This is a genomic window from Citrobacter sp. wls711 (assembly GCF_005281055.1).
Taxonomy (GTDB): Bacteria; Pseudomonadota; Gammaproteobacteria; order Enterobacterales; family Enterobacteriaceae; genus Citrobacter; species Citrobacter gillenii.
The window spans coordinates 115,343-212,029 of sequence record NZ_SZXC01000068.1 but is presented as its reverse complement, the minus strand read 5'-3'; the positions used below and the strand labels follow the sequence as shown (position 1 = coordinate 212,029).

Genomic DNA, 96,687 nt, shown 5'->3' with positions numbered 1-96,687 from the left:
TCAGTTGCTTAACTGACTGGCATTACACCGCAAGGTGGCGTTTTTTTTTACATCCCGCGCATAACCAGCGCGTCATCTAATTCCCGATACGCCGCCACTAACTTATCCAGCGTAATCCGGCTTAACCCACTCGGGTTCGGCAACACCCAGATCTGCGTCGCGCCAATCGTCAGCGTCTGTTTCCCCCACTGTGCGCCACGCTGGCTGAAGCCTTGCTCAAATGCCTGTTTTCCCAAAATAGCGAGCGCCGCTGGCTGATAGTCTTCAATCTTCTCAACGAGCTGACGACCACCGCTACGCATCTCCTGGAGCTTCACTTCGTTGGCCTGCACCGTCGGCCTGTCGACAAATTTGGTGACGCCACAGCGAAAATCCAGCAGGTGTTGTGCCTCTTCTGGCTTTAGCTGGCGATCGGTAAATCCCGCCTGATGGATGACCTTCCAAAAGCGGTTAGCAGGATGCGCAAAGGGAAAACCTGTACCCGCCGAAGAGAGCCCCGGATTGATGCCGCAAAAAACCACCCGCAGCCCCGGCGCCAGTATGTCCTTAACCATAATCACTCCGCACAATACATCAGGCAACCAGTATAACGGACTGAAAATACATTGTTTATAAAAACAGCATCCGTACGCTTATGGCTGGATTGCAACGCAGAGTTACTTTATAATCCACCGCCACGGCCCCTTAGCTCAGTGGTTAGAGCAGGCGACTCATAATCGCTTGGTCGCTGGTTCAAGTCCAGCAGGGGCCACCAAATATCAAGGACTTGTGAGAAATCACGGGTCCTTTTTGCTTTGTTGGTTACCCATAATTTAGCCTGGACCTCAACGGGATCGACTCTGGTACGAATCAACATATCGTAGGCTTATACGCGCGATGACTTCTGCAAGAAGTCAGTCAGGTGGGAGTTTGGAAAAGAATAAGGATGAAAATACGCGATATGTCAGCGCGACATCAATCCATACTGATAGAAGCTCGTTGGACGCCACCACCTTGAAAGTGGAAACGTCCGTTAGCGTGTTATTCGATAGTCAGCTCACACGAGTTCTTTGAGCTGATCTTGCATATAGGTCGAAAAGTACTCAGGGTTCTTGATAAGGATACGGTTACCGGAGGCGACTTTTTCAGCCCATCCAGCGACTTTTTTTGTGAACTCAGGATTCCATCCCTCTTGCTCACCGCGTGCCATCACATCTGCTGCGCTCACTGGCACACCTAAATCATGCAAATATTTTAAAATTCCCTTGGCCGTACTTTCATCCATGGAATGGGGTACTGGCGCCGATGTGTTCATACCACCAATAAAATCCAATGCTTTCTCAATTGCTGTTGGCATGCTCTTATCCTTAAAATTAACCGCGTATTAAACACCTTTATACTATGTACCCAAGTCAGCCGGGATATCAAAGAGAACGTTGCCTTTATTTGATTTATGCCGCAGCCAAACGCTTGCGGTGGTGGTTTTCTGCACTATTTTTTCGCATCACCAGCCAAAACCAGCCCGGTTGCCACCGCATTTCGTGGCCCTTCGATTCCCCGAATATTGCCCTGACCGGCAACAACGCCGTAATGCGCCAGCGCGTCGGTGATCATCTGTGGGATTTCAAAATCCAGCGATGAACCGCCCACCAGCACCACAAAAGAGATGTTGCGAATTGAGCCGCCGGGTGAGACCTGCCGCAATGCGCGCAGGCAGTTCGTCACAAAGACCTTCTCCTTGGCCTGACGACGTACCAGCCGTATTTTCTCCAGCGACGTCTGGTTCTCAATGGGGATGGCTTTGCCCGCTTTCAGATACACCACTTTGGCAAACACCGACGGGCTGAGCGGTTCACGAAAGAACTCCACCGCGCCGTTCTCGTGGCGAATACTGAACAGACTCTCCACTTTCGCCAGCGGATATTTTTTTATCTCCTCTGCCAGAAAAGGATCGCTCAAGCCGAGCTCCGTTTTGATAAGCAAGCTGACCATGTTCCCTGCTCCCGCCAGATGTATCGCCTTAACGGTGCCATCGTTATGGATAATCGCAGCATCGGTGGATCCGGCACCTAAGTCGAGGATCGCCAACGGCGCGGCGCATCCTGGCGTCGTCAATGCCCCGGCCACCGCCATATTGGCCTCCACGCCCCCCACTTCAACTGGCGTATTCAGCCGCACACTCAGCTCACGGGCGATCGTCTGCATCTGTAGCCGATCGGATTTCACCATCGCCGCAATGCCAACCGCGTTTTCCATTGAATATTCCCCGGCAACACCGCCCTGGACTTTACGGGGAATAAACGTATCGACCGCCAGCAGATCCTGAATGTGTACTGAATTCATATCGTGCCCGCTCAGCGAGGCCATCACCTTACGCACGCGCTCCAGCATGCCACCCGCGTGAGTACCGGCCTCACCGCGAATGTCGCAGACCGGCGCACAGGCGTTCATCACCTGCATAATTGCCTGAGCGCCTTGGGCCACATCGGCTTCTCCGCCACGCTTTTCACCACTGATAAAGATCTTGCCCGCCGGGATCACCCGTGATTGCACATCGCCCTGCGGGGTTTTCAGCACCACAGCGGATCGGTTGCCGATCAGTGCCCTGGCGATCGGGACGATCGTTTTTGTTTCCTCCGGCGTCAGGGCAAAGAAAGTGGCGATACCATAAGGATTCGACAGTACCCGAACCCCCTGTCCTGCTGCCGCCACTTCTACCGCCGCCAGCACCCCTTCCGGGACTTTCTCCAGCAGCGTGACTTCATCAATCACCGGCAGCGTTCGTCGCAGACGATTATTGACCAGTACGCCATCGTCCTTTTTCAGGATCGCCGCCACCACGTCGACGCCGCGATCCAGCGCCGCATTGATAAGCCACACCGCCTCGAGAAAATCCATCTCTGCGCCCACCAGCGGGATCCAGCCCTGCGCAAACCGATCGAGGCTCAACGATGCCAGTTTCTCCACGGCGATCGTGGTACCCATCCCTACGCCAACACCGCCTGGCGTTTGCGGGTTATGACCAATCATTGTCGATTCAGTGATGATGGTTTCGGTGATCGTCTCCATCGCCACATCACCAATGACCGGTGCGGCCTCGTTGATGCAGATTTTCGTCACATCCTGAAGCGACGACGACGTTTTTTCCAGCGCCTGCTGCAGGGAGGTCACTACCCCGGCAATGTTATCCCGCGTGCCTTTCATGCCCGTGGTCGCGACGATCCCGCTGGCAACAAACCGGCCATCCTGCGCCAGCGCCACTTCCGTGGTGGCGTTGCCGATATCAATCCCTGCAATTAACGGCATACCGCCTCCGTCACTGACTGCCTTTACGCAGCTTGTTTCTCTGCTGGTACACGTCTGCCGACTCGCGGACAAACCCGGCGTTCACCGTGGCATGCCAGGTGTGCTCCAGTTCATCGGCAATGGCCTGTAACTCCGTAAATGAAGAACGAAATGGGCGCAGCGCATTGTAGATTTCCAGAATGCGAGCATCCGGGATGGCAATCAGTTCCGCCGCACGGCGGAAATTACGCGCCACGGCGTGACGCTGCATCTGCTCGGCGATCTGCGCCTGATACTCCAGCGTTTGCTGAGAAATACGCACATCCTGTGGCCCCACACGCCCTGCCAGTACATTCTCAAGAGTAATATCAGTTAACGGCTTTCCGGTGGGCGTGAGGATTTTCTCCGGGCAGCGAGTCGCTAACGGATAATCCTGCGCGGTCATGATGTTTTCGTTCATCGTCATTCCCTTACTAAGGCAATATGCAGCGTGACAGGCGCGGCATCCTGCACCACGTGTTTGGTTTCTTTAATGTGGAACAGCGCAGCCTTGGCCATAAATTTCGGTCGTACCATCTGGTCATTAACGACCGGTACCGGCGAGGGCGACTCTTTGCGTGCGTAACGCGCGGCGTTCTTACCAATCTGGCGATAGGTTTCCAGCGTCAGCAGCGGGGCCTGAGAAAAAAGCTCCAGGTTGCTCAGCGGCAGCAAATCACGCTGATGAATCACCGTGGTTCCTTTCGACTGAATACCAATGCCGATGCCGGAGCCGCTCAGATTTGCTGCATCCCAGGCCATAAAGGAGACATCCGAAGTGCGCAAAACTCTGACCACCCGCGCATGTAATCCCTCTTCTTCAATTCCGGCCACCAGCTCTTTCAGGATTGCCTTGTGCGGCATATCAATCAGGGTCTTATGCTGGTATTTATCAAAGGCCGGCCCAACGCCAATCACCACTTCATCCGCGCGATCGTCCGCTTTTGCCGCCTCGCCTTCGCTAACCTGCAGGGTGAAAACCGGCTTACGTTCAGTTGTACATTCCACCGCATACCGCCTTATTCAATGCTGCCAGGCTGAACCACACCCGCAATATTTTTAATTTCCGCCCAGCGTTCGGCAGAGATGCGATAGCCGGTGCCGGGTCCCTGATAATCATTGATGTCATTAACGGCGCTGACCACCTCAAACTGGCGATCCAGAATGGCGGATGTTTGCAGATAATCGCCGGTCACACGCTGCCTCAACATGTTGAGAATATTGCTGGCGATATCGTCAAAACCGCTGGCACTCAGCGCGCCAACAACATCCAGCCCGGTGATATTGCGCTTCATCATTTCTTCCACCGCGGCCAAATCCTCTACCACATTACGCGCGGGCATATCTTTGCTGCCGTGAGCATAGGTGGCGGCGTCGACCTCTTCATCGCTAATCAGCGGCAGGCCCAGCTCGCGAAACACCGCCTGAATAGCGCGAGCCGCCTGATTGCGAATAGCGATAGTTTCCTCTTCCGTTACCGGACGCAGACCGCCATCAACCATCAGATCACGTTGCAGAATGTTGTAATCATCAAAGTCCTCGGCATCGAAGTTAGACCCAGCAAACATGTTGTCGTAGTTCGGTACCGCGCTGTAGCCGGAAAAGATAAAGTCGGTACCGGGCAACATCTGCATCAATGTGCGGGCGGTACGGCGAATATCGGAGTGCGAGAAGGTCTGGTCATTCGCCGACGCCACTTCGAGGTCGAGCATCGAGGCAATCAGGTTTTCCGCCAGCACTGCACGGATCCCCGACGGTACCGCCCCGGTCATACCAATACAGCTGACCGCGCCGTTTTGCAGCCCCTGAACGCCCGCGCCCTTAGTGATAAAAATGCAGCGCGACTCCAGATACAGCATTGATTTGCTTTCTGAGTACCCCATCAGCGCCTCCGAGCCAGTGCCGGAGGTGTAGCGCATCTTCAGCCCGCGGGAAGCGTAGGCTGAGGCGAGAAAGGATTTTGACCACGGCGTGTCATCGCCGTCGGTAAACACTGACTCTGTACCGTATACCGACACCGTTTCGGCGTAGCTGGTTAAGCCGCGCATACCCAGTTCCAGTTCGGTGGCTTCTTCAACGGAACATTGGGTAAGCACGCCAGGACGGCCGCACTGCGAACCAACCAGCAGCGCCAGCGCGTTAAACGGCGCATAGCGGGCGATGCCTACGGTCGTTTCTTGCTCGGAAAAACCACGGATCCCCGCCTCGGCGGCATCGGCGGCAATTTGCACCGGGTTATCTTTCAGGTTGGTGACGTGACACTGGTTAGAGGGTGTGCGTCTGGCGCGCATTTTTTGCAGCGCCATCATCATTTCCACCACGTTCATTTTTGCCATCACCTCCACCGCTTTCGCCGGGGTGATGGCGGTGGTAATGGCAATAATCTCTTCCCGACTGACGTGGATATCCACCAGCATTCTGGCGATGTCCAGTGCGTCGAGTTGCATTGCCCGTTCGGTTTCCGCGACGTTAATCGCGTAGTCAGCAATAAAACGGTCAATCATGTCGAACTGTGCACGATCTTTACCGTCCAGTTCCACAATACGGCCATTTTCCACCTTCACTGACGACGCGGGATCGTAGGGGCTTTCCATGGCGATCAGCCCCTCTTCCGGCCATTCGCCAATCAGCCCATCCTGATTGACAGGCCGCTGGGCAAGAACTTCGAATCGTTTTGATCTTCTCATAGCGCGTTGACTCAAAAAGTAAATAATAAGGACGCCGGGCCGTATCGCTGGTGTTTTACCGTCCCAGCAATCGCCTTTATCAGCAATAGCCGAACTTTAAATGAGCAGAATAATAAAAAAATAAAATTAATTACGTTCCAATTTGGCACGCAATTAAAACGCATCGTTTCATATTGAAACGCGTATTTGGAATATCCATAGAGAATTGTGACGAGGTTAAATGATCATTATCAATAAACGCCAAAGGAAGATCACTCACTTGCTATTTTAGAATTTTTTACTGTATTGACTTAATAACGTGCTGCGCGAAAATAAAGAAAACCCAATGATAAAAAATAGCTGCCGCGCGATATTTTTCGTGACCTCAGCCCTACACAATTAACAGGAGATACCGTGAATAAGAGCCAACCCATCGCCACCCCGTTGAGGCTAAAGCGCTTGAAATCAACGTCCCGGTCGTCTTTTCCGTTGTTGACCACGGCGGAAACACGCTGCTGATACAGCGCATGGATGAGGCGTTTGTCACCAGCTGCGATATTTCACTCAATAAGGCCTGGACCGCCTGCTGCCTGCGACAGGGGACTCACGAAATTACCGATGCGGTGCAACCCGGTGCATCTCTTTATGGCCTTCAGCTCACCAACCAACAGCGCATTATTATTTTCGGCGGAGGGCTTCCAGTTATATTAAATGGAAAAATAATTGGCGCCGTCGGCGTGAGTGGTGGCACCGTCGAACAGGACCAGCTATTAGCTGAAACCGCACTATATTGCTTCTCTGAATTATAAAATAAACGTAAGAAGGTATATTATGAGCTATCGTATGTTTGATTATCTTGTGCCAAATGTGAACTTTTTTGGCCCCAATGCTGTTTCCGTAGTGGGTGAACGCTGCAAACTACTGGGTGGGAAAAAAGCCCTGCTGGTGACCGATAAAGGCCTGCGGGCAATTAAAGACGGTGCGGTAGATAAAACGCTCGCGCATTTGCGTGAAGCCGGTATTGAAGTAGCAATCTTTGACGGCGTCGAGCCAAACCCCAAAGACACCAACGTACGCGATGGCCTGGCGGTGTTTCGTCAGGAGCAATGCGATATTATTGTCACCGTCGGCGGCGGTAGCCCACATGACTGCGGTAAAGGTATTGGTATCGCGGCCACTCACGAAGGCGATCTCTACAGCTATGCCGGAATTGAAACCCTGACCCACCCGCTACCGCCTATCATTGCGGTCAACACCACCGCCGGTACAGCCAGTGAAGTGACCCGTCACTGCGTACTGACCAACACCAAAACAAAAGTGAAATTTGTCATTGTCAGCTGGCGCAACCTGCCGTCAGTATCGATTAACGATCCGCTGCTGATGCTTGGCAAACCTGCACCTCTGACCGCGGCCACCGGGATGGATGCTTTGACCCACGCCGTGGAAGCCTACATTTCCAAAGATGCAAATCCGGTCACCGATGCCGCCGCTATTCAGGCAATCCGCCTGATCGCCCGTAACTTACGCCAGGCCGTAGCGCTGGGCAGCAACCTGAAAGCTCGTGAGAACATGGCCTACGCTTCACTGCTGGCGGGGATGGCCTTTAACAACGCCAACCTCGGCTACGTACACGCCATGGCGCACCAGCTTGGCGGCCTGTATGACATGCCGCACGGCGTGGCGAATGCCGTACTGCTACCGCACGTGGCACGTTATAACCTGATCGCTAATCCGGAAAAATTTGCCGACATCGCCGAGTTTATGGGTGAGAACACCGACGGCCTGTCTACCATGGACGCCGCCGAGTTGGCGATTCACGCTATTGCCCGCCTGTCTGCTGATATCGGCATTCCACAACATCTGCGCGAACTGGGCGTAAAAGAGGCCGATTTCCCGTATATGGCAGAGATGGCCCTGAAGGACGGCAACGCATTCTCGAACCCACGTAAAGGTAACGAGAAAGAAATTGCCGCGCTCTTCCATCAGGCTTTCTGACAACAAAGGGGACGCGATGCCACTTTCATCACCGAGCGTAAACCTGTTTTATCACCCATGCTGGCAGGATTCCCGCGTGCTTGATGAACTATGCTGGGGGCTGGAAGAGCAAGGCGTCCCGTGCCGGGCCATCAGCTGCGACGACAGCGGCAGCGCGCTGGCGCTCAGCAGACGGGCAGCAAAAAGCTCGGCGCTGCGCGTAGGTCTCGGCCTCAGCGTGAGCGGCGAGATTGCCTTAACGCATGCCCAGTTGCCCGAGGATCGGGCGCTGATCTGCGGGCATATCGCCGCAGGGATCGAGCAGATCCGCACGCTCGGCGCCAACGCAGGCCAACTGGTCAACGTGCTTCCCTTCAGTGAGATAACATAAATGTATCGCATCTATACCCGAACCGGCGATAAAGGCACCACCGCGCTGTTTGGCGGCAGCCGCATCGACAAAGACGACATCCGCGTTAACGCCTATGGCACGGTAGATGAACTGATTTCCCAACTGGGCGTGTGCTATGCCACAACCCACCAGACCGAGCTACGCGAGGATCTGCATACCGTCCAGAAGACGCTGTTTGTGCTGGGTGCGGAACTCGCCAGCGACGATAAAGGGATCATTCGCCTGAAGCAGACGATTAGCGATGAAGATATTCAGAGACTGGAGCGGCTGATCGACCGCAATATGGCGCACAGCGGCCCGCTGAAAGAGTTTGTCATTCCGGGGAAAAACCTCGCATCGGCACAACTACACGTAGCGCGCACGCTGGCACGTCGGCTGGAGCGTATTCTCACGGCGATGGACAGAACGCTCGCCGTGCGCGACGAACTAAAGCGGTACATCAATCGCTTGTCCGACGCGCTCTTTTCGATGGCCAGAATCGAAGAAACTACTCCAGATGTTTGCGCTTAAACTGGCTGGCGTCGATGTCGTACTGCTTCATCTTGCGCCACAGCGTGGTGCGCCCAATGTTCAGCAGCTGCGACATCTCCTGCACGCGCCCGCTGGTGACACGGGCGGCGTGGATAATCGCCTCTTTTTCGATGGCGGTAAAGGTCAGGCTGGCGGGCAGCAGCGAAGATGTCGTATCCATACCCGGTCGTTCGGCAAACAGATAATCTGGCAGGTTGCTCAGGCGAATATGGCCATTCTCGCTGCTGATGGCGATGTTCTCGATAATGCTGTTCAGCTCGAAATCATTACCCGGCCACGAATAGGCCACCAGCTGCGCCAGCGCGTCATCATCCACCTTCAGGCTGGATGAAAAGCGTTTTTTCAGGCTGTTCAGGCGAGTATAAATCAGCGCCGGAATGCTGTTACGCCGCGCGCGCAGCGGCGGAATAACGATTTCAAACGAGTGCAGCGCGTAATACAGCTGACGACTAAAGCGGTTTTGTTCCACCAGATTGGCAAGATCGACCGTGGTGGTGGCGATCACTTTCACATCCACCGGAATCAGGCGTCGGGCGTCGAGACGGGTCAGCACCCCCTGCTTGATCACCTGCAATAATGCAGACTGTAACTCCGGTGCCAAATATTCGATTTTTTCCAGAAACAGCGTACCGCCGTTCGCCAGTTCAAGGCGGCTCAGTCGGCCGTTTTCATCATCGGTTGGCGCACTGCCCATAAAATCCTGTCCCAGCACGCTGTTGGCATACAGCTGACAGTTTACGGCGATATACGGGCCGCTGGCCCGTTCACTTTCATTGTGGATCGCCTGACTGAGCAGCTCTTTACCGACGCCCTCTTCGCCGCACAGCAGGATCGGAAAACTTCCCCTCGCCGCCTGGCGACCAAAATGGATCAGCCGTCGGGTTTCCGGATCGTCCGCCGACATCTGCTCAAAAGTATGGCTTACTTTGCCCAACTGACTGGTCATCAGCTGGCGCATTTGCTCGACCGGATGCAGTAGCAGAATAAAGCTGTTGCCCTGCTCTTCCACAATCGGCTTTAAGGTGATCACCGCATCAACAAACTGGTGCTGGCTCTCAAAGGTGACTTCGACGTGATTGAGGCCACGAGCATGTTTGATTGCCCGGCGCAGCAGCATCGGCATATTCACCAGGTCATGAAGATTTTTCCCCTGACTGGCCTGCACGTCCAGATGCAACAGCATGGCGGCACGCGCATTGAGGAACTGCAGCACACCCTGTTCGTTCCATGCCATCACGCCATCATCCATGCTCTCCAGCAGCCCGTACATCTGATTCAGATGGCGATTAGATTCGGCCAACAGGCTGTCGGTCAGCAACGAATTGCCTACCTCTCTGGCAATCGCCAGCGTCAGGGAGAGATCGGAAACGGACTCATGTTCCACCAGGCAGCACAGCGAGATGGAGCCAAACAATCGCCCGTGGTTATCAAATACCGGCGTTGAGCAGAACGACCACGGATGTAGCGCTTTTTTAAAGTGCTGATCGCCTGAAGTTTTTGTTGGCTGCCCCGGCATAGTCGCCAGCGACAGTGCACAGCTACCAATAATACTCTCTGCACAGTAGCTGCCGTCGAGAAAACCCAGCTCCGCCAGCTGTTCCATCGTCTGTGGATCGCCGCAGCGGCTGAGAATACAGGCGGACTCATCGAGGATAAACAGCGCACAGGGACGACCATCCATAAACTCCCAGGCGTCTTCCAGTGCGGCCTGAGCAATCGTCACCAGCGCAGTCTTGCGGCGGCAAATCGAGGCAAACGTCAGCCCTTGCGCCTGATGCGGCGCCTGCCAGGTTTCCCGCTGCATAAACTTACTGCAACGGTGCCATGACTGGGCAATAACCGAAGAGACGTCCTTTCCAATGTTCTGAGTGTGCGCCGTCATATCCCTTTCCGCTGTTTTACCCTGGACACCCCCTCCGACAGAGACGGTCAGAGGGGAGAAAATGCCGGCGCAGAGCGTTACTGATGTCTGATTAACGCGCCAGCCACTGCTGTCCCAACAGATCTGCCGTCAGAATAGCGGCATGCACGCTTTCAGGCGTCACCGGGAACGGCATGTTGTGAATGGTTTCACCTTCTGCGCAGGTGGCTTTGGCAACAGCATGAATTTTGTCGTCAATGCCGTCTTTCACGCCCATTTGCGCCAGGGTGACCGGCAGGCCGACTTTTTGACAGAACGCCAGCACGGTTTCGATCTCTTCCATCGGGCTGTTCTGCAACACCAGCTGCGCCAGCGTACCAAACGCGACTTTTTCGCCATGGTACAAATGGTGGCACTCTTCCAGAATCGTGAAGCCGTTATGAATCGCATGCGCCCCCGCGAGGCCGCTGCTTTCAAAACCAATACCGCTAAGATAGGTGTTCGCTTCCACAATGCGCTCCAGCGCATCGGTTACGACGCCAGCCTGCGCCGCGCAGCGGGCCTTTTCGCCTTCTGCCAACAACGTATCATAACACAGGCGCGCCAGGCTCAATGCTGCCACGGTGGACTGTCCACCCGCCATGCTGGTCGCGCGGGCGTCATAACAGGCCTTCGCTTCAAACCAGGTAGAGAGCGCATCGCCCATCCCGGCAACCAACAAACGCACCGGCGCTTTGGCGATAATCGCGGTATCCATCACCACCATATCCGGATTTTTCGGGTAGATCAGATACTCTTCAAACTCACCGGCTTCGGTATAAATGACCGACAGCGCGCTGGTTGGCGCATCGGTCGAGGCGATGGTCGGGATCACCACCACCGGCAGCTTCTGGTAATAGCCAATCGCTTTGGCGGTATCCAGCGTTTTGCCGCCGCCGATCCCGACCACGCCACGGCAACCGTGTTGTTTCAGAATGGCAATCAAGCGATTAATTTCCACATGGCTGCATTCGCCGTTAAAGCGTTCCGCATGGCAGCTAATGTCGTGATTATGCAGGCCATTGAGCACTTTCTCTCCCGCCAGCTTCATCACGAAATCATCCGCGATCACAAAAAAGCTGTCCGCCAGATTTTTAGCATATTGACCAAATAAGATAGATGCATCAGGGCCCTGGAGATATTTGGCTGGAGATTGAATAACGTTTAGCATTCCTTTCATCCTCAAATAAGTACATGTTTTGACATGATGAGCCCTGGCATTGACCTGTTTAGCCTGATGCTAACGGCGAAAACAAAGCGCTACCGGAGCGATGCAATCACTGTATGGCGAGGCGAGCACAAAAAAATAATTCGTCTTTTTGTTCTGATATGAAACGGATAAAAGGAACATACGTTCCACATTGAAACAATTAACCCTAGAAAAGATAAGGTTTGCGATCCCGATCCGTTCCTTTAGCCCATATTTCTGTCACGCAAAGAGGCCCGGTTTCGCCTTTTCGTTATCTACCGCCGGAATAACCGGCAAAAAAAAGCGCTCTGTCCCGAACAACCCGCCCTGACGGCCGGTGAAAAAAGCCGCGTGGGTTCGCATTTAGCCATTTTCACTCGTCATTACGTTCCATTTAGGAACAAAAAATAGTTTTTACGTTCCGAAATGAAACTCATTTTACTTGAGTTTTTTTCCGCGCTGACTCGGCCAGAATCTCTCCATCGCCTCCGCTACCATGACCATGCATTCGGGGGTTTGTTTAATACTCAACCTGCCGGAGCCGTTATGTCTCAATTCTTTTTTAACCAGCGTACCCATCTCGTTAACGATGTCATCGACGGTACGATTATCGCCAGCCCGTGGAATAACCTGGCACGCCTGGAGAGCGATCCGGCCATCCGCATCGTGGTGCGTCGCGATCTCAACAAAGAGAACGTCGCGGTGATCTCCGGCGGTGGCTCAGGTCACGAACCCGCCCACGTTGGATTTATCGGTAAAGGCATGTTAACCGCCGCGGTTTGCGGTGACGTGTTTGCCTCCCCGAGCGTCGATGCGGTACTGACCGCCATTCAGGCGGTGACCGGTGAGGCAGGCTGCCTGCTGATCGTGAAGAACTACACCGGCGATCGCCTAAATTTTGGCCTGGCCGCCGAGAAAGCGCGTCGGCTCGGTTATAACGTCGAAATGCTGATCGTCGGCGACGACATTTCGCTACCGGATAACAAGCACCCACGCGGGATCGCTGGCACCATCCTGGTACACAAAGTTGCCGGCTATTTCGCCGAACGTGGCTACAACCTCGCTACCGTGCTGCGTGAAGCGCAGTATGCGGCGAATAACACCTTCAGCCTGGGCGTCGCACTCTCCAGCTGTCATTTGCCACAGGAGACCGACGAGGCTCCGCGTCACCATCCGGGCCATGCAGAGCTGGGCATGGGCATTCACGGCGAACCGGGTGCGTCGGTGATTGACACGCAAAACAGCGCGCAGGTGGTTAATCTGATGGTACAGAAGCTGATGGCCGCCCTGCCGGAAACCGGCCGTCTGGCAGTGATGATCAATAACCTCGGCGGCGTCTCCGTTGCCGAAATGGCCATCATTACCCGCGAACTGGCCAACAGCCCGCTGCACGCACGTATCGACTGGCTGATTGGCCCGGCCTCGCTGGTCACCGCGCTGGATATGAAAGGCTTCTCGCTGACCGCCATGGTGCTGGAAGAAAGCATCGAAAAAGCGCTGTTGACCGAAGTGGAAACCAGTAACTGGTCAACGCCCGTGCCGCCACGTGACATCACGACCGTGCCGTCATCTCAGCGCAGTGCACGCGTGGAATTTCAGCCTTCGGCTAACGAACAGGTTGCCGGGATTATTGAGCAAGTCACCACAACGCTCGCCAATCTTGAAGCACACCTCAATGCGCTGGATGCGAAAGTCGGCGACGGCGATACCGGGTCAACCTTTGCCGCAGGTGCGCGTGAAATTGCCGACCTGTTACATCACCAGCAGCTTCCGTTGGCTAACCTTGCCACGTTGTTTGCACTGATTGGCGAGCGCCTGACCGTGGTCATGGGTGGCTCCAGCGGCGTATTGATGTCAATTTTCTTTACCGCCGCCGGACAAAAGCTGGAGCAGGGTGCCGGGGTCGCCGATGCGCTGAATACGGGGCTCGCCCAGATGAAGTTCTACGGTGGTGCAGATGAAGGCGATCGTACGATGATTGATGCGCTGCAGCCCGCGCTAACATCGCTACTGGCACAACCACATAACCTACAAGCCGCCTATGATGCTGCGCTGGCAGGCGCAGAACGGACCTGCCTGTCGAGCAAAGCCAACGCCGGGCGCGCGTCGTATCTCAGCAGTGAGAGCCTGCTTGGTAATATGGACCCCGGCGCACACGCGGTGGCAATGGTGTTTAAAGCGCTGGCAGAGAGTGAGTTGGGCTAAGTTCTTCGTTCTACGGGTTATCAATGCCTGATGGCGCTACGCTTATCAGGCCTGCGGTTTGCTCGCTTTTGTAGGCCGGATAAGGCGCTTGCGCTGATATCCGGCAAAACATTAACGATAAACGCGAAGTCCGCCCTCTACGCCCCGGCTAAACAGCACCTGCCAAAGCTCAATATCTCTGGCACGGAATGCCCCAGCACACGCGCATAAATAGTAATTAAACATCCTTTTGAAGGTCGCGGAATAACGCGACGACAGCGTCGGCCATGCCTGGTTAAACCGTTCATGCCAGGCCATCAGCGTTTTATCGTAGTCGCTGCCGAAGTTATGCCAGTCCTCCATCACAAACCGCGATTCGCTGGCCTCGGCAATGTGGGAAATCGCCGGTAAACAGCCGTTTGGGAAGATATATTTATTGATCCACGGATCCACACTCATCCCTTTTTTATTGCTGCCAATGGTATGCAGCAGGAACAGTCCATCGGGTTTTAAGCAGCGGTCGGCAATACTGAAATAGGTGTCGTAGTTTTTCGGGCCCACGTGTTCAAACATCCCCACGGAGACAATACGATCATAGTGTTTATCGAGGTCGCGATAATCCTGCAGCAGAATAGTGACATCCAGCCCGTCACAGCGCTGCTGCGCCATTTTCTGCTGTTCTTTCGAGATGGTAACCCCGTCTACCGCTACGCCATAATGGCGTGCGGCATATTCAGCCAGCCCGCCCCAGCCGCAACCAATATCCAGCAAACGCATGCCCGGTTGCAATTGCAGCTTCTCGCAAATCATTTTTAATTTGGCATTCTGCGCGTCGTCTAATGTTGTCGCGTCTTTCCAGTAGCCGCAGGAATATTGCATGTGGGGATCAAGCATCAGGGCGAAAAGATCGTTACCTATATCGTAGTGTTCTTTGCCGACAATCCAGGCACGGCTGCGTGATTGCAGATTAAACAAACGCGCGCTGGCAATGCGTAAAATATCTTTCAGATTGCCCGGCATTTTTTGGTCGAGTTTTGCTTTAAGGATTTTGCAGAACAGAATATCGAGCCGCTCGCAATCCCACCAGCCTTCCATATAGCTTTCACCCAGCCCTAACGAGCCTTGTTGCAGCACCCGTTTAAAGAAACCGGCATGGTGAAGTTGAATGTCCCAGGCGCGCGAACCATTAATCTGGATATCAGCCTGCTGGAGCAGGTCTTTCCCCATTCGGGTCCAGTTATCATTTGTTTCATTGACGATGACAGCATCAGAACACAGCGAATTCATGGTATTTACCAAAGGTGGACGAATAATTCTTACGCAAGATTATTATGGAAAACAGGGTGTATGTATTATGATTTGCGGACAAGATCTATCGAACAGAAGCCACATCACCGGAAGTATCAGGTATTTTTTATGGACACCCTCAGGCAAAAACAGTGGAGTTCTTTCCCGGATGATTCAATGGCGGAACTGCCGCAGGACGTTTACTTTCGTTCTTATGTCCTTGAAGCGAATAACCATGTTCCACCGCATTCACACGCATTTACCCAGTTTCACTTCGCCCGTAAGGGCAGCATGCGCATTGATGTCGCCGGTAAATGCTGGATAATTCCCGCACATTACGGTATCTGGATCCCGAATAATATTGAGCATGCGGTATGGGCGCTGGATGACGTGTATTTAGAGAATCTGGATATTAAGCCAGACTTTCTTGAGAAGCGCATCGACGAGTGTAAAGTGGTGGCGATCAGTGATTTCGCCAGAGAGTTTATTCATTACGCCACCAACGTCATTTCGGGCCATTATGATAGCCAGTCAAAAGAAGGAAAACTGGTGAGCGTACTGGTCGATATTATTTTGCAATTACCGGAAGTCGCCTTCGTATTACCCTGGCCGCAGGATGCAGAATTAACAAAAGTGTGCCGGACAATACAGGAATCTCCCGCACGGGAACACTCGGTGGAGTACTGGGCTAATCATCTTGGCATGTCCGCCCGGACTTTCTCGCGTCATTTCAAAAAAGAAACCGGGTTACCGTTCAGCGTCTGGAAGCAAAAGATGCGTATTCTGGAATCGGTGTTAATGCTGAAGAAAAATAAAAGCGTTACCGCCGTGGCGCTCGACGTGGGGTATTCGAGCACCGCGGCGTTTAGCTACGCGTTCCGCCAGGCATTTGGCGTTCCGCCGTCAAATTATTAATCAGCCGCTTTCCGCTGATGCCAGTAGGCTGCCGCACGCACCCGCTGCGGGTCAAACGCCTCGGTTTCAAAGCGGGCGCTCAAATTTTTTACCACTTTCCCTTCGCCGGTTACCCAGATGAAATAATCGTCTGCTGGCACCGTCAGCCGAGCCAGCGCGTCATCCACCGCCTGTTCGTCATGCCCGACAAACCACTGGATAGCAAACCCATCCAGATGGGCAAGGTAGTCCTGATACGCCGCATCCTGCACGCTCACCAGCGCCGTGACGTTCGGGCGTCGCGCTAAACGACCGAGCGCTTCCAGGCGACGGCGCAATGCGGGCATTCCCGATTCATCGCACACATAAACCTGATACGCATACTCTTCCGGTACCACCAGCGAGCCGCGCGGTCCGCCAATCGTCAGTGTATCCCCTGCACGGGCATGCATCGCCCACGTACTCGCCACGCCACCGTCGTGAATATAAAAATCCAGCGCCAGTTCATGACGCGCATCATCGTATAACGGCGTGTAATCCCGGGACGCGGGGCGCACACCGTCAGCCCAGACGATGCCCTCATCGGTAACCACCGGCGGCACAAAATGGCTGCCTGGCTCAGGAAAGAAAACTTTGGCGTGGTCATCAAAGCCGCGTGAGCTGAAGCCGTCCAGCGCCTCCCCGCCCAGCACGATGCGCTGAAAACCTGCGCTGATACGCTCAACGCGCAGGACGGTAAGTTCACGGAAGCGCAGTTCATTACGAACGCGCTGGGGGTAGCGTGAGGTGTTTTTTGTCATTTTTCGCCTTCGTGAGGATAATACGATATATCTAAATTAATATTCAAATGATAATGATTGCTAATAACAAAGATTGCAAGCATTTTTTTGATACACGCCACGGCGTAAATCCCCTTCTCACCATTGATAATAATTGACATAAAAATCAATCAATTAAAACACCATTCTATCACGCACTTGCAAAATTATAACTTTTAGATATAAATTAGATATATCGAAATAACATCTGGAGACTACTATGCAAAACCACCATGACGGTTGCTGCAAACATGCAGATCACCCACACGAAAGTTGCTGCAAAGGCGAAGAACATCGCCACGAAGGCTGCAACAGTGAAGGACATCACCACGAGCACGGCTGCGGGCATCGCCATGGTCGCGGTGGCGGCGGGCGTCGTCAGCGTTTCTTCGGTCACGGCGAATTACGCCTGGTGATTCTGGATATTTTGACCCGCGATGCCAGCCACGGCTATGAGCTGATCAAAGCCATCGAAACGCTGACCCAGGGCCACTACACGCCGAGTCCAGGGGTGATTTATCCGACGCTGGATTTCTTGCAGGATCAAGAGCTGATTGTCATCAGCGAAGAGGAAGGTGGGCGTAAACAGATCACGATCACGGCGCAAGGCCAGCAGTGGCTGGAGGAAAATCGCGAGCATCTGGCGCTTATTCATGAACGCGTGAAAGCACGCTGCGTTGGCTTTGAATTACGTAAAAACCCGCAGATGAAACGCGCGCTGGAAAACTTTAAAGCCGTGCTGGATCTGCGGGTCAATCACGGTGACACCAGCGATGCACAGATCAAAAAAATCATCGGTATTATCGATCGCGCAGCGCTGGATATCGCTCAGCTGGATTAATCGGGTCATCGGGCGGAACCCGTTGTTCCGCCCGAATAGCGGTGCTTAATGCAGCACCGTCACCGCATCTTCCAGGCGCCCGGCGCGATGTTTCACCCGCACTGAAATTTGCGCGCTCTCTTCAACCAGTTCGGCATTTTTCTGCGTAATGTTGCTCAACTCATTCACCGCGCGAGTCAGGCTGGTCAGCCCGTCTGCCTGTTCCAGCGTCGAATGGCTGATTTGTGCGATCAGTTGGGTGACGTTCTGTACCTGCGCCACAATGTCGTCCATCGTGCGGCCAGCGGCGTGAACCTGGCTGGATCCGGACTGCACCTTGTCGGCACTGGCATCAATCAGCTTGCGGATGTCATTCGCCGCACTGGCGCTCCGGCTGGCAAGATGGCGTACTTCCCCCGCCACGACGGCAAACCCTTTCCCCTGCTCGCCCGCTCGCGCCGCTTCAACCGCCGCATTCAATGCCAGGATATTGGTCTGGAAAGCAATATCGTTAATCAGCGTGGTGATGGTGCCGATACGCTGGGTGCTGCTGGCGATATCGTCCATCGTTTTGATCACCGTCTCCATCGCCTCGCCTCCCTGCGTTGCCGCACTGCTGGCGGCAATCGAGAGTTTGTCAGCCGCAGATGCTGTCGCCGAGTTTTGCTTCACCGACGCCGCCATCTGGTTCATCGTCGTCACCGTTTCCTGCACGTTTTCAACCGTTTGCTGGGTGTGCTTGTTTAAATCATCGCTACCTTTTGCCAGCGTATCGCTGTCGTTACGCACGCAGGAAACCTGGCTTGAAACGTCGTGAATAAGCCAGCGGCACATTAATCCCAGTTGCCCCACAGCCCGCAGCATCAGGCCCAACTCATCGCTGCGGTTCAGGTGCGTCACGCTGTTGCGCTCGCCGGTCGCCACTTTCAGCGCCTGGCGGGCGACATTTTCTATCGGGCGTACAATTTGCCATTCGAAAATCGCCGTACCCGCCAGCATCACCAGCGCACTCACCAGCAGCAGCGGCCACGCCGCGCCCATTTGCTGCAACGCTGCCGCCAGCACGGCAAACATCAGTGTCATCACGCTGCGCACCCGCCAGCGAACCGGCAGCGCCGGCAGCTTTCCCAGCCAACTTTTACGCACCACGAGTCCCTTATGGATGCGTTTGTTGCAACGTCCTTCATTTAGCGCCTGATACAACGGCTCGACCGCCGCAATCTCCTCCTGCGTCGCCCGGGTTCGAATCGACATATACCCGGTCATTCGCCCTTCACGTACCATCGGCACCGCATTGGCTCGCACCCAGTAGTGATCGCCGTTTTTACAGCGATTTTTTACAATGCCGCTCCATGGCTCCCCCTGTTGCAGCGTGTACCACATATCAGCAAATGCCGCCTTGGGCATGTCCGGGTGACGAACCTGATTATGCGGCTTGCCGAGCAGCTCGCTCAGCTGATAGCCGCTAACCTGGACAAACGTGTCATTCGCATGAGTGATGTAGCTTTGTAAATCGGTAGTCGACATGAGGGTAATATCATCATCCAGCGGAGTATGCTGCTGACTAACGTAGGGATCAGAAGACATGGTTGCGTCCTATGCAGGTTATCTGGTTGTTAACTTTTTCGGCATATGTTATTTCGGCGATAATTTTTTTATCTTTAGTTGTTAAATTTGATTTAGATCGCAATTTGCGATTAAACCTCAGAATTTGTATGTTTTCTAATTCATTGATTTAAAATACTTTCATCTTGTAACTATTCAATCAGGCTTCACTCTGCGCACCGTCACAGTGCAACTTCTGCCTGTTTTTGGCGCAGAAGATCGCGTATCTCACCTGTTTTCAGAGAGTCAACCTGGGCAAAATACCGCCAAATGTTAACTTTTGACATTAAATGTTTCACAAATGAAATGTGTCCTGGTGTTTATCCCGATTTTCGTTAAGCGCGCCGGGATGGCGTAATCCCTGCAATACTTAATTCAGTATCATGTGATACGCGAACTCCGGGAGCATATTTTGAACAGGTTACCTTCCAGCGCATCGGCCCTGGCCTGCAGCGCACACGCACTGAACCTCATCGAAAAGCGAACGCTTGATCATGAGGAAATGAAAGCACTTAACCGAGAGGTCATTGAATACTTCAAAGAGCATGTCAATCCGGGGTTCTTAGAGTATCGAAAATCTGTAACTGCCGGCGGGGATTACGGAGCCGTAGAGTGGCAAGCGGGAAGCCTGAATACGCTTGTCGACACCCAGGGACAGGAATTTGTTGACTGCCTGGGCGGTTTTGGAATTTTCAACGTGGGGCACCGTAATCCAGTAGTGGTCTCCGCCGTACAGAATCAACTCGCTAAACAACCTCTGCACAGCCAGGAATTACTTGACCCCTTGCGGGCTATGTTGGCGAAAACGCTCGCCGCACTGGCGCCCGGCAAGCTGAAATACAGCTTCTTTTGCAACAGCGGAACCGAGTCGGTTGAAGCGGCGCTGAAGCTGGCGAAAGCCTATCAATCGCCACGCGGCAAATTTACGTTTATTGCCACCAGCGGCGCGTTCCACGGTAAATCGCTGGGCGCACTGTCCGCGACGGCCAAATCCACGTTCCGTAAACCGTTTATGCCATTGCTGCCGGGCTTCCGTCATGTTCCGTTTGGTGACATTGACGCGATGCGTACCGTGCTCAGCGAGTGTAAAAAGACCGGTGACGATGTCGCTGCCGTGATCCTCGAGCCGATTCAGGGTGAAGGTGGCGTGATCCTGCCACCGCAGGGATACCTGACCGCCGTGCGCAAACTGTGCGACGAGTTTGGCGCGCTGATGATCCTTGATGAAGTGCAAACTGGCATGGGTCGTACTGGCAAGATGTTCGCCTGCGAGCACGAAAACGTGCAGCCCGACATTATGTGTCTGGCGAAAGCGCTAGGCGGCGGCGTAATGCCTATCGGTGCGACCATCGCTACCGAAGAGGTGTTCTCCGTGCTGTTCGATAACCCATTCCTGCACACCACCACCTTTGGCGGCAACCCGCTTTCCTGTGCGGCGGCACTCGCAACCATCAATGTCCTGCTGGAGCAGAATTTACCGGCTCAAGCAGAACAAAAAGGCGATATGTTGCTGGACGGCTTCCGACATCTGGCGCGGGAATACCCGGATCTGGTGCAGGACGTACGCGGTAAAGGCATGCTGATGGCGATCGAATTTGTTGATAATGAGATCGGCTACAACTTTGCCAGCGAGATGTTCCGCCAGCGGGTGTTGGTCGCCGGAACGCTGAACAACGCGAAGACGATCCGCATCGAACCGCCGCTCACGTTAACCATCGAACAATGTGAGTTGGTATTACGCTCAACGCGTAAAGCGCTGGCCGCGTTACGCGTCAGCGTGGAGCAAGTGTGACAGACGCCGGATGGCGCTGCACTTTTCCGGCCTACGGGATCACATGTAGGCCGGATAGGGCGTAGCCGCCATCCGGCAGCATCACACGCTTACACAATCCGCACGCCTGCGGGCATCACGCGCTCTGGCGTCAACAGCACGCTTTCACTGCCATCGTCCGTTTCCGCACACAACAGCATGCATTCTGACGTTTCGCCGCGCATTTTCGCTTTTTGCAGATTACACAGCACCACCACCGTTTTCCCCATCAGCTCATCTTCGCGGTAGTAAGGCACCAGGCTGGTCACGGTTTGCAGCGTTCGTTCGCCGACATCGACCTGAACGATGTAGAGTTTATCGGCATTGTCATGACGCTTTACCTGGGTAATTTTTCCCACGCGAATTTCCATTCGGGCGAAATCCGTAAATGCGATCGTGTCCATTCTTTTCTCCTTTGGTAAAATTTTACTAAACATTAGCAAAAAACCGTCCTGACATTGTTCTCAAAAGCCGTAAAATGATGCGCCCATCACACTCTGAAAGTGGGGTTTTACCGTGAATATGTCAATTAGAGGTACTTTTTTTACTGAAAACAGGTGAATAGATAAGCACTTCATTTACAATGCGGGGGTAACTCAGGGAAAAGGTAAACATGGCAACACTTAAAGACATCGCAATCGAAGCTCGTGTATCCCTGGCGACAGTGTCCCGGGTGTTAAATGATGACCCGACGCTAAATGTAAAAGAAGAAACCAAGCGTCGCATTCTGGAGATCGCGGAAAAGCTGGAGTACAAAACCAGCAGCGCGCGTAAACACCAGACCAGTACGGTCGGCCCCCAGCATATTCTGGCGCTCTACAGCTACCAGCAGGATTTGGAAATCAACGATCCTTACTATCTCGCCATACGACACGGGATTGAAACGCAATGTGAAAAGCTGGGGATCGAACTAACCAACTGCTATGAACACAGCGGGTTGCCCGACCATAAAAACATAACCGGCATTCTCATCGTCGGTAAGCCATCTCCTGCCCAGCGCGCTGCAGCAACCGCGCTGACCGACAACATCTGCTTTATCGACTTTCATGAACCCGGTAGCGACTATGATGCCGTCGATATCGATCTGACCCGCATCAGCAAAGAGAGTATCGATTTTTTCATCGCCCAGGGCGTGACCCGCATTGGCTTCATCGGCGGTGAAGACGAGCCGGGCAAAGCGGATATCCGCGAGGCCGCGTTTGTCGAATACGGTCGCCTGCAGCAGGTGGTCTCGGAACACGATATCTATCGTGGCGGATTCTCCAGCTCGTCAGGTTATGAGTTGGCGAAAAAAATGCTGGCCAAAGAAGATTATCCCAGCGCCCTGTTTGTCGCCTCAGACTCAATCGCCATTGGCGTTCTGCGCGCAATTCACGAACGTGGCCTGGCGATTCCACAGGATATTTCGCTGATTAGCGTCAATGACATTCCGACGGCACGATTCACCTTCCCTCCGCTGTCCACCGTGCGCATCCATTCAGAAATGATGGGCAGTCAGGGCGTTAACCTGCTGTTTGAAAAAGCCCGTGACGGACGTGCGCTGCCGCTGCTGGTTTTCGTGCCCAGCAAGCTGAAACTGCGCGGCACCACCCGCTAACCTCCCTTTTTTCGCGCCCGGTTTCTTCTGATACCGGGCATGCTTTGTCATGCTTTGTTTTTCTCTGCACGGGTTATTTTCGTGATCAAGTTAAAGTAAATCATCTTACCCGCTATATTTTAGTAAAACTTTTACTAAAATCACCTGCAATGACACTTACTCACCATCACTTTGAATGGTTCCGATTTCTCTCCACCGGGAGGCCTTATGAATCGCTGGGAAAACATTCAGCTCACCCACGAAAATCGACTGGCGCCACGCGCATACTTTTTCTCTTATGACTCGGTTGCGCAGGCTCGCTCGTTTGCCCGTGAAACCAGCAGCCTTTTTCAACTGCTAAGCGGTCAGTGGAATTTTCAGTTCTTTGAGCATCCGCTGCAGGTGCCAGAAGCCTTTACGTCGCAGTATATGCACGACTGGGGCAGCATCACCGTCCCCGGCATGTGGCAGATGGAAGGACACGGCAAGCTGCAATATACCGACGAAGGCTTCCCGTTCCCGATTGATGTGCCCTACGTCCCAACCGATAACCCGACCGGTGCATATCAGCGGATGTTTACCCTCAGCGAAGGCTGGCAGGGAAAACAAACGCTGATTAAGTTCGACGGCGTTGAAACCTACTTCGAAGTGTACGTCAACGGCCAGTACGTGGGCTTCAGCAAGGGCAGCCGTCTGACGGCCGAATTTGATATCAGCGCAATGGTGCACACCGGTGACAACCTGCTGTGTGTGCGCGTGATGCAGTGGGCAGACTCTACCTACGTCGAAGACCAGGATATGTGGTGGTCCGCAGGGATCTTCCGCGACGTCTATCTGGTGGGCAAGCAGGCGACCCATATTCAGGATTTTACCGTTCGTACCGAGTTCGATGATAACTACCGTGATGCCACTCTCTCCTGCGACATTGTGCTGGAAAACCTTGCCGATTCACCGGCACAGACCTCACTGGAATACACCTTATTTGACGGCGAGCGGGTGCTGCACAGCGGTGTTATCAGTCATCTGACTCTCGATAAGCTCACCCGTACTGCCTTTGATTTCGAGGTTAGTGCGCCACAGCAGTGGTCGGCTGAGTCGCCGTATCTTTATCATTTAGTGATGACGTTAAAAGATGCCAGCGGCAATATTATTGAGGTGGTTCCGCAGCGCGTCGGATTCCGCGACATTACGATCCGCGACGGGCTGTTTTACATCAACAACCACTACGTAATGCTGCACGGTGTTAACCGCCACGATAACGATCATCTGAAAGGCCGCGCGGTCGGAATGGATCGGGTCGAAAAAGATCTGCTGCTGATGAAGCAGCACAACATTAATTCGGTGCGTACCGCGCATTACCCGAACGATCCGCGCTTCTATGAGCTGTGCGATATCTACGGCCTGTTTGTGATGGCCGAGACCGACGTCGAATCCCACGGCTTCGCCAACGTCGGCGATATCAGTCGCATCACCGACGATCCGACCTGGGAACCGGTATACGTTGAGCGCATCGTGCGCCACATCCACGCACAGAAAAACCATCCGTCGATCGTCATCTGGTCACTGGGCAACGAATCCGGGTACGGCTGTAATATTCGTGCCATGTACCACGCTGCGAAAGCGCTGGATAACACGCGTCTGGTGCATTACGAAGAAGATCGCGACGCCGAAGTGGTGGACATTATTTCCACCATGTATACCCGCGTGCCGCTGATGAATGAGTTTGGTGAATATCCGCATCCGAAACCACGCATCATCTGCGAATACGCCCACGCCATGGGTAACGGCCCCGGCGGGCTGACGGAATATCAAAACGTCTTTTACCAGCACGATTGCATTCAAGGACACTATGTCTGGGAATGGTGCGACCATGGCATTCAGGCAAAAGATGATAACGGCAACGTCTGGTATAAATTTGGCGGTGACTACGGCGACTACCCGAATAACTACAACTTCTGCCTCGACGGCCTGATTTACCCCGATCAAACACCGGGACCGGGTCTGAAAGAGTATAAGCAGGTGATCGCCCCAGTGAAGGTCTACGCGAAGGACCTGACGCGCGGTGAACTGCGTGTCGCAAATAAGCTGTGGTTCACCACGCTTGACGACTACACCCTGCAAATTGAAGTGCGGGCCGAAGGAGAAACGCTCTCCACGCAGCGGATTAAACTTCACGACGTGGCCCCTAACAGCGACGCACTGCTGCACTGCACGCTGCCGACGCTGGATGAGAGGGAAGCCTTTCTCAATGTCATCGTCAGCAAAGACTCCCGCACGTCCTACAGCGACGCCGGGCACCATATTGCCACTTACCAGTTCCCGCTAAAGGCCAGAACCGCTACGCCAGTGCCGTTTAGTCAGCAAAACGCCAGCGCCCTGACGCTGGAAGACGATCGCCTGCGCTGCACCGTTCGCGGCTATAACTTCGCGATAACCTTCTCAAAGCTGAACGGGAAGCCCATCAGCTGGAACGTGAATGGCGAAGAGCTCATTACCCGCGAGCCGAAGATTAATTTCTTCAAGCCGACGATTGATAACCACAAACAGGAGTTCGAAGGTCTATGGCAGCCAAATCATTTACAGATTATGCAGGAGCATCTGCGGGATTTTGCCCTCGAACACACTGACGATGCGGTGGTGATTACCAGCCAGACGATCATCGCCCCGCCGGTATTTGATTTCGGTATGCGTTGCACCTACCGCTGGCGAGTAACGGTCGACGGTCAACTGAATGTTGAGCTTTCCGGTCAGCCTTACGGCGAGTATCCGCACATTATTCCGTGCATTGGCTTCACCATGGGCATCAACGGTGATTTGGGGCAAGTCGCGTATTACGGACGTGGTCCGGGTGAGAATTACGCCGACAGCCAGCAGGCCAACATTATCGATATCTGGCGTTCGACCGTGGATGCGATGTTCGAGAACTACCCGTTCCCCCAAAACAACGGCAATCGCCAGGATGTGCGCTGGGCAGCGCTGACCAACCGCCATGGCAACGGTCTGCTGGTCGTCCCGCAACGTCCTGTCAATTTAAGTGCCTGGCGCTATACGCCCGAAAATCTCTTTGCCGCACAGCACTGCAATGAACTCCAGCGCAGCGATGACATCACTCTGAATCTGGACCATCAGCTACTGGGCCTGGGTTCCAACTCTTGGGGAAGCGAGGTGCTCGACTCCTGGCGCGTCTGGTTCCGCAAGTTCAACTACAGCTTTACGTTGCTGCCCATTTCCGGCACCGAGGCCACCGTTCAGACCACTGCTAATCGCGCCTTTGGCACGGAGTTCTTTTCCACGAATTTGCACAGCGAGAATACAAAATGAGGATCATCGATAACTTAGAGCAGTTCCGACAACTCTACGCTTCAGGTCGGAAGTGGCAGCGCTGCGTTGAGGCGATTGAAAATATCGAGAACATTCAGCCCGGCGTCGCACATTCCATCGGTGATTCGCTCACTTACCGCGTGGAGATCGATTCCGCTACCGATGCGCTGTTTACCGGTCATCGCCGTTACTTTGAGGTGCATTACTACCTGCAAGGGCAGCAAAAAATTGAGTATGCCGCCAAAGAGGATTTACAGGTGGTTGAATACTATCGCGATGAAACCGATCGCGAATACCTGAAGGGATGCGGAAAAACGGTAGAAGTACACGAAGGGCAGCTGGTTATTTGCGACAACCACGAAGCCTACCGCTTTATCTGTAATAGCGCGGTGAAGAAAGTCGTACTCAAAGTCACCATCGAAGATGGTTATTTTCATAATAAATAAAAAGACAGGCGGCACAGAAGTTGTGCCGCCAGTACCCTACAATAATCAGGAATCGGAGATGTGCTATGTCTGATACCAAGCGTAATACCATCGGCAAGTTCGGCTTACTGTCGCTGACCTTTGCCGCCGTTTATAGTTTTAACAACGTAATCAATAATAATATTGAGCTTGGTCTGGCATCTGCACCGATGTTTTTCCTCGCCACGATTTTCTACTTTATTCCGTTCTGCTTAATCATTGCCGAATTTGTTTCGCTGAACAAAAATTCCGAAGCCGGTGTTTACGCATGGGTAAAAAGCTCACTGGGCGGGCGCTGGGCATTTATTACCGCCTACACCTACTGGTTCGTTAACCTGTTCTTTTTTACCTCGTTACTTCCGCGCGTAATCGCTTATGCCTCCTATGCATTTTTAGGCTACGAATACATTTTGACGCCGTTCGCTACCACCGTGTTAAGTATGGTGCTGTTTGCCTTCTCAACCTGGGTTTCGACCAACGGCGCAAAAATGCTCGGGCCGATTACCTCCGTCACTTCCACGCTGATGCTGCTGCTGACGCTATCTTATATTTTACTGGCGGGGACTGCGTTGGTTGGCGGCGTACAGCCTGCCGATCCCATCACCGTGGATGCCATGATCCCGAATTTTAACTGGGCCTTCCTCGGTATTACGACCTGGATTTTTATGGCGGCAGGCGGCGCGGAGTCCGTGGCGGTGTACGTCAACGACGTGAAGGGTGGCTCAAAATCATTTGTGAAAGTGATTATTATCGCCGGGATTTTTATCGGTGTGCTTTACTCAATCTCCTCAGTGCTGATCAACGTTTTTGTCAGCAGCAAAGAGCTGAAGTTTACCGGTGGCTCGGTGCAGGTATTCCACGGTCTGGCCGCATACTTCGGCTTACCTGAATTGGTGGTTAACCGCTTTGTCGGTCTGGTGTCCTTTACCGCAATGTTCGGGTCACTGCTGATGTGGACCGCAACGCCGGTTAAAATTTTCTTCTCCGAAATCCCGGAAGGTATTTTTGGCAAGAAAACCGTAGAACTGAATGAAAACGGCGTTCCGGCTCGCGCAGCCTGGATCCAGTTTTTGATCGTGATCCCGCTGATGATTATCCCAACGCTCGGTTCGAATACCGTGCAGGATTTAATGAATACCATCATTAACATGACCGCTGCGGCATCCATGCTGCCTCCGCTGTTTATTATGCTGGCCTATTTGAATCTGCGCGCCAAGCTGGACCACTTACCGCGCGACTTCCGCATGGGATCGCAAAAAACCGGGATTATCGTGGTATCGATGCTGATTGCCCTGTTCACCATTGGATTTATCGCTTCAACGTTCCCAACCGGCGGCAACATTATCACCATTATTTTCTATAACGTCGGCGGTATTGTTATTTTCCTCGGTTTTGCCTGGTGGAAATACAGTAAATACATCAAAGGACTAACCAAAGAAGAAAAAGCCATTGAAGCCGCACCAGCTTCAGACAGTCATTAATTCATAAAACATAATAACAATAAACAATATTCGCCAAGGCTATAACAATAAAAACATTATTTTATTTTGCTTAGGATAGAAGCATGAAAATCAATAGCCATTGTTGCAGGGCATTTATTGCCCTGCCCTTTTTCTGTGTCTCCTCTCTGGGTGCAGAAGAAGTGCGACCGGCAGAACACGACGACACAAAAACGCCCGCAATATCCTCTCCCTCATTTCGTTTTTATGGCGAACTGGGAATGGGGGGATATATGGATCTAGAGGGACAGGATAAACATAAATACAGTGACGGAACCTATATCGAAGGGGGCCTGGAAATTAAACACGGCTCGTGGTTTGGTCTGATCTATGGCGAAGGCTGGACCGTACAGGCGGATCACCAGGGAAACGCCTGGGTGCCCGATCATAGCTGGGGCGGGTTTGAAGGTGGAATTAACCGATTTTACGGCGGTTACCGCACCGATGACGGCACGGAGCTAATGCTCAGCCTGCGCCAGGACTCATCGCTCGATGACCTGCAATGGTGGGGAGACTTCACGCCGGATCTGGGCTACGTCATCCCCAACACGCGCGACATCATGACCGCCATTAAGGTGCAAAACCTGACCGGCCCGCTGCGTTATAGCGTGACCGCCACGCCTGCCGGGCATCATGATGAAAGCAAGGCCTGGCTGCACTTCGGCAAATACGATCGCTACGACGATAAGTATACCTATCCGGCCATGATGAATGGCTACATCCAGTACGACCTGACCGAAGGCGTAACCTGGATGAACGGTCTGGAGATCACCGACGGCACCGGACAACTGTTCCTGACCGGCCTTCTCTCACCTAACTTTGCTGCGCGCGCCTGGCATCACACCGGACGCGCCGACGGCCTGGATGAATGGGGTACAGAGACCGGCTATATGGTCAGTGCCATGTATGAAGCGCTCAAAGGCGTCTACCTCTCCACCGCCTACAGCTATGCCAAACATCGGCCAGACAACGCCGAGGATGAAACCACCTCTTTTATGCAGTTCGGTATCTGGTATGAATACGGCAGCGGTCGTTTCGCCACCGCCCTCGACAGCCGGTTCTATATGCAAAATGCATCTGGCGACCCGAGCGACCAGATCTTCCTGATGCAATATTTCTATTGGTAACAAGGACCGGAATACCATGAACATGACACCTATTCTTACGCCGCTGGCGTGTGGGCTGCTGATGAGTTTTTCCTCACTGGCAGCTAACGTAGACAGCGTTAAAAACGTCATCAATCGCACCGGCGCGCCAGGTTATATGCACGACTACGATTATGACGACCATCAGCGTTTTAATCCCTTTTTCGACCTCGGCGCATGGCACGGACACCTGTTGCCGGATGGCCCTGCAACAATGGGCGGCTTCCCTGGCGTGGCGCTGCTGACGGAAGAGTACATCAACTTTATGGCCACAAATTTTGACCGGCTGACGGTGTACCAGAACGGTAAAAAGGTCGATTTCACTCTCGAGGCTTACAGCCTGCCCGGCGCACTGGTACAGAAACTGTCATCCACAGCGGTGCAGGTCGAGATGACGCTGCGCTTTGCCAGTTCACATACCTCACTACTGGAAACCAAAATCACCAGCAATACGCCGCTGGATCTGGTGTGGGACGGAGAGTTACTGGAAAAGCTGGAAGCGAAAGAGGGAAAACCCCTCTCCGATAAAACCATTGATGGCGAGTATCCGGACTACCAGCGAAAAATCATCGCTACGCGCGACGGCCTGAAGGTCACCTTCGGTAAAGTGCGATCAACCTGGGATCTGCTGACCTCCGGCGAGTCGGAGTATCAGGTACACAAATCACTTGCCATGAACACCACTGTTGATGGCCACCGATTTACCAGTAAAGCGCATATCAATGGCTCTACCACGCTTTACACCACCTATTCGCATCTGTTGACCGCGCAGGAGGTCAGCAAAGAACAGGCGCAGATCCGCGATATTCTGGCGCGCCCGTCTTCCTACATGCTCGCCTCACAGCAGCACTGGGAAGCCTATCTCAAAAAAGGTTTAAACAACCCGGATGCCACCCCAGAACAAACCCGCGTGGCGGTGAAAGCGATTGAAACGCTGAACGGTAACTGGCGCTCACCGGGCGGCGCGGTGAAACGCAATACCGTGACGCCGTCGGTGACGGCCCGCTGGTTCTCTGGCAACCAGACCTATGCCTGGGATTCATGGAAGATTGCCTTTGCCATGGTGCACTTCAACCCAGAGATCGCGAAAGATAGCATTCGCGCGCTCTTTGACTGGCAAATCCAGCCCACCGATCCGGTGCGCCCACAGGATGCGGGTATGATCCTCGATTTGGTCACGTGGAACCCCATCCCGGAACGCGGCGGCGATGGCGGTAACTGGAACGAGCGCAACACCAAGCCCAGCCTGGCGGCATGGTCGGTGATGGAAGTCTATAACGTCACCAAGGATAAAGCCTGGCTCGAAGAGATGTATCCGAAACTGGTGGCATACCATGACTGGTGGCTGCGTAACCGCGATCACAACGGTAACGGCGTTCCTGAGTACGGCGCGACCCGCGATAAAGCCCATAACACCGACAGCGGCGACATGCTGTTTACAGTGAAAAAGGGCGACAAAGAGGAGACCCTCTCTGGGCTAAAAAACTATGCCGCCGTCATCAGCAAAGGCCAGTATGACAGCCTGACCATCCCCGCGCAGGAAGCCGCCGGATGGGAGTCCGGACGTGACGATGCCGCGGTGTTTGGCTTTATCGACAAAGACCAGCTGGATAAATATGTCGCTAACGGCGGCAAACGCGGCGACTGGGTGGTGAAATTTGCCGAGAACCGCAGTAACGACGGGAAATTACTCGGGTATTCGCTGCTGCAGGAGTCGGTCGATCAGGCGAGCTACATGTATAGCGATAACCATTATCTGGCCGAAATGGCGACCCTACTCGGTAAAACGCAGGACGCAAAACGCTATCAGGCGCTGGCGGCGAAACTGGCAGATTACATCAATACCTGTATGTTCGATGCCAAAACGCAGTTCTTCTACGACGTGCGCATTGAGGATAAGCCGCTGGCAAACGGCTGTGCCGGAAAACCAATTGTCGAACGTGGCAAAGGTCCCGAAGGCTGGTCACCGCTGTTTAACGGCGCATCCACTCAGCCTCATGCTGACGCGGTGGTGAAAGTAATGCTCGACCCGAAAGAGTTCAACACCTTTGTGCCGCTGGGCACCGCCGCACTCACCAATCCGGCTTTCGGCCCGGATATTTACTGGCGCGGGCGCGTGTGGGTGGATCAGTTCTGGTTTGGCTTAAAAGGGATGGCGCGCTATGGCTACCGTGATGACGCCCTGAAAATGGCAGATACGTTCTTCAAACATGCGAAAGGACTCACCGCAGACGGCCCGATTCAGGAAAACTATAACCCGCTGAGCGGCGCGCAGCAGGGGGCACCTAACTTCTCGTGGAGCGCAGCGCATCTGTACATGTTGTATAGCGACTTTCTTAAAAAACAGTAAGCTGTGACCTGTTGCCGGATGGCGCTACGCTTATCCGGCCTACAAAGACACATTTTCACCGGCCGGATAAGGTGCGTGCACCGACATCCGGCAAATTCGTTCTCTGGCCTACTCTTTTTTGAATCCCATCACAATCACGGCATTCCCCTTTTCCCTTTTGCGCGGCGACGGCTAAATTAGTAACTCATCCGACCACATAACAATAATTTTACATACTGGACACCTTTATGAGCTATCCGTCGCTGTTCGCCCCGCTCGATCTGGGATTCACCACGCTTAAAAACCGCGTGTTGATGGGTTCAATGCATACCGGTCTGGAAGAGTATCCCGATGGCGCAGAACGGCTGGCCGCGTTCTACGCCGAGCGCGCCCGTCACGGCGTCGCTCTGATTGTGAGCGGCGGTATTGCCCCTGCGCTTTCCGGCGTGGGTATGGAAGGCGGCGCGATGTTAAACGATGCCAGCCAGTTACCACATCACCGCGTAATTACCGACGCGGTGCATGACGAAGGCGGCAAAATCGCGCTGCAAATTCTGCATACCGGACGCTATAGCTATCAGCCGCACCTCGTCGCGCCCTCCGCTATTCAGGCGCCGATCAACCGCTTTACCCCGCATGAGCTGACCCACGATGAAGTGCTGCAACTGATTGAGGATTTTGCCCATTGCGCACAGCTGGCGCGGGAAGCAGGCTACGACGGCGTAGAGGTCATGGGCTCGGAAGGCTATCTGATCAACGAATTTCTCACCCTGCGCACCAACCAGCGGACTGACCAATGGGGCGGCGATTACGCCAACCGCATGCGTTTTGCCGTCGAGGTGGTACGGGCCGTTCGTCAACGTGCCGGTAACGACTTTATTATTATCTTTCGTCTGTCGATGCTCGACCTGGTGGAAAATGGCGGCACGTTTGACGAAACCGTCCAGCTGGCGAAAGCCATTGAGGCGGCAGGTGCTACGATCATCAACACCGGGATCGGCTGGCACGAAGCACGGATCCCGACCATCGCCACGCCGGTGCCGCGTGGGGCGTTTAGCTGGGTGACGCGCAAGCTGAAAGGTCACGTAACGGTTCCACTGGTCACCACTAACCGCATTAATGATCCGGGCGTTGCCGACGATATTCTGGCCCGTGGCGATGCTGATATGGTGTCGATGGCACGCCCGTTCCTCGCCGATGCCGAGCTGCTGTCAAAAGCGCAAAGCGGGCGAGCGGATGAGATCAACACCTGCATAGGCTGTAATCAGGCCTGTCTGGATCAGATCTTCGTCGGCAAAGTGACGTCCTGCCTGGTGAACCCCCGCGCCTGTCATGAAACCAAAATGCCGATCGTAGCGGCGACACATCTGAAGAATCTGGCGGTAGTCGGTGCCGGTCCTGCGGGGCTCGCCTTTGCCATCAACGCCGCTTCACGCGGTCATCAGGTCACGTTGTTTGATGCCAACGCGGAGATCGGCGGACAGTTCAATATCGCCAAACAGATCCCCGGCAAAGAAGAATTTTACGAAACGTTGCGCTATTACCGCCGGATGATCGACGTCACCGGCGTGACGCTGAAGCTGAATCATTTTGTCACCGCAGACGATCTGCTCTCGTTTGATGAAGTGATCCTCGCCAGCGGGATCGAACCACGCACGCCGCCGATCGACGGCATCGATCATCCTAAGGTACTGACCTATCTTGATGTCTTACGAGATAAAACGCCGGTAGGTCAACGCGTGGCGATTATCGGCAGCGGCGGGATCGGCTTTGATACCGCCATGTATCTGAGCCAGCCCGGTGAGCCCACCAGCCAAAACATTGCAGAATTCTGCGTGGAATGGGGAATCGATACCAGCCTCCAGCAAGCAGGTGGTTTACGCCCGGAAGGGCCACAGTTATCCCGTAGCCCGCGCCAGATAGTCATGTTGCAGCGTAAAGCCAGTAAACCGGGACAAGGGTTAGGTAAAACCACGGGCTGGATCCATCGCGCCACCCTGCTGTCTCGTGGAGTGAAAATGATCCCGGCAGTGAGCTATCAGAAGATCGATGATGATGGACTGCACGTGTTGATCAACGGCGAGCCTCAGCTCCTGAACGTGGATCATGTGGTAATTTGTGCAGGTCAGGAACCTCGTCGTGGACTGGTCGATCCGCTGCATGCGGCCGGTAAAACAGTACATCTGATCGGCGGGTGTGATGTGGCGTTAGAACTGGATGCCCGACGCGCCATCGCGCAAGGCACCCGACTGGCGCTGGAGATTTAACAGCCTATCTTTCGTAGGCCGGATAAGGCGGTCACGCCGCCATCCGGCATCAGCGATTAGCGGCGGCGCCCTAATTTCATCGCTTTCAGCACCACAAATTTGTTGTTGGTGGCGATGGTTTCGCAGTTACCGAAAATCTTCTTCAGCTTGTGGAAGTAGTCGAGGTGACGGTTCGCCACAATATACAGCTCGCCGTTAATCTTCAGGCAACGGCGGGCGTGGTGGAACATCTCCCACGCGATGTTATCAGTCAGTGCGTGCTTCTGATGGAACGGCGGGTTACACAGCACAGCGTTATAGCGGAACGGTTCCACGCCAGACAGTGCGTTGTTGATCATAAACTCACAGCGGTCCAGCGCATCTGGCATGTTGGTTTCCACGTTCAGGCGGCTGGACGCCACCGCCATCGGTGATTCATCCACAAACACCACGCTCGCCTGCGGGTTTTTCTCCAGCAGCGTCAGGCCAATAACCCCGTTACCGCAACCGAGATCGACAATCTCGCCTTCCAGATTGTCCGGCAGATGTTCAATAAAGAAACGTGCGCCAATATCCAGCCCGGTACGGGAGAAGACGTTGGCGTGGTTGTGGATCGTCCAGTCGGTGCCTTCCAGCTTCCAGCTCAGCGTTTGTGAGGCGTCAGCCAGCTCAGGATTGCTGAACGTGCAGTTGATCAGACGGGCTTTTTTCCATGCCAGCGTGGTGGTGGTTGGGCCCAGCACCTTTTCAAACAGCTCAAGCGTCGAAGTATGTACGTCGCGCGCCTTCGCCCCGGCGATAATGCGCGTTTGCGGTGTGACGACCAGGCGTAACGCACGCAACTGCTGTTCCAGCAGCGCCATGGTTTTTGGCAGCTTAATCAGTACCACGCCCGGCGACTGTGGGTAATCGACCGTGCTGTCGAGGAACTGGACGCTGGATTCGGCAATGTCGTTATGGCGCAGGTTTTCACGCGTCGCCAGCTCGCTTAAATAGGAGTCGCCAATGCTGTACGGCGAATGTTCCGCCAGCGCACAACCCAGCGCACCGAAGGTATCATTCAGGAGCAGCACCGGGCCGCTAATCTCGGTATCGTCCAGCTGTTGCAGCAGATATTCATCTGCAGCTTCCCACGCCAGCAGCGGGTTAACGTCATCCGTTTCCGGGAAACGTTTAAGTGACAGCGAACGGAAACCGTTGTCTATGTGGCTCATCGGCCCTCCTGAATGGTAAAATTTCGGCGTATCCCTGAAAAGGGTGCGTGAGTATACACTTTTTATACTTTATATGGGGCACAAATGAGTCAGTTGACCTATCTGCAGGGCTACCCGGAGAATTTACTTGATCAGGTTCGAACCTTGATCAGCGAGCAACGTCTGGGCGCGGTCCTGGAAAAGCGTTATCCGGGTACGCATGACTTCGCGACCGATAAGGCGCTCTGGCAATATACCCAGGATCTGAAAAGTCAGTTTCTGCGCAATGCCCCACCGCTCAATAAAGTGATGTATGACAGTAAGATCCACGTGTTGAAGAATGCGCTTGGACTGCATACCGCCGTCTCTCGCGTGCAGGGCGGCAAGCTGAAAGCGAAAGCGGAAATTCGCGTCGCCACCGTATTTCGCAACGCCCCTGAACCTTTTTTACGCATGATCGTGGTTCATGAACTGGCACACCTGAAAGAAAAAGAGCACGACAAAGCGTTTTACCAGCTGTGCTGCCATATGGAACCTCAGTATCACCAACTGGAGTTCGACACCCGCCTGTGGTTAACGCAACAATCGCTAAAGCAAACTGCGCAGTAGCGCACTGGCTTTGTCAGCAAGGCATGCTAAATTGGCGCAAGGATCCCTTTTCGCAGCCTGAAGGCCTTTATGATACGTTTCGCAGTGATTGGCACAAACTGGATCACCCGCCAGTTTGTGGATGCCGCCCATGAAACCGGCAAATATAAGTTAACCGCCGTCTATTCCCGCAGCCTTGAACAGGCGCAAAGCTTCGCCAACGATTATCTCGTCGAGCATTTGTTTACTTCGCTGGATGCAATGGCGCAAAGCGACGCTATTGATGCGGTGTATATTGCCAGCCCAAACTCTCTGCACTTCCCGCAGACCGAGCTGTTCTTACGCCATAAAAAGCACGTCATTTGTGAGAAACCGCTGGCATCAAACCTGGCAGAAGTCGATGCCGCTATCGCCTGCGCTCGGGAAAATCAGGTGGTGCTGTTTGAGGCGTTTAAGACCGCCTGCCTGCCCAATTTCCTGCTGCTGCAGCAATCTCTGCCCAAGGTAGGAAATGTCAGAAAGGCGTTTATCAATTACTGCCAGTACTCTTCACGCTACCAGCGTTATCTGAACGGTGAAAACCCGAATACCTTTAATCCAGCGTTCTCAAATGGCTCGATTATGGATATCGGCTTTTACTGCCTGGCTTCGGCGGTTGCGCTGTGGGGCGAACCGCAGAGCGTACAGGCCAGCGCCAGCTTGCTGGCAAGCGGTGTTGATGCCCACGGCGTTGTGGTGCTGAACTACGGTGATTTCAGCGTCACGTTACAGCATTCCAAAGTGAGCGACTCGGTGCTGGCCAGCGAGATTCAGGGCGAATCAGGATCTCTGGTCATTGAGAAAATCTCCGAATGCCAGAAAGTCTGTTTTGTTCCGCGTGGTGGAAAAACGCAGGATCTGACGGTGCCTCAGCACATCAATACTATGCTGTATGAGGCAGAGCGCTTTGCTCATCTGGTTGAATCCGGCGAAGTGGATCACCCGGCACTGGCTGTCAGTCGCATTACCGCTAAGCTGCAAACGGAAATTCGCCGCCAGACCGGCGTCGTTTTCCCAGCAGATAGCGCGAATACGTCGCTGATTGCGTAAAACTGTGTAAAACAAATGTTGCAGGCCATTGACTGAAAGCGTGGCCTGTAATACTTTGTTACCCGCAAAGGGGAGTAACTTCGTTGTCGGTTGATCGTCATTACGATGTGTGAAAAACCACATCCGGTCGCCGGGCGATAACAAAGGAATACGTCAACGTATTCCTTTGTTGTTGTAAGTGAGACCTTGCCGAATGGCAAGGTCTATGCATGAAAAGCAGCGGCTAACGTCATTCGGCGTTGGCCGTTTTTTTATGCATGGGGAAATATAATGAATACTGTCGGCACACCGTTGTTATGGGGTGGCTTCGCTGTTGTAGTGGTGATTATGCTGGCCATCGACCTGCTGTTGCAGGGTCGTCGCGGCGCGCATACGATGTCAATGAAGCAGGCGGCTGCCTGGTCAATCGTCTGGGTCACGTTGTCGTTACTGTTTAACGCCGTATTCTGGTGGTATCTGGCAGAAACCCAGGGGCGTGCGGTCGCAGACCCGCAGGCGTTGGCGTTCCTCACCGGCTATTTGATTGAGAAATCGCTGGCGGTGGATAACGTCTTTGTCTGGCTGATGCTGTTTAGCTACTTCTCGGTGCCGCCAGCGTTACAGCGCCGAGTGCTGGTGTATGGCGTGCTGGGGGCGATTGTTCTGCGTACCATCATGATCTTCGCGGGCAGCTGGCTTATCACCCAGTTTGAATGGCTGCTGTACGTGTTCGGCGCGTTCCTGCTGTTTACCGGCGTGAAGATGGCGCTGGCAAAAGAAGATGCTTCCGGCATTGGCGACAGGCCGTTAGTGCGCTGGCTGCGCGGTCATCTGCGTATGACCGACACCATCGAGAACGAGCATTTCTTCGTGCGTAAAAACGGTCTGCTGTTCGTTACGCCGCTGATGCTGGTGCTGATTCTGGTTGAGTTGAGCGATGTTATCTTTGCCGTCGACAGCATTCCGGCAATCTTTGCCGTGACCACCGACCCGTTCATCGTACTGACCTCTAACCTGTTTGCCATCCTTGGTCTGCGTGCGATGTACTTCCTGCTGGCCGGCGTGGCGGAGCGTTTCTCGATGCTGAAGTACGGCCTGTCGATCATTCTGGTGTTTATCGGCATCAAGATGCTGATTGTCGACTTCTACCATATCCCTATCGCTATCTCGTTAGGCGTGGTGTTCGGGATCCTGTTTGTAACGCTGATTGTTAATGCGTGGGTCAACCACCAGCACGATAAAAAGCAGCAAATACAGTAAGTTTCATCTGCTAGCTGAAAAGCCCGACGCCCACTGTGTGCGTCGGGCTTTTTGTTTAACATGTCACCATAATGTTAATTTAAAGTTATAAAATATGATCTCAGCGTAAAATCCAGGATATTTCGCTTCCCGAAGCGTGTTCTTTCCTTATACTCAGCCATGCAAACATCTGCCTCACTCTGAAAGATGCGTCTATAGAACGCACAAGGGTCAGGCGACAACACAATAAAAGGATTACGAAATGACTACGCAACGTTCGTCGGGGCTGATCTCGCGTTTGGCGCAAGGGAGCCTTGTTAAGCAAATTTTGATAGGTTTAGTACTGGGGATTGCGCTGGCACTGATCTCAAAACCGGCTGCAGAAGCCGCTGGTTTGCTGGGCACCCTGTTCGTCGGCGCATTAAAAGCCGTCGCTCCCATCCTGGTTCTGATGCTGGTAATGGCCTCTATTGCGAACCATCAGCATGGGCAAAAAACCAATATCCGTCCGATTCTGTTCCTCTACCTGCTCGGTACCTTCTCCGCGGCATTAGCGGCAGTGGTGTTCAGCTTTGCCTTCCCCTCGACGCTGCATCTTGCCAGCAGCGCTAACGATATTGTGCCACCATCGGGCATTGTCGAAGTGATGCGCGGGCTGTTGATGAGTATGGTGTCGAACCCGATTGATGCCCTGCTTAACGCGAACTATATCGGCATTCTGGTATGGGCCGTCGGCCTGGGCTTTGCCCTGCGCCACGGGAATGAAACGACCAAGAATCTGGTCAACGATATGTCCAACGCCGTCACCTTTATGGTGAAACTGGTGATTCGTTTCGCCCCTATCGGTATTTTCGGCCTGGTCTCCTCCACGCTTGCTACCACGGGTTTTGCTACATTGTGGGGCTATGCGCAGCTGTTGGCAGTGCTGGTAGGTTGTATGCTGCTGGTGGCGTTCGTGGTCAACCCGCTGCTGGTGTTCTGGAAAATTCGTCGCAACCCGTATCCGCTGGTGCTGGCTTGCCTGCGTGAAAGCGGCGTGTATGCCTTCTTTACCCGCAGCTCTGCCGCCAACATTCCGGTGAATATGGCGCTGTGTGAGAAGCTGAATCTGGACCGCGATACCTACTCGGTTTCTATCCCACTGGGTGCAACCATCAACATGGCTGGCGCGGCGATCACCATTACCGTGCTGACGCTGGCAGCGGTGAATACACTGGGGATCCCGGTTGATTTACCGACTGCGCTGCTGTTGAGCGTCGTGGCATCGCTTTGTGCCTGTGGCGCATCTGGCGTGGCGGGTGGCTCTCTGCTGCTGATCCCACTGGCGTGTAATATGTTCGGTATCCCGAATGATATCGCCATGCAGGTAGTTGCCGTCGGCTTTATTATCGGCGTATTGCAGGACTCCTGTGAAACCGCGCTGAACTCCTCAACCGACGTATTGTTTACCGCTGCAGCCTGCCAGGCTGAAGACGAACGTCTGGCAAACAACGCCCTGCGCGGCTAATCACTTTTCCCCTCCGTCATGGTGCGGAGGGGTTTTCTTTCTGTACGCTTTTTTCAATTTTGAAGGGAGCTATCCCCCGTTTTTGCATGCGTCTGAAACGAATAATATTCAGGCCGTTCATCACCAGAAAACTGCCTTCAATCATCGTGCCGCCAATCGATCCCAACCAGAAATTATGCACCACCCAGCAGGCAGTCGCGCACCACATCACACAGCGGACGGTTAATCCTTTACAGCGAAACAGCGCCCAGGTGCTGGCCAGCGTGCCAATAATGGGGAGTAACTCCATCGCATGCTGTAGTTTCGCCAACCCAAGAACCAGCGTGAGAACGATAAAAACGGTCATCACCCACAGTTTGCGGGTGCGCATCGAGACCAGGGTTCGGATGGTGTTTAGCTCCGCACTCATCCCCGCGGGCCAGGCCCCCATCAAAAAGAAGTGTACCCCGATAGTGGCACTATAGACGGCAAGCTGCAGCCGGAAGCGGCGCTCATCGCGGTTGAAAAAGGTGGTAATCCCGATCAGAAAGGCGATGACACCTACGCCCTGGGCCAGCCAATACGCGGTCATGAAAAATCCTTGTGAGGAAATGCAAAAACAAACGGCGCCTCATATTATGAAACGCCGTTTTTAAAATCTACTCTATTTCGATTACCCAATAGATTTCGTGCGACAGCAAGGCGGCAAGTTCAGACATCCCCGGGAGATTACTGGAGTAAGTGACCGGGGTGAATGGACGCAGCCAACGCGGCTGTCGTGCGAAAGATGAAGGGTAATTACAACGTTACGCCACTTTTGAAGATAGCCAGCTCGCGGAAGTCATTACGTTCGTTACAGGTCGGTTTACCATTAGCAAACTCGACGATGGTATCGACAAACTCATTCAGCAGTTGAGGCATGGCTTTACCGTGGATCAGCTGTCCCGCATCAAAATCGATCCAGTGCTTTTTCTTCGCCGCCAGCTCGCTGTTCGTGGCAATTTTCACCGTCGGTACAAATCCGCCGTAAGGCGTGCCGCGACCGGTACTGAATAGCACCATATGGCAGCCAGCACCCGCCAGCGCGCTGGTGGCAACGGCGTCGTTCCCCGGTGCGCTTAACAGATTCAGACCGTGCGTTTTTAGCCGTTCACCGTAACGCAATACATCGACAACCTGGCTGGAACCCGCTTTCTGCGTGCAGCCCAGTGATTTATCTTCCAGCGTGGTGATGCCCCCCGCCTTGTTACCCGGTGACGGGTTCTCATAAATCGGCTGGTCGTGGGCAATGAAGTACTGCTTGAAGTCATTGACCATCGTCACCAGCTTGCCAAACGTCTCTTCGTCACGGCAATGGCTCATCAGCAGTTGCTCAGCGCCAAACATTTCCGGAACTTCGGTCAGCACGGTGGTGCCACCGTTGGCAATCACATAGTCGGAGAAACGTCCCAGCATCGGGTTAGCCGTGATGCCGGACAGGCCGTCAGACCCGCCGCATTCCAGACCAAACTTCAGTTCGCCCAGTTTACCCGGCTCACGCTTATCGTGGCGCATCACGTTGTACAACTGATGGAGATGTTCGATCCCCGCCTCCACTTCGTCTTCCTGATGTTGGCAGACCATGAAGTGCACGCGTTCAGGATCGAACTCGCCCAACGTTTCGCGGAAGGCATCCACCTGGTTGTTTTCACAACCAAGCCCCACCACCAGCACCGCCCCCGCGTTCGGGTGACGCACCATGTTTTGCAGCATGGTGCGGGTGTTGATGTGATCGTCACCCAGCTGCGAGCAGCCGTAGGTGTGGCTGAAAAGATGAACGCCATCGATGCCTTCAGCATCGTTGGTCTCTTTCAGGAAGCGGGTCTGCATCTGTCGCGCCATGGCGTTAACGCAGCCGACCGTCGGCAGGATCCACAGTTCGTTACGCACCCCGACATCGCCGTTGGCACGACGGTAGATCTGCACATCGCGATCTGCCGGTTGTACCTCAGGTTCCTGAAAGTCGGGTTGATAGCTATATTCATCCAGATCGCTCAGATTGGTGCGCGTATTGTGAGCATGGATATGTTCACCCGCCGCAATATCCGCCAGAGCATGGCCAATCGGCAGGCCATATTTAATGACGTTCTCACCCTGAGCAATATCGCTCAAGGCAAATTTGTGTCCACGTACAACGTCCTGTCGTAGCGTTACGGTATGGCTATCTACACTAACCTGCGTGCCTTGCGCCAGATCGGCCAGCGCAACCGCAACGTTATCCAGCGTATGGATCTTGATGTATTGCATATCAACCCGGACCTTAGTTCAGTTCAATGGCAAAGTAATCGCGCGCATTGTTGAAGCAGATATTTCTCACCATTTCACCCAGCAGCTGGATATCTGCCGGGGCTTCACCCGCGGCAACCCAGCGGCCAATCATCTGGCACAGAATGCGGCGGAAATATTCATGGCGCGTATATGACAGGAAGCTACGGCTGTCGGTCAGCATGCCGACAAAACGGCTCAGCAGACCGAGCTGCGCCAACTGCGTCATTTGGCGTTCCATTCCGTCTTTCTGATCGTTGAACCACCAGCCGGACCCGAACTGCATTTTTCCCGGCATACCTTCGCCCTGGAAGTTGCCGATCATGGTGCCCAGCACTTCGTTGTCGCGCGGGTTCAGGCAGTACAGGATGGTTTTTGGCAGCAGGTTTTCTTCGTTCTGCTTGCTCAGCAGTTTGGAGAGTTCTTCCGCAACCGGACGATCGTTGATCGAATCGAAGCCCACATCCGGCCCCAACAGTTTGAACTGACGCAGGTTGTTATTACGCAGTGCGCCAATATGGTACTGCTGGACCCAACCACGACGGGCATATTCCGCACCAAGGAACACCAGCACGGCCGTTTTAAACTGCGCCACTTCATGCTCGCTCAGCGTTTCACCGGCCAGACGACGCGTCAGGATGTTGTCGAGTTCAGATTCATTAGATTCAGCAAACAGCACCACATCCAGCGCATGGTCAGACACTTTACAGCCGTGTGCAGCGAAGTGATCCAGGCGTTTGGTCAGCGCGGTTTGCAGATCGGTGAAGCGACGGATATCGGTGTCGGACACCTCACCCAGCTTCGTCATGTAGTCGTTAAAGGTTGCCTGCTCAATATTGAAGGCTTTATCCGGGCGCCAGCTCGGCAGCACTTTGACGGCAAAGGTGCTGTCCTTGGCGACCGAGGCGTGATGTTCTAGTGAATCAATCGGATCGTCAGTGGTACCGACCATTTTCACGTTCATCTGCTGCATGATGCCGCGCGCGGAAAATTGTTCCTGCGCCAGCAGTTCGTTGCACTGATTCCAGATTTCATCCGCCGTCGCAGGCGACAGCAGCTTACCTGTAATACCAAACGGGCGACGCAATTCAAGATGCGTCCAGTGGTAAAGCGGGTTGCCAATAGTGTGCGGAACCGTCGCGGCCCAGGCGTCAAACTTCTCACGATCGGACGCATCGCCGGTACACAGGCGCTCAGCAACACCGTTAGTACGCATAGCGCGCCATTTGTAGTGATCGCCTTTCAGCCAGATGTCATACAGGTTGTTAAAACGGTAGTTGTCCGCGATTTGCTGCGGCGGCAGATGGCAGTGGTAATCGAAGATTGGCTGATCTTTGGCGTAATCATGATACAGACGGCGGGCAAATTCGGTATCCAGCAGAAAATCTTCAGTCATAAACGGGGTCATTATCGTCTTCCTCTCAGCGAGTGCGTCAGATTGCTTATGTTTTGATGCTGACAAAGTTATCACACCAATTTCCACAGACTGAAGATATTTTCGTGAGTTAGATCAACAAATGGCGACAAAAAAATTACTCTCAAAGAGGTAAATCTTACGCCAACCCGCGCCAGTTCTGGCTTTGCTGAATCGAAATAATGACCACACGAAGATTCACACTTTTGTGATGGCACTCACCTTTTAAAGCTGTATGACAAGTTATCTTTTTGCCGTCGCAATACATAAGCCGACGGAATGCAAATTACCGATGGTCCACCATCGGATTGACCGGTACGGAAACCGAATTAGCACGATTCTTGAAATGGCAAAGTTCGGGGAGTACCGGTTTTTTTCGGTCACCCCTTTCGTAAAAAGAACATCCTCCGCCCTACACAGGAAGATGACCGCTCGTTCGCGGAAATAACAAAACGATGAGGTTTTACATGCGTAAAATTAAAGGGTTACGTTGGTATATGATCGCACTGGTGACGCTTGGCACCGTGCTGGGTTACCTGACGCGTAACACTGTGGCGGCAGCTGCGCCAACGCTGATGGAAGAGTTACACATCTCCACTCAACAGTATTCCTATATCATCGCAGCGTACTCTGCTGCTTACACCGTTATGCAACCCGTTGCTGGCTACGTTCTGGACGTGCTGGGAACAAAAATAGGTTACGCGATGTTCGCCGTTCTGTGGGCCGTCTTCTGTGGCGCGACTGCACTGGCTGGAAGCTGGGGTGGACTGGCGCTGGCGCGAGGCGCGGTCGGTGCGGCTGAAGCGGCGATGATCCCTGCGGGTCTGAAAGCCAGTTCGGAGTGGTTCCCGGCCAAAGAGCGCTCCATTGCCGTCGGTTACTTTAACGTCGGTTCCTCTATTGGCGCGATGATTGCGCCGCCGCTGGTAGTCTGGGCCATCGTGATGCACAGCTGGCAGATGGCGTTCATTATCTCTGGTGTCCTGAGCTTCATCTGGGCCATGTGCTGGCTTGTGTTTTACAAACACCCGCGCGATCAGAAAAAACTGTCCGACGAAGAACGTGATTACATTCTCAACGGCCAGGAATCACAGCATAAAAACGGCACGGCGAAGAAAATGTCCGTCGCGCAGATCCTGCGTAACCGCCAGTTCTGGGGCATTGCACTGCCGCGTTTCCTGGCAGAGCCGGCCTGGGGTACATTTAACGCCTGGATCCCGCTGTTCATGTTTAAAGTTTACGGCTTTAACCTGAAAGAAATTGCCATGTTCGCCTGGATGCCCATGCTGTTTGCTGACCTCGGCTGTATCGTTGGTGGGTATCTGCCGCCGCTGTTCCAGCGCTGGTTCGGCGTCAACCTGATTGTGTCACGTAAAATGGTCGTCACCATGGGCGCATTCCTGATGATTGGCCCGGGCATGATTGGTCTGTTTACCAGCCCGTATATTGCCATCGCGCTGCTGTGCGTCGGGGGCTTTGCTCACCAGGCCCTGTCCGGTGCGCTGATCACCCTCTCTTCTGACGTCTTTGGTCGTAATGAAGTGGCTACAGCGAACGGTCTGACCGGGATGTCTGCCTGGCTGGCAAGCACCCTGTTTGCGCTGGTCGTGGGCGCCCTGGCTGACACCATCGGCTTTAGCCCACTGTTTGCGGTACTGGCAGTATTCGACCTGCTCGGTGCGTTAGTCATCTGGACGGTGCTGCAAAACAAACCGGCCAGCGAGGTCGACTCGGGACCGCAAACCGGCGATCCCGCACCACAAAGTTGACCTGACTCAATCACCAACGAAATACGTTCAAAGCCGCCAGCGTTCTGGCGGCTTTTTTATCGTCACAAGTGGAGCCAAATTCGCAAAAGTGGTATAACAAATAGAGTCTGCCGTATCATGCCTGGAGCGCATATGGAAATCACCGAACCACGACGTTTGTACCAACAACTTGCTGCCGATCTGAAGGCGCGCATTGAGCAGGGTGTTTACCTGGTGGGTGAAAAACTTCCCGCCGAGCGCTTTATCGCCGATGAAAAGAACGTCAGCCGTACCGTGGTCCGTGAAGCCATTATCATGCTCGAGGTTGAGGGCTACGTTGAAGTGCGTAAAGGATCCGGGATCCACGTCATCTCTAACCAGCCAAAACACTACGTCGCGCCAGATGCCAATCTTGAGTTTGCCAGCTACGGTCCATTTGAACTGCTGCAGGCACGCCAGCTTATAGAGAGCAATATTGCCGAGTTTGCCGCCACCCAGGTGACCAAACAGGACATCATGAAACTGATGGAAATCCAGGAGAAGTCGCGCAACGAAAAAAGCTTCCGTGACTCCGAGTGGGATCTCCAGTTCCATGTGCAAGTGGCGCTGGCAACGCAAAATACCGCACTGGCGGCGATTGTTGAAAAAATGTGGACTCAGCGTGTTCACAACCCGTACTGGAAGAAATTACACGATCACATCGACCTGCGCACGGTAGATAACTGGTGCGATGACCATGACCAGATCCTACGGGCATTAATCCGTAAAGATCCCCATGCTGCCAAACTGGCGATGTGGCAGCACCTTGAGAACACCAAACAGATGCTGTTTAACGAAACCAGCGATGATTTTGAGTTCAACGCCGACCGTTATCTTTTTACCGATAATCCGGTGGTTCATCTGGATACGGCCGCTAACGGGGCAAAATAAGCGTTCTCATATTCACAGGCGCGCCAGGGCGCCTGTTTCTGACGCTCGGTAAGCATTAGGTATAAAGTGTCAGCCTGTGTAAATCCTCTCGCCACCCTCCTTTGCGATAAGCAAAATCACGGTTCAGCGACCGTAATTTCTATAACGGACTACGTTGACCTTTGTTACAATTACATGCGTTTTGAATTTTTGTGTATCAGTGCTTGCTTACTTTGCAACTTAACAGGGAACAGTTCAGGCCGTGAATTTGTGTCAGACCGCGATACATGCAAAAAAAGATCAATAATATTGCGGCGTTACAAAATCCAGAAAACCGGCATGACGACAACCGATTTCTCCAGGAATACTGAATGGAACTACTGACTCAATTACTGAATGCCTTGTGGGCTCAGGATTTTGAAACTCTGGCCAATCCGTCGATGATTGGCATGCTGTATTTTGTCCTGTTTACCATTTTGTTTCTGGAAAACGGGCTGCTTCCTGCGGCCTTTTTACCTGGTGACAGCTTACTGGTGCTGGTCGGCGTGCTTATTGCTAAAGGCGCAATGGGCTTTCCACAAACGGTGCTGCTCCTCACCACCGCGGCCAGCCTCGGCTGTTGGGTAAGCTACATCCAGGGACGATGGCTGGGGAATACCCGCATCGTGCAAAACTGGCTTTCTCATCTTCCCGCGCATTATCATCAGCGCGCGCACCATCTGTTCCATAAACATGGCCTGTCTGCGTTGCTGGTCGGGCGATTCATTGCCTTCGTCAGAACGCTGCTGCCGACCATTGCAGGACTCTCCGGCCTGAACAATGCGCGCTTTCAGTTCTTCAACTGGATGAGCGGACTGCTGTGGGTTTTGATCCTGACGTCACTGGGTTATCTGCTGGGCAAAACGCCGGTGTTCCTCAAGTACGAAGATCAGTTAATGTCGTGCCTGATGCTGCTTCCCGTTGTTTTACTGGTGTTTGGCCTCGCCGGTTCACTGGTTGTTTTATGGAAAAAGAAATACGGGAACCGGGGATAAATTATGCTGCTACCACGCATAACGCTCCGACGATTGGCCTGGACAACCACCTTTATCCTGTTTTTAGGCGCACTTATCCTGACCTGGTCTGCCATTCGTCAGCAGGAGTCGACGCTAGCCATTCGCGCCGTTAATCAGGGCGCCAGCATGCCAGACGGTTTTTCTATCTGGCATCATCTGGATGCCAACGGCATTCGCTTTAAAAGCATTACCCCGCAAAATGATGCGCTGCTGATCACCTTTGATTCCAGCGCGCAAAGCGCAGCCGCGAAGGTCGTTCTCGACAGAACGTTGCCGCATGGCTTCGTCATCGCCCAACAGGATGATGATAATCAGGCGGTGCAGTGGTTATCACGTTTGCGTGATAACCCACACCGTTTTGGTTAACTTCCAGGAATCTGAATTATTTCACCCACTTTGGTGATTTCGCCGTTTAGTGCCTATGATTAATAAGCTGGGTTTATGGCCCGCGCTTTTTTATCTGGAGCAACGACCCTCGCGTTACCGGGTCGAATCACAATGGAAGGTTCAAGTATGAAATACCGCATCGCTTTGGCTGTTACCCTTTTCGCTCTCAGTGCCAGCAGCTACGCCAACACCCTCTGTCAGGAAAAAGAACACGATATTCAGCGGGAGATTAGCTATGCCGAAAAGCACAACAATCAGAGCCGCATCAACGGCCTGAACAAGGCCCTGAGCGAAGTCCGGGCCAATTGTTCTGACAGCAAGCTACGTGCCGAGCATCAGAAAAAAATTGCAGAACAGAAAGATGAGATCGCCGAGCGTAAACGTGATCTCGCCGAGGCGAAACAAAAAGGCGATACAGATAAAATCACCAAACGCGAGCGCAAGCTTGCCGAAGCTCAGACTGAACTGAAAGAACTCGAGTCACGCGATTACTAAGTACGGTAACGACCCACTCACCTGGAGAAAACTATGTCAAAAGATAATGCTACGGAACACCTGCGCGCTGAGCTGAAATCCCTTGCGGATACGCTTGAAGAGGTACTGAGCTCCTCTGGCGATAAGTCGAAAGAAGAGTTGAGTAAAATTCGCAGTAAAGCAGAACGCGCGCTGAAAGAGAGCCGCAATCGCCTGGGTGAAACCAGCGATGTGATTGCTAAGCAAACTCGCGAAGCCGCGGCAAAAGCCGACAACTACGTACGCGAAAATCCATGGACAGGCGTCGGTATTGGCGCTGCGGTCGGCGTGGTGCTTGGCGTACTGCTGTCGCGCCGCTAACAATGGCGGACTCCGATCACGCACAAGGTCCAGGCAAAAACGTACTGGGTATCGGACAACGGATCATCACGATCCTCGTCGAGATAGTTGAGACCCGGTTACGTCTGGCCGTTGTTGAACTGGAAGAGGAAAAAGCCAACCTCTTTCAGCTGCTGCTGATGCTGGGGCTAACCATGCTGTTCGCAGCATTTGGCCTGATGAGCCTGATGGTGCTTATCATCTGGGCCATTGACCCTCAGTACCGTCTCAACGCGATGATAGCCACCACCGTTGTGCTGTTGCTTCTGGCGCTCATTGGCGGGATATGGACGCTACGTAAAGCCCGTAAGTCAACGCTGTTACGTCATACCCGCCATGAACTTGCTAACGACAGGCAGGCCCTGGAGGATGATGCATAATGAGCAGTAAAGTCGAACGCGAAAAACGTAAGGCGCTGCTGCTTAGTCAGATCCAGCAGCAACGGCTGGATCTGACCGCCACCCGCCGCGACTGGCTGGAGGTCACTGCGGCATACGATCGCGGCTGGAACACGCTGTTGAACCTGCGCTCGTGGATACTGGTTGGCAGCAGCATCATAGCCGTTCGTACTATTCGCCACCCAAATATGCTCGTACGTTGGGCCAAACGCGGCTTTAGCGTCTGGAGCGCCTGGCGACTGGTCAAAGCGACCATCAGACAGCAGCAACTGCGCGGTTAATCTCTTCTGCTCTCCCCACGTAGGCCTGATGGCAAGGCCTACTTCATTCTATTTTCCTCTTCACTCAAAATTTTTGAAAAATACTGACAGTTTTCCTTGCTAACAATTGTCATTATCCACGTTTATGATTCTCTCCATCGACAGCAACAACGCCCTATACAGCGTTAATGCAACAAAAAACAAAATCAGCCGCCTGAGTGGTTTCCTGGAGAGTACGATGAAAAAATTAGAAGATGTTGGTGTACTGGTAGCGCGCATTCTGATGCCAATCCTGTTTATTTCTGCAGGCTGGGGAAAAATCAGCGGATATGCGGGTACCCAACAATATATGGAAGCCATGGGCGTTCCAGGATTCATGTTACCGCTGGTTATTCTGCTTGAGTTCGGCGGCGGCCTGGCCATTCTGTTCGGCTTCCTGACCCGTACTACCGCGCTGTTTACCGCAGGCTTCACGGTGCTGACCGCGTTCATCTTCCACAGCAACTTTGCGGAAGGGATGAACTCGCTGATGTTCATGAAAAACTTAACCATCGCAGGCGGGTTCCTGCTGCTGGCTATCACCGGTCCAGGCGCATTCAGCATTGACCGCGTACTGAATAAAAAGTGGTAAGCAAGCTATACTAAACGCATCAAAAAGCGAGGAGACATCTCCTCGCTTTTGCTATCTGAGGAGGCAAAACCATGGGACAACTTATTGACGGCGTCTGGCATGACACCTGGTATGACACAAAATCTACCGGGGGAAAATTTCAACGTTCTGCATCGGCTTTCCGTAACTGGCTCACCGCGGATGGCGAACCTGGCCCGACCGGCACAGGCGGTTTTGCCGCCGAAAAAGACCGTTACCACCTGTACGTTTCCCTCGCCTGTCCGTGGGCGCATCGCACGCTGATTCTACGCACGCTCAAAGGTCTGGAGCCATTTATCTCCGTTTCCGTTGTGCATCCGCTGATGCTAGAGAACGGCTGGACGTTTGATGATAATTTCCCGGCCGCCACGGGAGATACGCTCTACCAGCACGAGTTTCTCTATCAGCTCTATTTGCACGCCGACCCGCAGTACAGCGGCCGCGTCACCGTACCGGTGCTGTGGGATAAAAAGAATCACACCATCGTCAGTAATGAATCGGCGGAGATCATCCGCATGTTTAACACGGCGTTTGATGCACTGGGCGCCAAAGCCGGTGATTACTACCCGCCTGCCCTGCAAAGTAAAATTGACGAGCTGAACAGCTGGATTTATGACAACGTCAATAATGGCGTCTATAAAGCCGGTTTTGCCACCAGTCAGGAGGCATATGACGAGGCGGTTGATAAAGTGTTTCACTCACTGGCGCGACTGGAGCAGATTCTGGGTCAGCATCGCTATCTGACCGGCGACCAGTTGACCGAGGCAGATATTCGCCTGTGGACCACGCTGGTACGCTTTGATCCGGTGTATGTTACCCACTTCAAGTGCGATAAGCACCGCATCAGCGACTACCTGAATCTGTACGGTTTCCTGCGTGATATTTACCAGATGCCGGGCATTGCGGAGACCGTCAATTTTGACCATATCCGTCATCACTACTTCCGTAGCCACAAAACCATCAATCCGACCGGTATTATTTCAATCGGGCCATGGCAGGATCTCAGCGAGCCACACGGACGAGACAGCCGTTTCGCCTGATTTACACGGGTCTCATCTGGGCAATGCCGTTCAGTTAACGCTTCAGTTTCAGAAAGTATAAACCTGTATTGACGGAAGTAATGAACATGCTACCTCAGAGAAAGGGTTCCGTTCACCTCATGTTAATCATTTCTCTGAAGCACTGATTACGGTGAACGTGTAAAGGGCGTTCTTCGCCACGCCCTTTACAATCCCGGCTCCCGGCACGGAAAATTGTTGCTTCGCAATCCCCTACGCTTATTCCTCCAGGCTACCGGGCCGGGCGCGAGGTAGCATCCCTGCAAAACGCGCCCTGAACCCGCATCCTTGCGGGTTCTCCCGGCCTTACGGAAACACGTCGGCAATTTTCAGCCGGACCAGCCCACACCTGACCACTTGCGCTTTAATTATGCGGGTAGCCTGAAAATCGATGAGGCGTTGACGGCTGACCGGGTCTGCCCGCAGGGATGCGGGCAGAGGGGACTGCCTGCAGGGACGCAGGCTCGGCCCCGACCCGACAGGCAGACGGAATAAGACGAATAACTCGCGCAGCGACGATTTTCCCGCCGGGAGCCTGGGTTGCAAGGGAGGCGGCGGTGAGCCTCCCTTGCACGTTCACGGGTATCTGCACTTCAGAGAAATAATACCGCTAAAGTGAACGGAACCCTGAGCCGGAATCACATGTTCTCCATAATGTTTAACTGACAAGCAATGCTCCGATGTGGGCAAATAATTAATACGACAAATATTTACCACCATTTCATTCGCAGCTATTCTTAATTTGATTACTTTAAAAACAAGTGATTGAACGCAAAATGAGGCGCAAATGGATTGGTATCTAAACGTTCTTAAGAACTATTTTGGTTTTGGCGGCCGGGCTCGGCGCAAAGAGTACTGGATGTTTGTTCTGGTCAACATCATCTTTTCTTTCGTACTCAGCATCCTGGACAACATACTTGGCTGGCAACGCGCCGGGGGAGAAGGCGTATTAACGACGATTTATGGTGTGCTGGTATTTATACCGTGGTGGGCAGTGCAATTCCGTCGTTTGCATGACACCGACCGTTCTGCATGGTGGCTGCTGATCCTGTTGATCCCCATTATTGGCTGGTTGGTTATCATTATTTTCAACTGTCAGAACGGCACGCCGGGTAGCAACCGGTTCGGTGCAGACCCAAAACAACTGTCCTGACGTAGCACGTAGAGATGCCTGATGGCGCTGCGCTTATCAGGCCTACAACCTACTCCGTCCTGTAGGCCTGATAAGGTGCTTGCACCGCATCCGGCTTAACCCCACCTTATTTGCCCACAAACAGCTTCGGAATTTCCCGCAGACACCAGGATTTGGCCTCACCCATACTGTCCCGTCGCCAGGCCATGATGATATCAATTTCGTTGGTGGACTCCGGGCTCACCACGCGCAAACGACCTGCGGCAATATCCTCTTCCACCAGCGGATACGGCATGGTCGCCACACCCAGCCCGGCCAACAGCGCCTGGCGCTTATCTTCGATTGAACTCACCGTCAGGCGCGGCTGTTTATCCAGTAACTGGACGGTCAGCACCGGGCGCTCACGGGCGGTATCCGCCACCGCAATGCCCCGGTATTTCACTCGGGTCACTTCCGACAACGGCTCCGGCTCCTGATGGATAGGATGATCCGGCGCGGCCACGTAGACGTTCATCAGCGTGTACAGCTTGCGGGAATTAATTTCTGACGATGAACGAAAATGCATATCCGGGGCGATCACGATATCCGCCCTTCCCTGCTCCAGGCGTTCCCATGCCCCAGCCAGCACCTCAGTGATCACTGAAAGCTGAGTATTGGCCTTCACGGCGAGCCGGTCGATGAGCGGAAAGAACGCTGCCGTGGGTACCAGCGCTTCGGTGACGATCGTCAGATGCGTTTCCCAGCCGCGGGCCAGCGCTTCGGCATCGGTGGTCAGCTTATCAGCCGCCTCGAGCAGCACGCGCCCACGTTCCAGTAGCATGCGTCCAACGTTAGTAAATTTTGTGCGATGGCCTGAGCGGTCAAACAACACCACATCCAGCTCTTCTTCCAGCTTTTGCATGGTATAGCTGAGAGCGGAAGGAACGCGCCCCAGTTCGTCCGCCGCAGCGGCAAAGCTGCCACGTCTGTCGATTGCATCCATTACGCGTAACGCTTCAAGCGTTAATGCCCTTTCTTTGGCCATGTCGTTCTCATTCAGGAAATTTGAACATACCGGGCAGAATATCTGGCTAACAATACAGCGTCCAGCCATTTAACATAAAAGGAAGTAAAGAGAGGTCAAGAAAGATGATTACTACCCGAACAGCAAAACAGTGCGGACAGGCAGACTACGGCTGGCTGCAAGCCCGTTATACCTTCTCCTTTGGACACTATTTTGATCCTAAGCTGCTGGGTTATGCCTCGCTGCGTGTTCTGAACCAGGAAGTTCTGGCACCGGGGGCCTCTTTCCAGCCGCGTACCTATCCGAAGGTGGATATCGTCAACCTGATCCTTGAAGGGGAAGCGGAATATCGCGACAGCGAAGGCAACCATGTCCGGGCAAAAGCCGGTGAGGTTCTACTGCTCGCCACGCAGCCTGGGATTAGCTACAGCGAGCACAACCTTAACAAGGATAAGCCATTAACCCGCATGCAATTATGGCTGGACGCCTGCCCGCAGCGGGAAAATGCCTGTGTACAGAAAGGCACACTGGCGACCGGCAAGCATCAACTGATCGCCTCCCCGGACGGAGAACAAGGCAGCCTGCATCTTCGCCAGCAGGTGTGGATACACCATGTCGAATTGAAGCAAGGTGAATCACTGAGTTTTCAGTTACATGGCCCCCGCGCCTATTTGCAGTCGATCCACGGCACGTTCCATGCGCTAACGGCTGGAGCAGAAAAAGAAGCGCTGACCTGTGGTGATGGCGCATTTATTCGTGACGAAGCTAACATAACATTAGTTGCCGATACGCCTTTGCGCGCTTTGCTGATAGATTTGCCCGTATAGTCAGGAAAAACAAGGGAGTACGACTATGAGCAAGAAAGCGTCAAAAAAGCGTAAGCCAGCGGTTAAAGCCAAAATTCAGGACACGGTCGTCCAGACCAAAACCTTTGGCTATGAAGATATGCTGACGGAACTGGAAGCGATTGTTGCCGATGCCGAGCAAAGGCAGGAAGAAGAAGACGCCGCCTGATAAGGCGGCTCAGAGTGACGCCGGGTGGCGGTTACGCCTTACCCGGCCTACAGATTAATGCGCTTTGCTGGCCATGATCTCAATGATCTGCTTGTCAGTTTCCTGCATCGAACGACATGCCAGCGCACACAGATTCGCAATAGATTGCTCGACATTATGCGCCACAATCCCTTCGTTACCGGTCACTGCCGTATCGTCCAGCGCCATGAGTACCGCCTTCCATGCCGCCGACGCGCTGGTAGACACTTTCATCGCACAGCTGTTTGACGCGCCATCGCAAATCATCCCACTCACATCGCCAATCATGCTGCTGATCGCCATAGCGATGGTGTTATAGCGCCCATCCACCAGCCATGCCATCCCCGCCGCCGCGCCCATCGCCGCCGTCGTTGCCGCACACAGAGCCGACAAGCGAGGAAGCTGATGATGGATATAGATTGCACTCAGGTGTGACAACATCAGCGCACGCGCCAGTTTTTCATCATCCGCACCAAAGTGCTCGGCCACCACCATCACCGGAACCGTGGCGGTGATCCCCTGGTTCCCGGAACCGGAGTTACTCATCGCCGGCAGCGTCGCGCCGCCCATTCTCGCATCCGACGCCGCACTGGTACGGATCAGAATAGCGGTTGAAAGATCGTTTGCCAGCAGGCCACGGGCACACTGCTTCTCCAGCGTAGCACCGATATGTAATCCCCATGTCCCGCGTAACCCTTCCTGAGACAGCGCCCCGTTTAGTTTTGCCGCCTGCAGAATAAAGCGGATGGACTCAAACGGCACCGCATTCACAAACGCCAGAATCTCTTCCAGCGAGGTGTGGGATAACACCGCCAGCGGCGAATCCAGCTCTTCATCCTGCGTCTGTTCTTCTTTACTGAACACCACACCATTATGGGTTTCGATGTGCACAATGTTGGTATGACCGCCAACAATCGTGACGCACGCCCACCCGTCACGGCTGTACACCTTAGCGCGTGAGAAGAGAATATCTTCGCAAGGTTGCTGCAGCATCACCGCCACGTTTCCGGCAGCCAGCATGGCTTTGGCGTCGGCGATGGCCTCTGCGGACGCATCCTTCAGCACTTCTAAACCCGCGAGGGCATTGCCACCCAGCGCACCCAGCGCAGCGGCGACGGGCAACCCGACCATTCCGGTGCCCGGTACGGTCACGCCCATGCCGTTTTTCATCAGGTTGGGTGAGACCCACGCATCAATGCGTTCAACCGCGCCGTTCAGCTCAGCGGATGCGACTGCCGCTGCCAAAGCCAGAGAGATAGGTTCGGTGCAGCCCAGGGCAGGTTTGACTTCTTCCTGCACCGCGCGGATAAAACAGTCCCATAATGGATTCAATGTAGTCTCAAACATAGCAACGACCTTCACTCAGATAACTCAAGAAAATGCCAGGAACGGAGAAACGCACAACAGCAGGCCTGTGATGATGATCAGGTACAGGGAAGCGCCTTTATATTTGTGCAGTGCAGGAACTTTGTAGACCAGCCAGGCCGGGATCAAACAGCCCACCATGCCGAAGATTGGGCTACAAATAGAGGTGAAGCTCAGTACCGGCGCATTGAGCACAATTGCACTCCAGGCCAGTAAAATAGCGAAGACCATGATGCCGCGCTGAACGAAGATTTCGTTGATCTTCTCAGCAGGCATGTAGCGACGCAGCACATTCATCACAATGCCTTGAGTCGCTTCACGGAAGCCTAAGTACACACCGAAGAACGCGGTCATCACGGCAAAGATGTTCAGAATAACGCTGACGATTTTCACCCAACCCGCGCCGTCGCCGCTAATAAACTGTGCGGCAATCGCCAGGGCGGAAATGTTCTGCTCGTAGGCTTTCACCGCTTCATCATGGCCCATTGCCAGGGTGAAAGAGACGGCATAGAAGAAGACGGTGACAAACAGTATGCCAAACGCGATGTTCATGGCGCGCAGCGCTTTATGACGCGCGACCTCAATGGATTTTGCGCGAGAACGGTACGAGATAACCATCGGGCTTAAGGTTTGAATAAACAGAATCGAGGTCAGCGTAAAGGGCAGCGTAATAATCGCATTCTTGATCAGCAGCCCCATCGGCGGCAGCGAGCCAGCGTTATGCAAATGCCACATCCCGACCATCGACACGCCAAGGGCGGCAACGACCAGCAGCTTGGTCAACACCATGCCGGTGGAGATTTTAAACAGTAATTTTTCACCGCGTGACGAGATGGCCACCAGGATGCAAATCAGCACCAGGCCATAGAACGGGCTGTCGGACAGTAACCCTTCGGTCACGCCAAATGTATGCAGATACGAAGCGCTGTCGTTAGTGATGGCGGTGGAATAAACAAACATCCAGATAACCAGCATCACAAAATACAACGCCCCTAACAGGATGCCCCAGTTTTTGCCTAAATAACCGCTAATGACGCTTGGGTAATCTTTGCACTCTGGAGATTCAGCCAGCGTGTTGATGAACAGACGCTGGAACAAATACATCGCGGGATAGCCGATAATCGAGGACAGCAGGAATACCCACAACCCCATCAGACCCACCTGGACGGGAAGAAAAACAATCCCCGCGCCAATCGCCATACCGATACTCATAATGACCCAACCGGTGTCCATGCTGTCGAATTTAATGGCTTCCTGCCATTCACTTTCGGTCATTCCCGCCCGGCGCGCCGGAGCGGATGCGTCGAGTATTACGCTGTTATTCGTAGCCGTTTCCATAATTTCCCGCTTAATGTGTAGGTAGAGGTTTTTTTATTTTTTTCGTATTGCGTCAAGGCGATACGCAATTCATAAGATGCAGGCGAGCTCTTAGAATGAAGAAAATCATACGCTCAGGGTCAGAGAAAAACTTCACAAACAAAACCCTATAATCCCTACAGGTAAAGAAAGGTTTTCTCTTGAAAACATCAAAGCTGGGATCTATTTCTGTTTTTGAAGCAGATCACAACAAAAAAAAGGTGCACTTCTGTGCACCTTTTTAGTCATGCTATTTTGATTAACTCACATACACACTACTTTGATCGCCAGACCGCCGCGCGAGGTTTCGCGGTATTTATCGTTCATGTCTTTGCCGGTTTCATACATCGTCTCGATAACTTTATCGAGCGACACCCGAGGTTCTGACGTGCGGCGCAGCGCCATACGCGCGGCGTTAACCGCTTTTACTGCGTTGATCGCATTACGTTCAATGCACGGAATTTGCACCTGTCCGGCGACCGGATCGCAGGTTAACCCCAGGTTATGCTCCATGGCGATTTCAGCGGCAATACAGACCTGCGCAGGGCTCCCGCCAAGCAGTTCTGTCAGTCCGGCGGCAGCCATGGAACAGGCCACACCAATCTCACCCTGGCAACCCACTTCGGCCCCAGAGATAGACGCATTCATCTTATACAGCGCACCTATCGCCCCCGCAGCCAGTAAATAACGGGCGATGGAGTTCGCATTCACCGGGCGGCGGAACTTGTCGTAATAGGCCAGCACGGCGGGGATAATGCCACACGCACCGTTTGTCGGGGCGGTAACAACCCGGCACCCGGCGGCGTTCTCTTCGCTCACGGCCAGTGCGAACATGTTAATCCAGTCGATGACGTTCATTGGGTCACTGGACAGATTGTCGCTGGAAACCAGCAACCGACGTAATGCCACGGCGCGACGTGGAACGTTAAGCGGGCCGGGCAGGACGCCTTCGGTGTTCATACCGCGCTCGATACCGGCGTGCATGACATCCCAGATTGCCGCAAAACCCGCGTCAATCTCATCTTTACTGCGCATCGCCAGCTCGTTTTGCATCATCAGGCCGGAAACGGAAAGCCCGTTTCGCTCACACAGTTTCAGCAGCTCGCTGGCAGAATGGAAATTGTACGGCACATGCGCTTCAACGTCGTGCGCCTGACCAAAGTGATCCTCCTCAACGATAAAACCACCGCCAACGGAGTAATAGGTTTTGCTTAATAGCGTCTCGTTGCTGTTCCACGCGGTGATGCGCATACCATTTTCATGGCGCGGGAGCGTTTCGCTATGGAAGAGAATGTTCTCAGCAGGAGGGAAATCAACGATATGCGTGCCCGCTGCCACCGGGAGACGTCCGGTTCGGGCCACGTCCTGGGTAAAACCCGCAATGGTATCAATCTGCACGTTTTGCGGACTGTTACCTGCGAGGCCCATCATGATGGCGACATCGGTCGCATGACCTTTTCCGGTCAGGGAGAGTGAACCATAAAGATCGACCACAATGCGCGTGGTCTGGTGCAATTCTCCGCTACTGACCAGTTGGTCGATAAAGCTTTTACCTGCGTTCATTGGCCCCACGGTATGGGAGCTGGAAGGTCCAATGCCAATCTTAAAAATATCGAATGCGCTAATCATATCCACACCCTCGGATTGCCGTTCAGTGAAGACCAGGTTTCACACTCATTAACGGGATCGGGGCGATCCCGACGATCGCCCCGCGGGGAGTTACACCGTGTCGCCGCGTACGGCGATGGCTTCAATCTCCAGCTTCACATCCTTCGGCAAGCGAGCAACCTGCACACAGCTGCGTGCCGGATAGATAGCCTCGTGCTCATCAAAGAACTGCTGATACACCTGATTAATGGTGGCGAAATCGTTCAGATCGGCCACGAAAACGGTGGTCTTCACGATATCGTTCACTTTCAAACCGGCGGACTCAACGATCGCTTTCACGTTTTCCAGACTCTGACGCGCCTGATCGGTCACGTGTTCGGCAACTTCACCGGTCTGCGGACATACCGGGATTTGACCTGAGGTCAACACCATGCTGCCCAGATCCACGCCCTGTACGTAAGGCCCAATCGCCCCTGGCGCACAGTCGGTTGCAATAACTTTTCTCATAACCCCTCCGGCGTTAAAGCGCCTGGGTGAAAGTACGTGAAATAACGTCCTGCTGCTGTTCGCGGGTCAGCGCGTTAAAGCGCACCGCATAGCCAGACACGCGGATCGTCAGGTTCGGATAGTTTTCCGGGTGCTCAATAGCATCCATCAGCATTTCGCGGTTCATGACGTTGACGTTCAGGTGCTGACCGCCTTCGACATGTGCTTCATGATGGAAATAACCGTCCAGCAGACCGACCAGGTTGGTTTTACGCACGCTATCTTCTTTGCCCAGCGCAGCCGGCACAATCGAGAAGGTGTACGAGATACCATCTTTGGCATAGGTAAACGGCAGTTTAGCCACCGAGGTCAACGAGGCGACGGCACCTTTGCGATCGCGGCCGTGCATCGGGTTCGCCCCTGGTGCAAACGGCGTACCTGCGCGACGCCCGTCCGGGGTATTCCCGGTTTTCTGGCCGTACACCACGTTAGAGGTGATGGTCAGAATGGACTGCGTCGGCACCGCGTTGCGATAGGTTGGCAACACTTTAATTTTCTTCATAAAGCGTTCAACCAGGTCGCAGGCAATGCTGTCTACGCGCTCATCGTTGTTACCGTACTGCGGATAGTCACCTTCAATTTCGAAGTCGACCGCCAGGCCGTTTTCATCACGGATCGGTTTGACGCGAGCGTACTTGATAGCCGACAGGGAGTCCGCAGCAACGGACAGACCCGCCATACCGCATGCCATGGTGCGATAAACATCACGATCGTGCAGCGCCATCAGCGAGGCTTCGTAGCTGTACTTGTCGTGCATATAGTGAATGATGTTCAGCGCACTGATGTACTGCACGGCCAGCCAGTCCATAAAGTGGTCCAGGCTCTCCATCACCGTGTCGTAATCCAGCACGTCATCCATCAGCGGCGCAGTTTTCGGCCCGACCTGGATTTTCAGCTTCTCATCCACACCGCCGTTGATTGCGTACAGCAATGTTTTGGCGAGGTTGGCACGCGCACCAAAGAACTGCATTTGTTTGCCGATGACCATCGGGCTGACGCAGCAGGCAATGGCATAGTCATCGCTTTCAAAGTCAGCGCGCATCAGATCGTCGTTTTCATACTGTAAAGACGACGTGACGATAGACACTTGAGCGGCATATTTTTTGAAGGCAATCGGTAAGCCTTCAGACCACAGCACCGTCAGGTTCGGCTCAGGTGCCGGTCCCATGGTGTGCAGCGTATGCAGGTAGCGGAACGAGTTTTTGGTGACCAGCGTGCGGCCGTCCAGCCCCATCCCACCAATAACTTCGGTCGCCCAGATAGGATCGCCGGAGAACAGGGTGTCGAATTCCGGGGTACGCAGGAAGCGCACCATGCGGATCTTCATGATGAAGTGGTCGATCAACTCCTGCGCCTGCTGCTCGTTTAAGATACCGGCTTTGAAGTCGCGCTCAATGTAAATGTCGAGGAACGATGCAGTACGGCCCAGCGACATCGCGCCGCCGTTCTGCGATTTCACCGCGGCCAGATAAGCAAAATACACCCACTGCACGGCTTCCTGTGCGTTACGCGCCGGACGGGAAATATCGCAACCGTACTTCGCCGCCATTTCCTGCATTTGCAGCAGCGCACGACGGTGCTCAGACAGCTCTTCACGCAGGCGAATCGTCGCCTCCAGATTCTGCCCCCACTCCAGATTTGACTGGAGATCGGCAAACTGCTGCTCGCGTTCACGCACCAGATAGCGAATACCGTACAACGCAACACGGCGGTAATCGCCAATGATACGACCACGGCCATAGCCATCCGGCAGACCGGTTAATACGCCGGACTTACGGCAGCGCAGCATATCCGGGGAATACGCGTCGAACACGCCCTGGTTATGGGTTTTACGCAGTTCGGTATACTGGTACTCAAAATCAGCATCCATTTCACGACCGTAAGCATCAAAAGAGCTTTTGATCATGTTGATGCCGCCGAACGGATGCAGCGCACGCTTCAGCGGCTTATCCGTTTGCAGACCGACGATCTTTTCCAGTTCTTGTTCAATATAACCGGCATCGTGCGCGGTGATCGTAGTGGCAATATTGGTATCGAAATCTACCGGCGCATGCGTCGAGTTTTCAATACGGATGCCCGCCATGACTTTTTCCCACAATGCGGTGGTTGCCGGCGTCGCTTCGGCGAGGAAAGATTCATCCCCTTCATAAGGCGTGTAGTTATGCTGAATAAAATCACGGACATTAATTTCTTCTTTCCAGTCCGTACCTTTAAAGCCAAGCCACGCGTCGGCATACAGCATATCGCTGGTATCGATATTTACCTTCATGAAAAATAATCTCTCTACAGAAAATTAATTATGCAAATTCTACTGGTGTGTTAATTCTGCCTAAATGAATGGCATCACGAGCAATCATTTTCTCTTCATTCGTCGGAATAACTGCACAAATAACTCGAGCATCATTAGCAGAGATAATTCTCTCGCCATGAGAATTTGGCAGACTATTCATTTCGCTGTCGATATTCACACCTAATACGGCCAGATGTTCAATCACCAGACGGCGAATTAAGACTGAGTTTTCACCAATGCCGCCGGTGAAAATAATCCCATCAAGACGATGTAACGATGCAGCATGTCCGGCGATATGGCGTGCAATACGATGCACAAAGGTTTTAATCGCCAGCTGCGCACGCTCGTGTCCTTCGTGCCAGGCTTTTTCCAGCGTACGTAAGTCAGAGGACAAACCGGAAATACCCAGTAGGCCAGACTCTTTATTGACGACACGCTCAAGGTCGCTCAGCGTCTGATTGGTTTCACTGGCGATCCACGCCATCGCGCCAAAGTCCACATCACCGCTACGCGTACCCATCATCAGTCCTTCCAGCGGCGTCATACCCATTGAGGTATCCACGCTTTGTCCGTTACGGACCGCACAGATGGACGCGCCGTTACCCAGGTGCGCGACAACCAGGCCAGAATCATCATCCTGGAGGTCGAGAAGCTCGTGCGCTCGCTGAGAAACATAGCGGTGCGACGTGCCGTGGAAGCCATAACGACGAACACCCAGCTCCTCGTAATATTTCCACGGTAAACCGTACAGATAGGCTTCAGGTGCCATCGTCTGGTGGAAGCTGGTATCAAATACCGCCACCTGCTGTACACCTGGGAAAAGATGCTGTGCGGATTCAATCCCGCTCAGGTTCGCATAATTATGTAATGGTGCTAAAGGAGATACCCGACGAATATTGTCGATAACGTCATCTGTAATTATCGCTGATTCCGTAAAGATACTTCCACCGTGGGCAATGCGGTGGCCAATTAAGGCCACGCTGTCCATTAAATTACGTTGTTCCAGTTCAGCGGCAATAGCCTTTAATGCGTCTTCGTAGCTGTGGTGAGCCAGCTTAGCCGGCTCCCCACCATTAATTGCTATGAACGCATTTTCAGAGTTAATACCGTCTGCAATTCCCGCCATTAAAACATCACAGTTGGCTGCATCCAGCACTGAGAATTTAATGGAAGATGAACCGCAATTAATAACCAGTACTACCGGAAACTCATTCATTTCACTACTCCGCTCATCCTGAGCTTAAGGATTAAAACAGTTTGTAGACGATGTTCAGGATAGTCAGCAGACCAATCGCAGTAACAAACACGTTATCCAGACGGCCACGGTATTTCGCCAGAGACGGCGCTTTACGGATGGCATACATCGGCAGCAAGCAGAGCAGTGAGGCGATAATTGGCGCACCCATCGCTTCAATCAGGTCCAGGATATTCGGGTTGGCGTAAGCCACAACCCAGGTGGAACCCATTATGAAGACCATGCTGATGATATTAAGTTTGCCAACGGAGACTTTGGTCTTATCACCCTTATAACCAAACTTCAGGACCAGACCGTTCAGACCTTCCAGCGTGCCCAGATAGTGGCCGAAGAAAGATTTGAAGATAGCGACCAGTGCGATGATAGAAGCACCGTATTCCAGAACGGTCGCGAAGGTCGACTTGGTGCCGGACAGTGAGGCAAAGTGGTTCGCCAGGTATGACAGTACCGGAATGTTCTGCGCTTTGGCTTCGGCCATATTTGCCGGAGACAGCGTGAACAGGCAGCTAAAGGCGAAGAACATGACCACTGCAACCATCAGCATACTGGCGCGGGAGATGATCTTGGAACATTTCTGCTCGGTAAATTCGCGGCCATAATCTTTTTCATACTCTTCGCGTTTAGACACCACGAAAGAGGAAACAATTGGCGAGAAGTTGAAGGAGAACACCATGATGGAAATACCCAGCCATACGGTGACCAGAATACCGTCATGCCCGGTCAACGCTATATTGCTGAGATCCACCTGCTGGATAACCGCTGAGTTCCAGTAAGGGATCAGGGACAGAGAGATAAGTACCAGGCTGGCAATAAATGGCCATACCAGGAAGCTCATCACTTTAACCATCAGATCTTTACCGAAGTAGATGACGAATGCCATCAACAGCAGCAGGAACAGCGCGACGAAGCCACGATTAAGCGCTGGCATCTGCAACTGGTTTTCCCAGAAGGTCATAAAGGTGTTGGTAATGGTGACGCCATAAATCCACAGCAGTGGGCAAATTGCAAAGAAGTAGAGGAACGTGATGACCACGCCGCCCGTTTTACCAAAATGCTCTTCAACCGTTTCTGTGATGTTGCCGGAAGGGTTAGAACCGGAAAGACACAGGCGCGCCAGTGCACGGTGACAATAGAACGCGATGGGGTACGCTAACACCAGCATTAACAGAATGGGGATCAGCCCGCCAAAGCCTGCGCGGATAGGGAAGAACAACACCCCGGCGCCGATGGCTGTACCAAATAAACCCAGTGTCCAGGTGGTGTCCGATTTGCGCCAGGACGATTGTTTTGTCTGGCTGGATACAATGCTATCAGTAGTACTCATATCCTATCCTCAACGAAATATATTAAGCGTCAACTAAACCAGTAATTTGGGATACACGAGAAAGGTCGATATTACCGCCAGAAATAATGCTGACTGTTTTTCTATTCTGGATATAGCTATCTAATTTCCCGCTTAATAATGCAGCACATGCCAGCGCACCTGCGCCTTCTGTCACAACTTTATTTCGCTGAATTAATGCCACCATACTGTTGCGAATTTCATCTTCGCTGACCAGGACAATGTCATCCACTAACTCACGAACGATTTCATAGGTCAAAGTACCCGGGCGGGAGACGTCACAACCATCCGCCAGGGTGCCGGTCGTTCGGTGCGTGGTTATTTCTCCAGCGTGGAAAGAAGCCGCCATGCCGTGAACGTTTTCAGACTGTACGCCAATAATTTTAATGGTCGGGTTGATGGATTTAATGGCTATCGCAATACCGGCAATCAGTCCGCCGCCACCAATTGGCACAATCACGTTATCGACATCATACAGATCTTCCAGAATTTCCAGACCGATAGTCCCCTGGCCGGCAATCACTTTCGGATCATCATAAGGAGGAATAAAGATGCGGCCTTCAGTTTCAACAATCTCGCTCACTTTAGCGATCGTGTCGTTGAAGTTGTCACCGTGCAGCACAACTTCTGCGGAGTAGTCGCAGGTAGCAGCCACTTTAGACTTCGGTGCGCCTTTTGGCATCACCACTTTGCCGTCAATACCGAGCATCGCACAAGAGAGGGAAACCCCTTGCGCATGGTTACCTGCAGAGCAGGCCACCACACCTTTACATCTTTCCGCTTCAGTTAAAGAACTGAGCTTGTTAAAGGCGCCGCGAATTTTAAATGAACCAGTACGCTGCATGTTCTCAAACTTAAGGAAAATTTCCCCTTTGCAACGTTCACTAAAATAGTTAGAGCGAGGCATTCCCGTTTTATAAATTTTCCCCGCCAGTCTTTTTTTCGCTTCGAGGATATCTTCAATTGCAACTGGGAGATCGTATGTAATGTGCATTAGAACCTCTTACCTGGATATTAAAGTAAATAGATAGCCGTGACCAACGTCTGATATAGACCGATGGCATTAATTCCGTATTAAATCGAGTTTAATCTTTAATCAACTTCAATTAATTGCTTTCGTCGCTGGCAATTATATGATGAATATTCTTTGGCTAATTCCACCAAAATTGATGCTGCTTTTTTAATTCGATAATTTTTAGACCAGACGGCGGCGTAACGCGCGACCGGTAAGGCCTCTTCTACCGGAATAGTAATAAACTGGTTTGAACCAAATGGAGTGGTCATATCGCAGGGAATTACTGTTAAGAAATCAGCATTGAGAACAAGATTATAAATTGTGACGACCGAGTCTGTTTTAACGATGTTTTCACTGCTGATGCCATTTTTTTGTAACGTAGTAAGAAGCTCGCTGTAGTAACCCATATTCGTTTGCGGCAACACCCACTGTTCATTTTGCAATGCGCTCAGCGTAGTGATGCCGGTGCGTGTTCGGGACTTACTGGCAACCAGAACAAACTCTGACTCGAACAGCGGCTCCACATGCAGGTCGTGCAATTTCATCTCATCACTTAACGTGCCGATTGCAAAGTCCAGACGCCCATCACGAACCGCGGGTAAGAAAGAGGAAAGCTGGGCTTCATACATGGAAACCTGCGCGTTCGGGAACACCTCTTTAAACTTCTTAATCATACCGGACATGATGGTAAAGGCGATCAGTGAGGGGAAACCGAACGACACATCAACAACCGCATTGCTCGTCATGCTATTCATCTCATCAACCATGTTTTTCATTTCACGGGTAATAGATTCAGACCATGAGAGCATCACCTGACCGGCTTGGGTCAATGTGACGCCTGTATTTTTACGCACCACCAACTCAATACCAAAATAAGCTTCAACATCATTAATGATTTTGCTTACTGCGGGTTGAGTTAAACCTAATTCTTTTGCAGCTGAGCCGATAGAACCACTTCTAATGACTTCCTGAAAGACCACTAAGTGCTGTGTTTTAGGGAGAGAAATAGTATTCATATCGGCCTGCTCTAATTACTTTGTTGACGGCAGGAAGTGTACCAAATTAAACGTTCACGGATATGTGCGACCACTCACAAATCCCCTTCACTTACATTTTGTAAGATTATTATAAACCAATAAAATCGTTATTTATCAATACAGTGAAGAAAAACGATCTCACTTTAACCTGACTTTAATCAAAAAAAGATGGGGGGATAACGAAAATTTATGGCGATAACACATGCACGTTAACGGTTATTTAACCGACGGTTGAAAGATGATAATTCAAGCAATTACAGCGTAATTATCGGTCGGAATAACGTTTAAATTTAATGAGCAATTTATCAAATAAAATTATATTTTAATAGTTATTGCGATTAAATAACGCCATGCATCACACTATTTTGCCTTATTTGTTTGTAAAGAAACATTGCGTTTATCATTATTCAAAACAAAACAAACAATAAATCATCAAATGCAACAATAAATTAACGCTGGTTTTTAATGTTTTCACAGCAAGTAATTTTGTGATTTCGATCGATTACGTGTGTTTTTTCTATAGCGAAACGTATCGATAAGCGTTTTGTGTTAGCTGTCACAAAACTGGAAGTTTTCAGCAACCCCTTTGCCGCTGAAAAAGACGTTTTCGAATAAATAACGGGAAAATAAAAATGAGATTTACGGCAAATTTGCCGGATGGCGGTGCAAGCACCTTATCCGGCCTACAAAAAATCGGGGCCAGTTGGCATAAAAAACGCGCCATAAAAGCAAAAACCCCGCCGAAGCGGGGTTCTATAAAGAGTGAAGCTGACCGATAAGCCGGGTTCTGTCGTGGACAGTCATTCATCTAGGCCAGCAATCGCTCACTGGCTCAAGCAGCCTACCCGGGTTCAGTACGGGCCGTACCTTGTGAACCCCTATTTGGCCTTGCTCCGGGTGGAGTTTACCGTGCCACGGACTGTTACCAGCCGCGCGGTGCGCTCTTACCGCACCCTTTCACCCTTACCTGATCCCACTTGCGCGGGCCATCGGCGGTTTGCTCTCTGTTGCACTGGTCGTGGGTTTCCCCCCCAGGCGTTACCTGGCACCCTGCCCTATGGAGCCCGGACTTTCCTCCCCTCCGCCCGTCTCCCCCGAAGAGGACGACGACGAAGCGGCGACTGTCTGGTCAGCTTCGGCGCGAAGTATAGAGGGTTTGCGGGCCAATGTCACCCCGCACTGCGCATTCCTATCGCCAGCGTAGCGGCGATGTTTCTGGATGACCGATAAATATTATCAAATGCTCCCCGGAAGGCCTCTTCCAGCGTACCTATGCTGGTCAATACGCTAAACACGGCATCGATACCATATTGATGCACCACGCCCACATCGCGTGTCAGGCTGCCCGCAATACCAATCACCGGCTTGTGGTATTTCTTCGCCACACTTGCCACGCCGACAGGCACTTTGCCGTGAATACTCTGGCTGTCGAGGCGTCCTTCACCGGTAACCACCAGCGTACAGTCGTGAATATGCTCTTCCAGATTCAGCGCCTGGGTCACAATCTCTATCCCGCTACGCAGTTCTGCACCTAAAAATGCCATTAATGCCGCCCCCATACCACCAGCGGCTCCGGCTCCGGGCACATTTTTCACATCAACGCGCAACGATTTTTTTATGATGTCGGCAAAGTGAGACAAATTACGATCCAGCTCGATAATGCGTTCTTCAGTCGCGCCCTTCTGCGGACCAAAAATGCGGGATGCACCGTTTTCGCCGGTCAATGGATTCGTCACATCACAGGCAACACGAATCGAACAGGTTTTTAAGCGCGGATCCAGACCCGAGATATCAATGGTATTCAGGCTATTCAGGCAACCGCCGCCATAGCCAATGTCAGTACCGTTGGCGTCACAGAGTTTTGCCCCCAGCGCCTGTACCATACCCGCACCACCGTCGTTGGTCGCACTGCCACCAATACCAATAATGATATTTTGCGCGCCGCTTTCCAGCGCCTTGAGAATCAACTCCCCGGTACCACGCGACGTGGTGACTAAGGGGTTGCGTTTTTCTGGAGGGACCAGCGCCAGCCCACTGGCTGCCGCCATTTCGATAAACGCGGTGTTACCGTCTCCGGACATGCCCCAGCTGGCATTCACTTTTTCACCCAACGGTCCCGTTACCCACGCGAAATGCTCCGTTCCCTGCGTGGCGGCAATCATCGCTTCAACGGTCCCTTCGCCGCCATCGGCGACCGGAACAGAAACGTAGTGCGCATCGGGAAAAATTTCCCGAAATCCTTTTTCTATCGCCTGCGCTACCTCGGTGGCAGAAAGGCTTTCTTTATAAGAGTCTGGGGCAATTACGATTTTCATAGTTATGTAGCCTGACAGTGCCGCGCGAGGCAAGAATTACAGGGCGCGTAGTCGCGCCCTTCTTGTTAGCGAGTGACTTCCACTTTCGCCAGTTTTTCGTAGTAGCATGCCAACGCACTGTGGTCAGCCGTTCCCAGCCCGTCAGCGCGCAGTGCCTGCATCATTTCCATTACCGCTGCGGTCAGCGGCAGCTGTGCACCCACGCCGTGTGAGGTATCCAGCGCATTCGCCAGATCTTTGATGTGCAGGTCAATACGGAAACCCGGTTTAAAGTTACGGTCCATCACCATCGGCGCTTTGGCATCCAGCACTGTGCTGCCCGCCAATCCGCCGCGAATAGCCTGATACACCAGATCCGGGTTCACGCCCGCTTTGGTCGCCAGGGTCAGCGCTTCAGACATCGCCGCAATATTCAGCGCCACGATCACCTGGTTTGCCAGCTTAGTGACGTTACCCGCGCCAATGTCGCCGGTATGCACCACAGAACCCGCCATCGCTTTCAGCAGATCGTAGTACTTGTCGAAAATCGCTTTATCACCACCGACCATCACCGACAACGTACCATCAATCGCCTTCGGTTCGCCGCCACTCACCGGTGCATCCAGCATATCCACGCCTTTCGCTTTCAGCGCATCGCTGATTTCACGACTGGCTAACGGGGCGATTGAACTCATGTCGATTAGAACGGTGCCCGGCTTCGCGCCTTCGATGATACCGCCTTCGCCCAACGCCACTTCTTTTACGTGTGGAGAATTCGGCAGCATGGTGATAATCACATCGCACTGTTCAGCAATGGCTTTCGCCGTGGTAGCGGTTTCTGCACCTGCGGCGATGACTTCCGCAATTGCTTCTGGGTTACGGTCAGCAACCACCAGCGAGTAACCTGCCTTGAGGAGGTTTTTACTCATTGGTTTACCCATAATACCGAGGCCAATAAAACCTACTTTCATTGTCATGTCTTTATCTCTCTATACTGTCGATGGTGGTTATTTCTTAAAAGAATCAGCCAGTTTTTGCGTCGCTGAACGGAACACGCCGAGATCGCTACCGACGGCAACAAACGTCGCGCCCCAGTCCAGGTAGCGACGGGCATCTGCATCAACCGGTGCCAGAATGCCGCTTGGCTTACCGTGCTTTTTCGCGACCGCAAAGATGTGCTGAATCGCCTTTTGCACTTCCGGATGGGAGGCATTGCCCAGGTGGCCTAACGCGGCGGCCAGGTCGCTTGGGCCGACGAAAATACCGTCCACGCCTTCGGTTGCGGCAATCGCATCCACGTTATCAACACCCTGCTGACTTTCGATCTGCACGATGATGGTGATGTTTTTATTTGACTGTGCGAAGTAGTCCGGCACGGTGCCAAACATATTGGCGCGGTGAGAAACCGATACGCCGCGAATACCTTCCGGCGGATAGCGGGTAGACGCCACGGCGTTCACCGCATCTTCTTCGGTCTCAACAAACGGAATCAGGAAGTTATAGAAACCAATATCCAGCAAACGCTTGATGATCACCGGCTCGTTGGTCGGCACACGCACAACTGGCGCGCTGGAACTGCCTTTCAGCGCCATCAGCTGTGGGATAAACGTCGAGATATCGTTTGGCGCATGTTCACCGTCCAGCACCAGCCAGTCAAAACCGGCCAGGCCTAATACTTCGGTACTGATCGGGCTTGCCAGCGCGGACCAGCAGCCAATCTGAACCTGATGCGCCGCAAGTGCCGCTTTAAATTTGTTTGGGAAAATCGTGTTATTCATCGCCTATACCTTTGTTTATTTCTGCAATTCCATACGTTTAATGTCACCGACAATAAACAGGTAGCAAACCATCGCCATCAGCGCCGAGCACCCTACAAACACCAGCGCAGCATTAAATGAGTGCAGCTCGCTCACCAGGTAACCAATCACCAGCGGGGTTACGATAGAAGCCACGTTACCAAATACGTTAAATACGCCACCGCACAGACCCACAATCTCTTTCGGGGCGGTATCGGAAATCACCGGCCAACCCAGCGCGCCAAAACCTTTACCGAAGAACGCCAGCGCCATCAGCGCCACTACGAAGGTGGTATTATCCGTGTAATTGCACAGGATAATGGTTGAGGCGAGCAGCATTCCGAGCACGATCGGCAGCTTACGCGCCAGAGTGATGCTGGCGCCGCGTTTAATCAGGTAATCCGAGAACACGCCGCCCAGTACACCACCGGCAAATCCACACAGTGCCGGAATAGACGCGACCAGGCCGACTTTCAGGATCGACATACCTTTTTCCTGCACCAGGTAGATAGGGAACCAGGTCAGGAAGAACCAGGTGATGGTGTTGATAAAATACTGTCCAAAGAACACCCCCAGCATCATGCGGTTTGTCAGCAGTTGCTTGATGTAATGCAGTTTCGGACCGCTCGCCGCAGCACCACCCGGCTTCTTGTGGTCCATATCCACTACCGCGCCGTTATCCGAGATAAACTTCAGCTCTTCCTGCGACATCCGTGGGTGATCGGTAGGGTTATGGATCAGTTTTACCCACAGTCCGGTCAGCACAAAGCCAATCACGCCCATCACGGTAAAGACGTGTTCCCAGCCCCAGGCGAAGGTCAGCCAGCCCAGCAACGGTGAAAACAGCGCCAGTGAGAAATACTGCGCGGAGTTAAAAATCGCAGAGGCCGTGCCACGCTCTTTGGTCGGGAACCAGGCCGCAACAATACGGGCGTTAGCCGGGAAGGAAGGCGCTTCCGAGAAGCCCAGCATAAACCGCATGATAAACATGGAGATCCCCGCCCAGGCCAGCGGGAACATATCGACAAAACCCTGCAGGAAGGTAAACAGCGACCAGAAGAAAAGACTGTAGGTATAGACTTTCTTCGAACCAAACTTGTCGAGCAGCCAGCCGCCGGGAATTTGCATCAGCAAATAGGCCCAGCCGAAGGCGGAGAAAATGTAACCCATTGATATGGCGCTGAGCTGCAACTCTTTGGCCACTTCAGTACCGGCAATAGACAACGTCGCGCGGTCTGCATAGTTTACGGCAGTGACAATAAATATTATCAGCAGTATTAAATATCGGGTGTGCGTACCTTTCTTTTTCTCTACAACCGTATCCAGTATCATTCTATTTACCTCAGGTACAAAAAGATTTTTATTATTATTTTGAAGGATGTTTACGCTGATAAATTACCGTAAGATAAAATACGCTTTTATTTATCAGTCGCTATTAAACCGTGATTCAGTATAATCAGCGCAGCGTCGTTAATCATTGTGCAAACGCTCATTAAAAGCATAATATTAAAATATTATTTTATGCATATGCACATAACCATGGGCGCTGATGCACACATTTACGTATTGATACCCTTGGTGGCGCGGCGTTTCTAAGTTTAAGTGATCTCGCTCACATTCTTAAATTAAAACTCCTGACATTCTTATTCCACGACACTGAGTCTTTATTACTTATAATTAGATTCGATATATATCTATTATCACCACCTGGCTGGAGAATACTGGACAATGGCCGACATCGAAATTAGACAAGAATCGCCCACGGCGTTTTATATTAAAGTACACGACACTGATAATGTGGCGATTATTGTCAATGACAATGGGCTGAAAGCCGGGACACGTTTCCCGGACGGACTGGCACTGATTGAACATATTCCCCAGGGTCATAAAGTGGCGCTAACGGATATTGCTGTTCACGGCGAAATCGTGCGCTATGGCGAAGTGATCGGTTACGCCGTTCGCGACATCGCACGCGGTAGTTGGATTGATGAGTCAATGGTTGAGCTGCCCAAAGCCCCGCCGCTGGAGACGCTGCCGCTGGCAACCAAAGTGCCGGAGCCGCTTCCTCCTCTTGAAGGCTACACCTTCGAAGGCTACCGTAATGCCGACGGCAGCGTGGGCACCAAGAACCTGCTCGGCATCTCCACCAGCGTACACTGCGTGGCGGGCGTGGTGGATTATGTGGTGAAAATCATTGAGCGCGATCTGCTGCCCAAATACCCGAACGTTGACGGCGTGGTGGGGCTGAACCATCTGTATGGTTGCGGTGTAGCCATCAATGCACCGGCCGCTATCGTGCCAATTCGTACCATCCATAACATTGCCCTGAACCCCAACTTCGGTGGCGAAGTGATGGTTATCGGACTCGGCTGCGAAAAACTCCAGCCGGAACGCCTGTTAGAAGGCACGCACGATGTGAAAAGCATCCCGGTAGACAGCGCCAGCATTGTCAGCCTACAGGATGAAAAACACGTAGGCTTCAAATCGATGGTGGAAGACATTTTGCAGGTTGCCGAGCGCCATCTGGTAAAACTCAACCAGCGTCAGCGTGAAACCTGCCCGGCCTCTGAACTGGTGGTCGGCATGCAGTGCGGCGGCAGCGATGCGTTTTCTGGCGTCACCGCTAACCCGGCAGTGGGCTACGCGTCCGATCTGTTGGTGCGCTGCGGTGCCACCGTGATGTTTTCGGAAGTGACCGAGGTGCGTGACGCCATCCACCTGTTAACACCGCGCGCCATCAATGAAGAAGTGGGCAAGCGCCTGCTCGAAGAGATGGCCTGGTACGATAACTACCTGGATTTGGGACAAACCGACCGCAGCGCTAACCCCTCTCCGGGCAACAAGAAAGGCGGTCTGGCTAACGTGGTCGAAAAAGCGCTGGGCTCCATTGCCAAATCGGGTAAGAGCGCCATTGTGGAAGTGTTATCGCCGGGCCAGCGTCCGACCAAACGCGGCCTGATTTACGCGGCAACGCCTGCCAGCGACTTTGTATGCGGCACGCAGCAGGTCGCGTCCGGGATCACCGTGCAGGTGTTCACCACCGGTCGCGGTACACCGTACGGTCTGATGGCAGTTCCGGTAATTAAAATGGCAACACGCACCGAACTGGCCAACCGTTGGTTTGATCTGATGGATATCAATGCCGGAACCATCGCTACCGGTGAGGAAACCATTGAAGATGTCGGTCTGAAGCTGTTCGAGTTCATTCTCGACGTGGCGAGCGGACGTAAGAAAACCTTCTCGGATCAGTGGGGACTGCACAACCAGCTGGCGGTATTTAACCCGGCACCAGTGACCTGATTGTCCACCGCTTTTTTCTTCATGGGCATGCCTTCGGGCATGCTTTTTTTTTGCCACAATCTTTCATAACCTTCCCCTTTATTTCGAATCTTTCATTTATCAGATCGAAATCACAAAAAAACATTACGAAACCCTATATTTTATTTCGAAGAAAGCAATCGAAAGACTTCGGAGGAAGTATGTTCATTATCTCAAGCAAAATGATGCTGAAGAAGGCGCAGCAAGAAGGCTATGCCGTACCGGCGTTTAACATCCACAACCTGGAGACCTTACAAGTTGTCGTGGAAACAGCAGCCGAACTACGTTCTCCGTTGATCGTCGCCGGCACGCCTGGCACTTTTAGCTATGCCGGGGTCGGCAACATCGTTGCTATCGCCAGCGAACTGGCAAGAAGCTGGAACCACCCTCTCGCCATCCATCTCGATCACCATGAAAGCATCACCGATATTGAAGCGAAAGTCGCTACAGGTATCCGCTCCGTCATGATCGATGGTTCTCATCTGCCGTTTGCCGACAACATTGCGTTAGTTAAACACGTGACGGACTACAGCCACCGCTATGACGTTAGCGTTGAAGCTGAGCTGGGACGACTGGGTGGGCAGGAGGATGACCTAATCGTGGATGGAAAGGATGCGCTTTATACCCACCCAGAACAGGCCCGGGAGTTCGTGGAAAAAACCGGTATCGACTCACTGGCAGTTGCGATTGGCACAGCTCATGGTTTGTATAGTGCTGAACCTAAACTGGATTTTGAACGGCTGGCAGAAATTCGTCAGTGCATTGATATTCCTCTTGTTTTACATGGCGCATCCGGCTTGTCCACACATGATATTAAGCGCGCAATCGCCCTGGGAATTTGCAAGGTCAATGTCGCTACCGAACTCAAAATTGCCTTTGCTGGCGCACTCAAAAACTACCTGAGCACACATGCCGATGCGAATGACCCGCGGCATTACATGATGCCAGCAAAAGCCGCGATGAAAGAGGTGGTTCATAAAGTCATCGCCGACTGCGGCTGCGAAGGAAAGCTGTAAGCCATTAATTCATTTGAATTGCACGGGTTCTGACAAAGGTTTGTTTTTAAAGCTGGATCACGAAAGAGGCTTTTACCCTTTGCCTTCAATCCAAAAATATTATGAAGATAAACAAAAGATATCGGAGATAGAAGTGAAAGAAATAATCTCTCGTCATAAAGCGGGCGAACATTTAGGAATTTGTTCTGTATGTTCAGCGCATCCACTAGTCATTGAAGCCGCATTACGGTTTGATTTACGCAGTGACCAAAAAGTCCTGATTGAAGCGACCTCTAACCAGGTCAATCAGTTTGGCGGCTACACCGGCATGAAACCCGCAGACTTCCGCGACTTCGTCTACAACATCGCCCAGGAAGTTGGCTTCCCGCGCGACAGATTGATCCTCGGAGGCGATCACCTTGGCCCAAACTGCTGGCAGGATGAGACCGCCGCAGAGGCCATGGAAAAATCGGTCGCGTTAGTTAAGACTTATGTTGCTGCGGGTTTCAGAAAAATTCACCTTGATGCCTCGATGTCCTGTGCCGACGATCCTACACCGTTGGATCCGATGGTTGTCGCTCAGCGCGCCGCTGTACTTTGCCAGGCGGCAGAGGAAATCGCCACTGACGAGCAAAAACGCCAGCTAACCTACGTTATCGGTACGGAAGTTCCGGTTCCCGGTGGTGAAGCCAGCACCATTGGTACCGTCCACGTTACTCGTGAAGAAGACGCCGCGCGGACGCTGGAAACGCATCAGGTCGCCTTCCAGGCATTAGGCCTTGAAGCTGCACTGGACAGGGTGATTGCCATCGTGGTTCAGCCTGGCGTTGAATTCGACCATACCCAGATTATTCACTATCAGCCGAACGCCGCAGAAGCGCTGTCCGCCTGGGTGAGAAACACGCCGATGGTCTATGAAGCGCATTCAACCGATTACCAGACCCGTCAGGCCTATCGTTCGCTGGTTCGCGATCACTACGCCATTCTGAAAGTCGGCCCCGCCCTCACCTTCGCCCTGCGCGAAGCCATTTTTGCGCTGGCACAAATGGAAACCCAACTGGTGTCACCTGAACAGCGCAGCCACGTGCTGGAGGTGATTGATGAAGTGATGCTGAACGAACCGGGGTACTGGAAAAAATACTATCGCCCGACCTGGAGTCAGGCGATGGTCGATATCCATTTCAGCCTCTCCGATCGTATCCGCTATTACTGGCCACACCCACGTATTCGTCAAAGCGTAGAGAAGTTGATCGCCAACCTTGATGGCGTTTCACTGCCTCTGGGGCTGATTAGTCAGTACCTGCCGATGCAGTTTGAACGCCTGTCCGCCGGCACGCTGACCGCGACGCCGCATAACCTCATCATCGACAAGATCCAGGATGTTTTGCGTGCATACCGTTTCGGTTGCGTCGCCGAAGCCGCCTGATACACGGAGCCCCATGAGCCAATTATTTGTCCGTACCGGAATTGAATTCAACACCTGCCAGCAGGCGCTGGCACACATTGGTGAGGAGATGCTGGCGAAAGGGGTAGTGCATGACAGCTATCCGCAGGCGCTGCTCGAACGAGAAGCCGTCTTCCCCACCGGGATTGCACTTGAGCGTCATGCGGTCGCTATTCCCCATTGCGAGGCGACACACGCTATTTCGCCCGCTATTTATCTGATTCGCCCGGATAAACCGGTGCATTTCCAGCAAGCAGACGATGATGCAGAAATTGGCGTCTCGTTGATTATCGCCCTGATTGTGGAAAACCCGACAGCGCAGTTGAAGCTGCTGCGTCGTTTGTTTAGTGAGCTGCAAAACCCGAATGTCCTCGACGCCTTGCTGAGCGCCCCTGATGCTGAGCTCGCAGTGCGTTTTCGGGAAACCATCCTCGAGCCTGAATTGTGTAATCCGGCTTGATAATAAACTGATAATAAAAGGAATACCCTATGAAACGTAAAGTCATTGTCGCCTGTGGCGGTGCTGTAGCGACCTCAACAATGGCCGCTGAAGAGATTAAAGAACTGTGCGAAGCCCACAATATCACCCTCGATTTAGTGCAGTGTCGGGTGACTGAAATTGAAACCTATATGGATGGCGCGGACCTTATCTGCACCACCGCCCGCGTTGACCGGACTTTTGGTGATATTCCCGTGGTTCACGGTATGCCGTTTGTTTCCGGAGTGGGTATCGAAGCGCTGCAACAAAAAATCCTGACCATCCTCGTGGGGTAACGTCATGTTTAGCGAAATAATGCGTTATATCCTCGACTTAGGACCAACGGTTATGCTGCCGCTGGTGATCATCATCTTCTCTAAATTGCTGGGGATGAAGCTCGGGGACTGCTTTAAATCAGGTCTGCATATCGGGATTGGCTTTGTTGGTATCGGGCTGGTCATTGGCCTGATGCTTGACTCTATTGGGCCTGCCGCGAAAGCGATGGCGGAACAGTTTCAAATCAACCTGCATGTGATTGACGTGGGCTGGCCGGGATCATCCCCCATGACGTGGGCATCGCAGATCGCATTGATTGCCATCCCTGTCGCCATAGGGGTCAATATCCTGATGCTGGTCACCCGCATGACCCGCGTGGTGAACGTCGATATCTGGAATATCTGGCATATGACGTTTACCGGCGCGATGTTACATCTGGCGACGGGGTCTTACTGGTTAGGCATTTTAGGGGTAGTGGTTCACGCTGCCTTCGTCTACAAACTTGGTGATTGGTTCGCCAAAGATACGCGCGACTTTTTTGGTCTGGATGGCATTGCTATACCGCACGGCTCGTCAGCCTATCTGGGACCGATAGCGGTCCTGGTTGATACGATCATTGAGAAAATACCCGGACTGAATCGCATCCATTTCAGTGCAGATGATGTACAGAAACGTTTTGGTCCTTTTGGCGAGCCGGTTACCGTTGGCTTTGTTATGGGTCTGGTTATCGGCATGCTAGCGGGTTATGACGCGAAAGGTGTTCTGCAACTGGCCGTCAAAACAGCGGCGGTAATGCTACTGATGCCACGCGTGATCAAACCTATCATGGATGGCTTAACGCCGATTGCGAAGCATGCACGTAAACGTCTGCAGGCCAAATTTGGCGGGCAGGAGTTCTTGATTGGTCTGGATCCTGCGCTACTGCTCGGCCATACGTCGGTAGTTTCCGCCAGCCTGATCTTTATCCCGCTGACCATTCTGATTGCCGTACTGGTACCAGGAAACCAGGTTCTGCCATTCGGCGACCTCGCCACCATTGGTTTCTTTGTCGCAATGGCCGTTGCGGTGCATCAGGGCAACCTGTTCCGCACGTTAATCTCTGGCGTTATCATCATGGGTATCACCCTATGGATCGCCACCCAAACCATTGGATTACATACTCAACTCGCCGCCAATGCGGGCGCCCTGAAAGCCGGTGGCATGGTGGCATCAATGGACCAGGGCGGTTCCCCAATAACCTGGTTACTGATTCAGCTGTTTACCTGGCAAAACGTTGTGGGCTTCATTGTTATTGCCGTCATTTATCTGACTGGCGTTCTGTTAACCTGGCGTCGGGCGCGAAACTTCATCGCCGCGGAAAAAAGCGCCGCTATTTCAGAAAGCCAAACCGCATCTTAATTTCTGGGGGGCATTTGCTCCCCTTCACATTTCTGGAGACTCTTATGAAATCAGTGGTTATTCACGCTGAGGGAGACGTGCGTGTTGAAGAACGTCCCATACCACAGTTGCAAACTGAAGACGATGTGTTAGTCAGGGTTGCTAGCTCAGGCCTTTGCGGTTCAGATATTCCGCGTATTTTTAATCATGGCGCACACTATTATCCAATAACGCTGGGCCATGAATTTAGCGGCTATGTTGAATCCTATGGAGCAGGCGTTACTGATATGCAACCCGGCGATGCCGTTGCCTGCGTTCCTCTACTCCCCTGCTTTCATTGTCCGCAGTGCGAACGCGGATACTTCTCGCTGTGCAAGCAATATCAATTTGTCGGTTCACGCAGCGAAGGAGGTAACGCGGAATATGTGGTTGTAAAACGCGCCAACCTGTTCCGCCTACCTTCAGATATGCCAATAGATGATGGAGTATTTATCGAACCTATCACCGTCGGCCTGCATGCGTTTCACCTGGCGCAGGGTTGCGAAGGCAAAAATGTGATTATTGTGGGTGCTGGTACTATCGGCTTGCTGGCAATGCAATGCGCTCGTGAACTTGGTGCAAATAGTATTACGGCAATTGATATCAACCCGCAAAAGCTGGCATTAGCAAAAGAACTGGGGGCAACCCATGTGTTTAATAGCCGGGAGATGAATGCGGCCGAGATCCACGCTGGTCTGGAGAATTTTCAGTTTGACCAACTCGTACTGGAAACTGCGGGAACCCCGCAAACCGTGACGCTGTCGATTGAGATTGCCGGTCCTCGTGCCCAACTGGCGTTAGTCGGTACGTTGCATCACGATCTTGCGCTCTCAGCTGGTGTATTTGGACAAATATTGCGTAAAGAGTTAACCATTCTCGGCAGTTGGATGAACTATTCCAGCCCATGGCCGGGAGAAGAATGGGAAACCGCAGCGCGTTTGCTAACAGAAAAATGCTTACGGCTGGAGCCATTAATCGCCCACAACGGTGATGCAGAGAGCTTTGCCAGTGCCGTTAAGTCACTCAATGGCGCACCGATGCAGGGAAAAATCCTGCTTAAACTCTCCTGACCTCACGAGCCAGCAACCTGCGCTGGCTCACACTTACTTTCGAAATTTGACGTTCACCTTTCGCAATCCTTCGATTAAACTAGTGATAATTAAATTATCAGGCAAATCAATATGAACTCATTTGAGAGAAGGAACAAAATTGTCGACCTGATTAATACGCAAGGCAGCGTATTGGTAATGGACCTTTCGAATACCTTTGGTATCTCTGAAGTCACCATTCGCGCCGACCTGCGGTTATTAGAAGAGAAGGGTCTGGTCACCCGTTTTCACGGCGGGGCGGCAAAACCAGGAAGCCATCTGGCTGAAAGTGACAATCAGGAAGTGATATTAGAAGAACGGTATCAACTTGCCAGCGACCCCAAAAAAAGGATCGCCCAGGCCGCTTCTGCAATGGTAGAAGAAGGAATGACCGTAATTCTGGATAGCGGAAGCACCACCTTACTGATCGCTGAGGCGCTAAACCGAAAAAGTAATATCACCGTGATTACCAATAGCCTGCCCGCCGCATTTACGCTGTCAGAAAACAAAGACATTACGTTGGTTGTCTGTGGAGGTACGGTGCGCCACAAAACCCATTCGATGCATGGCACTATCGCTGAACGTTCCCTACAAGGGATCAGCGCAGATCTGATGTTCGTGGGTGCCGACGGAATTGACGCTACAAATGGCATTACCACATTTAATGAAGGCTATTCGATTAGCAGCGTCATGGCAGCGGCAGCACATAAGGTCATTGCCGTACTGGATGCCACGAAGTTTAATCGACGTGGTTTTAATCAGGTGTTGCCAATGGAGAAGATTGACTGCGTGATTACCGATGACGGTATCAGCAAACAAGATAAATCAGCGCTGACAAAAACAAGCGTCGAATTGCTGGTCGTTTAGGTCTGGACCCGCCAGAAACCTCCCTTCTTCGCACCAACGCGTTGCAGTTTGCCTTTCTGCTGCAACGCTTTCAGATAGCGTGCAACTACTTTGCCGATCGGACAGCCCTAACACCTGGTAATAACGCTCCTGCTGGAAGTGGATCAACGTTTCCAGCGGTAGCCACGCCAGTTCTGCTCGCCATTCACTCAGAATCAATGTCTGCCACAGCCGTCCCATCCGGCCATTACCATCGGCAAAAGGATGAATAAACTCAAACTCACAATGGAAAATAGCCCCGGCTATCAGGGGATGGAGCTCGGTTGTTTTTAACCAGCCCAGTAGCTCATCCATCAAACGCGAAATTTGTGATGCCGGGGGGGCCATATGGATGAGCTTTTTTTCTCTGTAAATACCGACATTCCCGGATCGCAACCGCCCAATATCCCATAAGCTCACCAATCTCAATGACCTGATTGAGTATCAATGGGGTGATGGCAAAGGGAGGTTGGTAGCCACTCACGCTTACTCTCCCTGCTGTTCCAGGGCGTACTTATACAGCGCATTCTTTTTCACGCCGTGGATTTCGGCAGCCAGTGCGGCGGCCTTTTTCAGCGGCAGTTCTGCCTGTAACAGCGCCAGCGTCCGCAAGGCATCGGCCGGGAGCTCGTCGTCCTGCGCTTTATGGCCCTCAACAATCAGCACCATTTCGCCTTTACGGCGGTTTTCATCTTCTTTTACCCACGCCAGCAATTCGCCGACCGGGGCGCCGTGAATGGTTTCCCAGGTTTTAGTCAGCTCGCGCGCCAGCACCACATAACGCGACTCTCCCCATACGGCGACCATGTCTTCCAGGCTGTCGAGCAGACGGTGGGTGGACTCATAAAAAATCAGTGTACGAGGTTCCGCTTCAATGGCCTTCATTGCATCGCGACGGCCTTTGGATTTGGCGGGCAAAAAGCCTTCGTAGCAAAAACGGTCTGATGGCAGGCCTGCAGCACTTAATGCGGCGATGGCCGCGCAAGGACCCGGTAGCGGCACAACTCGAATACCCGCCTCACGACAGGTACGCACCAGGTGATAGCCAGGATCGTTAATCAGCGGCGTTCCGGCATCGGAAACCAGCGCGATGTTTTGGCCCTCCTTGAGCTTCGCCACCAGCATTTGGGCTTTTTGTTGCTCATTGTGATCGTGTAACGCAAACATACGGGCGCTAATCGCGAAGTGTTGTAATAATAATCCGGTATGACGGGTGTCTTCAGCGGCAATTAAATCAACGGCTTGTAAAACTTCGAGCGCTCGTTGGGTAATATCAGCCAAATTTCCGATAGGAGTAGGTACAATAAAGAGTTGGCCTTGAGAATTATCCGCCGATTCGTGTTGTTTCATTGTGTCGTCCGTATTGCCGATTTAATATTGAGCATTGCGTAAAAAATATCACTGGATACAGTATGGTACCCTCAACATTTTCTCGTATGAAAGCCGCGCGCGCTCTGCCAGTCATTCTGGCAGCATTGATTTTCGCCGGTTGTGGCACCCAGGCGCCAGACCAGAGTGCAGCCCATATGCAGGGCACAGCACAAGCTGATTCCGGCTTTTATCTGCAACAGATGCAGCAAAGCTCAGATGATAGCAAGACCAACTGGCAATTACTCGCCATTCGTGCACTGCTGAAAGAAGGTAAGAGTCAGCAGGCTGTCGATCTGTTCAACCAATTGCCGCAGAATCTGAACGATGCCCAGCGTCGTGAACAATCCCTGCTGGCCGTTGAGATCAAACTTGCGCAGAAAGATGTCGCGGGTGCGCAGGCCCTGCTGGAGAAGCTAAAACCAGCCGATTTCGATCAGAACCAACAGGCGCGTTACTGGCAGGCACAAATTGATGCCAGCCAGGGGCGTCCATCGTTAACGCTGCTGCGTGCGCTAATTGCTCAAGAGCCGCTGTTGGCCGCCAACGATAAGCAGAAAAACATCGATACGACCTGGCAGACACTCTCGTCAATGACACCAGAGCAGGCGCAGGCTCTGGTCATCAACGCTGATGAAAATGTTCTGCAAGGCTGGCTGGATCTCCAGCGCGTCTGGTTTGATAACCGTAGCGATGCCGACATGATGAAGGCCGGCATTGCCGACTGGCAAAAACGCTATCCGCAAAACCCGGGGGCAAAATTACTGCCCACGCAGTTGGTTAACGTCCAGAGCTATAAGCCAGCGTCCACCAGCAAGATAGCCCTGCTACTGCCGCTGAACGGTCAGGCCGCTGTTTTTGGTCGCACTATTCAGCAGGGTTTTGAAGCAGCGAAAAACAATGGCACGCAACCGGTATCAACCCCTGTCGCCGCAGCCCCTGCAGCCGTCACGGACGCCACCACGCCCGTTGCACAGCCGCAGTCCGTCGATGGCGTGGCCAGCCCTTCCCAGGCCTCGGTGAGCGATCTGACCAACGATGCGCCAGCACAGCCAGCCACACCGGTTAGCGCGCCGCAAACAGCACCAACTCAGCCAACGACGGCCAGCGCCCCGGCGAATCCTTCCGCAGAGCTGAAAATTTATGACACCTCGTCACAGCCGCTGAATCAGATCCTGGCCCAGGTGCAGCAGGATGGTGCCAGCATTATTGTCGGCCCTCTGTTGAAGAACAATGTTGAAGAACTGATGAAGAGCAGCACGCCGCTGAACGTACTGGCGCTTAATCAGCCTGAAGCCGTGCAGAACCTGGCGAATGTGTGCTACTTCGCGCTGTCACCGGAAGATGAAGCGCGCGATGCCGCACGTCACATCCGCGATCAGGGAAAACAAACCCCGCTGCTGTTAACGCCGCGTAGCGCGTTAGGCGATCGCGTGGCCAACGCCTTTGCACAGGAATGGCAAAAACTTGGCGGCGGCGTGGTGTTGCAACAGAAATTCGGCTCTACAGCAGAACTGAGAATGGGCGTCAACGGTGGTGCAGGGATTGCCCTGACGGGCAGCCCGGTCGTCTCCTCTGCACCAGCACAGCCGGGCGTCACGATTGGTGGACTCACCATCCCTGCTCCGCCGACCGATGCGCAAATCACCGGTGGTAGCGGTCGTGTTGACGCCGTGTATATTCTGGCCACGCCGGAAGAGATCGCCTTTATTAAGCCGATGATCGCCATGCGTAACGGCAGCCAGAGCGGTGCCACGCTGTATGCCAGCTCCCGTAGCGCGCAGGGTACTGCCGGTCCTGACTTCCGCCTGGAAATGGAAGGCTTGCAGTACAGTGAAATTCCGATGCTGGCCGGCGGCAACGAACCGCTCATGCAGCAGGCGCTTAGTGCCGTGCGCAACGATTACTCGCTGGCACGCATGTACGCCATGGGCGTAGATGCGTGGTCGCTGGCTAACCACTTCACGCAAATGCGTCAGGTGCAGGGCTTTGAAATTAACGGCAACACTGGCGCATTAACCGCCACGCCGGATTGTGTGATTAACAGGAAGTTATCATGGCTCAAATACCAGCAAGGACAGGTCGTCCCCGCCAGTTAACGAGTAAACAGACCGGTGACGCGTGGGAAGCCACCGCGCGTTGCTGGCTGGAGGGCAAAGGACTGCGTTTTATCGCCGCCAACGTGCGCGAACGCGGCGGCGAAATCGACCTGATAATGCGTGAAGGCAAGACCACCGTCTTTGTTGAAGTCCGTTTTCGTCGTTCCGCTCTTTTTGGCGGGGCGGCAGCGAGTGTGACCCGCAGCAAACAACAGAAATTATTACACACCGCCCGCTTGTGGCTTGCGCGCCACAATGGGAGTTTTGATACTGTGGATTGTCGGTTCGATGTGTTAGCCTTCACCGGAAATGATGTTGAGTGGTTAAAGGATGCCTTTAATGACCACTCATAATTGAAGATTTAAGGATTAGCGTGTTAGACAGAATTAAAGTCTGCTTTACAGAAAGCATTCAAACTCAGATTGCTGCGGCTGAAGCGCTCCCGGATGCGATTTCCCGTGCAGCCATGACGCTGGTTCAATCCCTGCTCAATGGCAACAAAATTCTCTGTTGTGGTAATGGGACATCCGCTGCCAACGCACAGCATTTTGCTGCCAGTATGATCAACCGTTTTGAAACAGAACGGCCCAGTTTACCTGCTATTGCACTAAATACTGATAATGTGGTCTTAACTGCGATTGCCAACGATCGCCTGCACGACGAAGTTTATGCAAAACAAGTCCGTGCGCTGGGACATGCAGGTGATGTTCTGTTGGCAATTTCTACGCGTGGCAACAGTCGCGATATCGTTAAAGCCGTTGAAGCTGCCGTCACCCGCGACATGACGATCGTCGCACTGACCGGTTATGACGGGGGAGAGCTGGCCGGATTATTAGGGCCGCAGGATGTCGAAATCCGTATTCCCTCACACCACAGCGCACGCATTCAGGAAATGCATATGCTGACGGTGAACTGCCTTTGCGATCTTATCGATAACACGCTTTTCCCTCACCAGGATGATTAAGGAGTACACATGAAGGCATTTTCGCCGCTCGCAGTGGTTCTTTCTGCGCTGCTGTTGCAAGGCTGTGTCGCTGCCGCCGTTGTCGGAACGGCAGCTGTCGGAACGAAAGCCGCAACTGACCCTCGCAGCGTCGGCACCCAGGTAGATGATGGAACCCTGGAATTACGCGTCAGTACCGCGTTATCAAAAGATGCCCAGATCAAGAAAGAAGCGCGCATCAACGTCAGCGCCTATCAGGGTAAAGTGCTACTGGTGGGGCAGTCTCCTAACAGCGAATTGTCTGCGCGGGCAAAACAGATTGCAATGGGTGTAGAAGGCACGACGGAAGTGTTTAACGAGGTTCGTCAGGGCCAGCCAATCGGCCTGGGTGAAGCCTCCAACGATACCTGGATCACCACCAAAGTGCGCTCCCAGCTGCTCACCAGCGATCAGGTTAAATCATCCAACGTTAAAGTGACCACCGAGAACGGGGAAGTCTTCCTGCTAGGTCTGGTTACCGAGCGCGAAGCGAAGGCTGCAGCGGATATCGCCAGCCGGGTCAGCGGCGTGAAACGCGTCACGACCGCGTTTACATTTATTAAGTAATACTGCTACGGATGCCGGATGGCGACGCCTGGGCGTCTTATCCGGCCTACAGGACTTCATCGTTTGTAGGCCGAATAAGCGTCAGCGCCATCCGGCATTTTATTTAGCCCTTTCGCGCAGCTCGGACGAGGTCAGGATCGAAACCCCTTCATGTCCTGGCGCAAGTGCCTCCACCAGCATTGCCCGTGCGACATCACGTGCCTCAATAGATTTCCAGTTCCCCGGTAGCAGCTTGAATAATGGCGCAAAGAGCTTTTCATTCGCTCGCTGTTGTTCCCTGTCACCCAGCAACATCGAAGGCCGTACAATCGTCAGCCGGTGCCATTTCTGCGCAATCAGCGCCTCTTCCATCTCACCTTTAACCCGATTGTAGAAAAATGGTGAGTGCGCATTGGCCCCCATCGAACTCACTACCAGCATATGCTGAGCCCCCAGACGACGCCCCGTCAGGGCGGTATCTACCACCAGCGTATAATCAGCGTGGATAAAGGCCTCTTTACTGCCCGCTTCACGTCGGGTGGTTCCCAGACAGCAAAAAACAATGTCGACCGGATCGGTGACCTGTGCCAGCGCATCGGTCAACTGCGGATCGTGAGGGTTAAAGACGCCAACCGTATCGGCGAGCGGGCGGCGCGTTGGAGCCGTAATCGCATGAACCTGGGGCTCGTTCAGTAGCATCCGCAATAAATGTCCGCCCACCAGACCCGTGGCTCCGGTTATTAACACCTGGCTCATCGCTTATCCTTTCCCTTCAATCATTCCTCTAACTATAGATCACGTAGCCAGAGCAGCTTTTTACCAAAGCCCAGCGTGTTGTCAGTGAACTTGATTTCATCAAGACGAATCTCCCACACGGGTGCAGACAGCATTCTGGCGACGGGGAAGCGACGATTATACGCTTTACGCGCGTCGTCGCTCTCCTGCCCCTCCAGACGCCTGATTTCGCCTTTAAACTGGACGCCGCGGATCAGCGCAACCGTTTTGGGCTGACCGTTTACCGTCCCGGCAACGGGTGCTCGCGGCCCGGACATCTGGGCATGGCGAGTTTTATCTTCGGTGAGCACATAGAAGGCAACCTTCTGCGCATCAAACAGATAAAACGCATTGGCACACCACAGTTCACCGTCATGATGCACACACCAGGTCACGACGTGCTGCTTTGCCAGCCAGCGCGTCACCGCAGTCAGTGTTTCCATTTCTGTTCTCTTTTATACTATAGGCCTGAAAATTATCACGTCGATGGTGACAATGACACCCTGGTATCTGTACCTGATCCGTACCGCAGACAACGCCCTGTACACCGGTATAACCACCGATGTGCAGCGCCGCTATAAGCAACATCAAAGAGGAAAAGGCGCGAAAGCCTTGCGTGGGAAGGGAGAGTTAACTCTGGCATTTGCCGCGCAGGTCGGCAATCGTTCGCTGGCCCTGCGCCTGGAATATCGAGTCAAGCAGCTCACAAAGCGTCAGAAAGAACGCCTTGTAGAAGGTGAAGGGCTTGAGGCATTGCTGAATAGCCTACAAGCCCCGGTGCTTAAAAGCGATTGAAGTGGTCGTGGTATTCCACCAGACCAGACACGCCCTCCAGCGCATCTTCTGCCAGGCGATGCACCTGGAACGCGCTTTCGGTGCCCGGCCAGCGGCAGTGTAGATCGTGGTGGGCTGCCAGCTCAAAGCCAAAGCGACTGTACAGTGCCGGATCGCCCAGCGTGACCACCGCGGCGTACCCAAACTCGTTCAGTGAATCCAGTCCCTCATAGACCAGCTGACGTGCCAGGCCCTGCCCACGGTAGTTTTCATCTACCGCTAACGGAGCCATACCGACCCATTGCAGATCTTCACCTTGCACATCAACAGGACTGAACGCGACGTAGCCGACCACCTGACCTTCGTCGTCGGTGGCAACCAGACCCAGCGTCAGAAAACCGTCTTCACGCAGGTCGTGCACTAACTTCGCTTCCGCATCGCTTTCAAAGGAACGACGCAGCAGCGCATCAATACCTGGGGCATCAATGGGAATTTCAACTCGAATCAGCATGGTTCACCTACCGAGGTCTGTTTGGTTTCTGGCGAATGTTTCATACCCGCCTCAACAAAGTCCGCCAGTTGCAGCAGCATAACGCGTAATGCTTTCGGCATCTGCTCCAGTTCAATGGCGTCCATCAGATTTTTCACATGTAGCCCTAATTCTATATCGCCTTCAATCACCAGGCGACGCTGGAAGAAAAGCGTATCCGGATCCTGCTTACGCGCCGCAATCATCAATAAATCGCTGGCGTCTGCGCTAAAACTCACATCAGCGTCTGCGTTCTGACTGACGATAAGTTTGTCGTTCTCAACAGAGGTATACCATCTGAGGCCAATATCACGAACATTTATGCTCAACCAGCGACCGTCGAGAAACTCCAGTTCCCCGTCGGCCAGCGCCTGGCGAAATTGCCAGCTCAGAACCTGTTCCAGCACCTGGCGCTTGAGCGTAAAGGGCGTCAGTTTAACCGGTACACTCATCAGAGAAGGACCTAAATGTACTAAGCGTGAACGCAGTTTATCCAACACGAGCTTTACTCCCTGTTTCTATAGTCCGGCTATTTTGCCATATCAAATAAACGACATAGCGGCATAAATCAACAATTCGATACGAAATTGTTACCTCTTTATTGGTGATACCAATACGACTTTAACTGCCTCAAATCAAAAATTGTCTCAGCAAGGTTAACTAAAATCCCTCTTCGTTAACATTTTTGCGCCCAGGCGGCGTAACTTTCAGGATAAATTATGGAGCTGCTGTGCCCTGCCGGAAATCTCCCGGCGCTTAAGGCGGCCATCGAGAACGGCGCTGATGCTGTGTACATCGGGCTAAAAGATGATACCAACGCCCGTCATTTCGCCGGCCTTAATTTTACCGAGAAAAAATTGCAGGAAGCGGTGAGTTTCGTCCATCAACATCGCCGTAAGCTGCACATCGCGATTAACACCTTTGCCCACCCGGATGGGTACGCTCGCTGGCAGCGTGCCGTGGATATGGCGGCACAACTGGGCGCGGATGCACTGATCCTCGCCGATCTCGCCATGCTTGAGTATGCCGCAGAACGCTACCCGCATATTGAGCGCCATGTCTCTGTTCAGGCATCGGCAACCAATGAAGAAGCGGTAAATTTCTATCATCGTAACTTTGACGTCGCGCGTGTGGTGCTGCCGCGCGTGCTGTCGATTCATCAGGTGAAGCAACTCGCGCGCGTAACGCCGGTTCCTTTGGAAGTGTTTGCCTTCGGCAGCCTGTGCATTATGGCGGAAGGCCGCTGCTATCTTTCATCTTATCTGACGGGCGAATCCCCCAATACCGTCGGCGCGTGTTCCCCTGCCCGCTTTGTACGCTGGCAGCAGACCGCACAGGGGCTGGAATCTCGCCTGAACGAAGTGCTGATTGACCGTTACCAGGATGGTGAAAACGCCGGGTATCCCACGCTGTGTAAAGGGCGTTATCTGGTGGATGGCGAGCGCTATCATGCGCTGGAGGAGCCCACCAGCCTCAACACCTTAGAACTGCTACCTGACCTGCTGGCCGCCAATATTGCCTCGGTGAAAATCGAGGGGCGTCAGCGTAGCCCGGCCTATGTCAGCCAGGTGGCGAAAGTGTGGCGTCAGGCGATCGATCGCTGCAAAGCAGATCCGCAGAACTTCGTTCCGCAAAGCGCCTGGATGGAAACGCTCGGCTCTATGTCCGAAGGCACGCAGACCACACTTGGCGCGTATCACCGTAAATGGCAGTGAGAAAAGCAATGAAATATTCCTTAGGACCGGTGCTCTACTACTGGTCGAAAGAGACACTGGAAGACTTTTATCAGCAGGCAGCCACCAGCCATGCCGACGTTATCTATCTTGGCGAAGCCGTGTGCAGCAAGCGCCGGGCGACCAAAGTGGGTGACTGGATCGACATGGCGAAGTCCCTCGCCGGGAGCGGTAAGCAGGTGGTCCTGTCCACGCTGGCACTGGTGCAGGCGTCATCTGAGCTGGGTGAGTTGAAACGCTATGTTGAAAACGGTGACTTTCTGCTGGAAGCCAGCGATCTCGGCGTGGTCAATATGTGCGCCGAACGTAAGCTGCCGTTCGTGGCCGGGCACGCGCTCAACTGCTACAACGCCGTAACGCTGCGTATTCTGCTCAAGCAGGGCATGGTGCGCTGGTGTATGCCGGTTGAGCTGTCACGTGATTGGCTGGTGAACCTGCTTAACCAGTGTGACGAACTGGGTATTCGCGACCAGTTTGAAACCGAAGTACTGAGCTACGGGCATTTGCCGCTGGCCTACTCTGCCCGCTGCTTCACCGCACGTTCCGAAGATAAGCCTAAAGACGAGTGCGAAACCTGCTGCATCAAGTATCCCAACGGGCGTGATGTCCTGTCGCAGGAGAATCAGCAAGTGTTTGTCCTCAACGGTATTCAGACCATGAGCGGCTACGTCTACAACCTCGGTAATGAGCTGGCATCCATGCAGGGGTTGGTTGATATTGTGCGCCTGTCCCCGTTGGGAACCGAGACATTCGCCATGCTGGATGCCTTCCGTGCCAACGAGAATGGTGATGCCCCGTTACCGCTTGCCCCCCACAGTGACTGCAACGGCTACTGGAAACGACTGGCAGGCCTGGAACTGCAGATGTGATTAATAGCTCACTTTGTTAACAACAATCGCTAGTCTTTAATGCAATATTAAAAGATTAACCGGTAACAAAGTGAGCCGTTATGACTGACAAAACCATTCCGTTCTCGGTGCTCGATCTGGCGCCGATCCCTGAAGGATCCAGCGCAAAGCAGGCCTTCTCGCACTCTCGTGATCTCGCCCAACTGGCGGAAAAGCGCGGCTACCATCGCTACTGGCTGGCTGAACATCACAATATGACCGGCATCGCCAGTGCGGCAACCTCGGTGCTTATCGGTTATCTGGCGGCCAATACCACAACCCTGCATCTGGGTTCTGGCGGCGTGATGTTACCCAACCATTCCCCGCTAGTGATTGCCGAACAGTTCGGCACGCTGAATACGCTGTATCCGGGACGTATTGACCTCGGTCTGGGTCGAGCGCCGGGCAGCGATCAACCAACCATGCGCGCGCTGCGCCGCCATATTAGTGGTGATATCGATAACTTTCCCCGCGACGTAACAGAACTGGTGGACTGGTTTGACGCACGTGACCCGAATCCCCACGTGCGTCCGGTTCCCGGCTACGGAGAGCAAATCCCGGTCTGGCTGTTAGGCTCCAGTCTGTATAGCGCACAGCTGGCCGCTCAGCTTGGCCTGCCGTTTGCCTTCGCCTCCCACTTCGCCCCGGATATGCTGCATCAGGCGCTGCATCTTTATCGCACTCAGTTCAAACCCTCCACGCGTCTGGCCACACCGTATGCGATGGTGTGCATCAACATCATCGCTGCCGACAGCAATCGCGACGCTGAGTTTCTCTTCACCTCTATGCAGCAGGCGTTTATGAAACTGCGTCGGGGTGAAACCGGACAACTCCCACCGCCGGTGGAGAATATGCATCAGCTGTGGTCCGCATCCGAGCAATATGGCGTACAGCAGGCATTAAGCATGTCGCTGGTGGGGGACAAAGCGAAAGTGCGTCACGGGCTGGAGTCAATCCTGCGTGAAACCCAGGCCGATGAGATTATGGTTAACGGGCAGATTTTTGACCATCAGGCACGCCTGCATTCGTTTGAGTTGGCGATGCAGGTGAAAGAGGAGTTGGTTGGGTAGGTCTAGGTTGCCCGGTGGCGCTACGCTTACCGGGCCTACGGGTTCGAGTAGGCCGGATAAGGCGTAGCCGCCATCCGGCACGCTACTTACTGATACACCGGCAACAAATTAACGCTCGACAGGATATGGATAACCGCGTTGCCGACACCGAACACCAGAATCAGCGCAATCATCGGCTTGCCGCCCCAGACGCGGAATTTCGGGCTACCAAACCGCTTACGGGATTTACGTGCCAGCAGCGCCGGCACAATGGCCGCCCAAATAGTGGCCGCGAGCCCTGCATAGCCAATGGCGTACAGGAAGCCGTTCGGCCACAGCAGGCCACCGACAATCGGTGGGACAAAGGTCAGTAAAGCGGTTTTCAAACGCCCCATTGCTGAGTCATCAAAACCAAACAGATCCGCCAGATAGTCGAACAGGCCCAGCGTCACGCCAAGGAACGAACTCGCCACGGCAAAGTTGGAGAACACCACCAGCAGCAGGTCCAGACTGCGGCTGTTCAGCACCCCACTCAGCGCCTGTACCAGTACATCAATGTTACCGCCCTGCTTAGCAATGCCAATGAATTCCGGGCGTGGAATATTGCCCATCGTCCCCAGCAACCATACGGTGTATAGCACCAGCGCCAGCAACGTGCCGTACACCAGGCACTTCACGATGGTCTTCGGATCTTTACCGTAATACTTCATCAGACTCGGTACGTTACCGTGATAACCAAAGGATGCCAGACAGAACGGCAGCGTCATCAGCAGATACGGTGTGTACGACGCATTGCTTTCTGCGACGTTAAACAGCGTGGTTGGGGATACATGTCCCATCAGGCTGCCGAAGGTCAGGAAGAAGGTGATCACCTTCGCACCCAGCACGATGGCCGTCATGCGGCTCACCGCTTTGGTACTCAACCACACCACAAACGCCACCAGTAGCGCGAAGCCAAACCCTGCCGCTCGCGCCGGGACGTTCAGCGACATCTCGGCAAAGGTATGGTGCAGAATCGAGCCGCTCGCCGAGATATACGCATAGGTCAGGATATACAGTACGAACGCAATCGAGATGCCGTTGACAACGTTCCAGCCTTTGCCCAGCAGATCTTTGGTGATGGTGTCGAAGCTCGAACCAATACGATAATTGAGGTTAGCCTCGAGGATCATCAGCCCGGAATGCAGCATGCAGAACCAGGTAAAGATCAGTGCCGCCATTGACCAGAAGAACCACGCCCCGGACATGACCACGGGCAGGGAAAACATCCCCGCGCCAATAATGGTGCCGCCGATAATCACCACGCCGCCAAGCAGCGATGGTGATGTTTGGGTGGTGGTTAGTGTTGCCATTTAGCCTGATCTCCAGTGTATTTACCCGTCATACTTCAAGCTGTAGATGCGTTGGCTGCACTCCGCCATCCCAGTCACTTACTTGAGTAAGCTCCTGGAATATCCTCGTTTGCCGCCTTCCTACAACTCGAATTATTTAGGGTTAAAATTAGCTAATACAGTTCAATGCGCCGCATTGTACCAGTACACGAGTACAAAAGGAATAAAAAAAGCCCCGACCGTTAAGATCGGGGCTGTATATTTTACTTTACAGCTATGAAGCCAAGAGGCTTATGCGTCACCGCCGAAACGACGACGACCTGCGGAGTCATCACGACGCGGAGCGGAAGCATCGTCACGACGCGGAGCACGGCTGCCTTCACGGCGTTCGCCGCTGAAACGACGACCATCACCACGGCCACCTTCACGGCGCTCAGTGCTGTTACCACGGTTTTCGCCACGACCACCTTCACGACGTTCGCCGCTGAAACGACCACCGCCGCCGCCACGACGCTCACCACCGGTGTGCGGTACTGCATCGCCAACCAGCTGCATGTTCATCGGCTTGTTCAGGATGCGAGTACGGGTAAAGTGCTGCAGCACGTCGCCCGGCATACCTTTCGGCAGTTCGATGGTGGAGTGCGTACCGAACAGCTTGATGTTACCGATGTAACGGCTGCTGATGTCACCTTCGTTAGCGATAGCGCCAACGATATGACGTACTTCAACACCGTCATCACGACCCACTTCAATGCGGTACAGCTGCATATCGCCAACGTCACGACGTTCACGCTTAGGACGGTCTTCACCACCGCGTTCCGGACGGTCACCACGCGGGCCACGATCGTTACGATCATTACGATCGCCACGTGGAGCACGTTCATCACGGTCGCGGAATTCGCGCTTAGGACGCATCGGTGCATCTGGTGGCACGATCAGCGGACGTTCACCCTGTGCCATTTTCAGCAGTGCTGCGGCCAGCGTTTCGATATCCAGCTCTTCTTCCGGCTGCATTTTCGCCAGCAGAGCACGGTACTGATCCAGATCGCTGCTTTCCAGCTGCTGCTGTACTTTCGCGGCGAATTTTTCCAGACGGCGTTTGCCCAGCAGATCTGCGTTCGGCAGTTCAACTTCCGGAATGGTCAGCTTCATGGTGCGTTCGATGTTACGCAGCAGACGACGTTCACGGTTCTCAACGAACAGCAGCGCACGGCCAGCACGACCCGCACGACCGGTACGACCGATACGGTGAACGTAAGACTCGGAGTCCATCGGGATGTCATAGTTAACAACCAGGCTGATACGCTCAACGTCCAGACCACGGGCCGCAACGTCGGTTGCAATCAGAATATCCAGACGGCCGTCTTTCAGACGTTCCAGAGTCTGCTCACGCAGGGACTGGTTCATGTCGCCGTTCAGTGCAGCGCTGCTATAGCCGCTACGCTCCAGCGCTTCTGCCACTTCCAGGGTCGCATTTTTGGTACGAACGAAGATAATCGCCGCATCAAAATCTTCTGCTTCCAGGAAACGCACCAGCGCTTCATTTTTACGCATGCCCCAGACAGTCCAGTAACTCTGGCTGATGTCAGGACGCGTGGTGACGCTGGACTGAATGCGTACTTCCTGCGGCTCTTTCATAAAGCGGCGGGTAATACGGCGAATCGCTTCCGGCATGGTTGCAGAGAACAGAGCGGTCTGATGACCTTCCGGGATCTGCGCCATAATCGTTTCAACGTCTTCGATGAAGCCCATACGCAGCATTTCATCGGCTTCGTCCAGCACTAAACCGCTCAGTTTAGAGAGGTTCAGGGTACCGCGCTTCAGGTGATCCAGCAGACGACCCGGCGTACCGACGACGATCTGCGGGCCCTGACGCAGGGCACGTAACTGCACGTCATAACGCTGGCCGCCGTAAAGGGCTACCACGTTCACGCCGTGCATATGTTTAGAGAAATCCGTCATGGCTTCTGCAACCTGAACCGCCAGTTCGCGGGTCGGTGCCAGCACCAGAATCTGAGGTGCCTTCAGCTCAGGATCAAGATTGTTGAGCAGCGGTAAGGAGAACGCTGCAGTTTTGCCGCTACCGGTCTGGGCCATACCCAGAACATCGCGACCGCCCAGCAGATGCGGAATGCACTCTGCCTGGATTGGAGATGGTTTTTCGTAACCCAGATCGGTAAGGGCTTCAAGGATAGGAGCCTTCAGGCCCAGATCTGCAAAAGTGGTTTCGAATTCAGCCATGTAGTACGTGTGCCTCAAAATTAATGGCGGCCAGTCTACATAACTCATCATGAAATTGATCTGCAATTTTCATTGAAAAGTGTGAACCGGCTCAAAGTAGGTGTATTAACGAACAACAACGCCCTCACCGGTGAAGGTGATGGCAATCAAAAAAGATTACGGGCTGATGTGTACGTCAGCTATTGCTGGTCCGATTCTGCCAGGTCATCTTGGTCCTGGCCCAGGAGCGATAATTCCAACAATGCGTATCGGTGCTCAACAAAGTTATGAACGTTGTTAGCCACCGCCAGTTTGAACAATGCCGTAGCGTTGTCCAAATCCCCCAGACTTAGGTAGTACTTACCTAAATAGAAGTTGGTTTCACTGAGATGCTCAGCGAGCGAGGTGTTATCCGTTGCGTCCGCCTTCAGGCGCTCCATCAGCGTTGCTTCGCTAATGTTGCCCAGGTAGAACTCGACAATGTTCCATCCCCATTGCTCTTTATCCGATTTCTCGAAGCGCTGTATTAACGCTTCTTTAGCCTGCTTCTCATCGAGCTTCTGCTCGGCGAGATACAGCCACAGACTGCGGAATGGATCATTGGGATCGTCTTGATAAAACGCTAGCAGATCATCTTGCGCTAACTTGTCGCGACCGCCGTAATACAATGCGATACCGCGATTTAAGTGCGCGTAGTTGTAAGTTGGATCAAGCTCAAGTACAGAATCAAACGCTTCATAGGCAGCATCAAAATTGCCTGCCTGCGTTAAATATATACCTAAGTAATTGAATACTTCAGGCATATCTGGTCGGATTGCCAACGCTTGTGAAAAATCATTTCGCGCTAGTGCCCTCAGACCGAGACTATCATACAACACTCCGCGCTCATATAAAAGCTGTGCGCGTTCGTCATCGGTTAAAGCCCGACTGGCAAGAATTTGTTCCATACGTGCCAGAATCACTTCCTGCTGTAAAGTCGGTTGCAGTGGTACTGCGAGGACTTCACTCTTACGCCAGGCGGAATTACTGCATCCAGCCAGCGTGAGTGCTGTCGCAACGAAACACCAGCGCAAAAAAGGCTTCATTTCCCACTCCCGAAGACAACGATTGAATGAACGTCCTGTTCCCCGGTTGCTAACAAGGCTTCCTGCCGGGTTAAAGGCCCCCCGCTCACGCGGAGGGCAATGGCAACCTTACTCGCCGAGGCTTGCCGGTGCTTCCGGCGCAGCTGCTGGCTGAGACTGCTCAGTTGCTTCTTTAATGCTCAGACGTACGCGGCCCTGGCGATCAACTTCCAGAACTTTAACCGGTACTTCCTGACCCATCTGCAGGTAATCGGTCACTTTCTCTACGCGCTTGTCGGCTATCTGAGAGATGTGTACCAAACCTTCTTTACCGCCACCGATGGCAACGAATGCGCCAAAGTCAACGATACGGGTCACTTTACCATTGTAGATACGGCCAACTTCGATTTCTGCAGTAATCTCTTCGATACGACGGATAGCATATTTCGCTTTTTCACCGTCGGTCGCCGCGATCTTCACAGTACCATCATCTTCGATTTCGATGGTGGTGCCGGTTTCTTCGGTCAGAGCACGGATAACAGAACCGCCTTTACCGATAACGTCTTTGATTTTGTCCGGGCTGATCTTAATGGTGTGGATACGCGGAGCGAACTGAGAGATGTCGCCGCGCGGCGCATTGATCGCCTGTTCCATCACGCCCAAGATGTGCAGACGCGCACCTTTAGCCTGGTTCAGAGCAACCTGCATGATCTCTTTGGTGATACCTTCGATTTTGATATCCATCTGCAGTGCAGAGATACCATCGCGGGAACCCGCCACTTTAAAGTCCATGTCGCCCAGGTGATCTTCGTCACCCAGAATGTCAGACAGAACCACAAAGTTATCGCCTTCTTTCACCAGACCCATCGCGATACCCGCAACAGCGGCTTTGATCGGCACGCCTGCGTCCATCAGTGCCAGAGAAGCACCGCACACGGAAGCCATGGAAGAAGAACCGTTGGATTCGGTGATTTCAGACACAACACGTACGGTGTACGGGAATTTGTCCAGTTCCGGCATCACTGCCAGCACGCCGCGTTTCGCCAGACGGCCGTGACCAATCTCACGACGCTTCGGAGAACCGACCATACCGGTTTCGCCTACGCAGTACGGAGGGAAGTTGTAGTGGAACAGGAAGTTGTCAGTACGCTCGCCCATCAGTTCGTCGAGGTTCTGCGCATCACGGGTGGTGCCCAGGGTCGCAGTAACCAGCGCCTGAGTTTCGCCACGGGTGAACAGTGCGGAACCGTGAGTACGCGGCAGTACGCCAGTACGCACGTCCAGACCACGGATCATGTCTTTTTCGCGGCCATCGATGCGCGGCTCGCCTGCCAGTACGCGGCTACGAACGACGTTTTTCTCGATAGCGTGCAGGATTTCACCCAGTTCGTTAGCGTCCAGGGTTTCGTCTTCTGCAACCAGCTGAGCGATGGTTTCAGATTTGATCACGTCAACCTGAGCATAACGCTCTTGTTTGTCGGTGATACGGTAAGCATCGCTCAAACGCGTTTCTGCCAGCGCGGCAACGCGTGCATTCAGCGCTTCGTTGACAGCTTCTGGCTGCCAGTCCCAACGCGGTTTGCCAGCGACTTTAACCAGCTCGTTGATTTCTTTGATAACAATCTGCTGCTGTTCGTGACCGAATACGACAGCGCCCAGCATCTGGTCTTCGCTCAGCAGTTCAGCTTCGGATTCAACCATCAGTACGGCAGCTTCAGTACCGGCAACAACCAGGTCCAGCTTGCTTTCTTTCAGTTCGTCTTGAGTCGGGTTCAGTAC

87 protein-coding genes, 1 tRNA gene, 1 other RNA gene and 2 pseudogenes (1 of these 91 running past the window's edge) are annotated in these 96,687 nt (G+C 53.2%); 49 read left to right on the top strand and 42 right to left on the bottom strand.

The window, feature by feature from the left end:
- Nucleotides 1–47: 47 nt before the first annotated feature.
- Nucleotides 48–554 (bottom strand): G/U mismatch-specific DNA glycosylase, encoded by a 507-nt coding sequence (gene mug, locus FDW98_RS19940; protein ID WP_096755614.1) that lies wholly within the window; start codon nt 552–554, stop codon nt 48–50.
- A 124-nt stretch (nt 555–678) separates the two neighbouring features.
- Here mug and FDW98_RS19935 point away from each other — a divergent pair.
- Nucleotides 679–754 (top strand) — tRNA-Ile (locus FDW98_RS19935).
- Between the two features lie 282 nt (nt 755–1,036).
- On the opposite strand, the gene FDW98_RS19930 is transcribed toward FDW98_RS19935, so the two are convergent.
- The 5 genes from FDW98_RS19930 to FDW98_RS19910 all read right to left on the bottom strand — a co-directional run bounded on the left by FDW98_RS19930 (nt 1,037) and on the right by FDW98_RS19910 (nt 5,990).
- Complete coding sequence (locus FDW98_RS19930; protein ID WP_096755613.1) at nt 1,037–1,336, bottom strand: DUF1889 family protein; 300 nt, start codon at nt 1,334–1,336, stop codon at nt 1,037–1,039.
- Nucleotides 1,337–1,470: 134 nt separating this feature from the next.
- A complete protein-coding gene (locus FDW98_RS19925; RefSeq protein WP_096755612.1) occupies nt 1,471–3,285 on the bottom strand; it encodes a diol dehydratase reactivase subunit alpha in 1,815 nt (604 codons plus the stop codon).
- A gap of 10 nt (nt 3,286–3,295) precedes the next feature.
- Nucleotides 3,296–3,724: a diol dehydratase small subunit gene (locus tag FDW98_RS19920; RefSeq protein ID WP_071697585.1), complete on the bottom strand. Its 429-nt coding sequence runs from the start codon at nt 3,722–3,724 to the stop codon at nt 3,296–3,298.
- 2 nt (nt 3,725–3,726) lie between these two features.
- On the bottom strand, nt 3,727–4,311 hold the full coding sequence (locus FDW98_RS19915; RefSeq protein ID WP_096755611.1) for a propanediol/glycerol family dehydratase medium subunit: 585 nt from the start codon (nt 4,309–4,311) through the stop codon (nt 3,727–3,729).
- An 11-nt stretch (nt 4,312–4,322) separates the two neighbouring features.
- Nucleotides 4,323–5,990, bottom strand: coding sequence for a propanediol/glycerol family dehydratase large subunit (locus tag FDW98_RS19910; RefSeq protein ID WP_096755610.1), 1,668 nt, complete (start codon nt 5,988–5,990; stop codon nt 4,323–4,325).
- Between the two features lie 443 nt (nt 5,991–6,433).
- On the opposite strand from FDW98_RS19910, the gene FDW98_RS19905 reads away from it, so the two are divergent.
- The 4 genes from FDW98_RS19905 to FDW98_RS19890 are packed head-to-tail and all read left to right on the top strand — an operon-like array spanning nt 6,434 to nt 8,865.
- Entirely contained in the window at nt 6,434–6,778 is a 345-nt protein-coding gene (locus tag FDW98_RS19905) for a heme-binding protein (RefSeq protein WP_137398937.1), read from the top strand.
- A 22-nt stretch (nt 6,779–6,800) separates the two neighbouring features.
- Nucleotides 6,801–7,964, top strand: coding sequence for a 1,3-propanediol dehydrogenase (gene dhaT / locus FDW98_RS19900; RefSeq protein WP_096755608.1), 1,164 nt, complete (start codon nt 6,801–6,803; stop codon nt 7,962–7,964).
- 16 nt (nt 7,965–7,980) lie between these two features.
- On the top strand, nt 7,981–8,334 hold the full coding sequence (locus FDW98_RS19895) for a glycerol dehydratase reactivase beta/small subunit family protein (RefSeq protein WP_096755607.1): 354 nt from the start codon (nt 7,981–7,983) through the stop codon (nt 8,332–8,334).
- Nucleotides 8,335–8,865, top strand: coding sequence for a cob(I)yrinic acid a,c-diamide adenosyltransferase (locus FDW98_RS19890; protein ID WP_096755606.1), 531 nt, complete (start codon nt 8,335–8,337; stop codon nt 8,863–8,865).
- On the opposite strand, the gene dhaR is transcribed toward FDW98_RS19890, so the two are convergent.
- Together dhaR and FDW98_RS19880 are read right to left on the bottom strand one after the other, a co-directional pair.
- Entirely contained in the window at nt 8,843–10,768 is a 1,926-nt protein-coding gene (dhaR, locus tag FDW98_RS19885) for a dihydroxyacetone kinase operon transcriptional regulator DhaR (protein ID WP_096755605.1), read from the bottom strand. The genes FDW98_RS19890 and dhaR overlap by 23 nt on opposite strands.
- A 91-nt stretch (nt 10,769–10,859) precedes the next feature.
- The gene (locus FDW98_RS19880) at nt 10,860–11,957 is read right to left on the bottom strand and encodes a glycerol dehydrogenase (protein ID WP_096755604.1); all 1,098 of its coding nucleotides are present in this window, start codon (nt 11,955–11,957) and stop codon (nt 10,860–10,862) included.
- A gap of 564 nt (nt 11,958–12,521) precedes the next feature.
- Between FDW98_RS19880 and FDW98_RS19875 the strand changes: the two genes are divergently transcribed.
- Entirely contained in the window at nt 12,522–14,180 is a 1,659-nt protein-coding gene (locus FDW98_RS19875; RefSeq protein ID WP_096755603.1) for a glycerone kinase, read from the top strand.
- A 111-nt stretch (nt 14,181–14,291) separates the two neighbouring features.
- Here the strand turns inward: FDW98_RS19875 and cfa are convergent, their stop codons facing one another.
- Nucleotides 14,292–15,446: a cyclopropane fatty acyl phospholipid synthase gene (gene cfa, locus FDW98_RS19870; protein WP_096755602.1), complete on the bottom strand. Its 1,155-nt coding sequence runs from the start codon at nt 15,444–15,446 to the stop codon at nt 14,292–14,294.
- A 67-nt stretch (nt 15,447–15,513) separates the two neighbouring features.
- Between cfa and FDW98_RS19865 the strand changes: the two are divergent.
- A pseudogene (locus FDW98_RS19865) lies at nt 15,514–16,361 on the top strand (helix-turn-helix domain-containing protein).
- Here FDW98_RS19865 and FDW98_RS19860 read toward each other — a convergent pair.
- The gene (locus FDW98_RS19860; RefSeq protein WP_096755601.1) at nt 16,358–17,140 is read right to left on the bottom strand and encodes a siderophore-interacting protein; all 783 of its coding nucleotides are present in this window, start codon (nt 17,138–17,140) and stop codon (nt 16,358–16,360) included. The pseudogene FDW98_RS19865 and the gene FDW98_RS19860 overlap by 4 nt on opposite strands.
- Before the next feature lie 238 nt (nt 17,141–17,378).
- Between FDW98_RS19860 and FDW98_RS19855 the strand changes: the two genes are divergently transcribed.
- Nucleotides 17,379–17,999, top strand: coding sequence for a PadR family transcriptional regulator (locus FDW98_RS19855; protein ID WP_096755600.1), 621 nt, complete (start codon nt 17,379–17,381; stop codon nt 17,997–17,999).
- Between the two features lie 45 nt (nt 18,000–18,044).
- Here the strand turns inward: FDW98_RS19855 and FDW98_RS19850 are convergent, their stop codons facing one another.
- Nucleotides 18,045–19,565 (bottom strand): PAS domain-containing methyl-accepting chemotaxis protein, encoded by a 1,521-nt coding sequence (locus tag FDW98_RS19850; protein ID WP_096755599.1) that lies wholly within the window; start codon nt 19,563–19,565, stop codon nt 18,045–18,047.
- Between the two features lie 430 nt (nt 19,566–19,995).
- Here FDW98_RS19850 and ygjG point away from each other — a divergent pair, with 430 nt between their 5' ends.
- Complete coding sequence (gene ygjG, locus FDW98_RS19845; RefSeq protein WP_167456048.1) at nt 19,996–21,375, top strand: putrescine aminotransferase; 1,380 nt, start codon at nt 19,996–19,998, stop codon at nt 21,373–21,375.
- 89 nt (nt 21,376–21,464) lie between these two features.
- Here the strand turns inward: ygjG and FDW98_RS19840 are convergent, their stop codons facing one another.
- Nucleotides 21,465–21,797: a tRNA-binding protein gene (locus FDW98_RS19840; protein ID WP_096755597.1), complete on the bottom strand. Its 333-nt coding sequence runs from the start codon at nt 21,795–21,797 to the stop codon at nt 21,465–21,467.
- 209 nt (nt 21,798–22,006) lie between these two features.
- Between FDW98_RS19840 and ebgR the strand changes: the two genes are divergently transcribed.
- The 7 genes from ebgR to FDW98_RS19805 all read left to right on the top strand — a co-directional run bounded on the left by ebgR (nt 22,007) and on the right by FDW98_RS19805 (nt 33,994).
- Entirely contained in the window at nt 22,007–22,990 is a 984-nt protein-coding gene (gene ebgR / locus FDW98_RS19835; RefSeq protein ID WP_096755596.1) for a transcriptional regulator EbgR, read from the top strand.
- A 207-nt stretch (nt 22,991–23,197) separates the two neighbouring features.
- The gene (ebgA, locus tag FDW98_RS19830) at nt 23,198–26,290 is read left to right on the top strand and encodes a beta-galactosidase subunit alpha (RefSeq protein WP_096755595.1); all 3,093 of its coding nucleotides are present in this window, start codon (nt 23,198–23,200) and stop codon (nt 26,288–26,290) included.
- Nucleotides 26,287–26,736 carry a beta-galactosidase subunit beta gene (locus FDW98_RS19825; protein WP_096755594.1) on the top strand — a complete coding sequence of 150 codons (450 nt, stop codon included), beginning with the start codon at nt 26,287–26,289 and terminating at the stop codon, nt 26,734–26,736. Before ebgA ends, FDW98_RS19825 begins: the two co-directional genes overlap by 4 nt.
- 65 nt (nt 26,737–26,801) lie before the next feature.
- Nucleotides 26,802–28,235, top strand: a complete 1,434-nt coding sequence (locus FDW98_RS19820) for an amino acid permease (protein ID WP_096755593.1) — start codon at nt 26,802–26,804, stop codon at nt 28,233–28,235.
- Between the two features lie 83 nt (nt 28,236–28,318).
- A complete protein-coding gene (gene ygjJ, locus FDW98_RS19815) occupies nt 28,319–29,380 on the top strand; it encodes a protein YgjJ (protein ID WP_096755592.1) in 1,062 nt (353 codons plus the stop codon).
- A gap of 16 nt (nt 29,381–29,396) precedes the next feature.
- Nucleotides 29,397–31,748, top strand: coding sequence for an alpha-glucosidase (gene ygjK, locus FDW98_RS19810; RefSeq protein ID WP_096755591.1), 2,352 nt, complete (start codon nt 29,397–29,399; stop codon nt 31,746–31,748).
- A gap of 227 nt (nt 31,749–31,975) precedes the next feature.
- Complete coding sequence (locus tag FDW98_RS19805; protein WP_096755590.1) at nt 31,976–33,994, top strand: NADPH-dependent 2,4-dienoyl-CoA reductase; 2,019 nt, start codon at nt 31,976–31,978, stop codon at nt 33,992–33,994.
- A gap of 56 nt (nt 33,995–34,050) precedes the next feature.
- Here FDW98_RS19805 and rlmG read toward each other — a convergent pair whose 3' ends face one another.
- The gene (rlmG, locus tag FDW98_RS19800; RefSeq protein ID WP_096755589.1) at nt 34,051–35,187 is read right to left on the bottom strand and encodes a 23S rRNA (guanine(1835)-N(2))-methyltransferase RlmG; all 1,137 of its coding nucleotides are present in this window, start codon (nt 35,185–35,187) and stop codon (nt 34,051–34,053) included.
- A gap of 84 nt (nt 35,188–35,271) precedes the next feature.
- Between rlmG and FDW98_RS19795 the strand changes: the two genes are divergently transcribed.
- From FDW98_RS19795 to sstT, 4 genes are all read left to right on the top strand, one after another.
- Complete coding sequence (locus FDW98_RS19795) at nt 35,272–35,775, top strand: M48 family metallopeptidase (RefSeq protein WP_096755588.1); 504 nt, start codon at nt 35,272–35,274, stop codon at nt 35,773–35,775.
- Between the two features lie 69 nt (nt 35,776–35,844).
- Entirely contained in the window at nt 35,845–36,843 is a 999-nt protein-coding gene (locus FDW98_RS19790; protein WP_096755587.1) for a Gfo/Idh/MocA family protein, read from the top strand.
- 270 nt (nt 36,844–37,113) lie between these two features.
- Nucleotides 37,114–38,082: a TerC family protein gene (locus FDW98_RS19785; RefSeq protein WP_096755586.1), complete on the top strand. Its 969-nt coding sequence runs from the start codon at nt 37,114–37,116 to the stop codon at nt 38,080–38,082.
- Nucleotides 38,083–38,323: 241 nt separating this feature from the next.
- Entirely contained in the window at nt 38,324–39,568 is a 1,245-nt protein-coding gene (gene sstT / locus FDW98_RS19780; protein WP_096755585.1) for a serine/threonine transporter SstT, read from the top strand.
- Nucleotides 39,569–39,584: 16 nt separating this feature from the next.
- On the opposite strand, the gene FDW98_RS19775 is transcribed toward sstT, so the two are convergent.
- The 3 genes from FDW98_RS19775 to uxaC all read right to left on the bottom strand — a co-directional run bounded on the left by FDW98_RS19775 (nt 39,585) and on the right by uxaC (nt 43,259).
- Nucleotides 39,585–40,139, bottom strand: coding sequence for a YgjV family protein (locus tag FDW98_RS19775; protein WP_096755584.1), 555 nt, complete (start codon nt 40,137–40,139; stop codon nt 39,585–39,587).
- A 206-nt stretch (nt 40,140–40,345) separates the two neighbouring features.
- Nucleotides 40,346–41,833 carry a UxaA family hydrolase gene (locus FDW98_RS19770; RefSeq protein ID WP_096755583.1) on the bottom strand — a complete coding sequence of 496 codons (1,488 nt, stop codon included), beginning with the start codon at nt 41,831–41,833 and terminating at the stop codon, nt 40,346–40,348.
- Nucleotides 41,834–41,846: 13 nt separating this feature from the next.
- Nucleotides 41,847–43,259, bottom strand: a complete 1,413-nt coding sequence (gene uxaC / locus FDW98_RS19765) for a glucuronate isomerase (RefSeq protein ID WP_096755582.1) — start codon at nt 43,257–43,259, stop codon at nt 41,847–41,849.
- Nucleotides 43,260–43,732: 473 nt separating this feature from the next.
- On the opposite strand from uxaC, the gene FDW98_RS19760 reads away from it, so the two are divergent.
- From FDW98_RS19760 to FDW98_RS19705, 11 genes are all read left to right on the top strand, one after another.
- Nucleotides 43,733–45,034, top strand: a complete 1,302-nt coding sequence (locus FDW98_RS19760; RefSeq protein WP_096759328.1) for an MFS transporter — start codon at nt 43,733–43,735, stop codon at nt 45,032–45,034.
- A 132-nt stretch (nt 45,035–45,166) separates the two neighbouring features.
- On the top strand, nt 45,167–45,943 hold the full coding sequence (gene exuR / locus FDW98_RS19755) for a transcriptional regulator ExuR (protein WP_096755581.1): 777 nt from the start codon (nt 45,167–45,169) through the stop codon (nt 45,941–45,943).
- Between the two features lie 350 nt (nt 45,944–46,293).
- A complete protein-coding gene (yqjA, locus tag FDW98_RS19750; protein ID WP_045447871.1) occupies nt 46,294–46,956 on the top strand; it encodes a DedA family general envelope maintenance protein YqjA in 663 nt (220 codons plus the stop codon).
- A 3-nt stretch (nt 46,957–46,959) separates the two neighbouring features.
- Nucleotides 46,960–47,343, top strand: coding sequence for an EnvZ/OmpR regulon moderator MzrA (gene mzrA, locus FDW98_RS19745; protein ID WP_096755580.1), 384 nt, complete (start codon nt 46,960–46,962; stop codon nt 47,341–47,343).
- Nucleotides 47,344–47,490: 147 nt separating this feature from the next.
- A complete protein-coding gene (locus FDW98_RS19740; RefSeq protein WP_096759327.1) occupies nt 47,491–47,859 on the top strand; it encodes a DUF1090 domain-containing protein in 369 nt (122 codons plus the stop codon).
- Nucleotides 47,860–47,892: 33 nt separating this feature from the next.
- The gene (locus tag FDW98_RS19735) at nt 47,893–48,198 is read left to right on the top strand and encodes a YqjD family protein (RefSeq protein WP_096755579.1); all 306 of its coding nucleotides are present in this window, start codon (nt 47,893–47,895) and stop codon (nt 48,196–48,198) included.
- 2 nt (nt 48,199–48,200) lie between these two features.
- The gene (locus FDW98_RS19730) at nt 48,201–48,596 is read left to right on the top strand and encodes a phage holin family protein (protein WP_096755578.1); all 396 of its coding nucleotides are present in this window, start codon (nt 48,201–48,203) and stop codon (nt 48,594–48,596) included.
- Nucleotides 48,596–48,895 carry a YqjK-like family protein gene (locus FDW98_RS19725; protein WP_096755577.1) on the top strand — a complete coding sequence of 100 codons (300 nt, stop codon included), beginning with the start codon at nt 48,596–48,598 and terminating at the stop codon, nt 48,893–48,895. Before FDW98_RS19730 ends, FDW98_RS19725 begins: the two co-directional genes overlap by 1 nt.
- A 217-nt stretch (nt 48,896–49,112) precedes the next feature.
- Entirely contained in the window at nt 49,113–49,505 is a 393-nt protein-coding gene (locus FDW98_RS19720; protein ID WP_135324236.1) for a DoxX family protein, read from the top strand.
- Between the two features lie 71 nt (nt 49,506–49,576).
- The gene (yqjG, locus tag FDW98_RS19715; RefSeq protein ID WP_096755575.1) at nt 49,577–50,563 is read left to right on the top strand and encodes a glutathionyl-hydroquinone reductase YqjG; all 987 of its coding nucleotides are present in this window, start codon (nt 49,577–49,579) and stop codon (nt 50,561–50,563) included.
- Nucleotides 50,564–51,368: 805 nt separating this feature from the next.
- On the top strand, nt 51,369–51,734 hold the full coding sequence (locus tag FDW98_RS19705; protein ID WP_096755574.1) for a DUF805 domain-containing protein: 366 nt from the start codon (nt 51,369–51,371) through the stop codon (nt 51,732–51,734).
- 106 nt (nt 51,735–51,840) lie between these two features.
- Here the strand turns inward: FDW98_RS19705 and yhaJ are convergent, their stop codons facing one another.
- A complete protein-coding gene (gene yhaJ / locus FDW98_RS19700) occupies nt 51,841–52,737 on the bottom strand; it encodes a DNA-binding transcriptional regulator YhaJ (RefSeq protein WP_096755573.1) in 897 nt (298 codons plus the stop codon).
- Between the two features lie 104 nt (nt 52,738–52,841).
- On the opposite strand from yhaJ, the gene FDW98_RS19695 reads away from it, so the two are divergent.
- Both FDW98_RS19695 and FDW98_RS23465 read left to right on the top strand, forming a co-directional pair.
- Nucleotides 52,842–53,543, top strand: coding sequence for a pirin family protein (locus FDW98_RS19695; protein WP_096755572.1), 702 nt, complete (start codon nt 52,842–52,844; stop codon nt 53,541–53,543).
- Nucleotides 53,544–53,568: 25 nt separating this feature from the next.
- The gene (locus FDW98_RS23465) at nt 53,569–53,730 is read left to right on the top strand and encodes a hypothetical protein (protein ID WP_096755571.1); all 162 of its coding nucleotides are present in this window, start codon (nt 53,569–53,571) and stop codon (nt 53,728–53,730) included.
- Nucleotides 53,731–53,784: 54 nt separating this feature from the next.
- On the opposite strand, the gene FDW98_RS19690 is transcribed toward FDW98_RS23465, so the two are convergent.
- From FDW98_RS19690 to garP, 14 genes are all read right to left on the bottom strand, one after another.
- Nucleotides 53,785–55,095 (bottom strand): serine dehydratase subunit alpha family protein, encoded by a 1,311-nt coding sequence (locus FDW98_RS19690; RefSeq protein WP_096755570.1) that lies wholly within the window; start codon nt 55,093–55,095, stop codon nt 53,785–53,787.
- A gap of 24 nt (nt 55,096–55,119) precedes the next feature.
- On the bottom strand, nt 55,120–56,451 hold the full coding sequence (locus FDW98_RS19685; protein ID WP_096755569.1) for an amino acid permease: 1,332 nt from the start codon (nt 56,449–56,451) through the stop codon (nt 55,120–55,122).
- 282 nt (nt 56,452–56,733) lie between these two features.
- Nucleotides 56,734–58,098 carry an L-serine ammonia-lyase gene (tdcG, locus tag FDW98_RS19680; protein ID WP_096755568.1) on the bottom strand — a complete coding sequence of 455 codons (1,365 nt, stop codon included), beginning with the start codon at nt 58,096–58,098 and terminating at the stop codon, nt 56,734–56,736.
- 90 nt (nt 58,099–58,188) lie between these two features.
- Nucleotides 58,189–58,584 carry an enamine/imine deaminase gene (locus FDW98_RS19675; RefSeq protein WP_096755567.1) on the bottom strand — a complete coding sequence of 132 codons (396 nt, stop codon included), beginning with the start codon at nt 58,582–58,584 and terminating at the stop codon, nt 58,189–58,191.
- Between the two features lie 13 nt (nt 58,585–58,597).
- On the bottom strand, nt 58,598–60,892 hold the full coding sequence (tdcE, locus tag FDW98_RS19670) for a 2-ketobutyrate formate-lyase/pyruvate formate-lyase (RefSeq protein WP_096755566.1): 2,295 nt from the start codon (nt 60,890–60,892) through the stop codon (nt 58,598–58,600).
- A 28-nt stretch (nt 60,893–60,920) separates the two neighbouring features.
- Nucleotides 60,921–62,129, bottom strand: a complete 1,209-nt coding sequence (tdcD, locus tag FDW98_RS19665; RefSeq protein ID WP_096755565.1) for a propionate kinase — start codon at nt 62,127–62,129, stop codon at nt 60,921–60,923.
- 31 nt (nt 62,130–62,160) lie between these two features.
- Nucleotides 62,161–63,492 carry a threonine/serine transporter TdcC gene (gene tdcC / locus FDW98_RS19660; protein ID WP_096755564.1) on the bottom strand — a complete coding sequence of 444 codons (1,332 nt, stop codon included), beginning with the start codon at nt 63,490–63,492 and terminating at the stop codon, nt 62,161–62,163.
- Nucleotides 63,493–63,514: 22 nt separating this feature from the next.
- Nucleotides 63,515–64,504 carry a bifunctional threonine ammonia-lyase/L-serine ammonia-lyase TdcB gene (gene tdcB / locus FDW98_RS19655; protein ID WP_096755563.1) on the bottom strand — a complete coding sequence of 330 codons (990 nt, stop codon included), beginning with the start codon at nt 64,502–64,504 and terminating at the stop codon, nt 63,515–63,517.
- Between the two features lie 98 nt (nt 64,505–64,602).
- Nucleotides 64,603–65,541, bottom strand: coding sequence for a transcriptional regulator TdcA (gene tdcA, locus FDW98_RS19650; RefSeq protein ID WP_096755562.1), 939 nt, complete (start codon nt 65,539–65,541; stop codon nt 64,603–64,605).
- 781 nt (nt 65,542–66,322) lie between these two features.
- Nucleotides 66,323–66,699, bottom strand: an RNA gene (rnpB, locus tag FDW98_RS19645) — RNase P RNA component class A.
- Between the two features lie 32 nt (nt 66,700–66,731).
- A complete protein-coding gene (gene garK / locus FDW98_RS19640) occupies nt 66,732–67,877 on the bottom strand; it encodes a glycerate 2-kinase (protein WP_096755561.1) in 1,146 nt (381 codons plus the stop codon).
- Between the two features lie 65 nt (nt 67,878–67,942).
- Nucleotides 67,943–68,833, bottom strand: coding sequence for a 2-hydroxy-3-oxopropionate reductase (gene garR / locus FDW98_RS19635; protein ID WP_096755560.1), 891 nt, complete (start codon nt 68,831–68,833; stop codon nt 67,943–67,945).
- A 30-nt stretch (nt 68,834–68,863) separates the two neighbouring features.
- On the bottom strand, nt 68,864–69,634 hold the full coding sequence (garL, locus tag FDW98_RS19630) for a 2-dehydro-3-deoxyglucarate aldolase (RefSeq protein ID WP_117342718.1): 771 nt from the start codon (nt 69,632–69,634) through the stop codon (nt 68,864–68,866).
- 15 nt (nt 69,635–69,649) lie between these two features.
- Nucleotides 69,650–70,984 carry a galactarate/glucarate/glycerate transporter GarP gene (garP, locus tag FDW98_RS19625; RefSeq protein WP_096755558.1) on the bottom strand — a complete coding sequence of 445 codons (1,335 nt, stop codon included), beginning with the start codon at nt 70,982–70,984 and terminating at the stop codon, nt 69,650–69,652.
- Nucleotides 70,985–71,380: 396 nt separating this feature from the next.
- Between garP and garD the strand changes: the two genes are divergently transcribed.
- From garD to FDW98_RS19585, 8 genes are all read left to right on the top strand, one after another.
- On the top strand, nt 71,381–72,952 hold the full coding sequence (garD, locus tag FDW98_RS19620) for a galactarate dehydratase (protein ID WP_096755557.1): 1,572 nt from the start codon (nt 71,381–71,383) through the stop codon (nt 72,950–72,952).
- A 179-nt stretch (nt 72,953–73,131) separates the two neighbouring features.
- Nucleotides 73,132–73,986 carry a tagatose bisphosphate family class II aldolase gene (locus FDW98_RS19615; protein ID WP_096755556.1) on the top strand — a complete coding sequence of 285 codons (855 nt, stop codon included), beginning with the start codon at nt 73,132–73,134 and terminating at the stop codon, nt 73,984–73,986.
- Between the two features lie 133 nt (nt 73,987–74,119).
- Nucleotides 74,120–75,391, top strand: coding sequence for a tagatose-bisphosphate aldolase subunit GatZ (gene gatZ, locus FDW98_RS19610; protein ID WP_096759326.1), 1,272 nt, complete (start codon nt 74,120–74,122; stop codon nt 75,389–75,391).
- 13 nt (nt 75,392–75,404) lie between these two features.
- Complete coding sequence (gatA, locus tag FDW98_RS19605; RefSeq protein ID WP_062774247.1) at nt 75,405–75,869, top strand: PTS galactitol transporter subunit IIA; 465 nt, start codon at nt 75,405–75,407, stop codon at nt 75,867–75,869.
- A gap of 29 nt (nt 75,870–75,898) precedes the next feature.
- Nucleotides 75,899–76,183 (top strand): PTS galactitol transporter subunit IIB, encoded by a 285-nt coding sequence (gatB, locus tag FDW98_RS19600; protein ID WP_062774245.1) that lies wholly within the window; start codon nt 75,899–75,901, stop codon nt 76,181–76,183.
- Between the two features lie 4 nt (nt 76,184–76,187).
- Nucleotides 76,188–77,561: a galactitol-specific PTS transporter subunit IIC gene (locus tag FDW98_RS19595; protein WP_096755554.1), complete on the top strand. Its 1,374-nt coding sequence runs from the start codon at nt 76,188–76,190 to the stop codon at nt 77,559–77,561.
- Nucleotides 77,562–77,605: 44 nt separating this feature from the next.
- Entirely contained in the window at nt 77,606–78,649 is a 1,044-nt protein-coding gene (gene gatD / locus FDW98_RS19590) for a galactitol-1-phosphate 5-dehydrogenase (RefSeq protein ID WP_096755553.1), read from the top strand.
- Between the two features lie 111 nt (nt 78,650–78,760).
- Nucleotides 78,761–79,534, top strand: a complete 774-nt coding sequence (locus tag FDW98_RS19585; protein ID WP_096755552.1) for a DeoR/GlpR family DNA-binding transcription regulator — start codon at nt 78,761–78,763, stop codon at nt 79,532–79,534.
- On the opposite strand, the pseudogene FDW98_RS19580 reads toward FDW98_RS19585, so the two are convergent.
- A pseudogene (locus FDW98_RS19580) lies at nt 79,493–79,954 on the bottom strand (Fic family protein); the annotation flags it as partial. The gene FDW98_RS19585 and the pseudogene FDW98_RS19580 overlap by 42 nt on opposite strands.
- 84 nt (nt 79,955–80,038) lie before the next feature.
- Nucleotides 80,039–80,902 (bottom strand): 16S rRNA (cytidine(1402)-2'-O)-methyltransferase, encoded by an 864-nt coding sequence (gene rsmI, locus FDW98_RS19575; RefSeq protein ID WP_096755551.1) that lies wholly within the window; start codon nt 80,900–80,902, stop codon nt 80,039–80,041.
- Nucleotides 80,903–80,964: 62 nt separating this feature from the next.
- Here rsmI and FDW98_RS19570 point away from each other — a divergent pair, with 62 nt between their 5' ends.
- Genes FDW98_RS19570 through dolP form a run of 4 tightly spaced genes read left to right on the top strand, consistent with a single transcriptional unit; the run spans nt 80,965 to nt 84,568 of the window.
- Nucleotides 80,965–83,019 carry a penicillin-binding protein activator gene (locus FDW98_RS19570; protein WP_096755550.1) on the top strand — a complete coding sequence of 685 codons (2,055 nt, stop codon included), beginning with the start codon at nt 80,965–80,967 and terminating at the stop codon, nt 83,017–83,019.
- A complete protein-coding gene (locus FDW98_RS19565; RefSeq protein ID WP_096755549.1) occupies nt 82,977–83,372 on the top strand; it encodes a YraN family protein in 396 nt (131 codons plus the stop codon). Before FDW98_RS19570 ends, FDW98_RS19565 begins: the two co-directional genes overlap by 43 nt.
- 20 nt (nt 83,373–83,392) lie before the next feature.
- Nucleotides 83,393–83,983: a DnaA initiator-associating protein DiaA gene (gene diaA / locus FDW98_RS19560; RefSeq protein ID WP_048213380.1), complete on the top strand. Its 591-nt coding sequence runs from the start codon at nt 83,393–83,395 to the stop codon at nt 83,981–83,983.
- Between the two features lie 9 nt (nt 83,984–83,992).
- Nucleotides 83,993–84,568 (top strand): division/outer membrane stress-associated lipid-binding lipoprotein, encoded by a 576-nt coding sequence (gene dolP, locus FDW98_RS19555; RefSeq protein ID WP_096755548.1) that lies wholly within the window; start codon nt 83,993–83,995, stop codon nt 84,566–84,568.
- 99 nt (nt 84,569–84,667) lie between these two features.
- Here the strand turns inward: dolP and FDW98_RS19550 are convergent, their stop codons facing one another.
- Both FDW98_RS19550 and FDW98_RS19545 read right to left on the bottom strand, forming a co-directional pair.
- Nucleotides 84,668–85,303: an NAD(P)H-binding protein gene (locus FDW98_RS19550; RefSeq protein ID WP_096755547.1), complete on the bottom strand. Its 636-nt coding sequence runs from the start codon at nt 85,301–85,303 to the stop codon at nt 84,668–84,670.
- A gap of 32 nt (nt 85,304–85,335) precedes the next feature.
- Nucleotides 85,336–85,764 carry a YhbP family protein gene (locus FDW98_RS19545; RefSeq protein WP_096755546.1) on the bottom strand — a complete coding sequence of 143 codons (429 nt, stop codon included), beginning with the start codon at nt 85,762–85,764 and terminating at the stop codon, nt 85,336–85,338.
- A gap of 43 nt (nt 85,765–85,807) precedes the next feature.
- Between FDW98_RS19545 and FDW98_RS19540 the strand changes: the two genes are divergently transcribed.
- A complete protein-coding gene (locus FDW98_RS19540; RefSeq protein WP_096755545.1) occupies nt 85,808–86,116 on the top strand; it encodes a GIY-YIG nuclease family protein in 309 nt (102 codons plus the stop codon).
- Here the strand turns inward: FDW98_RS19540 and FDW98_RS19535 are convergent.
- Nucleotides 86,103–86,606: a GNAT family N-acetyltransferase gene (locus FDW98_RS19535; protein WP_096755544.1), complete on the bottom strand. Its 504-nt coding sequence runs from the start codon at nt 86,604–86,606 to the stop codon at nt 86,103–86,105. The genes FDW98_RS19540 and FDW98_RS19535 overlap by 14 nt on opposite strands.
- The gene (locus FDW98_RS19530) at nt 86,600–87,124 is read right to left on the bottom strand and encodes an SCP2 domain-containing protein (protein ID WP_137398934.1); all 525 of its coding nucleotides are present in this window, start codon (nt 87,122–87,124) and stop codon (nt 86,600–86,602) included. The genes FDW98_RS19535 and FDW98_RS19530 overlap by 7 nt, the downstream gene beginning before the upstream one ends.
- Before the next feature lie 219 nt (nt 87,125–87,343).
- On the opposite strand from FDW98_RS19530, the gene FDW98_RS19525 reads away from it, so the two are divergent.
- The 3 genes from FDW98_RS19525 to FDW98_RS19515 all read left to right on the top strand — a co-directional run bounded on the left by FDW98_RS19525 (nt 87,344) and on the right by FDW98_RS19515 (nt 90,314).
- Nucleotides 87,344–88,339 carry a peptidase U32 family protein gene (locus tag FDW98_RS19525; protein ID WP_096755542.1) on the top strand — a complete coding sequence of 332 codons (996 nt, stop codon included), beginning with the start codon at nt 87,344–87,346 and terminating at the stop codon, nt 88,337–88,339.
- 8 nt (nt 88,340–88,347) lie between these two features.
- Nucleotides 88,348–89,226, top strand: coding sequence for a U32 family peptidase (locus FDW98_RS19520; RefSeq protein WP_096755541.1), 879 nt, complete (start codon nt 88,348–88,350; stop codon nt 89,224–89,226).
- Between the two features lie 80 nt (nt 89,227–89,306).
- Complete coding sequence (locus FDW98_RS19515; RefSeq protein ID WP_096755540.1) at nt 89,307–90,314, top strand: luciferase-like monooxygenase; 1,008 nt, start codon at nt 89,307–89,309, stop codon at nt 90,312–90,314.
- A gap of 86 nt (nt 90,315–90,400) precedes the next feature.
- Here FDW98_RS19515 and mtr read toward each other — a convergent pair whose 3' ends face one another.
- From mtr to pnp, 5 genes are all read right to left on the bottom strand, one after another.
- Nucleotides 90,401–91,645 carry a tryptophan permease gene (gene mtr / locus FDW98_RS19510; RefSeq protein WP_096755539.1) on the bottom strand — a complete coding sequence of 415 codons (1,245 nt, stop codon included), beginning with the start codon at nt 91,643–91,645 and terminating at the stop codon, nt 90,401–90,403.
- Nucleotides 91,646–91,915: 270 nt separating this feature from the next.
- Nucleotides 91,916–93,865, bottom strand: coding sequence for a DEAD/DEAH family ATP-dependent RNA helicase (locus FDW98_RS19505; protein WP_137398933.1), 1,950 nt, complete (start codon nt 93,863–93,865; stop codon nt 91,916–91,918).
- Nucleotides 93,858–93,938 (bottom strand): protein YrbN, encoded by an 81-nt coding sequence (gene yrbN, locus FDW98_RS19500; protein WP_010723222.1) that lies wholly within the window; start codon nt 93,936–93,938, stop codon nt 93,858–93,860. Before yrbN ends, FDW98_RS19505 begins: the two co-directional genes overlap by 8 nt.
- A gap of 106 nt (nt 93,939–94,044) precedes the next feature.
- The gene (nlpI, locus tag FDW98_RS19495) at nt 94,045–94,929 is read right to left on the bottom strand and encodes a lipoprotein NlpI (protein ID WP_096755537.1); all 885 of its coding nucleotides are present in this window, start codon (nt 94,927–94,929) and stop codon (nt 94,045–94,047) included.
- 108 nt (nt 94,930–95,037) lie between these two features.
- Nucleotides 95,038–96,687: the 3' portion of a polyribonucleotide nucleotidyltransferase gene (gene pnp / locus FDW98_RS19490; protein WP_096755536.1), read on the bottom strand. 483 nt of this gene lie beyond the right edge of the window; only the last 1,650 of its 2,133 coding nucleotides appear in the window; the start codon falls outside the window, past its right edge — the gene reads right to left on this strand; its stop codon occupies nt 95,038–95,040.

Bases quoted from the DNA above. Each gene is read 5' to 3' on its own strand.
- FDW98_RS19795 (WP_096755588.1), top strand. From the start codon at position 35,272: ATGAGTCAGTTGACCTATCTGCAGGGCTACCCGGAGAATTTACTTGAT.
- tdcC (WP_096755564.1), bottom strand. From the start codon at position 63,492: ATGAGTACTACTGATAGCATTGTATCCAGCCAGACAAAACAATCGTCC.
- FDW98_RS19730 (WP_096755578.1), top strand. From the start codon at position 48,201: ATGGCGGACTCCGATCACGCACAAGGTCCAGGCAAAAACGTACTGGGT.
- FDW98_RS19850 (WP_096755599.1), bottom strand. From the start codon at position 19,565: ATGTCTTCTGATCCCTACGTTAGTCAGCAGCATACTCCGCTGGATGAT.
- tdcD (WP_096755565.1), bottom strand. From the start codon at position 62,129: ATGAATGAGTTTCCGGTAGTACTGGTTATTAATTGCGGTTCATCTTCC.
- FDW98_RS19890 (WP_096755606.1), top strand. From the start codon at position 8,335: ATGTATCGCATCTATACCCGAACCGGCGATAAAGGCACCACCGCGCTG.
- FDW98_RS19540 (WP_096755545.1), top strand. From the start codon at position 85,808: ATGGTGACAATGACACCCTGGTATCTGTACCTGATCCGTACCGCAGAC.
- FDW98_RS19550 (WP_096755547.1), bottom strand. From the start codon at position 85,303: ATGAGCCAGGTGTTAATAACCGGAGCCACGGGTCTGGTGGGCGGACAT.
- garP (WP_096755558.1), bottom strand. From the start codon at position 70,984: ATGATACTGGATACGGTTGTAGAGAAAAAGAAAGGTACGCACACCCGA.
- FDW98_RS19775 (WP_096755584.1), bottom strand. From the start codon at position 40,139: ATGACCGCGTATTGGCTGGCCCAGGGCGTAGGTGTCATCGCCTTTCTG.
- garL (WP_117342718.1), bottom strand. From the start codon at position 69,634: ATGAATAACACGATTTTCCCAAACAAATTTAAAGCGGCACTTGCGGCG.
- FDW98_RS19930 (WP_096755613.1), bottom strand. From the start codon at position 1,336: ATGCCAACAGCAATTGAGAAAGCATTGGATTTTATTGGTGGTATGAAC.
- FDW98_RS19920 (WP_071697585.1), bottom strand. From the start codon at position 3,724: ATGAACGAAAACATCATGACCGCGCAGGATTATCCGTTAGCGACTCGC.
- tdcG (WP_096755568.1), bottom strand. From the start codon at position 58,098: ATGATTAGCGCATTCGATATTTTTAAGATTGGCATTGGACCTTCCAGC.
- FDW98_RS19785 (WP_096755586.1), top strand. From the start codon at position 37,114: ATGAATACTGTCGGCACACCGTTGTTATGGGGTGGCTTCGCTGTTGTA.
- ygjJ (WP_096755592.1), top strand. From the start codon at position 28,319: ATGAAAATCAATAGCCATTGTTGCAGGGCATTTATTGCCCTGCCCTTT.
- FDW98_RS19925 (WP_096755612.1), bottom strand. From the start codon at position 3,285: ATGCCGTTAATTGCAGGGATTGATATCGGCAACGCCACCACGGAAGTG.
- FDW98_RS19855 (WP_096755600.1), top strand. From the start codon at position 17,379: ATGCAAAACCACCATGACGGTTGCTGCAAACATGCAGATCACCCACAC.
- dolP (WP_096755548.1), top strand. From the start codon at position 83,993: ATGAAGGCATTTTCGCCGCTCGCAGTGGTTCTTTCTGCGCTGCTGTTG.
- yqjG (WP_096755575.1), top strand. From the start codon at position 49,577: ATGGGACAACTTATTGACGGCGTCTGGCATGACACCTGGTATGACACA.
- exuR (WP_096755581.1), top strand. From the start codon at position 45,167: ATGGAAATCACCGAACCACGACGTTTGTACCAACAACTTGCTGCCGAT.
- FDW98_RS19505 (WP_137398933.1), bottom strand. From the start codon at position 93,865: ATGGCTGAATTCGAAACCACTTTTGCAGATCTGGGCCTGAAGGCTCCT.
- garK (WP_096755561.1), bottom strand. From the start codon at position 67,877: ATGAAAATCGTAATTGCCCCAGACTCTTATAAAGAAAGCCTTTCTGCC.
- gatA (WP_062774247.1), top strand. From the start codon at position 75,405: ATGAGCCAATTATTTGTCCGTACCGGAATTGAATTCAACACCTGCCAG.
- garD (WP_096755557.1), top strand. From the start codon at position 71,381: ATGGCCGACATCGAAATTAGACAAGAATCGCCCACGGCGTTTTATATT.
- tdcB (WP_096755563.1), bottom strand. From the start codon at position 64,504: ATGCACATTACATACGATCTCCCAGTTGCAATTGAAGATATCCTCGAA.
- yrbN (WP_010723222.1), bottom strand. From the start codon at position 93,938: ATGAAAATTGCAGATCAATTTCATGATGAGTTATGTAGACTGGCCGCC.
- mzrA (WP_096755580.1), top strand. From the start codon at position 46,960: ATGCTGCTACCACGCATAACGCTCCGACGATTGGCCTGGACAACCACC.
- FDW98_RS19840 (WP_096755597.1), bottom strand. From the start codon at position 21,797: ATGGACACGATCGCATTTACGGATTTCGCCCGAATGGAAATTCGCGTG.
- yhaJ (WP_096755573.1), bottom strand. From the start codon at position 52,737: ATGGCCAAAGAAAGGGCATTAACGCTTGAAGCGTTACGCGTAATGGAT.
- FDW98_RS19615 (WP_096755556.1), top strand. From the start codon at position 73,132: ATGTTCATTATCTCAAGCAAAATGATGCTGAAGAAGGCGCAGCAAGAA.
- FDW98_RS19515 (WP_096755540.1), top strand. From the start codon at position 89,307: ATGACTGACAAAACCATTCCGTTCTCGGTGCTCGATCTGGCGCCGATC.
- rsmI (WP_096755551.1), bottom strand. From the start codon at position 80,902: ATGAAACAACACGAATCGGCGGATAATTCTCAAGGCCAACTCTTTATT.
- yqjA (WP_045447871.1), top strand. From the start codon at position 46,294: ATGGAACTACTGACTCAATTACTGAATGCCTTGTGGGCTCAGGATTTT.
- FDW98_RS19595 (WP_096755554.1), top strand. From the start codon at position 76,188: ATGTTTAGCGAAATAATGCGTTATATCCTCGACTTAGGACCAACGGTT.
- FDW98_RS19895 (WP_096755607.1), top strand. From the start codon at position 7,981: ATGCCACTTTCATCACCGAGCGTAAACCTGTTTTATCACCCATGCTGG.
- FDW98_RS19820 (WP_096755593.1), top strand. From the start codon at position 26,802: ATGTCTGATACCAAGCGTAATACCATCGGCAAGTTCGGCTTACTGTCG.
- FDW98_RS19565 (WP_096755549.1), top strand. From the start codon at position 82,977: ATGGCTCAAATACCAGCAAGGACAGGTCGTCCCCGCCAGTTAACGAGT.
- FDW98_RS19860 (WP_096755601.1), bottom strand. From the start codon at position 17,140: ATGACAAAAAACACCTCACGCTACCCCCAGCGCGTTCGTAATGAACTG.
- cfa (WP_096755602.1), bottom strand. From the start codon at position 15,446: ATGAATTCGCTGTGTTCTGATGCTGTCATCGTCAATGAAACAAATGAT.
- FDW98_RS19875 (WP_096755603.1), top strand. From the start codon at position 12,522: ATGTCTCAATTCTTTTTTAACCAGCGTACCCATCTCGTTAACGATGTC.
- dhaT (WP_096755608.1), top strand. From the start codon at position 6,801: ATGAGCTATCGTATGTTTGATTATCTTGTGCCAAATGTGAACTTTTTT.
- gatB (WP_062774245.1), top strand. From the start codon at position 75,899: ATGAAACGTAAAGTCATTGTCGCCTGTGGCGGTGCTGTAGCGACCTCA.
- FDW98_RS19735 (WP_096755579.1), top strand. From the start codon at position 47,893: ATGTCAAAAGATAATGCTACGGAACACCTGCGCGCTGAGCTGAAATCC.
- garR (WP_096755560.1), bottom strand. From the start codon at position 68,833: ATGACAATGAAAGTAGGTTTTATTGGCCTCGGTATTATGGGTAAACCA.
- FDW98_RS19535 (WP_096755544.1), bottom strand. From the start codon at position 86,606: ATGCTGATTCGAGTTGAAATTCCCATTGATGCCCCAGGTATTGATGCG.
- FDW98_RS19740 (WP_096759327.1), top strand. From the start codon at position 47,491: ATGAAATACCGCATCGCTTTGGCTGTTACCCTTTTCGCTCTCAGTGCC.
- FDW98_RS19825 (WP_096755594.1), top strand. From the start codon at position 26,287: ATGAGGATCATCGATAACTTAGAGCAGTTCCGACAACTCTACGCTTCA.
- FDW98_RS23465 (WP_096755571.1), top strand. From the start codon at position 53,569: ATGAGCAAGAAAGCGTCAAAAAAGCGTAAGCCAGCGGTTAAAGCCAAA.
- FDW98_RS19705 (WP_096755574.1), top strand. From the start codon at position 51,369: ATGGATTGGTATCTAAACGTTCTTAAGAACTATTTTGGTTTTGGCGGC.
- ebgA (WP_096755595.1), top strand. From the start codon at position 23,198: ATGAATCGCTGGGAAAACATTCAGCTCACCCACGAAAATCGACTGGCG.
- uxaC (WP_096755582.1), bottom strand. From the start codon at position 43,259: ATGACCCCGTTTATGACTGAAGATTTTCTGCTGGATACCGAATTTGCC.
- FDW98_RS19880 (WP_096755604.1), bottom strand. From the start codon at position 11,957: ATGCTAAACGTTATTCAATCTCCAGCCAAATATCTCCAGGGCCCTGAT.
- FDW98_RS19690 (WP_096755570.1), bottom strand. From the start codon at position 55,095: ATGTTTGAGACTACATTGAATCCATTATGGGACTGTTTTATCCGCGCG.
- nlpI (WP_096755537.1), bottom strand. From the start codon at position 94,929: ATGAAGCCTTTTTTGCGCTGGTGTTTCGTTGCGACAGCACTCACGCTG.
- dhaR (WP_096755605.1), bottom strand. From the start codon at position 10,768: ATGACGGCGCACACTCAGAACATTGGAAAGGACGTCTCTTCGGTTATT.
- FDW98_RS19675 (WP_096755567.1), bottom strand. From the start codon at position 58,584: ATGAGAAAAGTTATTGCAACCGACTGTGCGCCAGGGGCGATTGGGCCT.
- tdcE (WP_096755566.1), bottom strand. From the start codon at position 60,892: ATGAAGGTAAATATCGATACCAGCGATATGCTGTATGCCGACGCGTGG.
- tdcA (WP_096755562.1), bottom strand. From the start codon at position 65,541: ATGAATACTATTTCTCTCCCTAAAACACAGCACTTAGTGGTCTTTCAG.
- FDW98_RS19585 (WP_096755552.1), top strand. From the start codon at position 78,761: ATGAACTCATTTGAGAGAAGGAACAAAATTGTCGACCTGATTAATACG.
- gatD (WP_096755553.1), top strand. From the start codon at position 77,606: ATGAAATCAGTGGTTATTCACGCTGAGGGAGACGTGCGTGTTGAAGAA.
- sstT (WP_096755585.1), top strand. From the start codon at position 38,324: ATGACTACGCAACGTTCGTCGGGGCTGATCTCGCGTTTGGCGCAAGGG.
- FDW98_RS19770 (WP_096755583.1), bottom strand. From the start codon at position 41,833: ATGCAATACATCAAGATCCATACGCTGGATAACGTTGCGGTTGCGCTG.
- FDW98_RS19720 (WP_135324236.1), top strand. From the start codon at position 49,113: ATGAAAAAATTAGAAGATGTTGGTGTACTGGTAGCGCGCATTCTGATG.
- FDW98_RS19525 (WP_096755542.1), top strand. From the start codon at position 87,344: ATGGAGCTGCTGTGCCCTGCCGGAAATCTCCCGGCGCTTAAGGCGGCC.
- mug (WP_096755614.1), bottom strand. From the start codon at position 554: ATGGTTAAGGACATACTGGCGCCGGGGCTGCGGGTGGTTTTTTGCGGC.
- ebgR (WP_096755596.1), top strand. From the start codon at position 22,007: ATGGCAACACTTAAAGACATCGCAATCGAAGCTCGTGTATCCCTGGCG.
- FDW98_RS19570 (WP_096755550.1), top strand. From the start codon at position 80,965: ATGGTACCCTCAACATTTTCTCGTATGAAAGCCGCGCGCGCTCTGCCA.
- ygjK (WP_096755591.1), top strand. From the start codon at position 29,397: ATGAACATGACACCTATTCTTACGCCGCTGGCGTGTGGGCTGCTGATG.
- FDW98_RS19805 (WP_096755590.1), top strand. From the start codon at position 31,976: ATGAGCTATCCGTCGCTGTTCGCCCCGCTCGATCTGGGATTCACCACG.
- FDW98_RS19910 (WP_096755610.1), bottom strand. From the start codon at position 5,990: ATGAGAAGATCAAAACGATTCGAAGTTCTTGCCCAGCGGCCTGTCAAT.
- FDW98_RS19695 (WP_096755572.1), top strand. From the start codon at position 52,842: ATGATTACTACCCGAACAGCAAAACAGTGCGGACAGGCAGACTACGGC.
- FDW98_RS19520 (WP_096755541.1), top strand. From the start codon at position 88,348: ATGAAATATTCCTTAGGACCGGTGCTCTACTACTGGTCGAAAGAGACA.
- FDW98_RS19725 (WP_096755577.1), top strand. From the start codon at position 48,596: ATGAGCAGTAAAGTCGAACGCGAAAAACGTAAGGCGCTGCTGCTTAGT.
- FDW98_RS19545 (WP_096755546.1), bottom strand. From the start codon at position 85,764: ATGGAAACACTGACTGCGGTGACGCGCTGGCTGGCAAAGCAGCACGTC.
- mtr (WP_096755539.1), bottom strand. From the start codon at position 91,645: ATGGCAACACTAACCACCACCCAAACATCACCATCGCTGCTTGGCGGC.
- FDW98_RS19760 (WP_096759328.1), top strand. From the start codon at position 43,733: ATGCGTAAAATTAAAGGGTTACGTTGGTATATGATCGCACTGGTGACG.
- FDW98_RS19790 (WP_096755587.1), top strand. From the start codon at position 35,845: ATGATACGTTTCGCAGTGATTGGCACAAACTGGATCACCCGCCAGTTT.
- rlmG (WP_096755589.1), bottom strand. From the start codon at position 35,187: ATGAGCCACATAGACAACGGTTTCCGTTCGCTGTCACTTAAACGTTTC.
- FDW98_RS19685 (WP_096755569.1), bottom strand. From the start codon at position 56,451: ATGGAAACGGCTACGAATAACAGCGTAATACTCGACGCATCCGCTCCG.